This window comes from Oceanimonas sp. CAM02 (genome assembly GCF_032842915.1).
GTDB lineage: Bacteria > Pseudomonadota > Gammaproteobacteria > Enterobacterales > Aeromonadaceae > Oceanimonas > Oceanimonas smirnovii.
This window is the reverse complement of sequence record NZ_JAWJBK010000029.1, coordinates 111,180-226,522: the sequence shown is the minus strand read 5'-3', so window position 1 is coordinate 226,522 and position 115,343 is coordinate 111,180. Positions and strand designations below refer to the sequence as shown.

General features: G+C 56.3%; 102 protein-coding genes, 1 tRNA gene and 2 pseudogenes (2 of these 105 cut by a window edge). 24 read left to right on the top strand and 81 right to left on the bottom strand.

The window, feature by feature from the left end:
• The 3 genes from yciA to R0I78_RS10315 all read right to left on the bottom strand — a co-directional run.
• Positions 1-94, bottom strand: partial view of an acyl-CoA thioester hydrolase YciA gene (yciA, locus tag R0I78_RS10325; RefSeq protein ID WP_019934201.1) — the 5' end (the start) only. The gene continues 302 nt to the left of window position 1, outside the view; only the first 94 of its 396 coding nucleotides appear in the window; it begins with the start codon at positions 92-94; the stop codon falls past the left edge of the window.
• A 62-nt stretch (positions 95-156) separates the two neighbouring features.
• A complete protein-coding gene (locus tag R0I78_RS10320; protein ID WP_317075253.1) occupies positions 157-960 on the bottom strand; it encodes an NAD(P)-binding domain-containing protein in 804 nt (267 codons plus the stop codon).
• Complete coding sequence (locus R0I78_RS10315; protein WP_317075252.1) at positions 950-2,854, bottom strand: transglycosylase SLT domain-containing protein; 1,905 nt, start codon at positions 2,852-2,854, stop codon at positions 950-952. The genes R0I78_RS10320 and R0I78_RS10315 overlap by 11 nt, the downstream gene beginning before the upstream one ends.
• 167 nt (positions 2,855-3,021) lie before the next feature.
• Between R0I78_RS10315 and hpf the strand changes: the two genes are divergently transcribed.
• Both hpf and R0I78_RS10305 read left to right on the top strand, forming a co-directional pair.
• Entirely contained in the window at positions 3,022-3,354 is a 333-nt protein-coding gene (gene hpf / locus R0I78_RS10310; protein WP_317075251.1) for a ribosome hibernation-promoting factor, HPF/YfiA family, read from the top strand.
• Positions 3,355-3,477: 123 nt separating this feature from the next.
• Positions 3,478-4,638, top strand: a pseudogene (locus R0I78_RS10305) (chorismate mutase); the annotation flags it as partial.
• Positions 4,639-5,358: 720 nt separating this feature from the next.
• On the opposite strand, the gene tilS reads toward R0I78_RS10305, so the two are convergent.
• From tilS to rpsB, 19 genes are all read right to left on the bottom strand, one after another.
• Positions 5,359-6,684, bottom strand: a complete 1,326-nt coding sequence (gene tilS / locus R0I78_RS10300) for a tRNA lysidine(34) synthetase TilS (RefSeq protein WP_317075250.1) — start codon at positions 6,682-6,684, stop codon at positions 5,359-5,361.
• Positions 6,681-9,566 (bottom strand): two-component regulator propeller domain-containing protein, encoded by a 2,886-nt coding sequence (locus R0I78_RS10295; protein ID WP_317075249.1) that lies wholly within the window; start codon positions 9,564-9,566, stop codon positions 6,681-6,683. The genes tilS and R0I78_RS10295 overlap by 4 nt, the downstream gene beginning before the upstream one ends.
• 208 nt (positions 9,567-9,774) lie before the next feature.
• Entirely contained in the window at positions 9,775-10,731 is a 957-nt protein-coding gene (accA, locus tag R0I78_RS10290; protein ID WP_019934208.1) for an acetyl-CoA carboxylase carboxyl transferase subunit alpha, read from the bottom strand.
• Between the two features lie 9 nt (positions 10,732-10,740).
• The gene (gene dnaE / locus R0I78_RS10285; protein WP_317075248.1) at positions 10,741-14,214 is read right to left on the bottom strand and encodes a DNA polymerase III subunit alpha; all 3,474 of its coding nucleotides are present in this window, start codon (positions 14,212-14,214) and stop codon (positions 10,741-10,743) included.
• A complete protein-coding gene (gene rnhB, locus R0I78_RS10280; protein ID WP_019934210.1) occupies positions 14,211-14,804 on the bottom strand; it encodes a ribonuclease HII in 594 nt (197 codons plus the stop codon). Before rnhB ends, dnaE begins: the two co-directional genes overlap by 4 nt.
• Positions 14,801-15,949, bottom strand: a complete 1,149-nt coding sequence (gene lpxB / locus R0I78_RS10275; RefSeq protein WP_317075367.1) for a lipid-A-disaccharide synthase — start codon at positions 15,947-15,949, stop codon at positions 14,801-14,803. The genes rnhB and lpxB overlap by 4 nt, the downstream gene beginning before the upstream one ends.
• The gene (gene lpxA, locus R0I78_RS10270) at positions 15,942-16,733 is read right to left on the bottom strand and encodes an acyl-ACP--UDP-N-acetylglucosamine O-acyltransferase (protein ID WP_026344723.1); all 792 of its coding nucleotides are present in this window, start codon (positions 16,731-16,733) and stop codon (positions 15,942-15,944) included. Before lpxA ends, lpxB begins: the two co-directional genes overlap by 8 nt.
• A gap of 2 nt (positions 16,734-16,735) precedes the next feature.
• Positions 16,736-17,197, bottom strand: coding sequence for a 3-hydroxyacyl-ACP dehydratase FabZ (gene fabZ / locus R0I78_RS10265; RefSeq protein WP_014293049.1), 462 nt, complete (start codon positions 17,195-17,197; stop codon positions 16,736-16,738).
• 25 nt (positions 17,198-17,222) lie between these two features.
• On the bottom strand, positions 17,223-18,248 hold the full coding sequence (gene lpxD / locus R0I78_RS10260; protein ID WP_317075247.1) for a UDP-3-O-(3-hydroxymyristoyl)glucosamine N-acyltransferase: 1,026 nt from the start codon (positions 18,246-18,248) through the stop codon (positions 17,223-17,225).
• A gap of 10 nt (positions 18,249-18,258) precedes the next feature.
• The gene (locus R0I78_RS10255; RefSeq protein WP_019934214.1) at positions 18,259-18,759 is read right to left on the bottom strand and encodes an OmpH family outer membrane protein; all 501 of its coding nucleotides are present in this window, start codon (positions 18,757-18,759) and stop codon (positions 18,259-18,261) included.
• An 11-nt stretch (positions 18,760-18,770) separates the two neighbouring features.
• Positions 18,771-21,179 (bottom strand): outer membrane protein assembly factor BamA, encoded by a 2,409-nt coding sequence (gene bamA / locus R0I78_RS10250; protein WP_317075246.1) that lies wholly within the window; start codon positions 21,177-21,179, stop codon positions 18,771-18,773.
• Positions 21,180-21,208: 29 nt separating this feature from the next.
• Positions 21,209-22,558: a sigma E protease regulator RseP gene (gene rseP, locus R0I78_RS10245; protein WP_317075245.1), complete on the bottom strand. Its 1,350-nt coding sequence runs from the start codon at positions 22,556-22,558 to the stop codon at positions 21,209-21,211.
• Positions 22,555-23,748, bottom strand: coding sequence for a 1-deoxy-D-xylulose-5-phosphate reductoisomerase (gene ispC / locus R0I78_RS10240; protein WP_317075244.1), 1,194 nt, complete (start codon positions 23,746-23,748; stop codon positions 22,555-22,557). Before ispC ends, rseP begins: the two co-directional genes overlap by 4 nt.
• Positions 23,748-24,602, bottom strand: a complete 855-nt coding sequence (locus R0I78_RS10235; protein ID WP_317075243.1) for a phosphatidate cytidylyltransferase — start codon at positions 24,600-24,602, stop codon at positions 23,748-23,750. The genes ispC and R0I78_RS10235 overlap by 1 nt, the downstream gene beginning before the upstream one ends.
• Before the next feature lie 102 nt (positions 24,603-24,704).
• Positions 24,705-25,469, bottom strand: a complete 765-nt coding sequence (uppS, locus tag R0I78_RS10230; RefSeq protein ID WP_317075242.1) for a polyprenyl diphosphate synthase — start codon at positions 25,467-25,469, stop codon at positions 24,705-24,707.
• A gap of 72 nt (positions 25,470-25,541) precedes the next feature.
• The gene (gene frr, locus R0I78_RS10225) at positions 25,542-26,099 is read right to left on the bottom strand and encodes a ribosome recycling factor (RefSeq protein WP_317075241.1); all 558 of its coding nucleotides are present in this window, start codon (positions 26,097-26,099) and stop codon (positions 25,542-25,544) included.
• A gap of 129 nt (positions 26,100-26,228) precedes the next feature.
• Entirely contained in the window at positions 26,229-26,960 is a 732-nt protein-coding gene (gene pyrH / locus R0I78_RS10220; RefSeq protein WP_014293058.1) for a UMP kinase, read from the bottom strand.
• 72 nt (positions 26,961-27,032) lie between these two features.
• A complete protein-coding gene (gene tsf, locus R0I78_RS10215) occupies positions 27,033-27,911 on the bottom strand; it encodes a translation elongation factor Ts (protein ID WP_019934221.1) in 879 nt (292 codons plus the stop codon).
• A 103-nt stretch (positions 27,912-28,014) separates the two neighbouring features.
• Positions 28,015-28,740, bottom strand: a complete 726-nt coding sequence (gene rpsB, locus R0I78_RS10210) for a 30S ribosomal protein S2 (RefSeq protein WP_019934222.1) — start codon at positions 28,738-28,740, stop codon at positions 28,015-28,017.
• A 283-nt stretch (positions 28,741-29,023) separates the two neighbouring features.
• Between rpsB and map the strand changes: the two genes are divergently transcribed.
• The 7 genes and pseudogenes from map to aceK all read left to right on the top strand — a co-directional run bounded on the left by map (position 29,024) and on the right by aceK (position 36,554).
• Positions 29,024-29,809: a type I methionyl aminopeptidase gene (gene map / locus R0I78_RS10205; RefSeq protein WP_317075240.1), complete on the top strand. Its 786-nt coding sequence runs from the start codon at positions 29,024-29,026 to the stop codon at positions 29,807-29,809.
• Positions 29,810-30,150: 341 nt separating this feature from the next.
• Positions 30,151-30,744: pseudogene (locus tag R0I78_RS10200) on the top strand (pseudouridine synthase); the annotation flags it as partial.
• 8 nt (positions 30,745-30,752) lie between these two features.
• Complete coding sequence (locus R0I78_RS10195; RefSeq protein ID WP_317075239.1) at positions 30,753-31,199, top strand: NUDIX hydrolase; 447 nt, start codon at positions 30,753-30,755, stop codon at positions 31,197-31,199.
• Positions 31,200-31,337: 138 nt separating this feature from the next.
• A complete protein-coding gene (gene mnmA / locus R0I78_RS10190) occupies positions 31,338-32,444 on the top strand; it encodes a tRNA 2-thiouridine(34) synthase MnmA (protein WP_317075238.1) in 1,107 nt (368 codons plus the stop codon).
• Positions 32,441-33,064, top strand: a complete 624-nt coding sequence (gene hflD, locus R0I78_RS10185) for a high frequency lysogenization protein HflD (RefSeq protein WP_317075237.1) — start codon at positions 32,441-32,443, stop codon at positions 33,062-33,064. The genes mnmA and hflD overlap by 4 nt, the downstream gene beginning before the upstream one ends.
• A gap of 36 nt (positions 33,065-33,100) precedes the next feature.
• Complete coding sequence (gene purB, locus R0I78_RS10180) at positions 33,101-34,471, top strand: adenylosuccinate lyase (RefSeq protein WP_317075236.1); 1,371 nt, start codon at positions 33,101-33,103, stop codon at positions 34,469-34,471.
• Positions 34,472-34,838: 367 nt separating this feature from the next.
• Positions 34,839-36,554, top strand: coding sequence for a bifunctional isocitrate dehydrogenase kinase/phosphatase (aceK, locus tag R0I78_RS10175; RefSeq protein ID WP_317075235.1), 1,716 nt, complete (start codon positions 34,839-34,841; stop codon positions 36,552-36,554).
• A 28-nt stretch (positions 36,555-36,582) separates the two neighbouring features.
• Here aceK and R0I78_RS10170 read toward each other — a convergent pair whose 3' ends face one another.
• Entirely contained in the window at positions 36,583-37,074 is a 492-nt protein-coding gene (locus R0I78_RS10170; RefSeq protein WP_317075234.1) for a putative 4-hydroxy-4-methyl-2-oxoglutarate aldolase, read from the bottom strand.
• 404 nt (positions 37,075-37,478) lie between these two features.
• On the opposite strand from R0I78_RS10170, the gene arcA reads away from it, so the two are divergent.
• Positions 37,479-38,195 carry a two-component system response regulator ArcA gene (gene arcA, locus R0I78_RS10165; RefSeq protein WP_019934231.1) on the top strand — a complete coding sequence of 239 codons (717 nt, stop codon included), beginning with the start codon at positions 37,479-37,481 and terminating at the stop codon, positions 38,193-38,195.
• 125 nt (positions 38,196-38,320) lie between these two features.
• On the opposite strand, the gene fbaA is transcribed toward arcA, so the two are convergent.
• The 10 genes from fbaA to R0I78_RS10115 form a co-directional block, all read right to left on the bottom strand.
• Positions 38,321-39,400, bottom strand: coding sequence for a class II fructose-bisphosphate aldolase (gene fbaA, locus R0I78_RS10160; protein ID WP_019934232.1), 1,080 nt, complete (start codon positions 39,398-39,400; stop codon positions 38,321-38,323).
• 60 nt (positions 39,401-39,460) lie between these two features.
• Complete coding sequence (locus R0I78_RS10155) at positions 39,461-40,624, bottom strand: phosphoglycerate kinase (protein ID WP_317075233.1); 1,164 nt, start codon at positions 40,622-40,624, stop codon at positions 39,461-39,463.
• A 40-nt stretch (positions 40,625-40,664) separates the two neighbouring features.
• Positions 40,665-41,678: an erythrose-4-phosphate dehydrogenase gene (epd, locus tag R0I78_RS10150; RefSeq protein WP_019934234.1), complete on the bottom strand. Its 1,014-nt coding sequence runs from the start codon at positions 41,676-41,678 to the stop codon at positions 40,665-40,667.
• A 148-nt stretch (positions 41,679-41,826) separates the two neighbouring features.
• Positions 41,827-42,075, bottom strand: coding sequence for a hypothetical protein (locus R0I78_RS10145; protein WP_156816457.1), 249 nt, complete (start codon positions 42,073-42,075; stop codon positions 41,827-41,829).
• 20 nt (positions 42,076-42,095) lie between these two features.
• Complete coding sequence (locus R0I78_RS10140) at positions 42,096-43,457, bottom strand: MFS transporter (RefSeq protein ID WP_317075232.1); 1,362 nt, start codon at positions 43,455-43,457, stop codon at positions 42,096-42,098.
• A 314-nt stretch (positions 43,458-43,771) separates the two neighbouring features.
• The gene (locus R0I78_RS10135) at positions 43,772-45,949 is read right to left on the bottom strand and encodes a malate synthase G (protein WP_317075231.1); all 2,178 of its coding nucleotides are present in this window, start codon (positions 45,947-45,949) and stop codon (positions 43,772-43,774) included.
• Between the two features lie 314 nt (positions 45,950-46,263).
• A complete protein-coding gene (gene phoU / locus R0I78_RS10130; RefSeq protein ID WP_317075230.1) occupies positions 46,264-46,968 on the bottom strand; it encodes a phosphate signaling complex protein PhoU in 705 nt (234 codons plus the stop codon).
• A 10-nt stretch (positions 46,969-46,978) separates the two neighbouring features.
• Positions 46,979-47,791 carry a phosphate ABC transporter ATP-binding protein PstB gene (gene pstB, locus R0I78_RS10125; RefSeq protein ID WP_019934239.1) on the bottom strand — a complete coding sequence of 271 codons (813 nt, stop codon included), beginning with the start codon at positions 47,789-47,791 and terminating at the stop codon, positions 46,979-46,981.
• A 33-nt stretch (positions 47,792-47,824) separates the two neighbouring features.
• Positions 47,825-49,474, bottom strand: coding sequence for a phosphate ABC transporter permease PstA (pstA, locus tag R0I78_RS10120; RefSeq protein WP_026344728.1), 1,650 nt, complete (start codon positions 49,472-49,474; stop codon positions 47,825-47,827).
• A gap of 11 nt (positions 49,475-49,485) precedes the next feature.
• On the bottom strand, positions 49,486-51,705 hold the full coding sequence (locus tag R0I78_RS10115) for an ABC transporter permease subunit (protein WP_317075229.1): 2,220 nt from the start codon (positions 51,703-51,705) through the stop codon (positions 49,486-49,488).
• Between the two features lie 155 nt (positions 51,706-51,860).
• On the opposite strand from R0I78_RS10115, the gene R0I78_RS10110 reads away from it, so the two are divergent.
• Positions 51,861-52,361, top strand: coding sequence for a glycine cleavage system protein R (locus R0I78_RS10110; protein WP_019934242.1), 501 nt, complete (start codon positions 51,861-51,863; stop codon positions 52,359-52,361).
• Positions 52,362-52,364: 3 nt separating this feature from the next.
• Here R0I78_RS10110 and tadA read toward each other — a convergent pair whose 3' ends face one another.
• Positions 52,365-52,850 carry a tRNA adenosine(34) deaminase TadA gene (gene tadA / locus R0I78_RS10105; protein WP_019934243.1) on the bottom strand — a complete coding sequence of 162 codons (486 nt, stop codon included), beginning with the start codon at positions 52,848-52,850 and terminating at the stop codon, positions 52,365-52,367.
• A gap of 167 nt (positions 52,851-53,017) precedes the next feature.
• Between tadA and R0I78_RS10100 the strand changes: the two genes are divergently transcribed.
• Positions 53,018-53,094, top strand: a tRNA-Pro gene (locus R0I78_RS10100).
• A 48-nt stretch (positions 53,095-53,142) separates the two neighbouring features.
• Here R0I78_RS10100 and R0I78_RS10095 read toward each other — a convergent pair.
• The 5 genes from R0I78_RS10095 to R0I78_RS10075 all read right to left on the bottom strand — a co-directional run bounded on the left by R0I78_RS10095 (position 53,143) and on the right by R0I78_RS10075 (position 57,410).
• Positions 53,143-53,604, bottom strand: a complete 462-nt coding sequence (locus tag R0I78_RS10095) for a GNAT family N-acetyltransferase (RefSeq protein ID WP_019934244.1) — start codon at positions 53,602-53,604, stop codon at positions 53,143-53,145.
• A gap of 204 nt (positions 53,605-53,808) precedes the next feature.
• Positions 53,809-54,777 carry a PstS family phosphate ABC transporter substrate-binding protein gene (locus R0I78_RS10090; protein WP_019934245.1) on the bottom strand — a complete coding sequence of 323 codons (969 nt, stop codon included), beginning with the start codon at positions 54,775-54,777 and terminating at the stop codon, positions 53,809-53,811.
• Positions 54,778-54,863: 86 nt separating this feature from the next.
• Positions 54,864-56,189 (bottom strand): phosphate regulon sensor histidine kinase PhoR, encoded by a 1,326-nt coding sequence (gene phoR / locus R0I78_RS10085; RefSeq protein ID WP_317075228.1) that lies wholly within the window; start codon positions 56,187-56,189, stop codon positions 54,864-54,866.
• 6 nt (positions 56,190-56,195) lie between these two features.
• On the bottom strand, positions 56,196-56,885 hold the full coding sequence (gene phoB, locus R0I78_RS10080) for a phosphate regulon transcriptional regulator PhoB (protein ID WP_019934247.1): 690 nt from the start codon (positions 56,883-56,885) through the stop codon (positions 56,196-56,198).
• Between the two features lie 93 nt (positions 56,886-56,978).
• Positions 56,979-57,410: an N-acetyltransferase gene (locus R0I78_RS10075; RefSeq protein ID WP_317075227.1), complete on the bottom strand. Its 432-nt coding sequence runs from the start codon at positions 57,408-57,410 to the stop codon at positions 56,979-56,981.
• 174 nt (positions 57,411-57,584) lie between these two features.
• Between R0I78_RS10075 and rdgC the strand changes: the two genes are divergently transcribed.
• Positions 57,585-58,493 (top strand): recombination-associated protein RdgC, encoded by a 909-nt coding sequence (gene rdgC, locus R0I78_RS10070; RefSeq protein WP_317075226.1) that lies wholly within the window; start codon positions 57,585-57,587, stop codon positions 58,491-58,493.
• 151 nt (positions 58,494-58,644) lie between these two features.
• Here the strand turns inward: rdgC and suhB are convergent, their stop codons facing one another.
• From suhB to R0I78_RS10015, 11 genes are all read right to left on the bottom strand, one after another.
• Positions 58,645-59,448, bottom strand: coding sequence for an inositol-1-monophosphatase (gene suhB / locus R0I78_RS10065; protein WP_026344730.1), 804 nt, complete (start codon positions 59,446-59,448; stop codon positions 58,645-58,647).
• A gap of 170 nt (positions 59,449-59,618) precedes the next feature.
• Entirely contained in the window at positions 59,619-59,870 is a 252-nt protein-coding gene (locus R0I78_RS10060; RefSeq protein ID WP_019934251.1) for a YfhL family 4Fe-4S dicluster ferredoxin, read from the bottom strand.
• Positions 59,854-61,248 (bottom strand): tRNA 5-hydroxyuridine modification protein YegQ, encoded by a 1,395-nt coding sequence (gene yegQ, locus R0I78_RS10055; protein ID WP_019934252.1) that lies wholly within the window; start codon positions 61,246-61,248, stop codon positions 59,854-59,856. The genes R0I78_RS10060 and yegQ overlap by 17 nt, the downstream gene beginning before the upstream one ends.
• Before the next feature lie 95 nt (positions 61,249-61,343).
• Positions 61,344-61,730, bottom strand: coding sequence for a NirD/YgiW/YdeI family stress tolerance protein (locus tag R0I78_RS10050; RefSeq protein WP_317075225.1), 387 nt, complete (start codon positions 61,728-61,730; stop codon positions 61,344-61,346).
• Between the two features lie 231 nt (positions 61,731-61,961).
• Positions 61,962-63,740 (bottom strand): DEAD/DEAH box helicase, encoded by a 1,779-nt coding sequence (locus R0I78_RS10045; RefSeq protein ID WP_019934254.1) that lies wholly within the window; start codon positions 63,738-63,740, stop codon positions 61,962-61,964.
• A gap of 126 nt (positions 63,741-63,866) precedes the next feature.
• A complete protein-coding gene (locus R0I78_RS10040; RefSeq protein ID WP_019934255.1) occupies positions 63,867-64,292 on the bottom strand; it encodes a hotdog fold thioesterase in 426 nt (141 codons plus the stop codon).
• A gap of 60 nt (positions 64,293-64,352) precedes the next feature.
• The gene (locus R0I78_RS10035; protein WP_019934256.1) at positions 64,353-64,595 is read right to left on the bottom strand and encodes a GlsB/YeaQ/YmgE family stress response membrane protein; all 243 of its coding nucleotides are present in this window, start codon (positions 64,593-64,595) and stop codon (positions 64,353-64,355) included.
• An 18-nt stretch (positions 64,596-64,613) separates the two neighbouring features.
• Entirely contained in the window at positions 64,614-67,670 is a 3,057-nt protein-coding gene (locus R0I78_RS10030) for an FAD-binding and (Fe-S)-binding domain-containing protein (RefSeq protein ID WP_317075224.1), read from the bottom strand.
• Between the two features lie 118 nt (positions 67,671-67,788).
• The gene (rluF, locus tag R0I78_RS10025) at positions 67,789-68,736 is read right to left on the bottom strand and encodes a 23S rRNA pseudouridine(2604) synthase RluF (protein WP_317075223.1); all 948 of its coding nucleotides are present in this window, start codon (positions 68,734-68,736) and stop codon (positions 67,789-67,791) included.
• A 302-nt stretch (positions 68,737-69,038) separates the two neighbouring features.
• Positions 69,039-69,500, bottom strand: a complete 462-nt coding sequence (locus tag R0I78_RS10020) for an isoprenylcysteine carboxylmethyltransferase family protein (protein WP_317075222.1) — start codon at positions 69,498-69,500, stop codon at positions 69,039-69,041.
• Entirely contained in the window at positions 69,497-71,236 is a 1,740-nt protein-coding gene (locus R0I78_RS10015; RefSeq protein ID WP_317075221.1) for a SulP family inorganic anion transporter, read from the bottom strand. The genes R0I78_RS10020 and R0I78_RS10015 overlap by 4 nt, the downstream gene beginning before the upstream one ends.
• A 267-nt stretch (positions 71,237-71,503) precedes the next feature.
• Here R0I78_RS10015 and R0I78_RS10010 point away from each other — a divergent pair, with 267 nt between their 5' ends.
• Positions 71,504-72,505, top strand: coding sequence for a response regulator (locus tag R0I78_RS10010; protein ID WP_317075220.1), 1,002 nt, complete (start codon positions 71,504-71,506; stop codon positions 72,503-72,505).
• A 4-nt stretch (positions 72,506-72,509) separates the two neighbouring features.
• Complete coding sequence (locus R0I78_RS10005; RefSeq protein WP_317075219.1) at positions 72,510-73,469, top strand: diguanylate cyclase; 960 nt, start codon at positions 72,510-72,512, stop codon at positions 73,467-73,469.
• Positions 73,470-73,476: 7 nt separating this feature from the next.
• Here the strand turns inward: R0I78_RS10005 and R0I78_RS10000 are convergent, their stop codons facing one another.
• Together R0I78_RS10000 and fabV are read right to left on the bottom strand one after the other, a co-directional pair.
• Positions 73,477-73,971: an anti-virulence regulator CigR family protein gene (locus R0I78_RS10000; RefSeq protein WP_317075218.1), complete on the bottom strand. Its 495-nt coding sequence runs from the start codon at positions 73,969-73,971 to the stop codon at positions 73,477-73,479.
• 144 nt (positions 73,972-74,115) lie between these two features.
• Positions 74,116-75,315 (bottom strand): enoyl-ACP reductase FabV, encoded by a 1,200-nt coding sequence (gene fabV / locus R0I78_RS09995; protein ID WP_317075217.1) that lies wholly within the window; start codon positions 75,313-75,315, stop codon positions 74,116-74,118.
• Positions 75,316-75,606: 291 nt separating this feature from the next.
• On the opposite strand from fabV, the gene R0I78_RS09990 reads away from it, so the two are divergent.
• From R0I78_RS09990 to R0I78_RS09975, 4 genes are all read left to right on the top strand, one after another.
• The gene (locus R0I78_RS09990; RefSeq protein ID WP_317075216.1) at positions 75,607-77,349 is read left to right on the top strand and encodes a DEAD/DEAH box helicase; all 1,743 of its coding nucleotides are present in this window, start codon (positions 75,607-75,609) and stop codon (positions 77,347-77,349) included.
• Between the two features lie 8 nt (positions 77,350-77,357).
• The gene (dacB, locus tag R0I78_RS09985) at positions 77,358-78,785 is read left to right on the top strand and encodes a D-alanyl-D-alanine carboxypeptidase/D-alanyl-D-alanine-endopeptidase (protein WP_317075215.1); all 1,428 of its coding nucleotides are present in this window, start codon (positions 77,358-77,360) and stop codon (positions 78,783-78,785) included.
• A 73-nt stretch (positions 78,786-78,858) separates the two neighbouring features.
• Complete coding sequence (locus tag R0I78_RS09980) at positions 78,859-79,122, top strand: GrxA family glutaredoxin (RefSeq protein WP_317075214.1); 264 nt, start codon at positions 78,859-78,861, stop codon at positions 79,120-79,122.
• Positions 79,123-79,376: 254 nt separating this feature from the next.
• The gene (locus tag R0I78_RS09975) at positions 79,377-80,591 is read left to right on the top strand and encodes a pyridoxal phosphate-dependent aminotransferase (RefSeq protein ID WP_317075213.1); all 1,215 of its coding nucleotides are present in this window, start codon (positions 79,377-79,379) and stop codon (positions 80,589-80,591) included.
• 68 nt (positions 80,592-80,659) lie between these two features.
• On the opposite strand, the gene cls is transcribed toward R0I78_RS09975, so the two are convergent.
• On the bottom strand, positions 80,660-82,096 hold the full coding sequence (gene cls / locus R0I78_RS09970) for a cardiolipin synthase (RefSeq protein ID WP_317075366.1): 1,437 nt from the start codon (positions 82,094-82,096) through the stop codon (positions 80,660-80,662).
• A 91-nt stretch (positions 82,097-82,187) separates the two neighbouring features.
• Here cls and R0I78_RS09965 point away from each other — a divergent pair, with 91 nt between their 5' ends.
• Positions 82,188-82,736, top strand: a complete 549-nt coding sequence (locus tag R0I78_RS09965; RefSeq protein ID WP_019934270.1) for a DUF1439 domain-containing protein — start codon at positions 82,188-82,190, stop codon at positions 82,734-82,736.
• Here the strand turns inward: R0I78_RS09965 and R0I78_RS09960 are convergent.
• Together R0I78_RS09960 and purL are read right to left on the bottom strand one after the other, a co-directional pair.
• Complete coding sequence (locus R0I78_RS09960; RefSeq protein WP_317075212.1) at positions 82,714-84,444, bottom strand: putative bifunctional diguanylate cyclase/phosphodiesterase; 1,731 nt, start codon at positions 84,442-84,444, stop codon at positions 82,714-82,716. The genes R0I78_RS09965 and R0I78_RS09960 overlap by 23 nt on opposite strands.
• 157 nt (positions 84,445-84,601) lie before the next feature.
• Positions 84,602-88,489 (bottom strand): phosphoribosylformylglycinamidine synthase, encoded by a 3,888-nt coding sequence (gene purL, locus R0I78_RS09955; protein ID WP_317075211.1) that lies wholly within the window; start codon positions 88,487-88,489, stop codon positions 84,602-84,604.
• Positions 88,490-88,690: 201 nt separating this feature from the next.
• On the opposite strand from purL, the gene mltF reads away from it, so the two are divergent.
• A complete protein-coding gene (mltF, locus tag R0I78_RS09950) occupies positions 88,691-90,097 on the top strand; it encodes a membrane-bound lytic murein transglycosylase MltF (protein ID WP_317075210.1) in 1,407 nt (468 codons plus the stop codon).
• Between the two features lie 89 nt (positions 90,098-90,186).
• A complete protein-coding gene (locus R0I78_RS09945) occupies positions 90,187-90,327 on the top strand; it encodes a hypothetical protein (protein WP_019934274.1) in 141 nt (46 codons plus the stop codon).
• A gap of 5 nt (positions 90,328-90,332) precedes the next feature.
• Here R0I78_RS09945 and R0I78_RS09940 read toward each other — a convergent pair whose 3' ends face one another.
• The 26 genes from R0I78_RS09940 to queA all read right to left on the bottom strand — a co-directional run bounded on the left by R0I78_RS09940 (position 90,333) and on the right by queA (position 114,627).
• Positions 90,333-90,773: a universal stress protein gene (locus R0I78_RS09940; protein ID WP_317075209.1), complete on the bottom strand. Its 441-nt coding sequence runs from the start codon at positions 90,771-90,773 to the stop codon at positions 90,333-90,335.
• A 122-nt stretch (positions 90,774-90,895) separates the two neighbouring features.
• Complete coding sequence (gene der / locus R0I78_RS09935) at positions 90,896-92,398, bottom strand: ribosome biogenesis GTPase Der (RefSeq protein WP_026344732.1); 1,503 nt, start codon at positions 92,396-92,398, stop codon at positions 90,896-90,898.
• Between the two features lie 76 nt (positions 92,399-92,474).
• Positions 92,475-93,647 carry an outer membrane protein assembly factor BamB gene (bamB, locus tag R0I78_RS09930; RefSeq protein WP_019934277.1) on the bottom strand — a complete coding sequence of 391 codons (1,173 nt, stop codon included), beginning with the start codon at positions 93,645-93,647 and terminating at the stop codon, positions 92,475-92,477.
• Positions 93,648-93,649: 2 nt separating this feature from the next.
• A complete protein-coding gene (locus R0I78_RS09925) occupies positions 93,650-94,285 on the bottom strand; it encodes a YfgM family protein (protein ID WP_019934278.1) in 636 nt (211 codons plus the stop codon).
• Position 94,286: 1 nt separating this feature from the next.
• Positions 94,287-95,564, bottom strand: a complete 1,278-nt coding sequence (hisS, locus tag R0I78_RS09920; RefSeq protein ID WP_317075208.1) for a histidine--tRNA ligase — start codon at positions 95,562-95,564, stop codon at positions 94,287-94,289.
• 42 nt (positions 95,565-95,606) lie between these two features.
• Positions 95,607-96,725, bottom strand: a complete 1,119-nt coding sequence (ispG, locus tag R0I78_RS09915) for a flavodoxin-dependent (E)-4-hydroxy-3-methylbut-2-enyl-diphosphate synthase (RefSeq protein ID WP_317075207.1) — start codon at positions 96,723-96,725, stop codon at positions 95,607-95,609.
• A gap of 20 nt (positions 96,726-96,745) precedes the next feature.
• The gene (locus R0I78_RS09910; protein ID WP_317075206.1) at positions 96,746-97,672 is read right to left on the bottom strand and encodes a RodZ domain-containing protein; all 927 of its coding nucleotides are present in this window, start codon (positions 97,670-97,672) and stop codon (positions 96,746-96,748) included.
• A complete protein-coding gene (pilW, locus tag R0I78_RS09905; protein WP_019934282.1) occupies positions 97,665-98,447 on the bottom strand; it encodes a type IV pilus biogenesis/stability protein PilW in 783 nt (260 codons plus the stop codon). Before pilW ends, R0I78_RS09910 begins: the two co-directional genes overlap by 8 nt.
• A 24-nt stretch (positions 98,448-98,471) precedes the next feature.
• Positions 98,472-99,590 (bottom strand): bifunctional tRNA (adenosine(37)-C2)-methyltransferase TrmG/ribosomal RNA large subunit methyltransferase RlmN, encoded by a 1,119-nt coding sequence (locus R0I78_RS09900; protein ID WP_019934283.1) that lies wholly within the window; start codon positions 99,588-99,590, stop codon positions 98,472-98,474.
• A gap of 177 nt (positions 99,591-99,767) precedes the next feature.
• A complete protein-coding gene (gene ndk / locus R0I78_RS09895; RefSeq protein ID WP_317075205.1) occupies positions 99,768-100,199 on the bottom strand; it encodes a nucleoside-diphosphate kinase in 432 nt (143 codons plus the stop codon).
• 97 nt (positions 100,200-100,296) lie between these two features.
• The gene (gene pepB, locus R0I78_RS09890; protein ID WP_317075204.1) at positions 100,297-101,601 is read right to left on the bottom strand and encodes an aminopeptidase PepB; all 1,305 of its coding nucleotides are present in this window, start codon (positions 101,599-101,601) and stop codon (positions 100,297-100,299) included.
• Between the two features lie 156 nt (positions 101,602-101,757).
• Positions 101,758-101,958 (bottom strand): Fe-S cluster assembly protein IscX, encoded by a 201-nt coding sequence (gene iscX / locus R0I78_RS09885; RefSeq protein ID WP_019934286.1) that lies wholly within the window; start codon positions 101,956-101,958, stop codon positions 101,758-101,760.
• A gap of 26 nt (positions 101,959-101,984) precedes the next feature.
• Positions 101,985-102,323, bottom strand: coding sequence for an ISC system 2Fe-2S type ferredoxin (fdx, locus tag R0I78_RS09880; RefSeq protein WP_019934287.1), 339 nt, complete (start codon positions 102,321-102,323; stop codon positions 101,985-101,987).
• Positions 102,324-102,325: 2 nt separating this feature from the next.
• Positions 102,326-104,170: a Fe-S protein assembly chaperone HscA gene (gene hscA / locus R0I78_RS09875; RefSeq protein WP_019934288.1), complete on the bottom strand. Its 1,845-nt coding sequence runs from the start codon at positions 104,168-104,170 to the stop codon at positions 102,326-102,328.
• Between the two features lie 5 nt (positions 104,171-104,175).
• Positions 104,176-104,694, bottom strand: a complete 519-nt coding sequence (gene hscB, locus R0I78_RS09870) for a co-chaperone HscB (protein ID WP_317075203.1) — start codon at positions 104,692-104,694, stop codon at positions 104,176-104,178.
• Positions 104,695-104,704: 10 nt separating this feature from the next.
• Positions 104,705-105,028 (bottom strand): iron-sulfur cluster assembly protein IscA, encoded by a 324-nt coding sequence (gene iscA, locus R0I78_RS09865; RefSeq protein WP_019934290.1) that lies wholly within the window; start codon positions 105,026-105,028, stop codon positions 104,705-104,707.
• 10 nt (positions 105,029-105,038) lie between these two features.
• Complete coding sequence (gene iscU / locus R0I78_RS09860; protein WP_019934291.1) at positions 105,039-105,425, bottom strand: Fe-S cluster assembly scaffold IscU; 387 nt, start codon at positions 105,423-105,425, stop codon at positions 105,039-105,041.
• A 31-nt stretch (positions 105,426-105,456) separates the two neighbouring features.
• Entirely contained in the window at positions 105,457-106,671 is a 1,215-nt protein-coding gene (locus R0I78_RS09855) for an IscS subfamily cysteine desulfurase (RefSeq protein WP_019934292.1), read from the bottom strand.
• Between the two features lie 52 nt (positions 106,672-106,723).
• On the bottom strand, positions 106,724-107,221 hold the full coding sequence (iscR, locus tag R0I78_RS09850) for a Fe-S cluster assembly transcriptional regulator IscR (RefSeq protein ID WP_026344735.1): 498 nt from the start codon (positions 107,219-107,221) through the stop codon (positions 106,724-106,726).
• A gap of 83 nt (positions 107,222-107,304) precedes the next feature.
• On the bottom strand, positions 107,305-108,033 hold the full coding sequence (trmJ, locus tag R0I78_RS09845) for a tRNA (cytosine(32)/uridine(32)-2'-O)-methyltransferase TrmJ (RefSeq protein WP_019934294.1): 729 nt from the start codon (positions 108,031-108,033) through the stop codon (positions 107,305-107,307).
• A gap of 82 nt (positions 108,034-108,115) precedes the next feature.
• Positions 108,116-108,991, bottom strand: coding sequence for a lipoprotein NlpI (gene nlpI, locus R0I78_RS09840; protein WP_317075202.1), 876 nt, complete (start codon positions 108,989-108,991; stop codon positions 108,116-108,118).
• 144 nt (positions 108,992-109,135) lie between these two features.
• The gene (gene secF, locus R0I78_RS09835; protein ID WP_019934297.1) at positions 109,136-110,080 is read right to left on the bottom strand and encodes a protein translocase subunit SecF; all 945 of its coding nucleotides are present in this window, start codon (positions 110,078-110,080) and stop codon (positions 109,136-109,138) included.
• Positions 110,081-110,092: 12 nt separating this feature from the next.
• Positions 110,093-111,946, bottom strand: a complete 1,854-nt coding sequence (secD, locus tag R0I78_RS09830; protein WP_026344736.1) for a protein translocase subunit SecD — start codon at positions 111,944-111,946, stop codon at positions 110,093-110,095.
• Between the two features lie 24 nt (positions 111,947-111,970).
• Entirely contained in the window at positions 111,971-112,300 is a 330-nt protein-coding gene (gene yajC, locus R0I78_RS09825; RefSeq protein WP_019934299.1) for a preprotein translocase subunit YajC, read from the bottom strand.
• 33 nt (positions 112,301-112,333) lie between these two features.
• Positions 112,334-113,485: a tRNA guanosine(34) transglycosylase Tgt gene (tgt, locus tag R0I78_RS09820; RefSeq protein ID WP_317075201.1), complete on the bottom strand. Its 1,152-nt coding sequence runs from the start codon at positions 113,483-113,485 to the stop codon at positions 112,334-112,336.
• Between the two features lie 80 nt (positions 113,486-113,565).
• Positions 113,566-114,627, bottom strand: coding sequence for a tRNA preQ1(34) S-adenosylmethionine ribosyltransferase-isomerase QueA (queA, locus tag R0I78_RS09815; protein WP_317075200.1), 1,062 nt, complete (start codon positions 114,625-114,627; stop codon positions 113,566-113,568).
• 182 nt (positions 114,628-114,809) lie between these two features.
• On the opposite strand from queA, the gene R0I78_RS09810 reads away from it, so the two are divergent.
• Both R0I78_RS09810 and R0I78_RS09805 read left to right on the top strand, forming a co-directional pair.
• Positions 114,810-115,325, top strand: a complete 516-nt coding sequence (locus tag R0I78_RS09810) for a CBS domain-containing protein (RefSeq protein WP_317075199.1) — start codon at positions 114,810-114,812, stop codon at positions 115,323-115,325.
• Positions 115,322-115,343: the start of an ACP phosphodiesterase gene (locus R0I78_RS09805; protein WP_317075198.1), read on the top strand. It continues 566 nt past the right edge of the window; only the first 22 of its 588 coding nucleotides appear in the window; its start codon is at positions 115,322-115,324; its stop codon lies beyond the right edge, outside the window. The genes R0I78_RS09810 and R0I78_RS09805 overlap by 4 nt, the downstream gene beginning before the upstream one ends.

Genomic DNA, 115,343 nt, shown 5'->3' with positions numbered 1-115,343 from the left:
AGCCGCCAAAGATATCGCCGTTGGCATTGGTGTCGGCGGGCATAGCCATGGTGCGCAACAACAAATCGCCTCTGGGGTTGATGGATTCGCTCATTCAGTATTCTCTTATGTCCGGTTGAAAACGGGGATCATAATCCTTGCCGCACGGCCTCGCAATCAGCGCCGCGCCTGCAGCCATTCAAACCAGTCGGTCACGCTGTAATCCATGCCCAGCAAGCCGCAGATGGCACTGCCATCTATGGTCTTGCCGGCACCGCCGCCGCTGAATATGGGCGGTGGCAGCTGCTGCAAACGAGCCGCTTCGCGGTAAAAGTCCCTTCGGCTGGGATGATGCGGCGCACTCAGGTTCAGCACGGCCGGCCAGTCATTACGCGCCAGCAGGGCCGGAATAAACCGTAACAAGTCTTCCTGCGCCACCAGGTTGACCGGCTCGTCGCCGCCGTCAAACTCCCTGCCCGCCAAAAAGCGCCCGGGCTCGCGGTTGCCGCCCACCAGGCCGGACAGCCGCAAAATAAGCACCTGCCTGGCCCCACAGGCCTGCACCGCTTGCTCGGCGGCCAGCATGCGCTCTCCTCTGGGGCCGTCGGGGCTGGCGTCATGTTCAGTTTTTATGCCGGTGCCGCCATATACAGAGGTGGCACTGGTAAAGATCACGCGCTGAGTGCCGGCAGCCACGGCGGCCTGAGCCAGCTGGCCCAGCCGGCTGGCATAGTTATCCAGTTTGCCAGGCGGTACACACAGCAACAAAGTGTGCGCCCTGAGCGCGTCGGGCCACTGCGCCGGCAGCGGCGCGTTAAACTCCATGGTAATGGTATGCAGACCTTGCTGCTGCAGCCGCTCTGCCTTGGACTCATCTCGGCTGGTGCCACTCACCTGCCAGCCCTGTTGCTGCAATGTGAGCCCAAGAGGCTCTCCCAGCCAGCCCAGCCCGAGTATGGCAATGCTGCGTTCAGTAAACATGGTTCAGCTCGCTTGCTTTAAGAAAGTGGTGCTGCTGGCCCAGCATTTCCTGATACACCACGGAATAGGCCAGCACGTTCTGTACGTATCCGCGGGTTTCACGATAGGGAATGTTTTCTACCCATACATCCAGCGGCCGGCTGCCACTGCCCGAGAGCCAGCGGTCGATGCGGCCGGGGCCGGCGTTGTAGGCGGCAATGGCGGCAATGCGGTTGCCGTTGTAACGGGCCAGCAGTTCACTGAAATAGCTGGAGCCCAGCTGCACATTAATGCCGGGCACATACACATCGCTGCTGCGCCGGTAGTCACTGATATTGTGCTTGCGGGCAGTTTCTTTGGCGGTGGCCGGCATTAACTGCATCAGACCGCCGGCGCCTACCGGTGAGCGGGCTTCTTCATAGAAGGCGCTTTCCTGCCGGGCAATGGCAAACAGAATGGGCTCGTCCAGCTTCAGCCGGGCCGCCTGCTTGCGAAAAATATCGCGGTAAACAACGGGAAAGCGCAAATCGAGCTGATCCCAGGCCTTGGCGCGAATACTGGCCAGAATGGACTTGTCATGCCAGCCCCGTTCCAGTGCCAGTGAACCCAGCGCCAGTTTTTCCTGCTCATCAACCTTGCTCAGCAGGTGATACCACTCGCTGCGGGCCGCCGATTTATTGCCCAGCGCCAGCCATTCTTCCACCCGCAGCAGGGCCGGCCAGTTTTTAACGGCGGTGCGCCACTCGGGTGCCGGCGGCGGTGCCTTGCGGTTAAGCGCATAGGGCCGCTGGCTGTGCTGGGCCGCCAGAAAGCCGTAGTATTCCCGCTCGGCAGCAGCCTTGGCAAAGGCGGTGGCGGCCTGCTCAGGCTTGCCGGTTTGTTCCAGCGCCCGGCCCCGCCAGTATTGCCAGCGGCTGCTGTTTTGCTCCTCGGCAGGAAGACGGTCTATCCAGCCAATCAGGTGCTCCCAGTCCTGCTCCCAGATAGCCAGCCGGGCACGCAGCTCAAACAGCGCATCGCTGCCCACCTCGGGCAGACGCGTATCCAGCCAGCGACGATATTCATGAGTGCGGTTATACATCAGGCGGCGGGCCAGGCTGCGCTCTATTTCGGCCTGCTGAGCACTGCTTAAACCGGGCTTGCGCTTGAAGCCGGAATACAGCTCCATGGTAAGCGCCGGATCCTTGTCCGCCAGACGGGCCAGCGCCACGGCAATGGCATCACTGTGGCGCTTGCTGCTGCCAAAGCGATCACGTTCAGCCAACACAGCAGGATTGTTATCCAGCGCCATTAACAGCTCGCCGTCGGGACCGGCGTTTTTACTCAACAGACCGGTGAGGTATTTAATCAGCCCGCTCTGGCCGTTTTCATAGGCCAGCAGCATACGCTGCCAGATTTGCTCGTCGGTCTGGCCGCCTTTGGCCTTCCAGATATCAAATAAAGGATCACAGGCATTGGGGCGGGAGCGGCCGTAATTCCAGAGTTGTTCCGCGCCTTTGAGTGCCTCGGCCTGCTCCCCGGTGGCCCACTTGGCCCGATAGTGAGCACATTGCAGCTCTGTGCTGTTGGGCAGCTCGGGATACAGCGCCAGGAAATCACGCCAGCGCTGCTCCCGGGCCAGACGGAACAGATATTGCCGCTCCAGCCGGTCGGCCAGCTGCGAATCGGGGTAGCGGTTTATAAAACCGGTGACATCCTGGCTGCTGAGCGAGCTGAGCCTGTCCGCCAGATAGCGGTAATCCAGATAAGGCACCAGCGGATACTCATTCAACCCGGCTCTGAGTTGCCGGTAGTGTTCTGTATTATTCTGCTTTAAGGCCTGCTCTGCCTGACGATACTGCTCCCTGAGCGGCGATGCCTGAGCCGTGACTCCCAGAGTAAGTAATAAAATGCCGATTCCTGCCCGTTTGAACACGCTGCTTGCTCCCGCGACGATATAGTAGTGCTATCGTAAGAAATGGCAGCCTGACTGCCAATGCTCCAATGGTAATTTATTCGTTAATTGATCCAGCTCACGACAACATATTACCGAAGGAGTAATCTGAAACCGTAAGCAGACGACAACAACCAAGGGGGTCTTTTATGTCCATTGCCATTTCCAGCCAAGTTATTGACATCACTCCCGCCATCCGTGAACGGATTGAGAGTCGTTTTGAAAAGCTGAACCGGCGTCAGATTGCATTGATCACACCGCATGTGATGATTCAGAAAGAAGGACTGAATTATCTGGTAGAAGCCAGTGCCGGCGTGCCGGGCGAAACCCTGTTTGCTCAGGCAGAAGATGAAAACCTGTATGCGGCTATCAATGATCTTGGTCACAAACTGGAACGTCAGCTAACCAAATACGCAGAGAAGCCGCTGGCACAGCGTGCCAACGCCGGCCAGCCGGCAGCAGAAGAAGAAAGCGAGGAATAACCGGGTTTTCCAGAAATCACTTGCCTCTGGCACCACTTTTCAGTATGTATATATCAACAGGCCTCCCTCCCACCGGGAGGCCTTTTTTATGTGTGCATGCCGGTGAGGAAGGAAGCCCTATTCATGAAGTTGGACGACATTAGAAGCAAGATCACTAACCTGGACCGAGAGCTGCTGAACCTGCTGGCTCAACGCAAGGCCCTTAGCCTGGACGTGGCCCGCGCCAAGCTGGAAAATCCCCGCCCCATTCGCGATCAGGAGCGGGAGCAGGCGCTGCTGGTGAGGCTGGTGGAACAGGGTCGTCAGCTAGGGCTGGATGCTCACTTTGTTACCCGCATTTTTCACACCGTTATTGAAGATTCGGTACTGTCACAACAGGCACTGCTGCAGGACCTGCTCAACCCGCAGGACGAAGTGCCCGCTATCAGCGTGGCCTTTCTGGGGCTTAAGGGCTCCTATTCCAATATGGCGGCGCGCAAATATCTGTCGCGCTTTCAGGCCCCTCTGATAGAGCATAACTGCGAGACCTTTCAGCAGATATTTGAAACCGTGGAGTCAGGCCGGGCGCAATATGGTATTTTGCCGATAGAAAATACCAGCTCCGGTGCCATTAACGATGTGTTCGATTTAATGCAGCACACCAGTCTGTCGATTGTGGGTGAGCTGACCCAGCCTATAGAGCATTGTCTGCTGGTGGCCACCGACACCAGTGTGGAGCAAATCACCACGCTTTATACTCACTCTCAGCCTTACCAGCAGTGCTCCCAGTATTTAAGCCGGCTGGGCGAGCTGGAGGTGAAGTTCTGCGCGGCATCATCCAACGCCATGGAGCAGGTAGCCAGACTGAAGCGTGCGGACGTGGCGGCCCTGGGCAGTGCCGACGGCGGCGAGCTGCATGGTCTGACACCACTGGTGGAAGGCCTGGCCAACCAGAAGCAGAACATGACCCGCTTTATTGTGGTGGCACGCAAACCCATTGAAGTCGCAGAGCAAATTCCGGCCAAAACCAGCTTTATCATGTCGACCGGCCAGCAAAGCGGTGCCCTGGTAGAAGCCCTGCTGGTGCTGCGCAACCACGGCATTACCATGACCCGGCTGGAGTCGCGCCCCATTATCGGCAATCCCTGGGAAGAGATGTTTTATGTGGATGTGGCTGCCAATGTAAATAGTGCCGATATGCAGGCTGCCATGAAAGAGCTGGGCCGCATCACTCGTTTTATCAAGGTGCTGGGCTGTTACCCCAGTGCCGAGGTGGCTCCCACTCGTATTCCTGCCCGCCTGCTGAACAAGAGCAAAAGCGCCGGCCAGAGCGACGAGCCGGTACGTTATAGCCGTCATTACAAGGCAAACAACACTCAGGTACAGATTGGTCCTTTTATGCTGGGCGACGACGAGCCGCTGCTGATTGCCGAGCTGGCCGGCTGGCCAGGTACCGAGCGGCTGGATGAGCTGGCCCGCAGCATCAAGGAGCAGGGCGGCCAGGTGCTGGCGGTGGATTGCTTCAGTGATGTGAGTGCCGAGCAGGGTTTGAAGCGCCTGCAGCAGTTGCATGCCAGTGCCGACCGCTTTGATCTGGCAGCCATGACCAGGGTGACCAGTGCCGAACAGGTGCACAGAGCCGCCGAACAGGTGGATCTGCTGCTGCTGGATACCAGTGCCGCCGGCAATGAAGCATTGTTAAATGCCGCGGGCCGCTGTACCCGGCCCTTGCTACTGGAGCTGAGTGAAGAGCCCGGGCACAGTTTACGGTTGGCTCAGCATATTCTGCAGCAAGGCAACCAGCAGCTTGCTCTGCTGGATACGCAGGCCTTACCGCTGGCCCGCCTGCTGGAACTGAGCGGCCAGACCCACCTGCCGCTGGTCAGCCGCTTAAACGGAGACGCCGCCACTCTGCCTCGCCTGGCAGAAGCGTTAAGCGCCACCGGTGTCAGTGGTTTTGCGCTGCCGGTAACCGGCAATGACCGGGCCCTGGAGCAGCTGGCCCAGAGTTTGTACCGGTAACCCCTATTCCCCACTCCCTGTACCCTCGGGTTCAGCGCTGTATTCAATTTTCCAGCCGGGCTGGTGGGGGTTGGCGGCATATTCCTCGCAGATAAATAACCCGAGAGCGGCGACCAGCCGCTCACCGTGCATCAACAAGGGGATCCGCCCTCGCTGCCAGGGCGGTATGCCATATTCCTGCCAGAGTTTTTTCAGCGGCCGCGAGCCGTGCCGCCCTGCCGGCTGCCCCCGCAGGCCAGTGATCCCAAAGGCAATATGCAGCTGCTCCGGTGCCATTGTGATATCGGCACCTGCTGTTACCGGCTGCAACTGCAGCCGGCCCACGGCCAGCTCATTCCAGCATCCGGGCTTGATGGTATTCAGAGCCACTGGTTCGCTTTCCCGTGCTGTTACATACAAATGGCCCTGATAGCGGCGCAGCTTGACGCCTTTAATCTCAAGCACAGGGGTTGCATCTTCAGCGGCCAGTGCCAGTTCATTCCAGGCCACCGCCAGCTGGCTGTGACTTAAATGCAGCCCTCGCTCACTCAGCCAATGGCGCAGCGCATTATTACGTCTGGCCAGAGTAAAAGACCGCAAATCAGTCACACTCAAGCCACCGGCACTATTAACCAGCCCGATCAAATCCTGCCGGGCCAGATCCTGTGCCAGCTCCAGCTGCTCAGCACAGAGCGCTGCACTGCGGCTGACGGTGCGTGCAAAGGCCGGCCATTGCGTCAGCAGCCGCGGCAATATTTCATTGCGCAGAAAGTTGCGATCAAAGCGGTTATCGGCATTGGACGGGTCCTCCACCCAGTTCAACCCCTGCTCGGCAGCAAACCGCTCAAGCTCGGCACGGGAAAGATGCAGCAAAGGCCGTAACTGCACGCCCCTGCCCAACGGTTTATGCTCCGGCATGGCAGCCAGACCGGCAATACCTGCCCCCCGCTTCAGGGCCAGCAGCAGGGTCTCGGCCTGATCATCCAGATGATGGCCGGTCAGCAGTGCCGCTCCTGCCGGCAGCTCAGCGGCAAGAGCGGCATAACGGGCATGGCGGGCAGCGGCCTCAAGGCTTACCCGCGGACCGGTTGCCACGGTGACGGTTAACACCCGGCATTCCACCCCCAGACTGGCCGCCACTTGCCGACAGTGCGCCGGCCAGGCATCGGCGGCGGCCTGCAGACCATGATGAACATGCAGGGCGGTCAGCTCACGGCCCTGCTCTCTGGCAAAGCGCGCCGCCAGCGCCAGCAGCACCGTAGAGTCCAGCCCGCCACTGAAGCCGACATAAAGTGGCCCGTTCGGGTACAGATCCTTGAGGCATTGGTAAACATGATGATATTCGTTCATGAAGCAGCTTCTACCCGGTTACGACCGTTATTTTTGGCTCGATAAAGCGCCTGATCGGCTTTGGCCAACAGCCGGTCAGCACTTTCAGTGGCAAACGCCTCAGCCACTCCCAGCGAAATAGTCAGACTTAAGCCCTCGGCAATGGCACTACAGTCAAAATCTGCCACCCGCTGCCGAATACGCTCACAGACCGCCATGGCATCATGCAGCCGGGTATCGGGAAACAACAGAGTAAACTCCTCGCCCCCCCAGCGTGCCACATAGTCCTGCTCACGCACCTGTGTACTCAGGATTCGGGCCAGCGTTTTAATGGCTTCATCACCCACACTGTGGGACCACTGGTCATTAACCCGCTTAAAGTGATCAATATCAACAACCGCCAGGCAAAACCCTTGGTTTTTATCACTAAAACGCTGCCAGGCCTGAGCCAGCCAGTCATCAAAGGCCCGCCGGTTAGCAAGGCCGGTCAGCTGATCTTCCCGCGCCTGACGTTCAAAGTTCTGGGTTTGCTGTTGCAGCGCTTCGGTTTTTTCATGCACCAGCCGCCGCAGGGTAGCGGCATTATGTTTAAGCATTCGCAGGCGCAGCTGAAATATTCCCCACAGCAGTATCAGTCCGGCCACCGCCAACATTGCCCAGAATAGCGGACGCTGCCAGAAAAAAGGCGCAATATTGAAGCTCAGACTGGCCTGTCGGTCACTCCAGCGACTGTAAGGATAAGCGGCTGCCACCTGCAGACGATAGTTACCCGGAGCCAGATTAGTGTATTCCGCCAGACTCTGATCTCCCCGCTCTACCCACTCCTTGTCAAAGCCTTCCAGCCGGGTGCGATAGCGGATCCGCTCAGGCATCACATACCCCAGACCGGCAAACCCGATTTGTATACGCTCACTACCGGCAGGCAGTTTCAACGGTGTATCTGGCACCACAGGTTGGCCATTCACGGTGACCTGTTCCAGCACCACCGGCAGATTATTTTGCACAAGCTCAGCCAGACGCTCAGGCTGTACCCGCGCCACTCCCATGGCGGTGGCTACCCATATACTGCCATCAGCAGCCAGCGTTGCTGAAGGGCCTGAGCCGCCATTGGCCTGGCTGCTGGCCATACCGTCACCTTCACCAAAGAGTTCAAACGCAATGACAGCCAGCTCACCATCTGCAGCCTGATGGGCCTGCTGCAAATCCAGCCGCAGTATACCGCGGTTGGTCGTCACCCAGATCCCGCCATGATAATCCGCTACCGGCTGAAACATTTTTTCAATGGGCAGACCATGGGGCCGGCCTACCATCGACAGGCTGCTGTCAGTGTAACGGTAACGCAGCAAGCCACGATCCGTCGCAATCCACACCGCATCACTGCCCAGCTGCTGATAAAAACCAAAGGCATATTCGGCATTTTCCTGGCTGTGCAGATCCAGAGTACGAATCCGGGATGGATTCCCTTGCTCAATAATGGCTGCCCCTACCCCGGTTCCTACCCAGATATCATTGTTTTCCGCCTGATGCAGTGCCATCACAAATTCGCCAGGCAGGCCGTCCTGCTTGCCGTAGGTTAATACCCGGCCCTGATGCACCCGGCTCAGTCCTTCCGCGGTGCCCACCCACAGACTGCCGTCCCGTGCGGGTAATATGGCGCGAACCTCATTGGCACTAAGGCCCTGATCCCGGTCGATAATAACCGGCTGCTGTCCGGGTTTGAGTCCGACCAGACCATGGGTATAGGTACCCAACCAGAGAATATCCCCCTGACGGGCCAGACTAAGAATGGACGGCGTCTTGCCATCCGGCAGTAAGACCGGAACGGCTCGGGTGCCGTCAGCATCAATCACGCTCAGGCCATTGCTGGTGCCTGCCCATACCTGGCCGTTATCGTCGGCCAACACAGAACGCACATAGTTACCTGCCAGCCCCTGCTCCTGAGTAAAGCTGGTAAAAGGGGCATCACGAAGGCGCAGCAAACCACCATTGGTGCCCACCCAGATATTACCTTCGGTATCCTGCAACAACGACAGCACACGGTTATCGGGCAGTCCCTGCTCCATGCCAAGCCGCTCCAGCCCCAAACTGCCCAGCCGCGCCAGCCCGCGATCTGTGGTGCCAATCCAGAGCGCCCCGTCCCTGTCCTGCAACAAGCTGCTGATGGCCTCTTCGGCAAGCTGCGGGTGCATCAATTCAAAGTGCTGATCTTTGCTGCCATAGAGCCCTTGAGCCGAGCCTACCAGTAACTGTTCTTCCCGGGTTTGCAGCAGCGCCAGCACAGGAGCGGCGGGAATATGCCGGTTTACACTGATGATATTATTGGGACCAATAACCGCCAGGCCACGGGACGTACCCGCCCAGATCCGCCCGTCACTTGTCTGCAGCAGCCGGTATACCGCCAGCCCGGGCAGGCCCTGTTGCACAGAGAAGTGATGCTGTTCACCTTGAGCGTCGCGCATATAGATGCCGTCCCCTTCGGTGGCAAACCACAGCCGGCCGCGATTATCACGTAACACATGGTTTACCATGGCTGGCAGGTGCTGCTGAGGAAACCAACGAGGATGCTGATAGCGGCTGAAACCGCCTCGGGCACCGACTACCAGCAGGCCGTCATCGTCCAGCGTAAGGCCACGAATACCCGAGTCAGGCAGACCGGTTTGCTCACCACGCACAAAAGTATGAAATCCCCGCCCGTTGTAGCGGGATATTCCTTCCCAGGTGGCAAACCAGAGGTAGCCTTCGGGCGTTTGCGCCATGCTGTTGATGCTGTTGTGAGGCAGACCGTTACGGGTATTCCAGCTGTCCTGGTAAAAGTTCTTCAGTGGCGACTGGGCAGCCGCGGGGGGCAGTGCGATGAGCAGCCAGCAAAAGCCGGCAAGCAGCTGCAGGTGACGGAGGTTCATGTAAACATTCCCTGTTAATTGGTTCCGTTCTTAGCCGGAATATAACAGTTTTGGCCGGAGTTTACTGTGGGTGCGCCTCTTTGAGGAGCTGGGAGCTGGGAGCTGGGAGCTGGGAGCTGAAAGCCGGAAGTAACAGCTAGGTTGGGACAAGTCCCAACCTTGACTTTTCTTATCGCTTAAAGCTGACAGCTCCCGGCAAAGCCGGGGTTTAGCAGTAACCGTATTTCATCAGGCGCTGATAGCGCTGTTCAAGCAGGGTGTCGGTATCAAGCTGATCAAGGTCGGCCAGATCGGCGACAAGGCGCGCTTTCAGACGCTCGGCGGTCAGTAATGGATTACTGTGGGCACCGCCCATGGGCTCTTCCACTACGTTGTCGATAAGACCCAGCTCATGAATACGACCGGCGGTAATGCCCATGGCCTCGGCAGCCACCGAAGCCTTGTCAGCACTCTTCCACAGAATAGAAGCACAGCCTTCCGGTGAGATCACCGAATAGGTGGAATATTGCAGCATGTTCACACGGTCACCCACGCCAATGGCCAGGGCACCGCCGGATCCGCCTTCGCCCACTACGGTACAGATGATGGGAGTTTTGAGGCCCGACATCACTTTCAGGTTGCGGGCAATGGCTTCACTCTGGCCGCGCTCTTCAGCGCCCACACCCGGGTAGGCACCGGGGGTGTCGATAAAGGTAAGAATGGGCATTTTAAAGCGCTCGGCCATTTCCATCAGACGCAGGGCCTTGCGGTAGCCTTCCGGACGGGGCATGCCAAAGTTACGCTTTATCTTTTCTTTGGTTTCACGCCCCTTCTGGTGGCCGATCACCATGACCGGACGGCCTTCAAAGCGGGCCACACCACCCACAATGGCCTTGTCGTCGGCATAGGCCCGATCGCCGGCCAGCTCGTCGAACTCACCAAACATCATCTCCAGGTAGTCCTGAGTATAAGGACGACGAGGGTGGCGGGCCAGCTGGGAAATCTGCCAGGGACCCAGATTGCTGAACACCTTTTTAGTCAGCTCATCACGTTTCACTTCCAAACGACCGATCTCTTCATCCAGATCGATATCGAGGCCGTCGCCTTCGCCTACGTGACGAAGTTCTTCAATCTGGGCCTGAAGTTCGGCAATAGGTTGTTCAAAATCCAGAAAATGGTGGCTCATGGCTGCCCTCTAGTCAAAAATCAGTTCGACCCTGTCCGCACCCAGCAGGCCCTTTAGCGAATCGAGCATATCGTCAGTGGGGGTTACCCGCCATTCTGTGCCCAGAGTCAGCTCGGCTCGTGCGCCGGGTCGGTGGTAGGTCACACGCACAGGACATACGCCCGCCCTAACCGGCGTGAGTATATCCAGCAATTGAGTAAAAAAGCCCTGTTCTATGCGGCTTTTATCTATATACAGTGCAAGGCCCCGAGCAAACCGCTCCCGGGCATCGCTGATATCAAGCACCTCTCTGGCCGACATTTTAAGGCCTCCGGAGAAGTCGTCAAAGCTGACCTGTCCACTGATAACCAGAATTTTATCTTTTTCCAGCAAAGACTCATAGCGTTCCAGCGCATCAGAAAACAGAGTCACATCCAAACGGCCCGATTTATCATCCAGGGTCAGAATGCCCATGCGGTTGCCCCGCTTGGTGGTCATCACCCTGGCGGCAATCACCAGCCCGGCCACGGTGCTGAGTCTGTCACGCCCGCCGGGCTGTACCTCATTAAGCCGGCCACTGGTGTAATGGCGCAGCTCTCTGGCATATTGGTTAATGGGGTGGCCGGTAAGATACAAGCCAAGAGTGTCCCGCTCTCCTTCCAGCCAGATTTTGTCGGGCCAGTGGGGCACATCGGCAAAAGCGTGCTCCACCTTGTCTTCTTCTACCAGCACGCCAAACATGTCGCCCTGGCCCAGCGCCTCTGCTTTGGCATGCTGATCCGCCGCCTTCATGGCTTCCTCAAGGGTAGCCATCATGGACGCCCGGTGCGGACCCAGCTTATCCATGGCACCCGACAGGATCAGCTTTTCCATCACTCGCTTGTTGAGCTTTTTAAGATCTACCCGGTTGCAGAAGTCGAATAAATCACGGAAGGGACCGCCACGTTCACGCGCAGCAAGAATGGACTCAATAGGTGACTCGCCCACGCCCTTGATGGCCCCGATACCATACACTATGTGACCGTCTTCATTCACGGTAAAGCGATAGCGGCCGGTATTGACATCGGGCGGACTCAGCGTCAGCCCCATGCGCTGGCACTCATCCACCAGCGTCACTACCTTGTCGGTGTTGTCCATATCGGCAGTCATCACCGCCGCCATAAACTCCGCCGGAAAGTGGGTTTTAAGCCACAGAGTCTGATAAGACACCAGCGCATAAGCGGCAGAATGTGACTTGTTGAAGCCATATCCGGCGAATTTTTCCACCAGATCGAAGATCTTCATTGCCAGCTCGCCGTCGATGCCGTTGGCCACAGCCCCCGCTTCAAAGCCGGCCCGCTGCTTGGCCATCTCCTCAGGCTTCTTTTTACCCATGGCCCGGCGCAGCAGGTCAGCGCCGCCCAGCGAATAGCCCGCCAATACCTGGGCAATCTGCATCACCTGCTCCTGATACAGGATAATGCCGTAGGTAGGCTCAAGAATCGGCTTGAGAGAGTCGTGCTGCCACTGTTCATCGGGGTAAGACACCGCCTCGCGGCCGTGCTTGCGGTCGATAAAGTTATCTACCATGCCCGACTGCAAAGGCCCCGGGCGAAACAGCGCTACCAGAGCGATCATGTCTTCAAAACAGTCCGGCTGCAGGCGCTTGATCAGGTCCTTCATGCCACGGGATTCCAGCTGGAATACCGCCGTGGTTTCATGGCGCTTGAGCAGCTGGAAAGAAGCCTTGTCGTCAATGGGAATGGCGGCAATGTCGACAGGCGGCTTGCCTTCCTGCTCCAGCCTGGGGTTGATCATGCCCAGCGCCCAGTCAATGATGGTGAGGGTGCGCAGGCCAAGAAAGTCAAACTTCACCAGGCCGGCAGACTCTACATCGTTTTTATCAAACTGGGTCACCGGATGATGACCTTCGGCATCGCAATAGAGCGGGGCAAAATCGGTGATTTTGGTGGGAGCAATGACCACGCCGCCGGCATGTTTGCCGGCGTTACGGGTCACCCCTTCCAGAATGCGGGCCATATCAATCAAGGCACGCACTTCTTCATCCTGATCGTAAAGCTCAGGCAGCTTGGGTTCAGCCTCAAAGGCCTTGGCCAGGGTCATGCCCGGATCGGGCGGGATCAGCTTGGAAATACGATCCACAAAGCCATAAGGGTGGCCCAGCACCCGGCCCACATCGCGCACCACCGCCTTGGCAGCCATGGTGCCAAAGGTAATGATCTGGGATACCGCATCCCGGCCATAGAGCTCGGCCACATGATCGATCACCTCGTCCCGTCTGTCCATGCAGAAGTCGATGTCAAAGTCGGGCATGGACACCCGCTCGGGATTAAGAAAACGTTCAAACAGCAGATCGAATTCAAGCGGATCAAGATCGGTGATCTTCAGGGCGTAGGCCACCAGGGAGCCGGCACCCGAGCCCCGGCCCGGTCCCACAGGAATACCGTTATCCTTGGACCATTGAATGAACTCCATCACGATCAGAAAATAGCCGGGAAAGCCCATCTGGTTGATCACATCGAGCTCAATCTGCAGCCGCTCGTCGTATTCACCGCGCTTTTCGGCTCGCACTGCCGGGTCCGGAAACAGAAACGCCAGCCGCTCTTCCAGCCCTTCTTGCGAGCATTTGACCAGAAAGTCTTCAATGCTCATGTCGCCGGTAGGAAAGTCGGGCAAAAAATACTCGCCCAGGCGCACGGTCACGTTGCAGCGCTTGGCAATCTCCACGCTGTTTTCCAGCGCCTCGGGAATGTCGGCAAACAGCTCGGCCATTTCCTCAGCACTTTTAAGATATTGCTCGGGGCTGTAGCGCCTGGGACGGCGCTTGTCGTCAAGGGTGTAGCCGTCGTGAATGGCAACACGAATTTCGTGGGCGTCAAAGTCGTCTTTATCAAGAAACACCACTTCATTGGTGGCCACCACCGGCAGCTGCTGCTCAGCCGCCAGCGCCACCGCCATATGCAGATAGCTTTCTTCATCGGGCCGGCCGGTGCGCAGCAGCTCCACATAATAACGGTCGGGAAAATGCTGCTGATAAAAAGCGAGGCACTGCTCCGCCAGGGCCTGGTTGCCTTTCAGCAGATAAGTGCCCACATCCCCTTCCCGGCCCCCGGACAGCACAATAAGGCCGTCGCTGAGCTCGGCAAGCCAGGCTTTGTCGATCACCGGCCTGTGCTGAATATGACCACGCAGATAAGCTCTGGAAATAAGCTGGGTAATATTCTGATAGCCGGTATTATCCATGGCTAAAAGAGTAAGACGAAACAGCTGCTCGCCCATCTCTTCGCTTTGCAGCCAGAAGTCTGCACCCACCAGCGGTTTAAGGCCTTTTTTATGCGCATCACCATAAAAGCGCACCAGACCACAGAGGTTCATCTCATCAGTCAGCGCCAGCGCCGGATAACCCAGCTCCTGCACTCTGGCGGTGATGGGACCAATTTTGGCCAGCCCGTCCACCATGGAAAAGTCGGAGTGAATGCGAAGGTGAATAAAGCCCGGCGTCATATCCGCTCCAGCGCTCTGGCAACAGGTTTAAAGCTTTTACGATGCTCGGGCAAAGCGCCATGCTCGGCCAGCGCTGCCAGATGTTCCTTGGTGGGGTACCCTTTGTGGCGGGCAAAACCGTATTGCGGATACATGGCATCCAGCGCCAGCATTTCATTATCCCGCGCTACCTTGGCCAGAATGGAAGCGGCGCTGATCTCCGCTACCCGGCTGTCGCCCTTGACCACTGCCTGTGCCGGCATGGGCAGCTCGGGGCAGCGGTTGCCGTCGATAAATACAAAACCGGGTTGCACGGCAAGCGCCGCCACCGCCCGTGTCATGGCCAGCAGGGTAGCCTGCAATATGTTCAGCTGATCAATTTCGGCGGCGGAGCAGCGGCCGATGGCCCAGGCCAGGGCGTGTTCACGTATCAGTGGTGCCAGCTTTTCACGCCTTTTCTCGCTGATGGCCTTGGAGTCGGCAAGCCCCGGAATGGGATGGTTCGGGTCAAGAATAACGGCGGCGGTGACCACGTCACCCACCAGCGGGCCCCGGCCCACTTCGTCAACACCGGCCACCAGCACGCCGCTGGGGTAAATAATGTCGGTCATGATGTTCTTTTTGCCAGCTCCAGCACTGCCAGGGCGGCCTGTTCATCGGCATTGCAACGAATGCGTTTATGCAATTGCGTAAAGTGAGCAATCAGCTCACTGGTGTCGTTATCAAGCAGCTTGCCCACCTCGTCCACTATGTGGCCCGGCGTGCATTCGTGCTGAATAAGCTCGGTCACCAGGGTCTGGTTTGCCAGCAGGTTGGGCAGAGACACATGCTCGGTTTTTACCAGCCGTTGAGCCAGCCAGTAGCTGAAGTCTTTCAGTTTATAGCCCACTACCATGGGCTTTTTGGCCAGCATGGCCTCAAGCGTGGCGGTACCCGATGCCAGCAAAATCACATCGGCGGCGGTCATCACTTCCCGGCCCTGACCTTCTATCAAGATCACCTCAAGATCAGGAGCCACGGTTTTTTTGATGGCCGAAAATTCCTGCCGGCGCTTCTCACTGGTTAATGGCACCACAAATTCCAGTTCGGGGTGGCGCACCTTGAGTTGCTTGCAGGCTTCCAGATACACGGGCGCAAGCAGAGTCACTTCGGCATGACGACTGCCGGGCAGCAGCGCCAGATAGCGGCCATCAGCGTTCAGTCCCAGTCGTTCACGGGCACCCCGTGTGTCGGGCACCAGTGGCATTTTGTCGGCCAGGGTATGGCCAATAAAACGGCAGGGCGCGTCAAAGCGGTCGTAAAAGGCTTTTTCAAAAGGAAGAAAGGCCAGCACCATGTCGGTGGCAGCTTTAATTTTATGGATGCGGTTTTGCCGCCAGGCCCAGACCGATGGGCTGACATAATGCACGGTGGCAATGCCAGCCTGCTTGAGCTTGAGTTCAACGCCGATGTTGAAATCGGGGGCATCGATACCGATAAACACATCAGGCGGATTATCGATAAAGTGCTGAATAATGCGCCTGCGAATGTGCAGAATGCGCGGCAGCCGGCCCAGCACTTCCACTATGCCCATGACCGCCAGCTCGTCCATCTCAAACAGAGCCCGACAACCTTCGTCCTGCATCTGCGGGCCGGCAATGCCTTCAAAAATGGCATCGGGATGACGGCGGCGCAGCTCGCGAATAAGCCCCGCCCCCAGCGTGTCGCCGGAAACTTCTCCGGCCACAATACCAATACGAAGCGGCACCTCAGGCACGAATAATACCGCGCTCATTGGCCTTGAGGAAATCGACCATGATGCTTACCTCAGGCTGTGTTTCACACAGACTTTCCAGTACCGGAATGACCTCTTCCACGGTTTTACCGCTGCGAAACAGTTCCCGGTAAGCCTGTTTAATGGCAGAGATGCCTTCCTTGCTGAAGCCGCGACGACGCAGCCCTTCGGAATTGATGCCAAAGGGCTTGGCATAGTGTCCGGCCGCCATCACATAGGGCGGCACGTCTTTATTCAGGGCGGCACAGCCGGCAATAAAGGCGTGACTGCCAACCCGGCCAAACTGGTGAATGGCGGCATGACCACCAAAAATAACATGATCGCCAATGTGCACATGTCCTGCCAGAGTGGCATTGTTGGCAAAAATGCAGTCGCTGCCAATGCGGCAGTCGTGGGCCACGTGCACGTTCACCATAAACAGGTTACGGCTGCCGACAGTGGTCAGGCTTTCGTCCTGGGACGTCCCCCGGTGAAAGGTACAGGACTCACGAATCACGTTGTCGTCGCCAATTTCCAGCACGGTGCGTTCGCCGGCATATTTCTTGTCCTGGCAGTCTTCACCGATGGAGGCAAACTGAAAAATACGGTTGCGCTTGCCAATGCGGGTAGGCCCCTTAATCACCACATGAGAGGCAATCTGGCAATGATCACCGATTTCAACTTCCGGACCTATCAGGGTCCAGGGGCCTATCTCCACACCCTTGCCAATCACGGCATCCGGGTGAACGATGGCGGTTTCATGGATCACTGTACCTTGTTCACTCACACTTAACCCTCGCGTTTGGCGCACATCAGTTCGGCGGTGCAAACCACTTCACCGTCAACACTGGCAACACCGGTAAATTTGGCAATGCCTCTGCGCTCTTTCAGATACACCACATCCAGCACCAGCTGATCTCCCGGCACCACAGGACGCTTGAAACGGGCATTGTCGATGGAAGCAAAATAGTACAGCTCGTTGGGCTTGGGCTTACCGACCATTTTAAATGCCAGAATACCGGTGGCCTGAGCCATGGCTTCCAGGATCAGCACACCGGGAAATACCGGCTTGTTGGGAAAGTGGCCGGTGAACATGGGCTCGTTGAACGATACATTCTTGATGCCGCGCAGGGTTTTACGCTCCGGGCTTATTTCGTAGTGAGCTACCTTGTCGACCATCAGAAAAGGATAGCGATGCGGCAACAGTTCCAGAATTTCCTGGATGTCCAACTGATTCAGTTCGTTACTCAAAATTTAACCCTACCAAAAAGTGTGCTTAATCGTTGTTGTTCAGTTTTTTTTCAAGCTGGCTCAGCCGCTTGTGCATATCGTCTATGCGCATCACGCGCGCCGCCGTTTTGCGCCACTCCTTGTTCGGTTGCAGCGGAATGCCGGAGGAATAAATGCCGGGCTCAGTAATGGGGCGCATCACCATGGCCATTCCGGTAATGGTGACCCCATCACAGATTTCCATATGGCCATTAAACACAGAAGCACCGCCAATAATACAATATTTACCGACCTTGAGACTACCGGCCATCACAGTGCCACCGGCCATGGCGGTGCCGTAGCCGATGTCTACGTTGTGTGCTATCTGACACTGATTGTCGATAATCACATTGTCGGCAATGCGGGTATCATCCAGCGCTCCTCTGTCGATGGTAGTGCAGGCACCAATTTCTACCCGGTTACCGATCACCACGCCACCAAGCTGAGGAATTTTTATCCACTCACCCTTGTTATTGGCATAGCCGAAGCCATCTGAGCCGATAACGGCACCGGACTGCACCAGACAGTCAGTCCCCATGGTCACGCCATGGTAGACAGTCACATTAGCCCATAGCCGGGTGCGCGTGCCCAGGCGCGTATTCTTGCCGACGAAGCAACCCGGACCAATGATAACGCCTTCTTCAAGCACTACACCGGACTCAATGACCGCGTTAGCCCCAATGGCCACACCGTCACCAAGGGCAGCATCGGCGGCCACCACGGCACTGGGGTGAATATCCAGCGCCGGAGCCGGTGTGGTATCCAGCGCCTGAGCGGCCAGGGCAAAGCCAAGATACGGATCACTCATCACCAGACAAGCTACCGGGCAAGCCTGACTGTCGGCTTCACGCAGTATCACTGCAGAGGCTCTGGTGTCTTTCAGCAGATGCTGATATTTACCATCCGTCAGAAAGGCCACATCGCCGGGGCCTGCTTTATCCAGGGTGGTCACCTTATGAATAAGTTGCGCCGGTTCGCCACGCAGCTCAGCGCCCAGCTCCTGGGCCAGTTGTTGCAGTGTAATGCTCATCATCTTGCTCTTGTTACTTACTGACGCGGCTGATCACCTGTTGAGTGATATCGAGAGAAGGATTGACATAAATCACCGCTCCTCGTTCAATCACCAGATCCAGCCCTTGCGCCTTGGTGATATCATCTATCGCGCCCTTGATGCGCGACAGCATTTTCTGCCGTTCTTCCTGCTCACGTTTGGCTCTGTCCTGCTCCAGTGAGCGGGCTTTCTGGACAAAGGTAGCCTGCATGTCGTTCAGCTTTTTCTGGGCTTCTGCTTTCTGGCTGTCGTTCATGAAGGCCATGTCTTTTTGCTGTTTTTCCACAAAGCTGCGGCCTTGCTGTTCCAGCTGCTGAACTTCTTTTACCCGCGAAGCAAATTCGTTTTGCAGCTGATTACGTACTACGTCACGCTGAGGCATTTTCTGAAATACTTCGGCTGTATCCACCACCGCTATCTTGCTCTGGGCCTGAGCAAAAGTCGCCGTCATGACCAGCGCCAGGGCGCCGGCCAGTTGAATCAATCTGTTCATGTAACACTCCTTTAAAACGTACGTCCGATATTGAAGTTAAAGACTTCGGTTCTGTCCCCTTCCACCTCGGTTACCGGTGTGGCCAGAGAGAACACCAGCGGGCCGAGCGGCGACAGCCACTGCATGCTGACACCGGCCGCAGCGCGATATTCGCCCGGGTCGCCAAAGTCATAACAGCCCTGATCGCAATTGGTGAAATCCGATGCGTCGTAGTTGGTATCCCAGACGGTGCCCACATCCATAAACAGGCTGGTACGCAAAGAGCGCTGCAGATCTTCACCGGCAAAGGGCGTGGGCACAATCAGCTCGAGCGACGCAGCCAGCAGAGCGTTACCGCCAATGGCACTGCCGTCAGTGGTCTGCTTGCCATTCGCATCTTCAAAAACCGCCCGCGGGCCGACCGAGTTGCTCTTGAAGCCCCGCAATGTGCTGAAACCACCGGCATAGTAGTTTTCAAAGAAGGGCAGCCTTGCGGTATCGCCGTAGCCGTCAGCAAAGGCGGCGCGGAACTTGCCGTGCAATACCCAGTTGTGTTTACGGTCCAGCGGAAAATAATGGCCGTCATCAAAGCTCAGTTTGTAATACTGCAGATCCGAGCCGGGCACTGTTACCTTGATGCTGGCACTCTGACGGCTGCCGGCGGTAGGGAAGATGCCCCGGTTCAGGGTATTGCGGGTCCAGCCGGCGGTGATATCAAAGTCATCAAAGCTGATTTTATCCTTGGGATCCGCACCGTTATCAAGCCAGAAGTCATTCAGCTGAATAGACGGCTCTGTCGGCTGGCTCAGAGTATTGTGCTCATAGCCAGCACTGAAGTTCAGGCTGTTGTTTTCATTGACCGGAAAGCCGGTCAGCCCACGCACGCCATAGGTGGTACTTTCATAGTCAATGGAGCCCAGATCATCATCGGGCTCAAATGAGCGATAATAAAGACGTCCGCCAAGACTGACGCCGTCTACCGTGAAGTAAGGGTCGGTATAATCCAGTGACACATTCTTGGAGTAATCGTTCATCTGGGAGTTGATGCCCACCCGGTTACCTGTTCCAAGGAAGTTATCCTGCTGCAGACCGGCCTGAATGCTGAAGCCGGAGTCAGTACCAAAACCTACCCCAAAGTTGATGGAGCCGGCAGGCTGCTCTTTTACCTTAACGCCAAGATCCACCAGATCATCCTGGCCCGGAATACGCTGCGTCTCCACTTCTACCTGCTCAAAATAGCCCAGGCGGTTCAGTCGGGTACGGGATTGCTCGACGTTTTCGCTGGACAGCCAGGTGCCTTCCATCTGACGCATTTCCCGGCGCAAGACTTCATCTTTGGTGATTTCGTTGCCGCTGAAATTGATACGGCGTACATACACACGGTTACCCGGCTCTATGTTAACGATCAGCTCAACCTTGTTGGTGGCCTCATCAATTTGCGGAAAGGTATTGATCCGTGGATAGGCATAGCCAAAACGGCCGAGAAAACGGGACAGCAGCTCTTCCATGTGGGCCACATCACCGGCGGAATAGAGGTCACCATTTTCAATGGGGATCAGCTCGTTCATTTCCCGTTCACGGTCAATCAGATTACCGCGCAGGCTGACTCCGGATACCGTATATTGTTCGCCCTCAGTGACGTTCAGGGTAATGTAAACCCCTTCCTTGTCCGGTGACATTGATACCTGAGTAGAGGTGATTTCCGCCTTGAGGTAACCCCGGTCACGATAGAAAGAGCGCAGGGTTTCAATGTCGCCGGCCAGTTTTTGTTTCTGGTAGCGCTTGTCACCCAGAATATTCCACCAGGGCACACTGTCGGACAACTCCAGCTGAGCCAGCAGCTGCTCTTCGGTAAAGGCCCGGTTACCGACGATATTAATCTGTTTGATTTCAGCAGCATTGCCTTCAATAAACTCAAACTTGAGCTCAACCCGGTTACGGGGCAGCGGCGTCAGTACGGCTTTAACATCTGCAGAGTATTTACCCACACCGTAATAAAAGTCTTCCAGGCCTTTTTCAAGCTCGCTCAGGGTGGTGCGGTCCAGGGGCTCACCCACACGCACGCCGGCACTTTCCAGGCTTTCACGCAGCTGCTCTTCCTTTATTTCTTTGTTGCCGCTGAAGCTGATGCCGGCAATGGTGGGCCGTTCGGTCACCTGTACCACCAGCGTATCGCCGTCACGCAGCAGCTGTACCTGCTCAAAGTTACCGGAGGCGTAAAGACTGCGAATGGCCTCGGCCAGACGCCCCTGATCCACTTCCTCACCAACCCGTACCGGCAGGCTGAGCAGAGCGGCACCCAGGGTGACCCGCTGCAAACCGTTTACCTGAATATCTTCCACTACAAAGGGGGCCACATTGCTCTGTGCCTGTGCCAGCATGCTGGCACCCAGCAGGCAGGAAGCGGCGAGGGTGTGTTTTACTGCCCTTGTTTTTGCCATAGCCTGACGTTGTCCTTGTGTCTTGCCGCTCACAGGCGACCAATATCGTTAAACAGTGCCAGCCCCATCAGTAACACCAACAGAGCCGCTCCAATTCTGAAACCCAGTTCCTGTATTTTCTCCGGTACCGGTCGTCCGGTTACCGCTTCCACCATATAAAACAGCAGGTGGCCGCCGTCGAGTACCGGTAACGGCAGCAAATTGATAATGCCGAGGTTAACACTGACCAGCGCCATAAAGCTCAGAAAGTACACCAGACCAAAACCGGCACTGGCACCGGCACCTTTGGCGATGGAGATGGGCCCGCTCAGGTTATCCACCGAGACAATGCCGGTCAGCAGCTTGCCAATCATGTTAAACGTCAGCACCGTCAGCTCCCAGGTCCGCTCCATGCCATGCCATGCCGCTTCCAGCGGTCCGTAGGTCAGCTCAAAGCGATAGCGTTCGTCTACAGGCAGCACAGCAGGTGCCAGCCCGACATAGCCCACGGCCTGGCGGTTGGTCTCACGCAGCGCCGGGGTCAGTGTCAGGTCGAGCCTCTGACCATCACGCAGTACCACAAGTTCCATCGGTTGTTCAGGAGAAGACTGCACCAGTGCCACAAAGTGATTCCAGTCGCGCAGTATTTCACCATTTGCCTGTGTTATCTGGTCACCGGACTGTAACCCTGCCTGTTCACCGGCTCCATCCGCCATGACCTGTTCAAGCGTAAGGGTGGCAACAGGGCCTTCGGGCATCAGCCCCAGCGCAGTAATGGGCGACTCACTGTCAGGATCAAACTGCCAGCGGGCAAGCGGCACCGCCAGTTGCTGCTGACGTCCGCTGTCGTTTTGTACCGTGATGACGGTTTGCTCAGCACCAATGCTGCCGATAAGGGAGAAATTGACGTCTTCCCAGGTCAGAATGTCGTTGCCGTTAATGGCGGTAATTTGCATGCCCGGCTGAACACCGGCCACCGCCGCCGGAGATTCAGGAACCACATCACGTACTACCGGCTTGACCGAGGGCACACCAATCAGAAACATCAGCCAGAAGGCAAACACAGCAAACAGAAAGTTGGCCATGGGACCGGCTACCACAATCGCCATTCGTGCCCATACCGACTTATTGTTGAACGCCTGATCAGCCAGCTCAGGCGGCACCTCATCCACGCGGCCGTCAAGCATTTTGACATAGCCCCCCAGGGGGATCATGGCCACCACATATTCAGTGCCATCGCGGCCGGTTCTGCGCCAGATGGGCTTGCCAAAACCGATGGAAAACCGCTCTACTTTTACGCCATTGCGCCGGGCCACCCAGAAGTGACCATATTCATGCACCGCTACCAGTATGCCTAGGGCAACGATAAAGGCACCCAGATTCCATAATATTCCGGTCATGTGTGTGTCCTGATAAGTTGTACAGCCAGCCGGCGCGCTTCTTCATCCAGCGCCAGTATATCTTCCAGTATTACCGCTCTGGTGGTACCCAGCTGCTCTGTGACTTTGCGGTTAATATCAGCGATGGTCATAAAGCCAATGTCTTGATTCAAAAACGCGGCTACCGCCACTTCGTTGGCGGCATTCAGTGCCGTCGTGGCTCCCTGCCCTTGTGCACAGGCGTCCATCGCCAGCTCAAGGCAGGGGTAACGGGCCATATCCGGTGCCATAAAACTGAGCTCACCCAGCCGGGTAAAATCCAGCGGTGCCACACCCGACTCCATTCGCTCGGGCCAGGCCAGCGCATGGGCAATAGGTGTCATCATATCCGGCTGTCCAAGCTGGGCCAAGACGGAACCGTCCGAGTACTGCACCATGGAATGAATGACCGACTGCGGATGAACCAGTACTTCAATCTGCTCTGGTGCCGCGTTAAAGAGCCAGCGGGCCTCTATATATTCCAGGCCCTTGTTCATCATGGTGGCGGAATCAACGGAAATTTTAGGCCCCATGGACCAGTTGGGGTGGTTTATTGCCTGTGCCGGCGTAACAGCGGTGAGCTCACTGACCGGAGTATAACGAAACGGACCGCCGGAGCCGGTCAGGAGTAGTTTGCTGATGCCGGCGTGATTCAGGCACCCCCGGCCGGGATTACGCTGCAGCGCCTCGGGCAGACACTGAAAAATGGCATTATGCTCACTGTCTATCGGCAGCAGCTCGGCATGACTTTGGTGCACGGCGTCAATAAACAGCTCGCCGCTCATGACCAGGGCTTCTTTATTGGCCAGCAGTACCCGCTTGCCCGCCTGCACTGCCGCCAGTGTCGGCAACAAACCGGCCGCTCCCACTATGGCCGCCATTACCACCGTTACCTCGGCATCATCCGCTACCCGGCACAGCGCTTCAGTGCCTTCCAGGACGGTTGTGGTACTGCCGCTTTGTGCCAGCATCTGGCGCAACTGTGCAGCCGCAGCCGGTACGGCCATCACCGCATAACGGGGTGAAAATTCCAGGCAGTCGGCCAGCATTTGTGGTATCTGCTGACAAGCCGTCAGCGCAAAAACAGAAAATTGCTCGGGATGGCGGCGCACCACAGCCAGGGTGCTCTGGCCGATGGAGCCTGTGGCCCCCAGTATGGTCAGCTGTTGCATCAGCCCTGCCCTGCCAGTTGATAGACCACCACAAACACCGGCAGTGCTGCCGTCAGGCTGTCGATGCGGTCCATAATGCCGCCATGGCCGGGCAGAATGCTGCCGGAGTCTTTTATGCCGGCTTCCCGTTTGAACATGCTTTCAACCAGATCCCCCAGCACGGACGCCAGCACCGCCACTGCAGATGCCAGCAACACAGCCGTGCGCTGCGCACTGCTCAGGTCAATGGCATAAGTAACCGCCAGCGCCAGCAAACAGGCCGCAAGAACACCACCAAGCATGCCTTCAATGGTCTTACCCGGGCTGACCCGCGGGCACAGCTTGTGTTTGCCAAAGGCTTTGCCGGCAAAGTAGGCACCAGTGTCGGCAGCCCATACCAGCGCCATCACAAACAGCAGCAGCCAGGCACCGTAGTGGGCGTCCTGCTCATACTGATAACTGCGCAGCACCAGCAGCGACCAGAAAAACGGCACCAGACTGAGCAGGGCAAACAGCGCTTTAAGCCAGGGCCGGTTTTGCCAGAGACCACGGCTTTGGGGGTAACGCAACACCAGAGGCAGGGCCACCAGCCACCAGAGTGCACCGGCCGTCAGCACCATGCCAATCCAGGGATGCAGGCCATTGGCCCAGATATGCTCAATGGGCACTGCAGCCATCAGTGCCACCAGTACCAAAGCCAGAAATACTATGACGACATTAGACTTTCCGGCATCAATAAAACGCCCCCACTCTCTTCCTGCCAGCAGATAAACCACAGTGGCAAAAAGAGCAAAAAACGGCAGGGGCAGTAAAAAAACTGCCCCCAGCACCACAGGGATCAGGCACAGGGCCGTAATAATACGAAGCTTTAGCAAGAGGTATCCTCGTTCTTATTTGTTATCCGCTCAGTGTTAGTTCTGTCGGCCTCTTTTATTGTGGCTGCCGGTCAGGCTGATCCGCTGAGGCCGGACCTGCGCTCAGGCCTTTTGTGCCAGCAACTCCCTGATCTGAGCACCGGTACAGCCAAAACGCCGCTCCCGACTAACAAAAGCAGCAATGGCCTCGCTGAAGGAATCTTCCCCAAAGTCCGGCCACAACACAGGAGTGAAGTAAAACTCGGCATAGGCCAGCTGCCACAGCAAAAAGTTGCTGATACGCTGCTCACCACCGGTACGGATCAACAGATCGACAGGAGCAAGCTCTGCCATCTGTATATGCTTATCCAGCTGCTCCTCGGTAATGTCTTCCGCCTTCAGCTCGCCACCCGCTACCTGCTCTGCAAGCAGGCGGGCCGCCTGAGTAATATCCCAGCGGCCACCATAATTGGCAGCAATATTAAGAGTAAGACCGGTATTGTTGGCGGTAAGACGCTCTGCATCGTCAATTTTGCGCTGCAGGTGAGGAGCAAAGGCGCTGCGATCGCCGATAATGCGCAGCCGAATATTATTGTGATGCAGCTTGCGTACTTCCGAGCCCAGCACGGCAATAAACAGGCTCATTAAAGCGCTGACTTCCTCTTCCGGCCGGCGCCAGTTTTCACTGGAAAAGGCGAACAGGGTCAGGGCATCAAGGCCAAGTTTATAGCCGAAAGTGACCGCTGCCCGCACCGACTTGACGCCGGCCTTATGACCGGACACTCTGAACTTGCCTCTTTGCTCGGCCCAGCGGCCGTTGCCGTCCATAATAATGGCCACATGGCGAGGTAAACGCGCGTCATTATTCGGTGCTGCCGTAGCTGGCATAATCACTCCTGCACAAAAACAAACGCCGCGCAGGCAGCTACGCGGCGTCGGCTACTATACCTGATGTAACTATCAGATTTCCATTAACTCTTTCTCTTTGGCAGCCAGTGCATCGTCTACCTGCTTGATAAAAGTATCGGTGATTTTCTGAACATCATCCTGACCACGACGCTCGTCGTCTTCAGAGATTTCCTTGTCTTTCAGCAACGCTTTAAGGCTGTTATTGGCATCGCGACGAATATTGCGAATAGCCACACGGCCCTGTTCGGCTTCATTGCGCACTACCTTGATCAGATCCTTGCGGCGCTCTTCGGTCAGCGGCGGCAGCGGAATGCGGATCATGGCACCGGCGCTGGACGGGTTCAGGCCCAGATCAGACATCATGATGGCCTTCTCAACAGCCTGAATCATGGAGCGGTCAAACACGGTCACTGCCAGAGTGCGGGAATCTTCGGTAGTGATGTTGGCCAGCTGATTCAACGGCGTGGAAGCACCGTAGTAATCCACATAAATGGTGTCGAGCAGGCTGGGGTGAGCACGACCGGTGCGCACCTTGTTCATCTGGGATTTCAGCGCTTCGACGCTTTTTTCCATGCGGGTCTTGGCGTCGGTTTTAATGTCGTTTATCACGGTCGTTATCCTTTTTTGTGAGTGAGGGGTGAGGGGTCAGGCGTGAAGCGAAAGACGCAAACCCACCAGCAATGGCTGTCGGGTTCGTGTTTTATTCCTCACTCTTCTCCCCTTACTCCTTACAAAATATCAAAGCTTGTTACTGATCAGAGTGCCTTCGGTTTCACCCATAACAGCACGACGCAGCGCGCCCGGCTTATTCATGTTAAATACACGAATAGGCAGGTTATGGTCCCGTGCCAGCGTAAAGGCAGCCAGGTCCATGACCTTAAGCTCACGGTCGAGCACATCATCATAACCCAGATGATGGTACAGCTCGGCATCGGGATTTTTGACCGGATCCTCACTGAACACACCGTCTACCTTGGTGGCCTTGAGCACCACATCGGCTTCAATTTCAATACCGCGCAGGCAAGCGGCAGAGTCGGTGGTAAAGAAGGGGTTGCCGGTGCCGGCAGAGAAGATCACTACCCGGCCCTTGCGCAGCAGACTGATGGCATCGGCCCAGTTGTAGCTGTCGCACACGCCTTCAAGGGTAATGGCAGACATCAGACGGGCATTCACATAAGCACGGTGCAAAGCATCGCGCATGGCCAGACCATTCATCACGGTGGCCAACATACCCATGTGGTCGCCCACCACGCGGTTCATGCCCGCTTTGGCCAGGCCCGCACCACGGAACAGGTTACCGCCGCCAATCACCAGGCCGACCTGAACACCCAGCTCAACCAGTTCCTTGATTTCCTGAGCCATACGCTCCAGTACGGCAGGATCAATGCCAAAGCCTTCTTCACCCTGCAGGGCTTCGCCGCTGAGCTTGAGAAGAATGCGTCTGTATGCGGGTTTCGGATTGGTACTCATGCTTTCTATTCCTGGTCATAGAAAGACCGCGACGGAATGTCGCGGTCTGAATAGCATTAAAAAAGCAGGGAATTAACCCTTGGAAGCGGCGATCTGAGCCTGAACTTCGGCAGCGAAGTCTTCTTCTTTACGCTCGATGCCTTCACCCACTTCAAAGCGGATAAAGCCCTGAGCGTCGGCACCTTTCTGCTTGAGCAGGTCGCCAACAGAAACAGACGGATCCTTAACAAAAGGCTGGCCGGTCAGAGAGATCTCACCGGTGAATTTCTTCATGCGGCCTTCAACCATTTTCTCGGCAATTTCTTTCGGCTTGCCGGAGTTAACAGCGATTTCAACCTGAATTTCGCGCTCTTTGGCAACCACTTCTTCAGAAACGTCTTCGGGCTTGACGAACTGCGGGCTGGAAGCAGCCACGTGCATGGCCACGTCTTTGGCCAGCTCTTCGTCGCCACCCTGCAGGTTGGCGATAACGCCGATGCGGGTGCCGTGCAGATAAGTCACTACATTGTCGCCTTCTACCAGAGCAACACGGCGCAGGCTCATGTTCTCACCGATCTTGGCGATCAGGTTGGTCAGGGCGGTTTCAACGGTTTCGCCGTTGGCCAGAGTGGCGGCTTTCAGAGTGTCTACGTCGCCAATCTTGTTGGCCAGGGCCAGCTCAACAATCTGATCACCCAGAGCCAGGAAGCTGGCATCTTTGGCAACAAAGTCGGTTTCGCTGTTCATTTCTACCAGTACGGCTACATTGCCGGCCTGACGGGCCAGAATGATACCTTCGGCAGCAATGCGGCCGGCTTTTTTGGCGGCTTTGGCCTGGCCGGATTTACGCATGTCTTCAATGGCCTGCTCGATATCACCATTGGCTTCGATCAGGGCTTTTTTACAATCCATCATGCCGGCGCCAGTGCGCTCGCGGAGTTCTTTTACCAGGGCGGCGGTAATGTTTGCCATTCGTAATGTCCTCGGTCTTGTTAAGAAAACAGGGGCACATGGCCCCTGTTAACCTATCACTTGCGTATGGTTAATAAAGGCGTGAGCAAATGCTCAGTCTTTATTATTCTTCTACGACGTAGTTGTCTTCGGCTTGTACGGCCAGATCTTGCGCGCGGGCAGCGTTAACGGCGTCGGCAGCAGCGTTCAGATACAGCTGAACGGCGCGGATGGCGTCATCGTTACCGGGAATGATGTAGTCAACGCTGTCCGGGTTGGAGTTGGTGTCTACAACAGAAACCACAGGGATGCCCAGGTTATTGGCTTCCTTGATAGCGATGTGCTCGTGATCGGCGTCGATAACGAACAGTACGTCGGGCAGACCGCCCATGTCCTTGATACCACCCAGGGACTTCTCAAGCTTTTCCATTTCACGAGTACGCATCAGCGCCTCTTTCTTGGTCAGCTTTTCAAAAGTACCGTCCTGAGCCTGCGCTTCCAGGTCTTTCAGGCGGTTGATGGACTGACGCACGGTTTTCCAGTTGGTCAGCATACCGCCCAGCCAGCGATGGTTCACATAGAACTGATCGCAGTTGGTAGCGGCTTCTTTAACGGCTTCAGAAGCTGCGCGCTTGGTACCAACAAACAGGATTTTACCTTTCTTGGAGGCCACGTTACCCAGGTAGTTCAGCGCATCGTTGAACAGGGGAACGGTTTTTTCCAGGTTGATGATGTGAACCCGGTTGCTGGCGCCGAAAATGTAAGGCTTCATCTTGGGGTTCCAGAAACGGGTCTGGTGACCGAAGTGAACGCCGGCTTTCAGCATGTCGCGCATTGATACTTGTGCCATGATTTCCTCAAATATGTATTGGGTTAGGCCTCCACACATCCCATGACTCCGACCCGAAGGCACCCTGGAGCATGTGCCGATGTGTGTGTGTGTTAAAAAAGTGAATGTGGTTGCAATGCTGATTTTGATCAAACCTGCATCACGGCGCGCTTTATACCACAATTGCATGCTCCGCACCAGCATGAGCGCTGATTTCGGTGCTGGAAGTTAGCCGCCGGCAAGGGTACACTTTTGGCCCTTTCACGGGTACGCCCGCCTAACGCCGCCAGTAACAGAGACGAATATGAGCATAGTCATAAAAACCCCGGAAGAAATAGAAAAAATGCGCGTGGCCGGCCGCCTGGCCGCGGAAGTGCTGGAAATGATCGAGCCTTACATCAAGCCCGGCGTCACCACCGACGAACTCAATCAAATCTGTCACGATTATATTGTGAATGAGCAACAGGCCATTCCGGCACCACTGAACTATCATGGCTTTCCCAAATCCATCTGCACCTCGGTAAATCATGTGATCTGCCACGGTATTCCCTCAGACAAAAAGCTGAAAGACGGTGATATTCTGAATATCGACATTACTGTGATCAAAGACGGCTATCACGGTGATACCTCCAAAATGTTTACCGTGGGCAAGCCCAGCATCATGGCCGAGCGTCTGTGCCGGGTCACTCAGGAGTGCATGGAGATCGGCATTAAAATGGTGAAGGACGGGGTACACCTGGGTGACATCGGTGCCGCCATTCAGAAGCATGCCGAGGCCCATAACTATTCGGTAGTGCGGGAATACTGCGGCCACGGCATTGGTGCCGAGTTTCATGAAGAGCCTCAGGTGCTGCACTATGGCAAGGCCGGTACCGGTGAAGTGCTGAGGGCGGGCATGTGCCTGACCATTGAGCCCATGATTAACGTGGGCAAACGCCACAGCAAGATGCTGGCCGACGGCTGGACAGTGGTGACCAAGGACCGCAGCCTGTCGGCCCAGTATGAGCACACCATTCTGGTGACCGACACCGGATGTGAAGTGCTGACCCTGCGCAAAGACGATAACCTGGAGCGGATCATAACCGCTTAACCGCGATGCGAAGCAGCAGCGCGGTTGCGCTCCGCCGACACGCTTCGGTGGATGCCACTCACCAGTAAAGCCTGCTGCGAACATTCACTGGATGTTCGGTCAGGCTTTACTGATTCGTCACGGCGAGTAAGCTCGCCCCATGGACGCTCGGCAAATGCATCTGCCCGCCAAGGATGGCGGAAATGCCGAAAATGCAGGAGCAACTTTTCGGCCATGACATTTGACGGTCGGCTACGGCAATCCCCGCTGCTGCTTCGTGAAATATTGGTGTCGCTTGTTGGAATAACAGCCAACATTTTCCAACTCCCTGCTCCCCATTCCCTATTCCCTGAATCACTCCCATGAAACCCAAGTCTATACGCCTCCCTGCCCGCCGCCCCCGCAAGCCGGCACCGAAACAGCCGTCGGGCCCGCCGGTGACTTTATTGCTGAACAAGCCCTACATGGTGCTGTGCCAGTTTACCGACGGCAACGGTCGCGAGACCCTGGCCGATTACGTGGACGTACCCGGTGTGTATGCCGCCGGCCGGCTGGATCGCGACAGCGAGGGCCTGCTGGTGCTGACCAACGACGGCGCGCTCAATGCCCGCCTGACCCAGCCCGGACGCAAGACCGCCAAAACCTATTGGGTACAGGTGGAAGGTGACCCCAGCGAAGCCGATCTCGATAAACTGCGCCAGGGCGTTACGCTGAAGGACGGCCCCACCCTGCCGGCACAAGTCAGGCGCATGGACGAGCCGGCGGTCTGGCCGCGCAACCCGCCCATTCGCGAGCGCCAGCACATTCCCACCACCTGGCTGGAAATCAAGATCACCGAGGGACGCAACCGCCAGGTGCGGCGCATGACCGCCCATATCGGTTTTCCTACCCTGCGGCTGATACGCTACGCCGTGGGCAACTGGACCCTGGACAGCCTGCAACCCGGGCAATGGAGAAAAGTTTGATGAGTCATGCGGTAACCCTGGCGGTAATAGTGCGCGCCGGTGAACGGTTTTTAATGGTGGAAGAGTGGCAGCAGGGCCAAGTGATGTTCAACCAGCCCGCCGGCCACCTCGAAGCCGGCGAAAACCTGCTCGATGGCGCCAAACGTGAACTACGGGAAGAAACCGGCCTGGAGTTGCCCCTTGAAGAGGCGGTGGGCGTATACCAGTACACGGCACCGGACAACGGCAAGCACTTTGTGCGTTTTACCTTCTGCACCGAAGTGGCCGAGCCACTGCCAACAAACCCGCAGGACCCCGACGGCGACATTATTCGCTGCCACTGGCTGACGCTGGCTGAAATTGAAGCCCTCGGCAAACAACTGCGCAGCCCGCTGATCCTCGCCTCTCTGCGGGATTACCTGGCGGGCGAGCGGTTTCCAATCTCGGCGCTTAAAGGCTGGGACTAGGGACTGGGGATTAGGGAGTCGACTCCCTATCCACCATTCCCCAGTCCCTATTCCCTGCTCCCTCAAAGAAAGCTCCCTCCCCCTCACGGCATTTGTCTGGTAAAATAGCGCCCGTTTTGCAATCGGGTAATGGGCGTTATGAGCGATAACAGTCAGGTTAAAGTGATTGTCGGCATGTCCGGCGGTGTGGATTCTTCCGTTTCAGCCTATCTGCTGCAACAGCAGGGCTATCAGGTGGAAGGCCTGTTCATGAAAAACTGGGAAGAAGACGACACCGACGAATACTGCTCTGCGGCAGAAGATCTGCGCGATGCTCAGGCGGTGTGTGACAAGCTCGGCATTGAACTGCACACCATCAACTTTGCCGCCGAATACTGGGACAATGTGTTCGAGCACTTTCTGGCGGAATACAAGGCCGGCCGCACGCCTAACCCGGATATCCTTTGCAATAAAGAAATCAAGTTCAAGGCGTTTCTGGAATTTGCCGCCGAGGATCTGGGGGCCGATTACATTGCCACCGGTCACTATGTGCGCCGCAGCTTTGACGATGAGCCCAGACTGCTGCGCGGCATTGACGGCAACAAGGATCAGAGTTACTTCCTTTACACTCTGAGTTCTCAGCAGGTAGCCAAAAGCCTGTTTCCGGTGGGCGAGCTGGAAAAGCCCGAGGTGCGCCGCATTGCCGAGCAGCTGGAGCTGGTTACCGCCAAGAAAAAAGACTCCACCGGCATCTGCTTTATCGGCGAGCGCAAGTTTACCGACTTTCTGGCCCGCTACCTGCCCGCTCAGCCGGGCAATATTGAAACCGTAAACGGCGAGGTGATTGGCCAGCATCAGGGCCTGATGTATCACACCCTTGGCCAGCGCAAGGGCCTTGGCATCGGCGGTCTGAAAAACGCCGGTGATGAGCCCTGGTACGTAGTGGACAAGGAAGTGGAGCGCAATGTGCTGGTGGTGGCTCAGGGAGATCATCCACGGCTCTATTCCGACGGACTGATTGCCCGTCAGCTGCACTGGGTGGATCGTCAGCCCCTTACCGCCCCCCTGCGCTGCACGGTAAAAACCCGTTACCGCCAGACCGACATTCCCTGCACCATTACGCCGGTAGACGCCGACACCATTCGCGTGACCTTTGATGAGCCTCAGGCCGCGGTCACCCCGGGTCAGTCGGCGGTGTTCTACAGCGGCGAGGTGTGCCTGGGGGGCGGCATTATTGAAACCCGATTCAACAAGGATCAAGCGTGAGTCATAGTCTGGAAAATCAAACCCTGGCCTTTGCCGGCATCTGTCAGGCCGCCCGTCTGGTGCAACAGGTGGCCCGTGAGGGCAGAATTGACGATAAGGATGTGCTGGCCACCACCCTGAACAGCATTATGGTGACCGACGCCGAGCAGTCGGCCGATATTTATGGCGGCCATGAAAACCTGCGCCTTGGTTATCAGACCCTGATTGAACAGCTGAACGGCGACAGCAACAAAAAAGATGCCGAGCTCACCCGCTATCTGGTGGGTGTGGTAGCACTGGAGCGCAAACTGGCCAAGCGGCGGGATCTGATGTCGATGCTGGGTGAGCGCATCAGCCAGGTCAAGCGCCAGCTGCATCACTTTGAGTTGCTCGACGAGCAGGTGCTGGCCAACCTGGCCGGCATTTACAGTGATATTGTCAGCCCCATAGGCCCCCGTATTCAGGTGGCGGGCAACCCAAGCCACCTGCAACAGCCCATGGTACAGCACCAAATTCGTGCCCTGCTGCTGGCGGGCATTCGCAGTGCCGTGCTGTGGCGGCAACTGGGCGGCAAGCGCCGGCATATTCTGTTTTCCCGCAAGCGGCTGGTGGCTCAGGCCCAGGCGGCATTGCGTTATTAATCTTTATTACCCCCCAACCTTCAGGAGTTTCAGTTGATGGAATTGTCAGCATTAACGGCCATTTCCCCGGTCGATGGCCGTTACGGCAGCAAAACCGAGGCGCTGCGCGCTATTTTTTCCGAGTTTGGTCTGTTGCGTTTTCGCGTGGAAGTGGAAGTGCGCTGGCTGCAGGCGCTGGCCGCCGAGCCGGCCATTGCCGAAGTGCCCGCCTTCTCTGATGAAGCCAACGCCCTGCTCGACGCCATAGTAGCCAACTTCAATGAAGCTGACGGTCAGCGCATCAAGGACATTGAGCGCACCACCAACCACGACGTAAAAGCCGTGGAATACTTCCTGAAGGAAAAAGTAGAAACCCTGCCCGAGCTGGCTGCAGTGAGCGAGTTTATTCACTTTGCCTGCACCAGTGAAGACATCAACAACAACGCCCATGCCCTGATGCTGAGAGCCGGCCGCGATGATGTGGTGGTGCCTTATTGCCAGCAGCTGGTGGATGAAGTGAAGCGCCTCGCCGCTCAGTATCGTGACCTGCCCATGCTGAGCCGTACTCATGGTCAGCCCGCCTCGCCCACTACCCTGGGCAAGGAAATGGCCAACGTGGCCTACCGCCTGGAGCGTCAGCTCAAGCAGATCAAGGGCATTGAACTGCTGGCCAAGATCAACGGTGCCGTGGGCAACTATAACGCGCATATCTCCGCCTATCCGGAAGTGGACTGGCACGCCTTTTCCGAGCAATACGTCACCGGTCTGGGCCTGACCTGGAACCCCTACACCACCCAGATTGAACCCCACGACTACATTGCCGAGCTGTTTGATGCGGTGGCCCGTTTCAACACCATACTGCTCGACTTTGACCGGGACGTATGGGGTTATATCTCTGTGGGTTACTTCAAGCAGAAAACCGTGGCCGGCGAAATCGGCTCCAGCACCATGCCGCACAAGGTGAACCCCATCGATTTTGAAAACTCCGAGGGCAACCTGGGGCTGGCCAATGCCATCTTCAACCACCTGGCCGCCAAGCTGCCGGTGTCCCGCTGGCAGCGCGACCTGACCGACAGCACGGTACTGCGCAACCTGGGTGTGGCCGTGGGCTACTCGCTGATCGCTTATCAAGCCACTCTGAAGGGCATCAGCAAGCTGGAAGCCAACCCGGACGCGCTGGCCGCCGATCTGGATCAGAACTGGGAAGTACTGGCCGAGCCGGTACAAACCGTGATGCGCCGCTACGGTATTGAAAAGCCCTACGAGAAGCTGAAAGAGCTGACCCGGGGCAAGCGGGTAGATGGTGCCGGCATGCGCGCCTTTATCGACACGCTGGAACTGCCCGAGTCGGTGAAAGACGAGCTCAAGCAACTGACCCCCGCCAACTACATCGGCCGCGCGGTTAAACTGACTGACGAGCTGAAGTAATACCAATTAAATTAAGCAAGTGCTCTGGTTCGACCCTGTTGTAGCTGCCACTTTAGTCGGCAGGGCCTGTGCAACAGGCCTGGAAGACACAGTAGTCTGCAGGATTGCGCCTGCTGAAGCGGCACCTACCGCTCAGATACAGAATGAGTAAATGTTTAATCCGATTGGTATAACACGCAAAGGCCCGGTTAAAACCGGGCCTACAACATACAAGGGTGCCCCCCCTGCTTCGCCCCACTTCACAGATTTGCTCTCCCAACTCCCCCGCCCGTGCGGCAACCCACAAAAACCGCACTTCCCCTTCGCTTTTTTTCATTTCATTTCATTACCATGCCCGTCAGTCAGCCACGACGGGAGCCAAAGCCTGATGAACAGCCGCACGGGAGAAATGGCGCATATTGTTATGCGCGGATTTGACGCCTTTCACCGCTATTTTCTGGTGATCACTCAAGGTGCCAGAAGCCGTTTTGAAACCCAGGACTGGAGCGGTGTGCAGCTGGCGTCACGACGACGCATCTGGTTGTATGATGAATACGTCAATAACACAGTACGTGCCGTGCTCGACTATAACCGGGGACCACTGCGCCATCAGGAACTGAAAGCGCTCAAGCAGGCCTTTAACGATTTGCTGATCACTCACCCCAATGCCGATATGGCCGAATCTTTTTACAATTCGGTATACCGGCGTTCTACCCGCCATCGCAGCATTCGTGCCGAAAACCTTTATATTCACCCTTTTGCACCTCACCCCGGCGAGCAGGATCTCTCATCATGCACCTGGCGTTACAGCATAGCCCCGGGTCAGCTCACGCACACTCTGGGGTCTTTGCTGACACGGCTGAAGCTGGATATTCCTTTTGTTCAACTCGAACAGGGCCTGGCCCAGGCTGAACAAAGGCTGGCCGAACAAGGGCTGGCAGAAACCCCTCTTGAGCTGACAGTGATTAACTCCCTGTTCTATCGCAACAAAGGGGCTTATCTGATTGGCCGGCTGGAACGCCCCGAAGGCCCTTCACCTTTTATTATTCCGCTGATACATGGCCATGGCGGTCTGATACTGGATGCGCTGCTGCTCAGCCACGATGATGCATCCATTCTGTTTGGCTTTGCCCGGGCTTATTTTATGGTGTGGTGCCCGCAGCCCTCATTGCTGGTGCAATTTCTGCGCCCTCTGCTGCCCAACAAGTCGGACTATGAAATCTACAATGCCATCGGCTGGCAGAAACATGGCAAAACCATTTTTTACCGGGACTTTTTGCAGCACCTGCAACATTCACGGGACCAATTTATGCTGGCCAAAGGCATTAAGGGCATGGTGATGTGCGTGTTTACCCTGCCCTCCTATGATGTGGTGTTCAAGGTCATTAAAGACCACTTTACTCCGCCCAAAACCGTAGATCGTGATACTGTCAAGGCAAAATACCGGCTGGTAAAACAGCATGACAGAGTGGGCCGAATGGCTGACACCATGGAGTTTACCAACTTTGAATTGCCCCTTAACCGCATCAGCCCCGAGCTGCTTGATGAGCTGCAAAGGGAGGTCCCTTCGTTATTAACCATTAAAGATGACCGGTTAATCATTCATCATCTGTATACCGAGCGGCGCATGACGCCTCTTAACCTCTATCTGGATCAGGCAGAAGGAGAGCAACTGAGTGATGCGCTTGAAGAATACGCCAATGCACTCAAGCAGCTGGCGGCGGCCAATATCTTTCCCGGTGACATGCTGTTCAAGAACTTTGGTGTTACCCGTCATGGCCGGGTAATTTTCTATGACTATGATGAAATCGCCTATATGACAGAATGTCATTTTCGCGACATTCCCAGAACCGACCATCTTCAGGATCAGCTCAGTCCTGAGCCCTGGTACTCGGTAGGACCCAGTGATGTATTCCCGGAGGAGTTTAAAACCTTTCTGCTCTATAACCCCCGTATTCGTGCTGCCTTTAACGAACAGCATATGGAGTTATTCAGCGCACAGTACTGGCGACAGTTGCAACGCAACATTGAGCAGGGACGAGTAGCAGATATATTTCCTTACCGCCGGCGGCAGCGGTTTAAATATAAGGATGGTGAGGAGTGAGGTGATCTCCTCACTCCTCACACAAACATCAAAGCTGTGGATGGCTCAGGGGTTCGCGGGAAATCAGAACACCGTTAAGATCGGAGTAAACGTAGTCACCCGGCTGAATGGTGACACCTGCAAAAGTGACCGGCACGTCTACCACGCCTTCGCCGCGCTTCTCGGAGCGGACAGGGCAGGCCGCCAGCGCCTTGATCCCCAGAGAAAGTCCCCCAAGCGTGCCGGCATCGCGAATGGCACCATGAATAACAATGCCTTCCCAGCCATTTTCCAGCGCTTTTTCAGCCAGCATATCGCCCATCAACGCGCAACGCAGCAGGCCGCCACCGTCCACGACCAATACCTTACCGGTACCGGGCTGAGCAACCAGCTCCCTGACCCGGGAGTTGTCTTCATAGCAACGTACCGTGACCGCCTGCCCCCAGAACAGCGGACTGGCACCAAAATCGCGGAAGATGGGATCCAACACTTTTACTTTATCTGCATGTTCATCACACAGATCCGGCAACAAATCGAGCATGTGTCCTCCGTTATCAATACAGGCTCAGACCTGAGCCCCGGGCTGCAGAGTGTAACAGTTCGCTAAAAAAACAGCAGTTTTGTTAAATTGATGCTTGACCTGGATCAAACCAGGCCATAAAACAATTTAACAATATCCGCCGCAAACTGTTGTTATGCCCCTGTTAACTGTTAAAATAACATCAAACTATTAAAAGGACCTCTGTTCTTCCCGTTTTCTAATCTGTTGGGTATGACGCAGCAACTGCATGGGATGCATATAAAAAATAATAACTGCACTGTGGTCCAGGCGGGCCGTTTTCGCTTGATATCGTAAGTTTGTTACACAAAAAACGGACAACTCAGCCTTCGCTGCTATCACAGTGCCGATGACAGTATTTTTACATTCAGAGAACAGGTAAGCTCATGCAGACTCCACACATTCTTATCGTTGAAGACGAACTGGTCACCCGCAATACCCTTAAAGGCATTTTTGAGGCAGAAGGCTACGCTGTACTGGAAGCCACCGATGGCGAAGAGATGTACAAAGCCCTGTCCAGCCATAAGGTGAACCTGGTCATTATGGACATCAACCTGCCCGGCAAGAACGGTCTGCTGCTGGCCCGTGAGCTTCGCGAGCAACACAATCTGGCGCTGATGTTCCTCACTGGTCGTGATAACGAAGTCGACAAGATCCTGGGCCTTGAAATCGGCGCCGACGACTACATTACCAAGCCCTTTAACCCTCGCGAGCTGACCATTCGTGCCCGTAATCTGCTGGGTCGTACCATGCAGGCTCCCGATGCTCAGGAAGATGACAAGCAGGTAGAAGCCTATCGCTTCAACGGCTGGACTCTGGACATCAACAGCCGTGCATTACTCAGCCCCAACGGTGAAGTGTTCAAGCTGCCGCGCAGTGAATTTCGTGCCATGGTGCATTTCTGTGAGCATCCGGGCCAGATCCAGAGCCGTGCCGAGCTGCTGAAGAAAATGACCGGCCGTGAGCTCAAGCCTCACGATCGCACCGTGGACGTCACCATTCGCCGCATTCGCAAGCATTTTGAGTCGGTGCCCGACACTCCTGAAATCATCGCCACTATTCACGGCGAAGGCTACCGCTTCTGCGGCGAGCTGGAAGGGTAAACGCCCGTCATGCCGGGTCTTGATCCGGCATTCTGAATTCCGGCTCAGGGCCGGAATATGAAAAGCCAGCCCACACACCGAAAAAAATACCGGCCAGATGGCCGGTATTTTTTGCAGATAAAGCCTTACAGCACGTTAACGGCATTCAGCTCACGGAACGCCTGCTCAAGGCGGGCGATCATGCTGAGCTGACCTTCACGCAGCCAGACACGGGGGTCGTAATACTTTTTGTTGGGCTTGTCGTCGCCGTCCGGATTGCCTATCTGCCCCTGCAAATAGGCTTCCTTTTCCTTGTAGTAATTCATCACGCCGGCCCAGGTGGCCCACTGAGTATCGGTGTCGATGTTCATCTTGATCACACCGTACTCGATGGATTCCTTAATCTCTTCCGCAGAAGAGCCGGAGCCGCCATGGAACACGAAGTTCAGAGACTTGGGTGCCAGGCCAAACTTTTCCGAGACGAACTTCTGGGAGTTATCCAGAATTTTCGGGGTCAGCTTGACGTTACCGGGCTTGTACACACCGTGCACGTTGCCAAAAGACGCGGCAATGGTGAACTTGTCACTGATGGCACTCAGCTTCTCATAGGCATAAGCCACGTCTTCCGGCTGGGTGTACAGCAAAGAGCTGTCCATGCCGGTATTATCAACGCCGTCTTCTTCACCACCGGTGCAGCCCAGCTCAATTTCCAGGGTCATGCCAATCTTGCTCATACGCGCCAGATACTGAGCACAGATCTCGATATTTTCTTCCAGGCTCTCTTCAGAGAGATCAATCATATGAGAGCTGAACAGCGGCTTGCCGGTTTCGGCAAAGTGTTTTTCGCCGGCGTCAAGCAGGCCGTCAATCCAGGGCAGCAGTTTTTTGGCGGCGTGGTCAGTGTGCAGTATCACCGGCACACCATAGGCTTCAGCGACCGCATGCACATGACGGGCACCGGAAATGGCACCCAGAATGGCAGCCTGATGGCCTTCCATCTTAAGCCCCTTACCGGCGAAGTAGGCGGCACCGCCATTGGAGAACTGCACAATCACCGGTGATTGAACCTTGGCTGCAGCTTCAATGACAGCGTTAACCGAGTCGGTACCCACAACGTTAACCGCCGGCAGGGCAAATTTACCGGCCTTGGCGATTTCAAAAATCTTCTGCATGTCATCGCCGCTGACTACACCCGGCTTGACCACATCGGAAATCTTCTGAGACATTATCTTGCTCCTGTAAGCTTGCTTACGGCCGGAGTAACCAGCCGCAGTAGTAAATAAGAGTTAGCTCTGAGCACGTTGCTCCAGAACAGCCACCGCCGGCAGAGTCTTGCCTTCTACAAACTCAAGAAAAGCACCGCCACCGGTGGAAATGTAAGATACCTTGTCCTTGATCCCAAACTTGTCGATGGCCGCCAGAGTATCGCCGCCACCGGCAATGGAAAAGGCATCGCTCTCGGCAATGGCGTTGGCCACGACTTCGGTGCCGTGAGCAAACTGATCAAACTCAAACACACCCACCGGGCCGTTCCACAGAATGGTTTTGGCTTCTTTCAGGATCCTGGCCAGGGCGTCGGCAGAGTCGGGGCCAAGATCAAAAATCATATCGTCGGCTTCCACTTCGTTAACCGGCTTGACAGCAGCATCGGCCTGCTCGGAAAACTCGGTGCCCACCACAACATCAGTGGCCAGAGGAATGGCACATTCGGCTGCCAGCTTTCTGGCGGTATCGAGCAAGTCGGGCTCATAGAGTGATTTACCCACATCATGGCCGGCCGCCGCAATAAAGGTATTGGCAATACCGCCTCCCACTACCAGCTGATCGGCCACCTTGGACAATGACTCCAGTACGGTCAGTTTGGTAGATACCTTGGAGCCGCCTACTATGGCCACCATGGGCCGGGCGGGCTTATCCATGGCCTTGGCCAGGGCCTCCAGCTCGGCAGACAGCAGCGGACCGGCACAGGCCACGGGGGCGTATTTGGCAACACCATGAGTAGAAGCCTGGGCACGATGTGCTGTTCCAAACGCATCCATCACAAAGACATCACAGAGCGCAGCATACTGGCGCGCCAGGGTCTCATCGTCTTTTTTCTCGCCTTTGTTAAAGCGCACATTTTCCAGTACCACCAGCTCGCCCTCAGCAATATCGAGGCCATTCAGGTAATCACTGGCCAGCCGCACCGGCACAGACAGTTTGCCAGCCAGGTAGTCCACCACCGGTTGCAGAGAGAACTCGTCGGCAAACTCACCTTCAGTGGGGCGTCCCAGATGCGACGTCACCATCACCTTGGCGCCCTTGGCCAGGGCTGCTTCAATCGTGGGCAGAGAAGCGAGAATACGGGCATCTGAGCCGACTTTGCCGTTTTTTACCGGCACGTTCAGGTCAGCACGGATCAGTACCCGCTTGCCGGACAGGCTGAGTTCATTCATTTTGATGACAGACATATTACGTCCTCTAAATTGGCAGTACGGTTGTGTTATGGATTTATTTTCCCGCGGCCAGCCAGGCCAGACTGGTGTCCAGCATGCGGTTGGCAAAGCCCCATTCGTTATCACACCACATCAGCATTTTAATCAGGTTGGCATCACTGACCCGCGTCTGGGTGCCGTCAATAATGGAAGAATGGGGATCGTGATTAAAGTCTACCGACACCAGCGGCGCTTCGGTGTAATCAAGAATACCTCGCAGTGGTCCGGCGGCGGCGTCTTTCAGTACCCGGTTCACCTCTGCTACTGACGCATGCTTTTCCACAATAATACTCAGATCCATGGCGGTCACGTTAATGGTAGGAACACGCACGGAGATAGCCTCAAACTTGCCGGCAAAATGTGGCAAAATGCGCTCAACCCCTTTAGCCAGCTTGGTATCTACCGGAATAATGGACTGACTCGCTGCACGGGTCCGGCGCAGATCGCTGTGATAAGCGTCAATCACCTGCTGATCGTTCATGGCGGAATGAATGGTGGTGATATTGCCACACTTGATGGTAAATACTCGATGCAGGGTCTCGATCACCGGTACCACGCAGTTGGTAGTGCATGACGCGTTGGAAACAATGGTTTCATCACCGGTCAGCTGCTGATGGTTAACCCCATACACTATGGTGGCATCCACATCGCTGTCGGCCGGGTGGGAAAACAACACCCGCCCCGCTCCCGCGGCCATGTGCAGGCCGGCATCAGCACGGCTTGACAGCACACCGGTGCAATCGAGCACCAGATCTACGCCAAGCTCGCTCCAGGGCAACTTGTTTGCTTCTGGCTCGTGACACAAGCGAATAAGATCGTCACCAATACGCAGATGGTGACCATCCAGCGTTACTTCCTGACCAAAACGACCATGGCTGGAGTCATAACGGGTAAGATGCGCCATGGCTTCAGGTTCAGCCAGCTCGTTAATGGCCACAATTTTCATGTGTTGATCAAGTCCACGCTCATAAAAAGCGCGCAACACACTGCGGCCGATACGGCCGTAACCATTAATGGCGAGTCGAATCATGGCTGTTTGCTTCCTGCTTGGCTCAAGGCTCAGTATTTAAAACAATGCCAAGTCTAACGAGGATTGAAAGCAAGGGGAATGGTGAAGGCAGTGATACAGGCCCGAAAAAGGAAAAACCCCGGCCAGTGGCTGGCCGGGGGAACAAAATTCACACAACTTCCAGATCAGGCTCAGGCTCGGTAACAATCGGAATAACCTCTGCCTGTCCGGCTTGTTGCTGCAACCAGTGCAGCACTCTGGCAGGGTAACAGTCATCCGCCGACCAAATACAGGCGGGCGGGGTCGAGACAGCCTTCATAAGCGGCACACTATCCATGGACTTGTCCTCGCTGATTGAAACCAGACTCAGAATACCGCCGGTCAGTGACGGTTTAATGACACTACCCCATTTCTGCATGAAAGGCCAACCCGTGCGCATCAGGCCGGTATCTGCTCCGCTTTTTCGGCCTCAGGTACAGTCAGCTCTAGCTCCATCTGACCGGCACTGGCCTCGGCAATGGCTTCCTCTTCCAGATCCGGAAACACCTCCTCCATGGGCAAGTCCACAAATTCTTCGTTCCGGGGATCCAGCTCGGTGATCACCCCGGCAGTGTCTACCGGCGTAGCAATATAAGCCGCTTGCTCTTCCACCGGTAATTCAGGAGTACGCCGCTGCCACCACCAGGTGTAAGTACCCAGCAACAGCGCCACACCGGCACAACCGATATAAAGCCCCTGAGGGCCGAGCCAGCTCATCATGGCGGAGCTGAACAGCGGCCCCAGGGAGCTGCCAAGCCCATAACTCAGCAGCAGGGTGGTGCTGGCAGCCACAATATGCTCAGCTTCCATACGGTCATTGGTAATGGCCACCGCCACCGGGTAGATGGAAGCCACCATCCCCATATAGAGAGCTGAGAAACCAATCAGAATGCCCAGATGATAACCACCGGCAATAATCACGCCGGCCGCACTCAGGGCTATCACCAGATTGATGGCCAGCATGATGCGGCCGCGATCCAGCCGGTCACACAAGCGCCCCAAAGGCCAGGCAAACAGAATAAAAGTAAAAATGGACGCAGCCATAAAATAAGACAACTGATCCACCGGCAGCCCAACCTGAATGGCATAAACCGGTGCCATGGCATAAAAACTGCTGATCAGCACACCACTGCACAGGGCCGCCAGCAGGCCTACCGGCGCACTGCGCACTATGGCCTTCAAACTGATACGCTCACTGTGCTCTACCGTAGGTGCTTCCATGCGCGTCAGTGACAGTGGCACCAGAGCGGCGGTCAGCAAAATAGCCCCGAGCGTAAAAGGCACAAAGGCGGCGGGATCGATAAAGCCAATCAGCAGCTGACCGGCGGTGGCCGCCATGTAAGCACAAATTTGGTAAGCGAAAAACAGGGTAGCCCGGTTATCACTGGTAGCCACGGCACTGAACCAGCTTTCAATCACCACAAAACTGCCGGCCACGGCAATGCCGCTCAGCGCACGCAGCAGCGCCCAGATAATAATGCTGTCGGTAAGCGGAAAAATCAGAGTAGAGCTGGCCAACACAGCACTGAACACCGCAAAGGCACGAATATGCCCTACCCGCTTGATCATTCTGGGGCCATACAGTGAACCCAGCACAAAGCCCACCGAATAGCACACCATAATGCTGCCGATAAACGTCGGCTCCACCTGCCTGAGCCCCAGGTTAACGCCCAGCAGGGTCATCACAAAGGTATTCCCCCCCATCAGCAGAAATACACTGAAAATAAGCGACGACAGCGAGATAACCAGACGTCTTATCATGATGGCAACACTCTGAATAAAAAATGAATATTGCTCAGATTGGCAGCAAGCCGCGGAGCTGAACAAGCCTCATTCATTCAAAACCCGCGACAGATCACTGTTCTTGTCTCTTCACCGGAATGAATGCTGAAAGGAGGGCAAAAGGAGCAGGTTCACGACCAGGATGGTATTGGCCGGACGCTACAGGGAGGTACTCGAAACGTGTCGGGAAGCCGGCCGTTTGGCCGACTTTTTCTGCACATACAGGCGACACCGCCTACAAACAAAAACCCCCGGCCTGAGGCCGGGGGTTTTTCGTTAAGCAAAAGCCGGGCTTAACCCTGAGCTTTCAGCTTGCGACGGTAGGCGTGCAGCAGCGGTTCAGTGTAACCACTGGGCTGAGTGGTACCCTCGAACACCAGAGCACAGGCTGCCTGGAAGGCAATGCCGTCAAAGCCGGGAGCCATATTGCGATACAAAGGATCACCGGCGTTCTGCTCGTCTACGATGGCGGCCATGCGCTTCATGGACTCCATGACCTGCTCTTCAGTCAGAATGCCGTGGCGCAGCCAGTTGGCAATGTGCTGAGCAGAAATACGCAGGGTAGCGCGGTCTTCCATCAGGCCCACGTTGTTGATGTCGGGCACCTTGGAGCAGCCCACACCCTGGTCGATCCAGCGAACCACGTAACCCAGAATACCCTGAGCGTTGTTGTCCAGCTCATTCTGGATCTCGTCTGCAGTCAGGGCGTCTTTATCGGCCTGAGTCAGCAGCGGAATGGTCAGCAGATCGTCCAGGCTGGCCGCTTCGCGAGACTTCAGCTCATCCTGACGGGACTTCACGTTCACCTGATGGTAGTGAGTGGCGTGCAATACGGCAGCAGTCGGAGACGGTACCCAGGCAGTGTTGGCACCAGACAGCGGGTGAGCAATTTTCTGCTCCAGCATATCGGCCATATTGTCGGGGATGGCCCACATGCCTTTACCAATCTGAGCCTTGCCCTGCAAGCCAGCCGCCAGACCCACATCGACGTTGTTGTTCTCGTAAGACTGGATCCAGGCCTGCTGCTTCATGTTGCCTTTACGGACAACCGGGCCGGCTTCCATGCTGGTGTGGATTTCATCGCCGGTACGATCCAGGAAGCCGGTGTTGATAAATACAACACGGTCACGGGCTTCATAAATAGCAGACTTCAGGTTGGCGCTGGTACGGCGCTCTTCATCCATGATACCGACTTTCAGCGTGTTCTCCGCCAGACCCAGTACTTTTTCGATGCGGCCGAACAGTTCAACAGCAAAGGCCACTTCTTCAGGACCATGCATCTTGGGCTTAACTATATATACACTGCCGGTACGGGAGTTACGGAACTGGCCGTTGCCCTTGAGGTCGTGAATGGCGATCAGACAGGTTACCAGACCGTCGATGATGCCTTCCGGAACTTCGTTACCGTCTTTGTCCAGAACGGCTTCGTTGGTCATCAGGTGACCCACGTTGCGGACAAACAGCAGGCTGCGGCCGTGCAGAGTAAAGGCTTCACCCTGCGGATTCAGATATTCGCGATCCGGATTCAGGGCACGAATGATTTCTTTATCGCCCTTCTGAATTTTCTGGGTCAGGGTGCCTTTCATCAGGCCCAGCCAGTTGCGGTATACGCCGACTTTGTCTTCGGCATCCACCGCCGCTACGGAATCTTCGCAGTCCATGATGGTGGACAGGGCCGCTTCAACGATCAGATCCTTGATGCCGGCCTTGTCGAGTTTGGCAACCGGGTTGGCAGCATCGAACTGCAGCTCAATGTGCAGACCGTTGTTACGCAGCAGTACCGAAGCAGGTGCAGCAGTGTCACCCTTATAACCGGCGAACTTGTCGGCATCAGCCAGAGTAGTGGTATCACCGTTTTCCAGCGTGATCTGCAGCTGACCATTAACAACGGCATAAGCAGTGGCATCGGCATGGCTGCCGGCAGCCAGGGGAGCGGCCTGATCCAGCAGATTACGACCCCAGGCGATTACCTTCTCGGCACGACGCGGGTTCAGTGACTTGGTTTTTTCAGCGCCATCCGTCTCGGCAATGGCATCGCTGCCATACAGAGCATCATACAGGCTGCCCCAACGGGCGTTGGCGGCGTTCAGGCAATAACGGGCATTATTGACCGGAACCACCAGCTGCGGGCCGGCAAGTGTCGCCAGTTCAGCATCTACGTTGGTGGTGGTAATTTTGTAGTCTTCCACCTCCGGCACCAGATAGCCGATGTCGGTCAGGAATTGTTTGTAGGCCGCGGCATCGTGGGGCTTGCCAGCATTGGCATGATGCCATTCGTCAATCTGCTTCTGCAGTGCATCGCGCTTTTCCAGCAGAGCGCGGTTTTTAGGGGCCAGATCGTTAACAATCTGTTCCATGCCACTCCAGAACGCGGCGGGCTCAACGCCGGTACCGGGAATGATTTCATTAACTACCAGATCATGTAGAACGGTAGCGACTTGCAAAGTGCCGAGGTGAGTACGTTCCGTCATAGTTGCTTCTTCTATTCTAGTTGTCAGTAGTGTTCGACCGATCACTAACCCTAATCGCATGGGAGCGATAGTTTACCTGCGAAGGAGGAAAGAGGCAAAGTCGAATTGTTTTATATAGTCACAGGATCTTCACAATTTGTGAATAAAAGATTATTACCAAAAATTTATTACTTATAATTCAAACATATGGTCAAAGCGCTGGAATTTTAACCTTTGATTCAGGATCCATCAAGGATCGGGGATCAGTTTGGCGCTTTGGTCGCGTCTGCATACAAAAAAACGCGCCGAGGCGCGTTGTTGTAAACCCGTTCTGCTCAGTCCAGCATGCTGTGAATATCTTCATCACTGATGTGGCGCACATCTTTTCCCTTCACGAAATAAATGATGTATTCGCAGATGTGCTGGACTCTGTCTCCTACCCGTTCCAGAGAGCGGGCGCACCAGAGCACATTGAGCACATGAGGAATGGAACGTGGATCTTCCATCATAAAGGTCATCAGCTCGCGAATAATCGACTCGTATTCTCTGTCTACCTTTTCATCTTCCTTGTGCACTTCGATGGCCGCCTCCACATCCATGCGGGCGAAGGCATCAAGCGACTCGTGCAGCATGCGCACGGTACGCCGGCCCATGTTCTCCATGGACACCAGCGGCGGCTGCTTTTTATTGGCATTGTCGAGCAGCATCATGCCGATGCGTTTGGCCACATCACCGATACGCTCCAGATCGGTAATGGTCTTGATAATGGCCAGCACCAGACGAAGATCCGAGGCTGCCGGCTGGCGCTTGGCAATAATGCGGGTGCACTCTTCATCAATCTGCACTTCCAGCGCATTAACCTTGTGATCGTTGGCCACAATCTGCCGGGCTGTGGTCATGTTCTGCTCATGAATGGCAGTAATTGCATCGGTCAGCTGCTGCTCTACCAGCCCGCCCATCACCAGCACCTGATTGAGCACCCCTTCCAGCTCGGTATTAAACTGGCCTGAAATATGTTTATTAAGATTCAGCTTATCCATTGCGGGCTCCTTAGCCATATCGACCGGTAATATAGTCTTCGGTCTTTTTCTTGCTGGGGGTGGTAAACAGGGTGTTGGTATCGGCGTACTCAATCAGTTCCCCCATATACATAAAGGCGGTCTGATCCGACACCCGCGCCGCCTGCTGCATGTTGTGCGTCACAATCACCACAGTGTATTGAGATTTTAGGGTGTTGATCAGCTCTTCAATCACCAGGGTTGAAATAGGGTCCAGCGCCGAGGTGGGCTCATCGAGCAACAGTACTTCCGGCTCGATAGCAATGGCCCGGGCAATCACCAGACGCTGCTGCTGACCGCCGGACAGGCCAAAGGCATTGTCGTGCAGCCGGTCCTTTACTTCATCCCACAGGGCTGCCCCGCGCAGTGAACGCTCCACCGCCTCATCCAGCCGGCGGCGATCATTAATGCCCTGCAGCCGCAGGCCGTAAACCACGTTTTCATAAATGGATTTAGGAAAGGGATTGGGACGCTGAAACACCATGCCAACTTGCCGGCGCAACGCCGCCACATCCACTTCCTTGCCGTAGATATTCTGGTTATGCAGCAGAATTTCACCTTCTATGCGGCAGGTTTCCACCAGATCGTTCATGCGGTTAATACAACGCAGCAGGGTAGACTTGCCACAGCCGGACGGACCGATAAACGCAGTGACCTGCCCTTTGCTGATATTCATGTTGACATCAAACAAGGCCTGCTTGGCACCGTAGAACAGATTAAGCCCGCGCACTTCCAGTGCCGTCTGTTGCAGTGACGGAGCCTCGGTAACAATATCCTGATCCAAAGTGGTCGCCAGGTTAATCATGGTTTGTACCTCTTTCAATGTTGGCAGGCTGAATTACTGATCCAGCGAGCGGAATTTTTCACGCAGATGATTACGAATACCGATGGCGGTCAGGTTAAGCCCCACAATCACGGTGACCAGCAGGAATGAAGTGGCATATACCAGGGGGCGGGCCGCCTCAACATTGGGGCTCTGAAAACCCACATCATAAATATGAAAGCCCAGATGCATGAATTTGCGATCCAGATGCAGATAAGGAAAGTTGCCGTCCACCGGCAGATTGGGTGCCAGCTTAACCACTCCCACCAGCATCAATGGGGCCACTTCCCCCGCCGCCCGTGCAATGGCCAGAATAAGGCCGGTCATGATGGCCGGGCTGGCCATGGGAATAATGATGCGCCAGAGGGTTTCTGCCTTGGTCGCCCCCAGCGCCAGCGAGCCCTGCCGTACCGAGGTGGGTATGCGTGACAACCCCTCTTCGGTAGAGACAATCACCACCGGCAGGGTCAGAATGGCCAGAGTCAGCGCCGACCAGAGCACACCGGGCGAGCCAAAGGTAGGGCTGGGCAGGGCTTCGGGATAAAACAGCTTATCGAGAGAGCCACCCAGCATATACACGAAAAAACCAAGACCAAACACACCGTAAACAATGGATGGCACCCCGGCCAGATTGATCACCGCAATGCGAATAACCCGGGTCAGGCTGTTCTTGCCGGCATACTCATGCAGATAAATAGCGGCCACCACTCCCAGCGGAGTAACAATAATGGCCATCAGGATCACCATGAACACAGTGCCGAAAATGGCCGGAAACACACCACCTTCCGTATTGGCTTCCCGCGGGTCACTGCTCACAAACTTGCCGATGGCAGTAAACCAGTGTCCGGACTGTGCCAGCAGGCTCATGTTGTTAGGCCAGGCCACATCCAGTACTTCGCCAAGCGAAATGGTCACCTCCTGACCACGCATGTCTCGTACTATCACGCTGTCGCGACGGGCCTGTTCACGCAGGGCAAACAGCTCTTTTTCCAGTACACGATAGTCAGCACGCAAGGTTTCTTCCTGAGCACGGATATCGGCCAGCGCATCGTCAGTCAGCTCTCCGTCCAGTTCCAGACCACGCTGTTTCAGCCGCAGCCGCTCAAGCTGATGGTTGATGCTGCCAATATCCCCTTTTTGCAGCGTTTCCATACGTTCGTTCAGCTCATCTACACGAGCAATACGGGATATCAGCTGCTCATGCGTATCACCTGCAACGCTGCTGCCGTTTTCCAGCACCCGTTCAACATAACCATAAAAATTGCCGTTATGAGAACGTTCAATGACCGCCAGGTCTGCCGGTTCGCTACGGGAAATAATGTCAGTTTCCAGGATCCAGCGAAAATCGAGAGGCACGAACTCCCGGTTGCCGGTTTTTACCAGATAACGGGTCAGGCTTTCTTTGGTCACCCCTTCAAGTGCCAGTCCGGCACCACGCAGCTGGGCCACCGGCACCTGTTCACGATCATGAATTTCACCGATCACGGTATAGCGCTCTCCTTCCGGCGTACTCAGCTGCCATTCATAGATGGTATGCGGCCAGAAGTAAGTAAGACCACGCCAGCCAATCATCAATAACAGGCCAAGCACTGCTACCAGGCTGAGGCTGACTGCACCGCCGGTCATCCAGATCCAGGGCGTCCCTGATTTGAACCATTTATTCATCGTATCGCCCCTTACATTGAGCTGTACTTGTCACGCAGCCGCTGACGCACGAACTCCGCAATCGTATTGAACAGGAAGGTAAACACAAACAACACAAAGGCCGCCAGGAACAACACCCGGTAGTGAGAGCTGTTTACTTCCGCTTCCGGCATTTCCACCGCTATATTGGCCGCCAGGGTACGCATGCCGTTAAAAATACTTAAGTCCATCACCGGCGTATTGCCGGTGGCCATCAGTACTATCATGGTTTCCCCTACGGCCCGGCCCAGCCCCATCATGACCGCCGAGAAAATTCCCGGGCTGGCGGTCAGCATGACCACCCGGGTCAGGGTCTGCCATGACGTTGCGCCCAATGCCAGAGAGCCGTTGGTGAGATGCCGGGGCACCGAAAACACGGCGTCTTCAGCAATAGAGAAAATGGTAGGAATAACGGCAAAGCCCATGGCAATGCCCACCACCAGAGAGTTGCGCTGATCAAAGCCCACGCCCAGCTCATTGGTCAGAAAACTGCGGGCATCACCGCCAAACAACAGGTTTTCTACTGCCGGACTGAAAGCAAAACAGGCCCAGCCCACCAGCACCACCACCGGCAGCAACACCAGACTGTGCCAGCCTTCGGGCACGGCATTGCGCAGCCGCTTCGGTAAAAAGCGCCAGCCAAAGGCAGTCAGCAGCATGGCCGCTGGCATCAGCACCAGCACCAGCACCACACCGGGCAGATGCGTTTCAATTAAGGGTGCCAGCCAGAGACCAGCCAGAAAACCGAGAATGACGGTGGGCAGGGCTTCCATGATTTCTACCGTCGGCTTGACCACCTTGCGCAACCCGGGCGACATGAAATAAGCGGTATAAACCGCACCGGCAATGGCGATGGGCACCGCAAACAGCAGCGCATAAAAGGCCGCTTTCAGGGTCCCGAAGGAAATAGGCACCAGACTCAGTTTGGCTTCAAAATCACTGCTGCCGGAGGTGGACTGCCATACATACTGGGGTTCGGGATAGCCTTCATACCAGACTTTGGTCCACAGCGCTTTCCAGGTCACTTCCGGATGCTCATTCTCCACCTCAAAGAAAGCCAGACGATTATTTTGCTCCAGCAACAGCAGATTATTACGCGGAGACAGGGCAAGGGACGAGACGTTTGCACCAGCCAGGGTGTCCGAGAAGAGATGACTGTCACCCGTGGTATGGAAAATATCGATATCACCCCGGGTACTGACAGTCACAAAGCCCTTACGGTTAATTTCATTGGCTATCTGCGCTACCGGTCCTGCGGCTTCAAACTCACGAATGAAGGTAAACTCGCGTTTACCGTCTTTGGCCACTTCAAACCACTGAGACACAACGCCGTTATCATTGCCAACCAGCAAGGAATTGCCGCCGGCCAGCAATATCATGGTGCTGATATTCCCCCCCGGTGCATTCATGGAAATGACAGAACGCAGCCGTACCTGATTGATGTTACGCACATCATATACCGACACTTCATTGCCACTGCGTACAAACATAAAACGCAGATTTGGCGTGACCAGCATCTGATCTACCCGGGCCGGCAAACCGGGAATCGCGACCTGAGTCGGCGTCAGCTCAAGTTCACCGGTGAGAAAGTTTTCCTTGCCGGCAAAGCGGGTCAGCACCATATCACCGCCGGCCACTACGGCTGCAGTCAGCAGATCCTCACCATTGGTCGCAAAGCTCAGCCGCTCAAGCGCCCTGCCCTGTTCGTCTACCTGCAGCGGCACTGCACCAAAAGGCTGAGTGATGCCGGGGGTAATGGTGCGCACATTATCGGGATAGCTGACATCAAATTTGGGTGCCAGCACCCGTATGGTACCGTTATCAAAACCATAGGCCACCATGGGCTTGCCATCGTTGGCCGCGGCCGTGGTGATGTTTCCGGGCACCGACTCGCTGGCCAGCAGCGCCCCGTTTTGCCGCAGGGAATAAAAGTGAATATCGCCGAGGGCCGAAAAAGTAAAGGCCTGCTCGTTCTGCTCCTCCACTCCCAGCAGCAACGGTGCTTTATCTCCGGCAAGGGCAAACTCCCCCGCCGGCGTCACCTTGGCTCCGTTAAAAATCGGTTTTACCACATACAACAAATAGAAAAAGATAAGCAGCAGGGCCACCAGTACAATAATGCCGCCGGCGGTCACGCCCATACGGGCTGCTCTGTCCTTGAGCCAGCGCTTGCGGCTGCCGGTCAGGGCCATGGTTTGAGTCTGGGTTGACATGCAGTCACTCCGTTTGCTTTGCAACTGCACGCATTCTATGGCGATGAAATGACAATTTTGTTACAGAGCACAAAAGCGGGCCGCCAGCCTGTAAAAAAAACCGGTGGCGTGTATCTTGAACAATGAAATGGTTTCATTCATCAAGGAGAGAAGGTATGAAAACCCTGGTCGCCACCCTGATAGGTCCCGATAAAACCGGGCTGGTAAGGCAGCTGGCTGCACTGGTGCGCCGGCACCACGGCAGCTGGCAGAGCAGCGCCATGAGCGAACTGGCCGGCTATTTTGCCGGTATTGTGGAAATACAGGTGCCCGCCGAGCACAGCGAGGCACTGGAACAGGCGCTGCTGTCACTGCCGGACTTTCAGGTCCAGCTGGTGGAAGGGAAAGGGCCTGCCCCCCATGGCCAGCGGTTAAAACTGACCGTCACTGCCAATGACAGGGTCGGTATCATCGACGAGGTCACCGACATCATTAACAGCCTGAATATCAGTGTCAAAACCCTGAAAACAGACAGCCATCCCGCTGCCATTACCGGCATTGCCCTGTTTGAAGCACAAAGTACCCTGACGCTGCCTCACGGTCAGACCCTGGAAGATCTGCAAACCCGGCTGGAAGCCCTGAGTGATGATCTGGTAGTAGATATTGAGCTGATATAACCGTCAGCCGGTCTGCTGGCGGGCGGCTTTTTTTTCGGCCCGCCGGCGCTTGAAAAAAGCACTCAGCTGGGCGGAACACGGCTCAGCCAGTACCCCCGACTGCCAGTCAATGCGATGATTCAGCCCGGGCGTGGCCAGCAGTTGCAGCACTGAATCCACCGCGCCGGTTTTGGCGTCACTGGCACCGTAGACCAGACGCTGAATACGGCTGTGCACCATGGCCCCGGCACACATGATGCAAGGCTCCAGAGTCACATAGAGTGTGCATTCCAGCAGGCGATAATTACCTAAATGTGCGCCAGCCTGACGCAGCGCCATAATCTCGGCATGAGCGGTGGCATCGTGATGGCCGATGGAGCGGTTCCAGCCCTCACCCACACAGTGCCCGTTGTGCACCACCAGGGCCCCTACCGGCACTTCTCCTTCCTGCTCGGCCCGCATTGCCAGCGCCATGGCCCGGCGCATCCAGTATTCATCTTGCTCGTTCATTACCGCCTCCTGAAGGCGGCTATTATGGCAAAAGCCGGCCCGGCTGCAAGCAAAGCAAAAAACAGCCGTAAAAACCGCCAGCACGGACAATAAAGCGACAAACGAACACAAAAGCCTGAAACAGGGCTTGCAGCAAAGCAGGCAGATCTTTATAGTTGCACTCGATTCGGCGTGTAGCGCAGCCTGGTAGCGCACTGTCATGGGGTGTCAGGGGTCGGAGGTTCAAATCCTCTCACGCCGACCAAATCATCCTGAAAAAGCCCACTGCAATGCAGTGGGCTTTTTTGTTGTGTTATGCCTTGTACTCCATCAACAGCACCTGCACCGGCTGGCCATGACGCTCAAGCCGGCGCTGCTCTACTTCAATAAAACCCATGGCCTCAAAAAAAGGCCGGGCATTAATGCTGGCATCACAATACAGACGGCTCAGCCCTCTTGATGCGGCTTCGGCCTTGAGTCGCTGCATCAGGGCACGACCTATGCCTTCCCCCTGCCTGTCATGATGCACATAAAACAAGTCAATACGGCCGTCATCGTCCAGCTCGGCAAAACCAAGCAGCCGCTTTCCTTCCATTGCCACCAAAGGCCGGGTGCGTATAAAACGGCTGACCCAGCGCGGCTCGTCATAATCCTCAGGTGCCCAGACCGCCCGCTCACTTTCACTGTAATCGGCCTGACTGATCCGGTGCACGGTATCGTGGAACAACTGCCAGATACTGCCCGTTTCACCACTGTGGATCGTCCTGATTTCCATAATTGCTCCTGCGTAGATACTGCTTACATGCTTCCTTCTCTATATAGCCACAGTTACTGCCAAGAAAAAAGTGGTCTGGCAGCCAGTTTCTGACGCTTAAGCCGATTTCTTATACTATTGGACTAACAAAGCCCTGTTAATGAACATAAAAAAGCCCCGGACCAGCCGGGGCGCAAACAACAACCATAACGAAACAGTAAAACCTTACAGACCCAGCTTCTTGAGATCCGCTTCTACTACGGCAGCGGGCACAGGCACATAGCCGTCTTTATCAACAATCTGCTGGCCCTGTTTAGACAGCATCAGCTTGACGAACTCGGCTTCCATCGGTCCCAGAGGCTTGTTCGGGTGCTTGTTCACATAAACATACAGAAAGCGTGACAGCGGATAGTCGCCGCTGATGGCGTTATCGGCATTGGCTTCCACATAATCAGCAGAGCCGGCCGGTGCCAGAGGAACGGCACGTACACTGGACGTGCTGTAACCCAGACCGGAATAACCGATGGCATTCAGGGAAGAAGACACTGACTGTACCACGGACGCAGAGCCGGGCTGCTCATTTACGTTGTTCTTGAAATCACCTTTACACAGCGCCTCGTCCTTGAAATAACCGTAGGTGCCGGACACAGAGTTGCGGCCATAAAGCTGAATATCACGGTTGCTCCAGTCACCATCCAGACCGGCCTGACCCCACTGGGTAATTTGCTCGGCCATGCCGCAGGCCAGGGTGCTGGAGAAAATGGCATCCACCTGATCCAGGCTCAGGCCGTCAATCGGATTGTCTTTGTGGACGAACACGGCCAGCGCATCAATGGCCACACGAATGGGCGTGGGCTTGTAACCATGACGCTTTTCAAAGGCTTCAATTTCATTGCTCTTCATGGCGCGGCTCATGGGGCCGAACTGGGAGGTACCCTCGGTGAGGGCCGGCGGCGCGGTAGAAGAGCCGGCTGCCTGAATTTGCACGTTGACGTTAGGATACTGGCGCTTAAATTCTTCCGCCCACAGGGTCATCATATTGGCCAGGGTGTCGGAGCCGACAGAAGACACGTTACCGGATACACCACTGACTTTCTCATAATCCTTCAGCGATTCATCTACGGCAGCAGCAGCTGAGGCAGCGGCCATGGTGAATGTTAAACCCAGTACAGTTGCCAGTTTGTTCAGTTTCATCCTTAATCTCCAGTAAGTTCGGTCTTTCAAGACGCGGCCAGTATGGTTGCCGGCAATGACAATGCTATGAAACCCTGATGACGGTTTTATGACAGGGTGTCAGTTACTCTCTGGCTGCTGTCGGTAACCAGCAGCCGGGCAGGCAAGACAAAGCTGAAACAACTGCCTTTACCGGCGCGGCTGCTGATTTCAAGATGGCTGTCATGGTGGCTGAGTGCATGTTTCACGATGGCAAGCCCGAGCCCGGAGCCGCCGGTCTGACGACTGCGGGCCTTGTCAACCCGGTAGAAACGCTCGGTCAGGCGGGCAATGTGCTCCGGGGCTATGCCCTCGCCGTTGTCGGTCACGGCAAAACGGCCGGCCTCTCCTGCCCGCTTCCATTCCACCACAATATGGCTGCCTGCCGGTGTGTGACGCACGGCGTTATACACCAGATTGGAGACGGCGCTGCGCAACTGCTCCGGCTCACCTCGCACCTTGAGACCGGGTTCGACATCAAAGCTGAAGGTATGTTGTCTCTCGCCGCTCAGAGCCACGGCTTCCTGCTCCAGCATATGCAGCATGGCCGGCATATCCACTACCTTGCTGAAGTCGGGCTGAGTGGCAGCTTCATAGCGGGTCAGGGTCATCAGCTGATTGACCAGGGCGTCCATGCGCTGGGTCTGCTCCAGTAACACCCCTTGTGTTTTCTGCCAGCGCTGCGCAGAAGGCAGCTCTTCCAGCATTTCCAGGTAGCCTTTTAATACCGTCAGCGGCGTGCGCAACTCATGGGACACGTTGGCTACAAAGGACTTGCGCACCTGCTCCAGACTGCGCAACCGGGTCACGTCCCGCACCACCAGCAGCGCCTGATCATCGGTATAAGGCATGATGCGGCATTCCAGCAGCCGCTCTTCACTGAGGGGAGAAGGCATTTCCAGCGGCTCACGAAAGTCTGCCCGCTTCAGGTAAGCAATAAATACCGGCATGCGAATCAGGTTGCCGATATGCTGGCCGGCATCGTCGGGCCAGCGAAATCCCAGCAGCTGCTGAGCCAGCTTGTTACACCAGATAATACTGCCATCGCGGCGAATCACCACGGCAGCATCGGGCAGGGCCTCGGCACCTTCCCGAAACCGGCGCACCAGTCGTGCCAGCTCACGCCGCCGGGCTCGCTGGCGCTGCTGTAACCGGTAAATACCGTTAAAGATTCCTTCCCAGCTGCCCTTTCCTTCCGGTGGGGTCAGGCTACGATCCTGCCACAGCCATATCGATAAGCGACGCTGGGAACGGTAGTGCAAAAACAGCTGTATGATGGTGCTAGCCAGCAGACCGGCCGCCAGGTTGCCCGCCAGCAAGCCGGCAAAGCCCAGCACGGAATAAAACAGCGCCCAGCGCCACCAGCGGCTTTGGCCGGATGTTTGTTGCTGCATAAAGCCTCAGAGGCGAACGGAAAAACGGTAGCCGGCACCCCGTACCGTCTGAATCAGCTGGTCATGGCCACCGGCAGAAATGGCCTTGCGCAGCCGGCGAATATGCACATCCACGGTACGGTCTTCCACAAATACATTGGTGCCCCAGACGTTATTGAGCAGTTGTTCGCGGCTGTAAACCCGCTCCGGATGCGTCATAAAGAAGTGCAACAGTTTGAATTCGGTCGGCCCCATCTCAAGTTGCTGGCTGTCAGTACTGACGCGATGGCTCAGCGGATCCAGCCGCAGTCCCTGCACTTCAATCACATCTTCCACCGAGGTCGGTGCCACCCGGCGCAATACTGCCTTCAGGCGGGAAGTGAGTTCTTTGGGTGAAAACGGCTTGGTAATGTAATCATCGGCACCCACATCCAGGCCCTTGATTTTGTCTTCTTCTTCAGCCCGGGCGGTCAGCATGATCACCGGGATCTGACGGGTCAGCTCGTCTTGCTTCAGATGTTTGATAAGCTGAATACCACTGCCACCGGGCAGCATCCAGTCGAGCAGAATAAGCTCAGGATAAGGCTCTTTAATCAGCTCCAGAGCCTGGTTGTAGTCTTCGGCTTCCTGCGTTGCAAATCCTTTTTCTTCCAGCACGAAACACAACATTTCACGAATGGGTGCTTCATCCTCAACCACCAGTATTTTCCGTGTCATTTTCCCTTGCCTCTTGAGATGGGTCTTTTGGATGGAACCCATTATTGGAAGCAAGTATGACATTTTTATGAAACCATGACGCAAAGGTTTCATTTATAAGGCGGTATTAAAGCCCATGCACAGCTGTGGCTGGCCTGTGCCCGGATCCGTGCTTTCATCAGTAACGGTAAAACCGTGCTGACGATAGAAGTTCACTGCGATATCGTTTTCACAATATACGTTTAAGATCAGCTGCTTGCGCCGGCGTTTGGCGGTGGCCATCAGGGCCCGGCCAATGCCTTTTTGCTGGCAGTCCGGACGAACAAACAGCGCCGCCAGATAATTATCTGCCAGCGCAATAAACCCCTGTATATACCCTTCCCGCTCGCACACCCACACTTCTGCCGAGGGCAGATAGCGGGCCCGCATCTGTTCCTGCTGCTGCCACCAGTAGGCGGCAGGCACAAAATCGTGAGCCTGCAAGGATGCCAGCAACCAGACATCCAGGATGGCATCGGTATCTTCCGGCCTGGCCTGTCGTATCATTCCCTTTCCTCCGCCCCCGCTGATAACGTCATTGTATGGAGTCGCAGCCGGCCGGCGCGCGAATTTGTTCACCTCTGTGAGCAGGGTCCGCATTTATCATTCGGTAATGAACCACTGATCACAAAGTCGGATTACAGTACAATGCCTGTTTTTCGGCTCATGACCGAGGACGCCATGTGGTTTAAGAATCTGCAAGTTTACCGTTTTACCCGCCCCTTTGAACTCAGCCTCGAGGAGCTGGAAACCCAGCTGGAGAGCATGACTTTCAGCCCTTGCGGCAGCCAGGAACAAGCCAAGTTTGGCTGGATTTCCCCGCTGGGCAAGCAGGGCCAGGCCCTGACCCACAGCGCCGGCAATCAGATTTTGCTCTGTGCCAAAAAAGAAGAAAAAATGCTGCCGGGCTCTGTGGTCAATGATGAAGTCGCTGAAAAAGTGGAGTCTCTGGAAGCGGAACAGGGCCGGGCCCTGAAGAAAAAAGAAAAAGATGCCATCAAGGAAGAAGTGATTGTCAGCCTGCTGCCCCGCGCCTTCAGCCGCTTTCAGCAAACCTGGGCCTGGATTAACCCTGATGACGGCTTTATTGCCGTAGATGCCAGCTCCGCCAAGCGTGCCGAAGATCTGCTGGCGCTGCTGCGCAAGTGTATCGGCAGCCTGCCGGTGGTGCCTCTGGCCATGACCACGCCTCCGGAGCTGACCCTGACCGACTGGCTTAAAGAAGGTGCCGCTCCCGCCGGCTTTGCGCTGGAAGATGAAGCCGAACTGCGCTCGGCACTGGAGCACGGTGGTATTATTCGCGCCAAGCAGCAGGATTTGCTGAGCGATGAAATGAAAGCCCACCTCGACGCCGACAAACTGGTGACCAAGCTGGCGCTGAACTGGAGCGAGACCATCAGCTTTATTATCGGCGATGACATGAGCATCAAGCGGCTCAAGTTTTCCGAAGAGCTGCGCGAGCAGAACGATGACGTAACCAGCGAAGATGCCGCTGCCCGCTTTGACGCCGACTTTGCCCTGGTCACCGGCGAACTGTCCCGTTTTATTCCCGAGCTGATTGACGCCATGGGGGGGGAAGAAAGCCGTTAATCGGACTCAGCTACAGCCCGCCGCCAGACACCTCTTTTTGCCCCCCAAACGTGGGCCTGCAACATACAGATTCCGCGCTCAGTCCCTGAGCTCCAGCCATAAAAAAGCCCCGCTCGCTGGCGGGGCCTTGAATATCTGCTGCAAACCGGACTTAGTTGGCCAGGGATTCGGGCAGATGCTCGCGAATGGTGGACAGCATGCTTTTCAGTACCTTGGGATTGGCACAGACCACGTTGCCGCTGCGGTCAAAGTTGTGGCCACCTACAAAGTCGGTCACGATGGCACCGGCTTCCCGGGCGATCAGACTGCCGGCGGCGGTGTCCCAGGGCTTGAGGCCCAGCTCCCAGTAACCGTCTACCCGGCCGGCGGCCACATAAACCAGATCCAGGCTGGCGGCACCGGCACGGCGAATGTCGGCACACTGCAGGAACATGCCCTTGAACATGGCCAGATAGGCATCAGTCTGGTGCTTTTGTTTGAACGGAAAACCGGTGGCCAGCACGGTATTGGTCAGATCTTTGGCCTTGCCGGTGCGAATGCGGTAGCCGTTAAGCTGAGCGCCGGATCCGCGGCTGGCGGTAAAGAGTTCATCACGAATGGGATCGTAAACAACCGCCTGCTCGGTGCGGCCTTTTACGCGCAGGGCGATGGAAACGGCAAAATGAGGAATGCCTTTCATGAAGTTGGTCGTGCCATCAAGGGGGTCGATAATCCACTGATAATCCGGGTTGCTGCCCGTCAGCTCACCGCACTCTTCACCAATAATGGTGTGCTCGGGGTAAGACTTGCGAATGGTGTTTATTACGGCACTTTCCGCGTCAAGATCGACATTGGTAACGAAATCATTCTGGCCCTTTTGACGAGTTTCCAGATTGTCCGGATTGGCAAAACCCTTGACGATAACCTGACCGGCGTTACGCGCAGCGCGTACCGCAATATTCAGCATCGGATGCATATGAGAAGACCCACTTGATGTTAAAGAACAAAATTCGAGCGCGAATTATACCAGCGTGCCCATGGCAGGCAAGGATTAATATGAATGGCTGTTAAACCGTCTGCGAGCAGTAACAAGGGCACAGGCAGCACCTTGGCCTGGTCTGTGCCGGGAGTATAAAGACGCGACCACTATGCCTGATGATGCAGCACCACAAATTTGTCCCAGAGCTGCTCTTCGGTTTCCTGATGTTCCGGATCGTTAATAATGCAGTCGATGGGACAAACACTGATGCAGGTGGGCTTGTCGTAATGGCCCACACACTCGGTGCACAGGTCCGGGTCTATCTCGTAGATCTCCGGACCGTAATAAATGGCACCGTTCGGGCACTCCGGCTCGCACATGTCGCAGTTGATGCAGTTGTCCTTAATTAACAGCGCCATCAGCCTGCTTCACATGAGGGTTGCGGGTGTCCTGCTGTTCACCCAGGTTGCGCATCAGAATGCCGTAGGTCACATCAATGTCGGCGTCGATGGGAATATACATGACATGGCCGTTACCCGGGGCCACGTCCACCTGCTCGCCCTTGCGGTTTTTCATTTGCTCCAGGGTAAAGGTGATGTTGCCCTTCGGCGTCATCAGCTCCAGGCTGTTGCCCACCAGGAACTTGTTTTTCACTTCCACTTCTACCCAGTCGCCGTCGCGCTTGGTGATCTCGCCCACAAACTGCTGGCTGGTGGACACAGAGTAGCCGTAGTCGTAGTTCTGGTAGTCGCCGTGAGCATGACGCTTCAAAAAGCCTTCGGTATAGCCGCGATGCGCCAGGTTTTCCAGGGTGCTCATCAGAGTGGTATCAAAGGGCTTGCCGGCCACCGCATCGTCAATAGCCTTGCGGTACACCTGAGCGGTGCGGGCCACGTAATAGAAGGACTTGGTACGGCCTTCAATTTTCAGTGAATGCACACCCATACTGGTCAGGCGCTCCACATACTGCACCGCGCGCAGATCCTTGGAGTTCATGATGTAGGTGCCGTGCTCGTCTTCATAGGCGGCCATATACTCGCCCGGACGGTTGCCTTCTTCCAGCAGCACCGGCTCGTCATGGGGCTTGCCGGCACCCAGAGTGGGGCTGATGTCGCTTTCTACCGGCTGCACCAGAATCGGCTCCTGCTTGTGCACTATCTGGCCGGCGTCGTCTTCCTTGGCCTCATGCACTTTGTATTCCCAGCGGCAGGCGTTGGTGCAGGTACCCTGGTTGGGATCGCGCTTGTTGATATAGCCCGACAGCAGGCAGCGTCCGGAATAGGCCATACACAAAGCGCCGTGCACAAACACTTCCAGCTCTATGGTGGGACAGTGGCTGCGAATTTCTTCAATCTCTTCCAGCGACAGCTCCCGGGACAAAATCACCCGCTCAATGCCGTAATCCTGCCAGAACTTGACCGAGGCCCAGTTAACGGCGTTGGCCTGCACCGACAGGTGAATGGGCATGTCGGGAAAATGCTCACGCACCAGCATGATAAGACCCGGATCGGACATGATCAGCGCATCGGGGCCCATGTCGACCACGGGTTTCATGTCGCGCAGAAAGGTTTTCAGCTTGGCGTTGTGAGGCTGAATATTGACCACCACATAGAACTTTTTGCCCAGCGCATGGGCTTCGTTAATGCCTATCTGCAGGTTTTCGTGGTTGAATTCGTTGTTGCGCACCCGCAGGGAGTAGCGGGGCTGGCCCGCATATACGGCATCGGCACCATAGGCAAAGGCATAGCGCATGTTCTTGAGCGAGCCGGCGGGAGAAAGTAATTCGGGTACAAACATAAGGTTCTCGTCTGATGTCAGGTCAGCAGGCCGCCACCTGATGGCAGCCGGGGCCGGTATCTTACTCTTATGTTCCCCTGATTTCGAGCATACCGTTACCGATAAGCCGGGCGTACCCGCTCCACCTCCAGCTCATTGCGACCGTCGTCCCTGTCGACTTCGGCCCAGATCAGAATTCTGCCCCGGCGGTGGCGGCGCAGTTTACGCCAGTCGTCGTCATCCATTTCTATTTTGATGGTGCCGGTGCCGTCACTGAACAGAAACTCGTCGTCATCGAGCCGGCGTACGATATGCCCGGACAGAATTATGCGGCTGTCATCCCGCAGATGTTTGGCTTCGGCCACGCTGGTGATGGGCAGCCGCTCACGGTAATTATCACGATATTCACGATCCTGGTCGTAATGCCAGTTGTCATGAGCCTGAGCCGGGGCCAGGGTCAGCCACAGCAGTCCTGCCAGACTGAAAAGAGAAACCTTGCGCATAATAGAACTCCTGCCACTGTGATGAAACGCCAATATAGGGAGTGGTTGCGAAGGAAATGGTCGCAGGCGGCAGTCACAGCCAAAGACATGCTGAAAAGAGAAACCTGTGGGACAGTTCTGGTCATATGGTGCGTCAATGAGGCATCAGTCCATTCGGTTAACACCGGGCATGCAACAAAAAAAGCCCGCCGGTATTTGCCGGCGGGCTTTTTTATTCAGCGTGAAACGGGATTAGCCGTTCAGACGCTTTTCGTTGCGACGGGGGCGGAACTTGCCGCGCTCACCACCACGCTCATCCTTGCCACGGAACTGGCGACGGGGCAGCGGGCCACCTTCGTACTTGGCCAGGTTCAGCGGACGCTGACAAACCCGTACTTTCTGCAGTACCTGCTGCAACTCGGACGGAATGCCTTCCGGCAGATCCACGGTAGAGAAGTCGTCATGGATCTGGATCTGGCCGATAAAACGGGATTCCAGATCGGCCTCGTTGGCAATGGCACCCACCAGATGGCCCGGCTTGACGCCATGTACCCGACCCACGTCAACGCGGAAGGTTTCCATGGTCACACCAGACACCTCGTCCTTGCCACCACGGCGCGGACGCTCGCCACGCTCGGGGCGGTCACCACGGCCACGGGGCTCACGGGCTTCACGCACATCCGGGCGACGGGCCGACATCGGCTTGTCTTCCACAAACAGCGGACGGTCACCCTGCAGCAGACGGGCCAGACCGGCGGCCAGGGCGGCAGTGTCCATGCCATCGGCCTGCAGCTCAGTGACCATTTCCACGAAAGGTGCCAGGGCTTTTTCGTCAGCCTCTACGCTGGTACGAATACGGGCCTTGAAGCGCTCGGCACGAATCTTGTTGATATCGTCAGCGCTGGGCATACTCATTTCTTCAATGGGCTGGCGAGTATGACGTTCCAGATTGTACAGGCTGCGCTTTTCACGGCCGGTCACAAACAGGATGGCGTCACCTTCGCGGCCGGCACGACCGGTACGGCCAATGCGGTGCACGTAAGACTCGTTATCATGGGGCATGTCGTAGTTGATAACATGACTGATGCGCTCCACGTCCAGACCACGGGCTACCACATCGGTGGCAACCAGCACGTTCAAACGGCCGTTTTTCAGACGATCTACCACTTTTTCCCGCAGTTTCTGCGGAATATCACCGTGCAGAGCTTCACAGGCATGGCCTTCACGGGTCATCATTTCAGCCACATCTTCCGCATCTTTGCGGGTGCGCACAAACACCAGACAGGCGTCCATGTTTTCAGTTTCTACCAGACGGCACAGGGCTTCCTGCTTGGGCATGCCACGCACAAACCAGTAACGCTGGCGAATGCTGGCGTTGGTGCGGGTTTTGTTGGCAATGCGCACTTCCTGCGGATTCTTCAGGTATTTCTGAGCAACACGCTGAATGGCCGGCGGCATGGTGGCAGAGAACAGCGCGATCTGACGGGTGTCCGGAGTGTGCTCCAGAATCCATTCCACGTCGTCGATAAAGCCCATACGCAGCATTTCGTCGGCTTCATCCAGCACCAGCGCCTGCAGGTTGTCCAGCTTGAGGGTGCCACGGCGCATGTGGTCCATGACCCGGCCGGGAGTACCCACTACGATATCAACACCGCGCTTGAGAGCACGGATCTGGCTGTCGTAGGCCTGACCACCGTAGATGGACATGATACGAATGTCTTTCTGATATTTGGCGTAGTTTTCAAAGGACTCAGCCACCTGAATGGCCAGCTCCCGAGTCGGGGCCAGTACCAGCACCTGCGGATAGGCGTTACCGCCGGTAATGCGGCTCAGCATCGGCAGAGCAAAAGCAGCCGTTTTGCCGGTACCGGTCTGGGCCAGACCCAGTACGTCGCGCCCGGTCAGCAGCGTCGGAATGGCGGCGGCCTGAATAGCAGAAGGCTGCTCATAACCGGCGTCGGTCAGAGCTTGAAGAACGGCAGGCGCCAGCCCGAGGTCAGCAAAAGCGGGTACTACAGAGGTATTTGTCATTTATTAACAGTTCCGAAAAAATAAAATGTCGGCGGACTGATACAGTAAAAGGCCGGGGAAAAGCCAATACTCACTCAAAGCGAGGGCTTTTCTTTACACGAAATGTGTCACATAAGATACACAAGGCTAATCTGGCCGTTTTTGTCTCAACACCGCCATGGTTAACCGGCTGGTACATACCAGGCGGTTACGCTCGTCATGGATGTCGATCTGCCAGACTTGTGTCGTCGCGCCCAAATGGAGGGGACGTGCGGTTCCTGTTACCAGGCCGCTTCGTTTGGCGCGGACGTGATTTGCGTTAACTCCCTGACCAACGCAATAAAAACCCGCTTCAACGCACATATTGGCAGCTACTGAACCCAGGGTTTCGGCAAACGCGACACTCGCGCCGCCATGTAACATGCCAAGAGGCTGATGAGTACGGCTGTCTACCGGCATGGTGCCGCGTAGAAAATCGTGACCCACTTCACAAAAGGTCATGCCCAGCTGGGCTGCGAGCGTATTCTCCGACAGTTGGTTCAAACTGTCCAGTGTAAATTCACGTTTCCACATATTTAACTGCAGGGATTAGGGAATGGGATCGCTAACCCCTGATCCCGAGTCCCTATTCCCTCATCTTTTTTTGATTTTGCCGACGATAAAGATAAGCAGCACGGCACCGGCCACCGAGGTGACCAGAGAGCCGATAATGCCGGTGCTTTTAAGGCCGATCAGCCCAAACACCACGCCGCCCAGAAAGCCGCCCACCAGTCCAATAACAATATTGCCCAGCAGGCCAAAGCCACCGCCTCTGGTCAGATTGCCGGCAATCCAGCCCGCCAGACCACCGATAATCAGTCCTAAAATAAGACCCATATGTTTCTCCTTGTTGGTTTACGCCAACAAGCTTAGCAAGGCCTGCACCGGATGGCGAAGCCCCTCGCCCTCAATACGTTTGACCTGACTGCGGCAGGAGAAGCCAGTGGCCAGGCAACGTTCCCGTGGCAGCTGGCTCAGAGGCTCGGCCCAGCTCATGGCAAACAGGGTCCGCGAGCCCTCGGCGTGTTCCCGCTCGTGGCCATAGGTGCCGGCCATGCCGCAGCAGCCCACGGGCACGGCTTCCAGTGTTGCACCCAAATGGGCAAAAATACGGCTCCAGTCCTGATGGGTGGTGGGCTTGGCGGTTTTTTCGGTGCAGTGAGCAAACAGATGCCAGGACTCGCCGGTGCTTTCCCGGGCCGGAATCCTGTCCAGCATACCCAGTAGCCACTCCTGAGGCAGTAATACCTCAAAGTCACCCCGGGCCGGCCCCAGTACTTTGGCGTATTCATCCCGGTAGCAAAGTACCAGAGACGGATCCACGCCCACCATGGGAATATTGAGCCGGGCCAGCCGGTTCAGAAACTGGGCGCTGTCGGCAGCCATACCGGCAAAACGGCGCAAAAAACCCTTTACATGAGCCGGCTTGCCGTTGGGCCTGAACGGCAGCACCACCGGATTAAAGCCCAGTGCCGTGGCCAGGCGCACCAGATCGTGCACCACGCCGGCGTCGTAGAAGGAAGTAAAGGGATCCTGTACCACCAGCAGGGTGTTGGCCCGCTCTTCATCCCCCAGCGCTTGCAACTGTTCCAGGTCAAACTGCGCCGCCGGACTGTTGCCAAGGCGCTTTTTCAGGCTGGGCTGGCTCAGGGCCGGCATATCTACCATGCCAAGCAGTGAGGAGGTACCGCTCTGCACCCACTTGTGGTTCATAATGGGGTTGAACAAGCCCGGTGCTTTGGCCATCCAGGGGGTATAGGTTTCTACCCAGGACACCAGATAATCCCGGGGCGGACGCTGATAGCGCTGATGATACAGCTGCAAAAAGCGCGCGCGGAAGGTGGGCACGTCCACCTTGATCGGACACTGGCTGGAGCAGGCCTTGCACGCCAGGCAGCCATCCATGGCCTCTTTCACCTCATGGGAGAAATCGTACTCGCCACGGCGCTTGTCGAGGGTGTGCTTGATGCGCAGCACCATGTTCTTGACGCTGGTGCTGCGGCTTTGCACCGCGGCCTCGCCGGTCATGGGGTCAAAGCCCTGAGCCGACAGCTGACGCAGCCACTCCCGCACCAGACCGGCCCGCCCCTTGGGCGAGTGACGACGGTCGGCGGAGAGCTTCATCGACGGGCACATGGGCGAGCGCACATCAAAATCAAAGCACAGGCCGTTGCCGTTACAGTCCATGGCCTGGGTAAAGCCGTCGCGCACATGCACCGGAATTTGCCGGTCAAAATAACCACGCTTGGTGGCATCCACCGATACCAGCTGCTCCAGGCTGTTCAGCGGCGTGCAGATTTTGCCCGGATTCAGCCGGTTAAAGGGATCAAAAGCCGACTTGATGCGGCGCAGCTCGGTAAACAGCACCTCGCCAAAGAAGGTAGGGCTGTATTCGGAGCGAAAACCCTTACCATGCTCACCCCACATCAGGCCGCCATATTTGGCGGTGAGCGCATTCACCTTGTCAGAAATACGCCGCAGCATGACTTCCTGCTCGGGATCGGTCATGTCGAGAGCAGGGCGAACATGCAGCACACCGGCATCCACATGGCCGAACATGCCGTATTGCAGGCCATGATTATCCAGCAGCTCGCGGAACTCCATAATATAGTCCGCCAGGTGCTTAGGGGGCACAGCGGTATCTTCCACAAAAGCTACCGGCTTTTTGCGGCCCTGAGTATTGCCCAGCAGGCCCACCGCCTTTTTGCGCATGCCGTAAATGCGGTTGATGGACGAAAGATCATCGCACACCTGATAACCAATAACGCCCGCTTCGCCCCGTTCAATCAGGCCGTCGAGCCGCTGGCACAGCGCCTCCACTTTTTCCCGCTGGGCGGTCTCGTCCTCGTCGGCGTATTCCACCATATTGAGGCCGTCCATCACTCGGCCGGGCACGTCCTGAATGAGATCGCTCACCGAATGCCAGATAATGTCTTCCCGGGCCAGATTCAGTACCTTTGAGTCGACAGTTTCCACCGACAGCGCCTTGGCCTCCACCATCAGGGGGGCATTGCGCAGAGCCGACTCAAAACTGTCGTACTTGACGTTGACCAGGGTACGGCAGTTGGGAATGGGCGTCAGATCCAGCCAGGCTTCGGTAATAAAGGCGAGCGACCCTTCCGAGCCGCACAGAATGCGGGTCAGATCCAGGGTATGGGTACGCTTATCGTAAACGTGTTTCAGATCGTAACCAGTGAGAAAACGGTTCAGTTTGGGAAAGCGCTGCTCAATTTCTCCGGCATGGCCGGTCACGCTGTGATATACGCAACGGTACAGCTCCCCTTCCCGGCTGTCTTCTTCCAGCTTCTGGTCGAGCGCCTCGCCGGAGACAGGGCCGGTTTCAATCAGGGTGCCGTCCACCAGTACGGCAGTCACGCCCAGCACATGATCCGAGGTTTTGCCGTACACCAGCGAGCCCTGACCGGAGGCATCGGTATTGATCATGCCGCCGATTGTAGCCCGGTTACTGGTGGACAAGTCCGGCGAGAAGAACAGGTTGTGGGGTTTGACCAGCTGGTTGAGCCTGTCTTTTACCATGCCGGTCTGAATGCGCACCCGGCGGCCAGCAGCGTCCATGGTGACCAGTTGGGTCATGTGCCGGGACAGGTCCACCACTATATTGTCGTTGAGAGACTGGCCGTTGGTGCCGGTGCCACCGCCCCGGGGAGAGAAACGAATTTCCTTGTAGGCGTCCCTGGACGCCAGGGTCAGCATCACCACCAGATCCTGGGAGGAGCGCGGAAATACCACCGCCTGGGGCAGGCACTGATAGACGCTGTTGTCGGTGGCCACTGCCAGCCGGCTGGCGTAACTGCGCTCTATATCGCCACGAAAGCCGCTGTCAGCCAGCGCGTCAAGAAATGAATAATAGGTGGGGGTTGTCTGCTGTTGCAGCGCTAACCTTGGGATCATGACCTGCGTCCCCTTTGTCCTTGTCGGTATTGCCCAGAATGGCGGTCATTATACACCGCCACGGCATTTGAGCGAGAGCCACAAGGACGTCCGGACATCTTCAGATAAAGAGATAGCCTCAGTCTTTTTTACGGCGGCCCGATGCAGGCCCCTTCCAGCGTTGAATGCGGGAACTGCCCGGCTTGTTGTGCTGGCCATCTCGTTCTTTGCGCGGGTTTCCCCGAGACTGCCCCTGAGGCTGTGGTTTACGGCGTTCATTGTTAACCGGGCGGCGAGCCTGGGCAGGTGCCGCACGTGGCCCCTGGCGAGCGGCTTTGGGCTGTTCCAGAACCGAGGCTTCTTCGGTTTTGCTGGAGCCGGCAATCATGTTGTTAATCAGCGCCAGCTCTTCTTCAGTAACATAGCGCCACTCCCCCGGCTTAAGGTTGCCGAGGTGAATATTCATGATGCGTACCCGCTTCAGGCTGGTTACCCGGTAATCAAGATATTCCGCCATGCGCCGGATTTGCCGGTTCAGCCCCTGAGTCAGAATAATATTAATGGTTCTGGGGCCGATTTTGCGCACCTTGCAGGGTTTGGTGACGGTATCGAGAATGGGCACCCCTGCCGACATTTTTGCTACAAAGTCATCGGTGATCGGTTTGTCCATGGATACGATATATTCTTTTTCATGGGCATTGCCGGCGCGCAGTATCTTGTTGACGATATCACCGTCGTTGGTCAGCAAAATCAGCCCGCAGGACGGCTTGTCGAGCCGGCCGATGGGAAAAATGCGGGCGTGATAGTTCACCGCATCCACGATATTTTCGGGCACGGCGCTGTCGGTGGTGCAGGTAATGCCAATGGGCTTGTTATAGACCAGATAAACCGCTTTGGGCTTGGCCCGCAGCGGCTTGCCACGAACGGTGATCTCGTCGGCGTCACTGACCCGCACACCCATGCCGGCCACTTCGCCGTTTACTTTCACCAGGCCCTGTTCAATCAGCCGGTCGGCTTCCCGCCGGGAGCAGATGCCGGTTTCACTGATAAATTTATTCAGGCGGGTATCGAGAGGGGTATCGGTCATGGCAGCTCCTTACCGGTAATTAAAAACAGCCGGGCAAAGGCTGAAAAGAGCAGGCCTGGCTAAACCGCGCCAGTGTAAGGCGCAGACACCCACCCCGCAAGGGCTGGCGCTCGCTGAAAGAGTCTGCCATGCGAAGCAACAGCGCGGTTGCGCTCAGCCGACACGCTTCGTTAAAGGCCACTCACTAAAAATACCTGCTGCAAACATACTCAATGTTCGGTCAGGCTTTTTATTTCGTCACGGCGTGCCGGAGAAGTAGTGTGCTTTGTCCGACAAGGGTGCACGGGCTTACAGGCAAGGAGTTAAAGCCAGCGCCGTACCCGATTGCAATAGTCGGTGTAGGCTTTGCCAAAGCGCAGCGTCAGGGCGCGCTCTTCGGCGGCGATTTGCACTCGGTTCATATAGACCACAAACAGTACCGGCCCCAGCAGCGCCGGCCAGCTTTGCAGCCAAAGCGCCCAGGCCAGCAGCCAGAGGGCATCGCCCAGATAAATGGGGTTGCGCGAACGGGCAAACACGCCGTTAGTGACCAGCCGGCTGGCCCGCTCCGGCGTAAAGGGCAGCAGCGTAGTATGAGCCTGTTGCAGCGACCGGGCCGCCAGCACCATCAAGCCAATACCCGCAAGTAAGGGCCCCCAGGCCAGCCAGCGTGGCCAGAAAACGGTCAGCCCGGGCAGCCAGCCGGCCATCAGCCACATCAGGCCCGCCACCAATGCCGCCACGGCGGGCGGCGGCAGCCACAACAACAAGCGGGCCTTGCTCATGCCTCGCTCCTAACCGCTTCGGTTACTTGCGGGGTCACTACCGGCATGGGGGTGTGATAACAGCGGGTCATGCGCAAAGCCTCATACAAGTCGGGATAAACCAGCACACCTTCTTCGCCAACCCTGATTCCTGCCTGCTGAAGCCAATGGGTCATCTGAGTGCGCCGGCCTGCCATTACCATATGAATACCCCGGCGTTTCAGCTCCTTATGCAGCTCCCCTACCACACTCATCACGCTGATATCCTGATGAGTAAAACAGGAAACCGCATCAATGATCAGACAATTGGGCTGTGCTTTCTCCAGTCCGATTAATGCCAGCACCCGGCGCTTGAAATAAGAGGCGTTAAAGTAAGTCAGGGGAGAATTGAACCGGTAAATAAGCACACCGGCAATGGCCTTCACTTCTTCATTACGGCCAAGAGTGTGCACCACCCCCTCTTCGTTCATGCCCATCAGCTGATCCGTGGGCCGCATCACATTGCGCAGAAACTGAAACAGCCCCAGCAACACCGCCAGCGTAATACCGGGAATAACCCCCATAAAGAGTACGCTGATAAAAGTAATCCAGGCCAGCCAGAAAGCGGGCTTGTCAGACTTGTGCAACTGCCACTGGCCACGCAGATTAATCAGAGACCAGGACGCCATCACCAGCACTATTCCCAGTGCAGCGGTAGGAATATATTGCAATGGTTCGGTCAGAAAAAAAGTCACGCCAGCAATTACACCGGCAGCCACAATGGAAACCAGCTGACTTTTGCCGCCGTTGGCATCGTTCACGGCAGTGCGGGAGTCGGCCCCGCTGATGGCAAATCCCTGAGAAACAGCCGAGGCCAGATTGGCCACTCCCAGCGCACGAAACTCTCTGTCGGCATCGATATCATAGCCGTTGCGGGCGGCAAAGCTGCGGGCAGTGAGCATCATGGATACAAAGCTCACCATAGCCAGGTTCAGTGCCGGCAGCACCAGATCCCGCATCAGACCGGGAGGAAACTCAGGCAGCTGAAAATCGGGAATGCCCTCTGACAAACTTCCTACCACGGCAATATTCAGTCGCTCCGGACCCAAGTACCAAAGCACACCAGCAGCGACAACCAGCGCCAGTAAACTGCTGGGCCAGAGCGGACGGTAGTGCCGGCATAACAGCATAATAATCAGTGTCAGGGCACTGACTCCCAAGGTGGGCCAGTGCACCAGGGCCAGATAATCCGGCGTGGCAGCGAGACGCTCTATTAACTGGGATTCATCAAAGGTAAAGCCAAAAATCCGCGACAGCTGACCCACCATAATGGTGATGGCCACCCCGTTAAGCAGACCCAGTAAAATAGGCCGTGATAAAAAGTCGGCCAGCACTCCCAGCCGAAAATAACTGGCCGCCAGGCACCAGAGACCGGTCATGGCCGTCATCGTCATGACCAGCTGCCAGTGTCGGGTGGCATCGCCGGCAGCCAGCGGCGTCACTACAGCGGCAATTACAGCGCAGGTGGCCGCATCCGGTCCCACTATCAACTGACGGGAAGTACCAAAAAACGCGTAAGCGATCATGGGCAAAATACAGGAGTAAAGCCCCACCACAGCACTCACACCGGCAAGCTCGGCATAGGCAATGGCAACCGGCAGGGCTACCGCCGCCACCGACAGGCCGGCACGAACATCATCAGCCAGCCAGTCACGCCGGTAATCCAGCAGTGTGACCAGGCCGGGCATCCAGCGCGACAACGAAAAAAAATCCTGCATGTTTAAACACATTCCCGTGCAACGAGCCACTGCTCCTCGTTTTCAATATGAGTCAGACGGCACTAATTCACAATATATTAGCTTGATTATCAACTGGTTAGATATTAACCATTCATTTGGGCGCACTGATGGTGTGCGGTTGCCAGGCGTCAGCCTCAGGAATATACCGCCCTTTATACAGACTGCCTACTGCCTGCGCTTTTTTACGTAAAGTTTATGTGGTTAAATCGTTAATACTCACACCAACGCTGCCGGGGTCGCACTGCCATGACCATTCAAATATTGATTTGCGATGACTCGGCGGTTGCCCGTAAGCAAATGGCCAGATCCCTGCCCGAAGACTGGCAAGTCAGCCTGCATTTTGCCGGTCATGGCCTTGAAGCGCTGGCCATGCTGCGCCAGCAGACGTTTGACCTGCTGTTTCTCGATCTCAATATGCCGAAGCTGGACGGTTTTGGTGTGCTGGAAGCGCTGCGCCGGGAGCAGCTGGAAGTATTCACTCTGGTGGTATCGGCAGATATTCAGCCCAGAGCACGGGAGCGGGTGATGGCGCTGGGAGCCATGGCGTTTATTGCCAAACCCGTCAACAACATGGAGCTGAGCGGCCTGCTGCATCAATATGGGCTATATCAACCCGGTAATACCCGTTTTGCTGCGCCGGCCCGGCTCCCGGAACACGGGTTACAACTGACCGATTATCTGCAGGAAGTGGCCAATATTGCCATGGGCAGAGCATCGGATCTGCTGGCCCGGCTCTTGAATGTATTTGTACCCCAGCCCATTCCCAGAGTGGCCCATATTGCCCGCGGTGAACTGAGTATGGCCATCAGCGCCGCTGATGAGCACAGTGGTTTTTCTGCTGTGTGTCAGGGCTTTGTCGGTGCCGGCATTTCAGGCGAGGCGTTACTGCTGTTTTCCGACAAAGGCATGGATGCCATGATGCAGTTACTGCACTACGACGCCGCCGATGCGATATCTCCGGATGTGGAAGTGTTAATGGATATGTCCAGCATACTGTTTGGTGCCTTTCTCAAGGGCCTTGGCGATCAGCTGGATGTACGTCTGGGCCTGGGCCAGCCTACCGTGCTGGGCAGACATCAGCCCATCAGTACACTGCTTGAACATCACCGCCATCGCCAGGAACAACTGCTGTGTATTGAAATTCCTTATGTGCTGGAGCAACAGCACATTCACTGCAACCTGCTGGTGCTGCTGACAGAAACCTCACTCAGCCGGCTGCAGCAAAAGCTTGCCTATCTGACGGAGTAGATTTATGCCCCTGACCGGAAACAGCCCGCGGGAGTTTCACTGGCTTATCGATATGCTGGAGTCGGTTGATATTGGCCTGGTGGTACTGGATAAGGACTTCAGTATTGCGCTGTGGAACGACTTTATGGAAAACCACAGCGGCCTGAACGCGGCCGAAGTCCGTGGCAAGAATATCTTCAGCCAGTTTCCAGCCCTGCCGGAGCAATGGCTGAGACGCAAGGTAGATACGGTGGTCACGCTCAATACCCGTACCTTTACCAGCTGGGAGCAACGCCCCTGGCTGTTTCCCTTTCGCAGCACCCGGCCTATTACCGGCACTCATGACTATATGTTCCAGAACCTGACCATACACCCGCTGGCTGAGCCTGACGGCAGCATTCAGCGCGTATGTCTTATGGTGTATGACGTGACCGACGTCGCCACCAGCAAGCTGGCACTGGAGCAAGCCAATGAACAGCTCTCTCTGCTGAGTATCACGGATCCGCTGACCGGCTTGCAGAACCGGGGCAGCTGGGAAAATCTGCTCCAGGCAGAATTTTCCCGCTTTCAGCGCTATCACCAGGCCGGTACCCTGGTCATGCTGGATATCGATCACTTCAAGGTCATTAACGATCGTTATGGTCACCCCGCTGGTGACGATGTGATTCGTCACCTGGCCAGTCTGATTAAGTCCCTGCTGCGGGATGCTGACACGGCAGGCCGCTATGGCGGTGAGGAGTTTGCCCTTATTTTGCCGCAAACCGATGCAGAAGGTGCGGGTGTGATTGCCGAACGGCTGCGTCTGGCCGTCAGCAGCGAGCCGGTAATGACTCATGGTGAAATCATCCATTACACCATCAGCCTGGGTCTGGCAGCTCTGACCCCGGACCTGAGCAGTGCTGCAGACTGGTTGCAGCATGCAGACAAAGCACTGTATCAGGCCAAAAACTCGGGCCGTAACCGGGTGTGTGTCTGCCAGGCATAAGCATCACTTATCTGAGGATATCATCCAGAATATAACGGACGTTTTCCGTGGCAAGATCCACCAGCACCGCCTTGTTATCAACCCGCCGCCACTCATAACCTTCATAGTAAGGCAGACGCTCACGCAGGCGGGGATCAAAGCGTTTGGCAATGCCCGGTGGCAGTGGCTTGCCCCGGCGCAGATTTTTGGCTATGCCCGGCGGCAGACTGTGTCTGTCATCATAATCCAGCCAGTCTCTGTGCTCGCTGAACAGCCGGCGCAGCAGCCGTTCATCAATATCGGGATCACGGCGGTAACGGCGATCATTCTCGTGGCGGTCATCGCGTCTGTGCTCACGGTATTCACCACGCCGGTCATCCTTGCGCCGATCATCGTGCTGCCATTTGTGCTCTTTCTCACGACCTGGCGCATGATCAGGTCCCTTGCCTTCCGGCGGCTGGGCCTGCACCGGCATTGTCAGCCCAGCCAGCAGCGCCGAAATGATAATGGTTTTTCTGTTCATGATGCCTCCGCTCTCCTTACTGTATTCAGTAACTCTAGTGTGAGTCAGGCCCGCTGACTATTTACGCCGGCCGGTCACGGGACACATATTGGCGCAGTTATAAAAAAGCCCCTTGCGGGGCTTTATCAGAATAGCTCAATCAGCTCAGGCCAGTTCAATCACATCAAAGTCGACTTGGGTATCCACATCGGCGTCGTAATCCACGCCCTGCAGGCCAAAGCCGAACAGGCGCAGGAATTCGTCCTTGTAGCCCTGATAGTCGGTAAGCTGGTAGATATTGTCATCCTGCACCTGCTGCCAGATCTCACGGCAGGCGTTCTGTACTTCATCACGCAACTCCCAGTCGTCCAGGCGCAGGCGATTTTGTTCATCCACCGATGCCGGCTGGGCGCTGTAGAGGCGATCATAAAACAGGCGCTGAATCTGCTCGATGCAGCCTTCGTGAATGCCCTGCTCCTTCATCACCTTAAAGGCCATGGAGATGTACAGCGGCATCACCGGAATGGCGGCAGAAGCCTGAGTAACGACGGACTTCAACACCGCCACATGCGCGTTGCCGCCGCGCGCTTTCAGCTTGCTGTCGATGGCGTGAGCGGCGCGATCCAGATCTTCCTTGGCCTTGCCAAGAGTGCCGTGCCAGTAGATGGGCCAGGTGAGATCGGTGCCAATGTAGGAATAGGCCACGGACTTGGCCCCCTCGGCCAGCACGCCTGCCTCTTCCAGGGCGTTCATCCACAGCTCCCAGTCCTGGCCGCCCATCACTTGAATGGTGTCGGCAATTTCCTGCTCATTGGCAGGCTCTACCACGGCTTCTACCAGTACATCTTTGTTGGTGTCCAGGGCAGTAGACTTATAGGGCTCGCCAATGGGCTTGAGCGCGGAACGCACCACTTCACCGCTGTCGGGCAGTTTGCGCACCGGAGACGCCAGGGAATAGACCACCAGATCGATCTCGCCCAGATCCTGCTTGATAAGCTCAATCACTGTTTCGCGACATTCGTTGGAGAAGGCGTCGCCGTTGATGCTCTTGGCGTACAAACCTGCTTCCTTGGCGGCCTTGTCAAAAGCGGCGGCATTATACCAGCCGGCGGTGCCGGTTTTTTTCTCGGTGCCCGGTTTTTCAAAGAAGACACCTATGGTGGCGGCATCGCTGCCAAAGGCGGCATTAATGCGGGACGCCAGACCGTAACCGGTGGATGCGCCGATCACCAGCACCTTTTTCGGCCCCTGCGCCAGTTTGCCCTTGCTTTTGACGTAGGCGATCTGCTCACGTACATTCGCCTCACAGCCAACCGGATGGGTGGTAGTGCAGATAAAGCCACGAACCTTGGGTTTGATGATCATAAACTTGATAGCCTCGGTTATTACAAACAATAGGCGCTAAAGATACCCTATTCCGAAGCAAATGTGAGGCCCAAATTGCCTGCCGCCAGCCTCACGATGCAGCAGCAGGGTTACCTGCGCCGACACGCTTCAAGCCCATCCATGGAACGCTCGGCAAATGCCATCCATGGCATTTGACGGTCGGCTCCGGCAATCCCTGCTGCTGCATCGCCTGACTTCGAGGCCGCCTGTTGGTGCTTCGCATGGCGGAGGTAACAGACGACGTGCAGATTTCGAGCTTTAGTGAGAACAATGTTTACATTACGTCCCTATCAGCAGGAGGCGGTTGACCGCACTCTTGCCTATTTTCGCCGTCACAGCGAGCCCGGCGTGCTGGTGCTGCCCACCGGGGCCGGAAAGAGCCTGGTGATTGCCGAGCTGGCGCGACTGGCCAAAGGCCGGGTGCTGGTGCTGGCCCATGTGCGTGAGCTGGTGGAGCAAAACCATGCCAAATACCAGGCTTACGGCGTGGACGCCGATATTTTTTCCGCCGGCCTGAAGCGCAGGGAAAGCCGCCGTCAGGTGGTGTTTGGCTCGGTACAGTCGGTGGCCCGTAATCTGGATGTCTTCAGCGGTTTTAGCCTGGTGATTATCGATGAATGCCACCGGGTCTCCGATGATGACAACAGTCAGTATGCGCAGGTGATTAATCATTTGCGCCGGAGCAATCCGGCGCTCAAGGTACTGGGACTGACCGCCACTCCCTACCGGCTGGGGCTGGGCTGGATTTACCGCACGCATCATAATGGCATGGTGCGCAGCCGGGGCCCGCGTTTTTTTGAGCATTGCCTGTTTGAGCTGCCGCTGCGGCTGATGATCAAGCAGGGCTACCTGTGTCCGCCGGATCTGGTGGATGCCCCCGTGGTGCATTACGATTTTTCCCGTTTGTATGAACAGGGGCTCTTTACCGAGCAGGCGCTGGAGCGGGAGCTGGCCCGTCAGCCCAGGGTCACCCCTCATGTGGTGGAGCAGATAAAAGACTACGCCGAAGAACGCCGGGGCGTGATGATCTTTGCCGCCACAGTGCGCCATGCCACCGAGGTGGCCGGCCTCTTGCCTGAGAAACAAACTGCGCTGGTAACCGGCGAGACTCCCGGGCCGGAGCGGGATGCCATTATCCATCGCTTCAAGGCGCGTGAGCTGAAATATCTGGTGAACGTGGCTGTGCTCACCACCGGCTTTGATGCTCCCCATGTGGATCTGATTGCCATTTTGCGTCCCACCCAGTCGGTGGCCCTGTATCAGCAGATCATCGGCCGGGGCCTGCGCCTCAGCCCGGGTAAAACCGATTGTCTGGTACTGGATTATGCCGGCAACAATATGGACATTTTTGCGCCGGAAGTGGGCGAGCCCAGACCCGACCCGGACACCACTCAGGTACAGGTGCTCTGCCCCGCCTGCGGCTTTGCCAATATTTTCTGGGGCAAGACCGACAGCGAGGGCCGCGTGCTGGAGCATTTTGGCCGTCGTTGTCAGGGCTTGTTCGAAACCGATGACGGCGAGCAGGAAGAATGCGGCTATCGCTTTCGTTTTAAAAGCTGCCCTCAGTGTCTGGCGGAAAACGACATTGCCGCCCGTCAGTGCCATGACTGTGGCGAAGTGCTGGTGGATCCGGACAAAAAACTGAAAGACGCGCTGGCGCTGAAGGATGCCCTGGTGCTGCGCTGCGCCGGTCTGACCCTTGAAAGCGCCGCCGGCAAACATGGTCCTGCGCTCAAGGTGACCTATCACGACGAGGACGGCACCGAGCTGCAGAAATGGTATGCTTTTGACAAAAAAGGCCCCAAGGGCCGTTTTTACAAGGAATTTGTGCGTCCACACTGGCCGGCACCGGGCACTGAGCCCGAGTTTGCCAGTCTGGAGCAGGTGCTGGCTGCCGCCGGCCGTTTTCGTCATCCGGACTTTGTGATTGCCCGGGCCTTTAAACGGGGCTGGCAAATTCGGGAAACCATTTTTGATTATCGGGGTCGGTTTCGTACCGCCCATGCCTTATAAGAGAGCTTATGAAACGGTTAACAAGTGCCCTGCTGTTGTTGTTCAGTGCCGGTGCCGCGGCCATAGAGCCGCCGGCCCATGGCCAGAGCGCCTGGATGCTGGCCGACGCCAATACCGGCAACATAGAAATGCGCCATCAGGATGAATTACTGATGAAACCGGCCTCAACCCAAAAGCTGGTCACCGTGCTGGCTGGTGCGCTGACACTGGGGCCGGACTGGCAATATGAAACGCGCCTGCAATACCGGGGCGATCTCGACCAGGGACGGCTCACCGGTGATTTGCTCATCGACTTTGCCGGCGATCCCAGCCTTACCCGTGAGCAGCTGGCTGAGCTGCTCAGACGCAGCGGCATTCGCCATATCAGCGGCAAGGTACTACTCAACCAGTATCACTTTACCGGCTATGACAGAGGAAATGGCTGGTCCTGGAACGATCTCGGCGTTTGCTACACGGCACCCGCTGCCGCGCTGATTCTGGATCGCAACTGTGTGCAGGGTGCCCTCTATGCCCGCACCGGCAGTCCGGCCCGGGCCACAGTGCCGGCTCATCAGCCCGTCAGTGTCAGTGCCGAAGTGGCCGTGCTCAACCGCACCGAGCGGGAGCAGAGTTTCTGCGAGCTGGAGCTGGACATGGGGCCGGACAATCAATATCACCTCACCGGCTGTATCGGTCCGCGCAAGGAGCCCTGGCCCCTGCGTTTTGCCATTCAGGATGTGTCTCACTGGGGCACACAGCTGACCGGCTGGGCACTGAAACAGGCCGGCATCGGCCATTCGGGCACCATTGAAGACAGCAGACTCAACACCAGCCAGTGGCCGGTGCTGGCCAGTCATAAGTCACCGCCTTTTGCGGAGCTTGCCGAGCGTATTCTGGTTTATTCCGACAACCTCTATGCCGACAGCCTGCTGCGTACCCTGGGGGCCATGCACTTCAGTCAGCCCGGCAGTTTTCGCAACGGTACTCAGGCGGTGCGGGACATTCTCAAGGCTCAGGCCAATATTGATCTGGGCCCAAGCTGGCTGGCCGACGGCTCGGGCCTTTCCGCCCACAACCTGCTGCGCGCCCGCGATCTGATGGCGGTGCTGCTCACCATCAGTCAGGACCCGCGCGCCCAGTGGCTGCTTGCCCGCCTGCCGGTCAGTGGTGAGAGCGGCACCCTGCGCTATCGCAAAAGCGTGCAGGGGCCGGCACTGAAGGGCAAGGTGATTGCCAAGACCGGCACCATCGCTCATGTGCAGAACCTGGCGGGCTTTATCGACACGCCCAACGGCGAGCGCAAGGCCTTTGTGCTGCTGCAAAACGGCCTGTCCATCAGCCCGGAGCAATCCAATGCCATGGCCGCCGGCCAGCTGGAATGGCCGGCCCGGCGCTTTGAGCGCAACTGGCTGACCGGCATTACCGAGCGGGCTTCCATCGCCAGCACCAATCAATAAACCAAGAACTAACAATTTTGGCGGCAGTTGGACTTGCTCTATACTGCCGCCAGTTAACTAAAAGGAGAGATACATGTTTGCAGTGATTTTTGGTCGTCCCGGTTGCCCTTTCTGTGTGCGCGCTAAAGAGCTGGCAGAAAAGCTCACCGCCGAGCGGGATGATTTTAACTTCCGTTATGTGGATATTCATGCGGAAGGCATTTCCAAGGAAGATCTGGAAAAAACCGTGGGCAAACCGGTAGAGACAGTGCCGCAAATTTTTCTGGATCAAGCCCATATTGGCGGCTTTACCGAGTTTGAAGCCCATGCCAAAGAGCATCTTGGCCTGTACAGCTAAGCATTACCGAGGCGGCCCGAGTGCCGCCTTTTTGGTGTGTTTCACGCCTTATTCATCTGAAAACTCCCTTTATCAGCATTTTTTTCGTTCAAAGCCCGCTTTAACCTCTTTTCATTCCGCAGCCAAAGCTCCATTATGGGCCATTGATTTTGATACTGCCGCATCCGCTCTGACACAAAATACCGGCTTGTACCGGTTTTTTCTGTTGCGGGCCATCATCAGGCAGCTCCATGATTCCGAGGCCGTCACCACTTATGTATTCTGTAGAAAAATCCCACAAACTGGATAACGTCTGTTACGACATTCGCGGGCCAGTACATAAAGAAGCCCGCCGCCTTGAAGATGAAGGCCACCGGATTCTTAAGCTGAACATCGGCAACCCGGCTCCCTTTGGCTTTGAAGCACCGGAAGAACTGCTGAAAGACGTGATCATGAACCTGCCCACCAGCCAGGGCTATTGTGACTCCAAGGGGTTGTTTTCCGCCCGAAAGGCGGTGATGCAGTATTATCAGCAAAAAGGACTGCGCACCACCGACATCGACGATATCTATATCGGTAACGGCGTGTCCGAGCTGATTGTGATGGCCATGCAGGCGCTGCTGAATAACGGCGATGAAATTCTGGTGCCCGCCCCCGACTATCCGCTGTGGACCGCTGCCGTGACCCTGTCCGGCGGTAAAGCGGTGCACTATATGTGTGATGAGCAGGCCGACTGGTATCCGGATCTGGATGATATCAAGTCCAAAATCAGCCCACGCACTAAGGGCATAGTGCTGATCAACCCCAACAATCCCACCGGTGCCGTGTATGGCAGCGAGTTTTTGCTGGAAGTGATTGAAATTGCCCGCCAGAACAAGCTGATTATCTTTGCCGACGAAATTTACGACAAAATTCTCTACGATGATGTGGCCCACCATTCGGTGTGTACCCTGTGCGATGACGTGCTGGTAGCCACCTTTAACGGTCTCTCCAAAAGCTACCGCGCCGCCGGTTTTCGCCAGGGCTGGATGATGCTGAGCGGCCCCAAGCATCAGGCCCGGGATTATATCGAAGGGCTGGAAATGCTCTCCTCCATGCGGCTGTGCGCCAACGTGCCCATGCAGCACTGCATTCAGGCGGCATTGGGCGGCTATCAGAGTATCAACGAGCTGGTGCTGCCCGGCGGCCGGCTGCGCCGCCAGCGCGACCGGGCCTGGGAACTGCTGAATGAAATTCCCGGCATCAGCTGCGTCAAACCCAAGGGCGCTATCTATATGTTCCCCAAAATGGATCCCAAGGTGTATAAGATCAAAGACGATCAAAAGATGGTCTACGATCTGCTGCTGCAGGAAAAAATGCTGATTGTACAGGGCACCGGTTTTAACTGGCCCAAACCGGATCATTTCCGGCTGGTGACCCTGCCCAGAGTCGACGACATAACCGATGCCGTCGAGCGTATTGCCCGCTTTCTCAAGCATTACCAACAATAACCCCAGTGATTAGGGATTGGGGAGCAGGGAATCGTTTTCTCCCTATTCCCTGCTCCTATTCCCCGCATTTAAAGCAGCGGGCTGAGCAGGTAAAACAGGTTTTCCAGCAGGCGTTTGCGCAGCGGGCGTTTGCGCCATTCCATCCAGGACAATGGGCGGGCTTTGGACAGGTAACCGTCCGCCAGCTGCAGCAGCTCTCCCATCGCCTTGCCGTCGTCTATCAGCAAGGTCATTTCAAAATTAAGCCAGAAACTGCGCTTGTCCAGGTTGACCGTGCCCACCAGACCAAACTGATGATCCACCAGCACGCACTTGGTGTGCAGCAGGCCGGCAGAATAAAGATGAATTTCCACCCCCGCCCGCAGCAGCTCATCAAAAAAAGCGTTGCAGGCATGATTAACCATGCGCGAGTCGTTTTTCTCGGGCAGCACCAGCTGCACTTCCACCCCCCGGTCAGCGGCGGAGCACAGCGCAGCCACCAGCGGATCGTCAGGCACAAAGTAAGGGGTGATCAGCACCAGCCGGCGGCGCGCCTGATACACAGCACAGAGCAGGCTCTGAGAAATGGCATCCCCCCCCATAAAGGGGCCGGAAGGCAACAGCTGCAGCTTGAGCTGATTATCCAGACAGCTGATCGGGTGATACTCCAGCTGCTCCAGCAAGCGCTCGCCGGTTTCCATTTCCCAGTCCCACACAAACAGCGACCAGATAATGGGCACAATGGGGCCGCGAATACGCAGCATGATATCCACCCACTGGCCCACACCGGCGTTTTGCTTGAAGCAGGCAGGATCAACCAGATTCATGGAGCCGGTGTAGGCTACATCGTCGTCGATCACCACCAGCTTGCGGTGCATGCGCAGATCCTGTCGCTCAAACAACACGCGAAAGGCACCTACCGGTAATACTTCCACCACCTTGATGCCCGCTTCTTTCATGCGCCTGGGCCAGTGGCTGCGAAAAAAGTCGGCGCTGCCCACCGAGTCCAGCAACAGCCGGCAATCCACCCCCCGGCGGGCAGCGGCCATCAGTGCATGGGCCACATCATCCGCCATGCCACCCGCATGCCAGATATAAAACTCCATGTAACAGGAGCTGCGCGCTCGCTCTATATCTTTTACAATCGCATGCAGAATAGTGTCGGGCTGCTGCAGCAGCGTCATGCCGTTGCCGCTGAGCATGGGCATATTGAACCGGGCCCTGACCAGCTCATAAATAGGCCTGACCTGATCGTTCACTTCAAACTGCTGGCCGGGAAAACGGGTGACCAGCACATTGATCCAGTCGGCGTGAGGCCGGTACATGGCCCGGGCACGCTCGGCCCGCTTCCGGCCCAGCCGTACCTCACCAAACAGAATATAGGTAGCGGCACCGGCTACCGGAATAGCATAGATCAGTGCCAGCCAGGCCAGGGAAACCCCCACCGGCCGGCGCTTCATGATCACCCTGAAAGTTACCCCCAGTACCAGACTGGTATGGGCAGCGAACAGCAACCAGCCCACCATGGTAGAGATGTAATCGTTCAAAAACGCCTTGCTCCTTATTAACCAGACGGGGCAGACTGTAGCAAATGACTATTCACATCGTGAGTACAGCATGATGAAAAGTATACTTTTTTTCCTGATATTTAGCGTATCTGCAGCATTATCTGCACAAACCCTGACACTGACAGAGCAACAGATCAACCAGCACCTGACTACACAGCTGGGCCGGGACTTTCCCATCAACCTTGGCAGCTGGCTGAAAGCCGGTGTGCGCCTGGCCGATATACAGGTGGCGCTGGGCCGGCAGGAGGCCGACAAGGCAAGGGTGTCAGGCCGCGCAGTGGTGATACTGGAGCAGGGCGGCGTGCGCAGGGACTGGGACATCAGTGGTGATTTCAGTGCCCGCCCCCGCTTTAACAGCGAAGAGGGAGCACTTTATCTGGATGAGTTTGAGCTGCTCGGCTACCGGCTCAATAATCAGGATGCCAGCGGTCAGGCCAATTTCATTATGCCATTGCTGCTGCAAAGCCTGGCCGAATATCTGGCTCAGAATCCGGTTTACCGGCTGGATGAGCAGGATCCGCTGCAGCGACAATTAAAAGAAAGTGTACTGGGGCTGAGTATCAGCCCCGGGCAACTCACTCTGCAAGGGCTGGAATAAAACTCGGCACTTGTGCTGGTGGCAGAGGGCTGGCCACCAGCGCCCCCTGCACCTGCTGACAGCCATATTGCCGCAACAGAGCAAGCTGTGCCTGCGTTTCCACACCACAGGCAACCGTTGTCAGCCCAAGGGTACGCGCCAGCGCCAGTAACGACTGGATCACCGCCCGGTCAAATTCGTCCATGCTGTCGCTCAGCAGGCCCCGGTCAAGCTTGATGCCGTCTATGGGCAGACTTTTCAGTGTATCGAACCGAAACCGGCCATGACCCACGTTATCCAGATAAATGGTGGTGCCAGCATCGCGAAAGGCGGTTAATACCCGCATCAGAGACTCACTGCGGCGCATAATAAAATCACTGCGCAGCTCCAGCTCAAAGTCTGCCGGACTGACTCCCTGCTCACGCAACCTATCCAGCAGCCGCAGAATACGCAGTTGCTCAAGCTCCGGCTCCAGCCCGCTCATGTTCAGGCTGATACGGCCGGACCATCCCTGCTGCCGCCACTCTACCAGCTGAGCAGCCGCTTCGGTACACACCCATTCAGCAAGCCGGCCCAGCAGCCCTGCATCCCGGGCCGCCGGTAAAAAAACATTGGGCATGACCACACCCAGCACGGGATGATGCCAGCGCAACAGTGCTTCCACCGCCGGCAATGTCTGATGCTGCAGAGTGATACGAGGCTGATATTCCAAGTATAGCTGCTGTTGCTCAAGGGCTTCCCGCACCTCCTGTGCCAGCCGGGTGCGTTGTTTAAGACGGGAAAAACTGTGGCTGTCAAAAAGCGATATATGAGAGCGGCTGCGGCTTTTAGCCTCATACATGGCAGTATCGGCATACCGCAGCAGAGTTTCAATCTCAAGGCCATGAAGAGGGTACAGACTGATGCCCACACTGGCCCCTACACTCAACTCATGATGATCCACCCGTACCGGAGCTTCCAGCGCTTCCACCAGCCTGCCGGCCCGTTCAAACAACTGACTTTCTTCATCTATATCGCGCCACACCAGTACAAATTCATCACCACCGATGCGCGCAACAATTTCATTGTCACCCGTCATCTTTTGCAAACGGCCGGCCAGCGCTTTAAGCACCCGATCACCCACGCCGTGGCCAAAACCATCATTAATGGGCTTGAACCTGTCCAGATCGATAAACAGCAGGGCCAGCTGCTCGTCGGTAGCCAGTGCCATACTGATGCGGTTAAACCAGCTGATTAAAAATTCACGGTTGGCGGTGCCGGTCAGGCTGTCGTGATGAGCCAGAAAGCTGAGCCGCTCTTCCGACTGACGCAGCCGGCTGATGTTATCCACTATGCCGATAATATGGCTGATAAGACCGGCTTCATCACGGATCAGCCGCAGCATCAACCAGTGCGTAGCCACCTCGCCATGGCGGTTGATTTGCTCAACCTCCCCTTCCCATTGCTCCTGATATTGCAGTCGTTTCCAGATGCGACGGTAGTAGCGGCCATTATGCAGGCCCTTACTGACGTGGGTCAGATGGCGACCAAGCAAGGTCGACGCATCCAGCTCACAATGCTGACAAAAGGCCGGGTTCACTTCCAGTACCCGCCCTCTGGCATCCATAATCACAATGCCCTCACGGGTGTATTGCATAATTCTGCGTGTCAGGAGCAGGCTGTCACAAGATATATCCGGCACGCCGCCGGTATTTGCTTCCACCTTTTGTAACCAGTGTTGTTGTTCCATATCGCATCTTTCATTAGTAAGAGCACTGCGTGCGTGACCTGATATGGCAGGATTCAGGCGAGAATTTTTATTATAAGCTGCTCCATCATATAGGCTCATTTGATAAATAAAAAGCCCGCAATTGCGGGCCTTTTATTTTGAGATGCAAATGGCAAATTCAGCCGAGATGCTTGCGGGCATTGCGGAACATCCGCATCCAGCCACTGTCTTCGCCCCAGTTATCCGGATGCCAGGAATTGGCCACGGTGCGGAATACCCGCTCCGGGTGCGGCATCATAATGGTCACCCGGCCGTCTTCGCTGGTCAGGCCGGTAATGCCGTTGGCAGAGCCGTTGGGGTTAAACGGATAACGTTCAGTGGCCTGGCCGTGATTGTCCACAAAGCGCAGCACTACCGTGCCGCTGGCTTCCAGGGTGGCAATGTCGGCACGCTTGGGCTGCACCCGGCCTTCACCGTGAGACACGGCAATAGGCAGGCGGGAGCCGGCCATGCCGGACAGGAACAGGCTGGGAGATTCCTGCACCTCCACCAGGCTGAAACGGGCTTCAAAGCGCTCTGAAGTGTTACGCACAAAGTCCGGCCAATGGGCCGCACCGGGGATCAGATCCCGCAGCTGGGACAACATCTGGCAACCGTTGCACACGCCGAGAGCAAAGCTGTCGTTGCGCTGAAAGAAGGCCTCGAACTGAGCCCGCAGCGCCTCATTAAAGAGAACACTCTTGGCCCAGCCACCACCGGCACCCAGCACGTCGCCGTAAGAGAAGCCACCACAGGCCACCAGGCCGGCAAACTCGTCTAGGCGCAGACGGCCACTTTGCAGATCGCTCATATGCACGTCCACGGCGCTGAAGCCGGCCCGGTCAAAAGCGGCAGCCATTTCCATGTGGGAGTTAACGCCCTGCTCGCGCAAAATGGCCATTTTCGGATGCACACCCCTGGCAATGTAAGGCGCAGCGATATCTTCCTTGGGATCAAAGATCAAGGACGCAGACAGACCGGGATTGCTTTCCAGCTTGGCCTCGAACTCGGCCTTGGCACACTCGGGATTGTCGCGCAGCGCCTGCATGCGATAGCTGGTCTCGGACCAGAGCCGGCGCAGCTCAGTGCGGCTTTCAGCATACACTTCTTCGCCGTTGGCCAGCACACGCAGGGTATCGTCGTTATTGAGACCGCCAATCACATGGGTGCAGGCAGCCAGACCGTGGCCGGCCAGGCAGGTCAGCACGGCTTCCTTGTCATCACGGCGCACCTGCAGCACGGCACCCAGCTCTTCGCTGAACAGGGCGGCAAGATGATCAGCGCCCAGCAGATCCAGCTCCACATTCAGACCGGTATTACCGGCAAAGGCCATTTCCGCCAGCGTCACAAACAGACCACCGTCGCCCCGGTCGTGGTAGGCCAGCAGTTTTTTATCGGCCACCAGTGTCTGCATGGCATTAAAGAAGCCCTTGAGCTGTTCGGCGTCGTCCAGATCGGCCGGCTGATTACCCAGCTGACGATACACCTGGGCCAGTGCCGACGCACCGAGGCGGTTCTTGCCGTTACCCAGATCCACCAGAATAAGATCGGTGTCACCCATATCGGTGCGCAGCCAGGGAGTGACGGTGCTGCGCACATCGGTGACCCGGCCAAAGGCGGAGATCACCAGCGACAGCGGTGCGGTGACGCTGCGGTCTTCGCCATCCTGCTGCCAGCGGGTCTTCATCGACATGGAGTCCTTGCCTACCGGTATAGTCAGCCCCAGCACCGGGCACAGCTCTTCACCCACGGCCTTGACTGCCTCGTACAGACCGGCGTCTTCACCAGGGTGACCGGCGGCAGACATCCAGTTGGCTGACAGCTTGATGCGGTTGAGCTCGCCAATTTCGGTGGCGGCAATGTTGGTGATGGCCTCGGCCACCGCCAGCCGGGCAGAAGCGGCAAAATCAAGCAGCGCCACCGGGGCGCGCTCGCCCATGGACATGGCTTCACCGGCATAAGTATCGTAGGCGGCGGCGGTCACCGCACAGTCGGCTACCGGCACCTGCCAGGGGCCTACCATCTGATCCCGGGCCACCAGACCGGTGACGGTGCGGTCACCGATGGTGATCAAAAAGCCTTTATCAGCCACAGCAGGCAGTGTCATAACACGCTCGGCGGCGTCCTTCAGGTTGATGCCGTGCAGATCCAATGCCGGGCTCTGATGCTGTGCACTTTCCACGTCGCGGTGCATTTTGGGCGGCTTGCCCAGCAGCACCTCCAGCGGCATATCGATGGGCTGGTTATCGAAATGCTCATCATGCAGGCTGAGGTGACGCTCGGCAGTGGCTTCACCGATCACCGCATAGGGAGCCCGCTCACGGCGGCAGAAGGCTTCAAACTCAGGCAGACGGTCATCGGCCACCGCCAGTACATAGCGCTCCTGAGACTCGTTACACCAGATCTGCAGCGGGCTCATGCCCGGCTCGTCGTTGGGAATATCACGCAGGTAGAAACGGCCACCACGATCACCGTCGTTGACCAGTTCCGGCATGGCGTTGGACAGGCCACCGGCACCGACATCATGAATAAACACAATCGGGTTGTCATCACCCATGGCCCAACAACGGTCAATCACTTCCTGGCAGCGACGCTCCATCTCGGGGTTATCCCGCTGCACCGAAGCAAAGTCCAGATCTTCACAGGACTGGCCCGAGGTCATGGAAGAAGCGGCACCGCCGCCCAAACCAATGTTCATGGCCGGACCGCCCAGCACCACCAGTTTGGCACCGACCGGAATCTCGCCTTTTTCCACATGTTCGCCGCGAATGTTGCCCAGACCGCCGGCGATCATGATGGGCTTGTGATAACCGCGCACTTCCTCGCCGTTAAAGCTGGCAACCTGCTCTTCATAGGTACGGAAATAACCCAGCAGGGCCGGACGGCCGAATTCGTTATTGAAGGCAGCACCACCCAAGGGGCCGTCGATCATGATATCGAGGGCGCTGACAATGCGCTCGGGCTTACCGAAGTCCTGCTCCCAGGGGCGTGCATAACCGGGAATCTTCAGGTTGGACACGCTGAATCCCACCAGACCGGCTTTGGGCTTAGAACCCCGGCCGGTGGCACCTTCATCACGAATTTCACCGCCGGAGCCGGTGGCAGCACCGGAATAGGGCGCGATAGCGGTAGGGTGGTTATGGGTTTCCACCTTCATCAGAATATGAATATCTTCCTGATGATAACGGTACTCGCCAGACTCTGGGCTGGGGAAAAACCGGCCCGCCGGCGAGCCGGCCATCACGGCGGCGTTGTCCTTGTAGGCAGAAAGCACATATTCAGGGTTCTGCTCAAAGGTATTTTTGATCATTTTAAACAGCGACTTGGGCTGCTCGACGCCGTCTATGGTCCAGTCGGCATTGAAAATTTTATGACGACAATGCTCCGAGTTGGCCTGAGCAAACATATAGAGTTCAATGTCGTTGGGGTTACGGCCCAGCTTGCTGAAGCCGTCAAACAGATAATCAATTTCATCATCCGCCAGCGCCAGCCCCATGCGCAGGTTGGCCTCGGCCAGGGCGTCGCGGCCACCACCGAGAATATCCACCGAGGTCAGCGGGGCCGGTTGAGACTCGGCAAACAGACACTCGGCCCCGGCAAGACTGGCAAAGGTGGCTTCGGTCATGCGGTCGTGCAGCAACTGGCTGACGGCATCAAGTTCGGCGGCAGACGGCTCACGCTCAAAAGAAAGATAATAGATGATGCCACGTTCAATACGTTTGACCTGCGTCAGGCCACAGTTGCGGGCAATGTCGGTGGCCTTGGACGACCAGGGAGAAAGGGTGCCGGGGCGTGGGGTCACCAGCACCAGGTGGCTGCCGGCAGCGGGGGTAATGCCATCGGCGGGGCTGTCGAGCAGCTGAACCAGAGTTTGCCGGCCCGTCTCGTCGAGTTCGGCGGTCAGAGCGACAAAGTGCACATACTCGGTTTCAATGGCGGATAACGGCAGGGACTGTGCCTCGGCACGACGAATAATCGCCTGGGTTCTGAAACCGGATAAGGCCGGTAAGCCTCTCAGTATTTCCATAGTGGCTAATTCTCAAAGCGTGAGTGTATGGGGGGTTCTCAAACTGGCGGTATTATAGGTTTACGCCCCTGCCCTGTCGACGCCGATTTACCCCTGTCTGATGTGACAGACTGCCGTAAATATCGGCAATAACCTGACTAAAGCGTCGGCTTTTGCTATAAAGTGGCGTGATTTTTTCTCTTGGAGTTGTCAGTGCTGACCATGCGTATGCTTGCTAGACAATGGCTGTTGCTGGGGTTGCTTATTTTGGCCGGCTGTGATGACAGCGATAACAATGCCAACCAGCACAGCCACATTCAGTCCAGAGGAGAGCTGAGGGTAGGCACCCTTTATCATCCGCTTTACTACTTTTTGCGTAATGAGCAGGAAGAAGGCCTGGATTATGAGCTGGCCCGCGGCTTTGCTGATTATCTGGGAGTACAGCTGACCATGGTGCCGGTATACAGCCTGGAGGAGCTGTTTGCTCTGCTGGATAACGGCCGGGTCGATATGCTGGCTGCCGGTCTGGTGGGTAGCAGCACCCGCCGGGAACACTACCGTTTTGGGCCCGCTCTCTATGAAGTGGCACAGACTCTGGTCTATCGCAAGGGCGAAGCCCGGCCGCAGGATCTGCAGCAGTTACAGGGTACTGTCAGGGTGATGGCCGGCTCCAGTCAGGCGGAATGGTTGCAGCGCCTTGAACAACAACAGCCGGCGCTCAGCTGGGAGTCCCGTAAAGACACGGATGCAGAAGATTTATTGCGGCAGGTGGCCGAGGGCCGGGCCGACTACACCCTGGTGGAAGATACTCTGCTGGCACGCACCCAGCGTTATTACCCGGGCATAGATGCCGCTTTTACTTTACCCGGCTCTCAGCCGGTATCCTGGGTGATGGATAGCCGTGACGATGACAGTCTGCTGGCCGCCATGCTGGATTACTTTGCTATCGAACGCGACAGTGGCACCCAGGCCCGGCTGAATGAAAAATACTTTGGTCATATTCAGGACTTTGATTACGTCGATACCCGTATTTTTTTGCGCCGGGCTGAAGATCTGCTGCCTCAATATCGTCCGCTGTTTGAGCGACATGCCGGCTCCCTGGACTGGCGACTGATTGCTGCAGTCAGCTATCAGGAGTCGCACTGGCAGCCCGATGCCCAGTCCTATACCGGTGTGCGCGGTATGATGATGCTGACCGAAGATACCGCCCGGCAAGTGGGTGTGGATAACCGGCTTGATCCCGAGCAAAGTATTCGTGGCGGGGCCAGTTATCTGGCTTCATTGATAGAGAGGTTGCCGGAAAGCATTCCTCACAGCGAGCGCGTCTGGTTTGCGCTGGCGGCCTATAACATAGGCCTGGGGCACCTGCTTGATGCCCGCCGGATTACCCGGCTGCGCGGTCAGGATCCCAATGCATGGGCAGAGGTCAAAGCCAATCTGCCTCTGCTGCATCAGCCCAAATGGCATCGTAAAACCCGCTACGGCTATGCCAGAGGGCGGGAAGCGCAAAAATTTGTCAACAATATCCGTCAGTACTATCAAAGCCTGCAGTGGCTTTATAAGCCCACCACTGACACTCAGCTTACCAGCACTCAGCATGAGAGCCAGCCGACAAAATCGGCACTTTAACGGTATTGTCACTTTACGCCGTTATGATCAGCTGATAATAAAACAAAAAGGCCGCTGATGCGGCGGCCCCGATAATAAGGAGCATGAGAATGCTGAGAAGAAAACGTAATCTGCTGAAACATCACAAGCCCGCAGCCGGCTCCCGCCGCCGGCTGATGATGCAGGATGTGCGCCGCAAGATATTGCGCCGCAGCACCACTTATTTTCTGACCCAGGCCAGTTTTGACTGACCCATTCAGCGAACAGTGATCACGCCGCACTTGGCGCTGTTGGCCACCTTGTGAGACACGCTGCCCATCACCAGACCAGCCAGATCACCCAGGCCTCTGGTGCCCAGCACCACCACATCCACACCGAGTTTTTCGGTCTGTTTTAAAATGGTCCGGGCAGGTTCCCCTTTATCGACATGGGTATAAATATTGCTCACACCCAATTTTTGCGCTTCGGCCTCCGCTCCTGCCAGAATACGATTGCCCAGCGCTTCCATTTCTTTAAGCTCATCACTGATGGCCACCGCTCCAATTCCCCAGATTAAGGTCGCTTCATGGGGCAGCACTTCGGGCACATGCAGTATGTGCAGCTCCGCATTGTCTACCCTGGCAAGATGACAGGCCAGCTCCAGCGCCTTGCGGCCATGTTTGGAACCATCTACCGCAACCAGTAACGATTTGTACATATATCCTCCATGGAATCAAAATATGGCAATGCATATCAAGACTAGGCAGGAGTAGCGCTGTGCGCAAAAAGGATGGGGGTCATTTGAGAAAAAACGCCGGCAGAGCCGGCGTTTTGAACAGATTACTTTTTCTTCAGGTGCTTCATCAGACGCTTGCGCTTACGTAACTGGCTGGCGGTCAGCTTGTTCTTGATACCGGCATAAGGATTATCCCCTTCCTGAAACTCGACGCGAATGGGCGTGCCCACCACCTGCAGCGAGCGGCGGAAGTAGTTGATCAGATAGCGCTTATAAGAATCAGGCAGGTCTTTCACCTGATTACCGTGCACGATAATACGCGGCGGATTATAACCACCGGCATGGGCATATTTGAGTTTCACCCGGCGGCCCCGTACCAGCGGCGGCTGATGATCGTCCTGAGCCATCTGCATAATGCGGGTCAGCATGGAGGTATTTACCCGTTTAGTGGCTGAAGCGTAAGCTTCTTTTACCGACTCAAACAGATTACCCACACCACTGCCGTGCAGTGCTGAGATAAAATGCAGGCGGGCAAAATCGATAAAGCCCAGCCGGCGATCCAGCTCGCGCTTGATTTCATCACGCACGTCTGTGCTCAGACCGTCCCACTTGTTCACCGCCAGCACAATACTGCGGCCGGCATTGAGCACAAAGCCCAGCAGACTGAGATCCTGATCGGAAATGCCTTCCCGGGCGTCCAGCACCAGCAGCACCACGTTGGCGTCTTCAATGGCCTTGAGCGTCTTGATCACCGAAAATTTTTCTACCGCCTCATGTACCCTGCCACGGCGGCGCACACCGGCGGTGTCGATCAGAATGTAATCCTGCTCGTCCCGCTGCATGGGAATATACACGGAGTCACGAGTGGTGCCGGGCATGTCATATACCACCACCCGCTCTTCACCCAGAATGCGGTTGGTCAGGGTAGACTTGCCTACATTGGGCCGGCCTACAATGGCCAGCTTGATGGGCGCATCTTCAAAGGGAATGGCCTCTTCTTCCTCTACTTCATCCAACACTGCCATGGCGTCTTCCAGCATGGCATCGTCAAATTCCAGTCCGTCTTCATCAATGTCCCCGGCCTCGTCAGCCGGTGCAGAGCCGGCGGCAAGCTGCTCCAGCTGCGGTGCCAGGGCTGTTTCCAGCAAAGTCAGCACACCCCGGCCGTGAGCCGCGGCAATCTGATAAATCTCTCCCAAACCCAGCTGATAGAATTCACCGGTGGCCGAGTCGGCATCAATACCGTCTGTTTTGTTCGCCACCAGCAGGGTTTTCTTCTGGCAACGGCGCAGATGAGCAGCAATGGCCTCATCGGCCGAGGTCAGTCCGGCACGGGCGTCTACCATAAACAGCACCACATCGGCTTCGTCAATGGCAGCCAGCGACTGAGTCGCCATTTCCAGCTCGATACCCTGCTCGCTGCCGTCGATACCCCCAGTATCTACCAGAATATATTCAAGCTCATTAAAGCGGGCCTGACCGTATTTGCGATCCCGGGTCAGGCCGGGAAAGTCTGCCACCAGGGCATCACGGGTGCGGGTCAGGCGGTTAAACAGAGTGGACTTGCCCACATTGGGACGGCCCACCAGAGCCACAACTGGCATCATAAAAAACATCTCCAAAAAACAATAACGGCTCCTGATTGTTGGGATCAGGAGCCGAGGGCAACACCGCGGAACTCAATCAGGGGCGGGCTATCGCCACCAGTTCACCATCACGGCTTTGCACATAAAGCGTATCTCCGGCAACCACAGGGGCCACATACAGGCCGGCGCTGTCTATGCGTTCCAGCGAGAGCAACTCGCCGCTGTTACGATCCAGCCAGTAAAGATAGCCGTCACCATCGCCAGCCACCAGATAATCACCAAACACCACGGGTGCGGTCAGGCGGCGGTTTTCCAGCTCGGTGTTGGACCAAACTTCGCTGCCACTGCGGGCATCCACCGCAAACAGGTGACTGCGGCTGTCGGTAATAAACAGCAGACGGCCGTCTGTACTCAGATCTTCCGACCCCTGATACTGGCGTTTCCATAATTGCTGGCCGGAAACCAGCTGGTGCGCAGTCAGCTGGCCATTATAAGCCATGGTGAACAAAATATCGCCCAGGATCACCGGCTTTGAGGCCACATCCACCATCCGCTCCAGCTCGGTGGCACCGCGGGGGCTGGCAATACGGGTGTCACGCACCGGCTGACCATTGGCCAGCAGGGCAATGCCCAGACGCCCGTCGGCGCGGCCATAGAGCACGGCGCCACCGGTGGTAATGGGCGTGGCCATGCTGCGCAGGGTCAGACTGGGCTGCTCGTTGCGCAACAGCCACTGCTGCTCACCACTGGCAGAATCCAGCGCCACCAGGTTACCGGCACTGGTATGCACCACCACCTTGCCTTCGTCCACTGCCGGCGCCGCCAGCACTTCACCGGGCACGCTTTGCGTCCACAGCACGGCACCATCGTCCTGAGACAAGGCATAAACAACGCCATTCTCGGAGCCGAAATAGAGGTTGCCATAGGCGGCGGTCAGGCCCCCGGCAAGACGCGGGCTGCGCTGATTCCGGTTAATATCCAGCTCATCCAGTTCGGCTTCCCACAGCTCCTCGCCACTGGCGGCATCAAAGGCCTTGATAACACCATTTCGGGCAGCGGCGAATAAACGCTCTCCGTCTATAACAGGGCTCAACTGAGAGTAATATTCCCCTACGCCTTTGCCTACAGAATCAGACCAGCGAGTGTTAATCTCAAAGCGGTTATCAATCTCTGGCAACGGACTGGCCGGCGCAACCGGCGTCTGGCTTGAACAAGCAGCAAGCCCCAGGGCCAGTGTTAACGGCAACAAACGATGCAGTGGTGTACTCATCCTTATTCTCCTTGTGGCGCTGCAGCAAGATTATCGAGTTTCAGCGTCAGCGCCGGATTTTCTCCCACACCACCTGCGCTGCGGGCCTGCTCATAAGCACTGCGGGCCTGCTCCGGCTGATTTTGAGCAAGGTAAAGGTCACCCTGCACTTCCGCTTTCTGTGCAGCAAAGGCCGCACCATTCACGGCATCAAGCCGGCCTTGCGCGGCACTGAACTCTTCCGTGGCAATTAGCACTCGGGCCAGGCGCAGCGCTATGGTGTTGCTCAGCACCTCATCGGTAGTTCCTGCCAAAGCTTGCTCCAGCTGAGTTTTAGCCAGCTCGAGATCATTGGCTTTTACCGCTTCTGCTGCCAGCAGCATGGCCGCCAGCTCACCGTAGTTGTTGCCCTGATTTTCGGCCACAAAAGTGGCAGCGCTGTCAAAGGCAGCACTGCCCCGGGTTGCCAGACTGCGGCTTACCTGTTCAAAGGCTTCGGCACCGGCAGAGCGGGTTTCTACCTGATGACTCTGGTAATAACGCCAGCCGAATAAACCGGCCAGACCAATGGCAGAGCCCAGAATAATGGCCTTGCCGTATTCATGCCACCAGCGTTTGATGGCTTCAATCTGTTGTTCTTCCGTGCTGTAAACGTCCAACTCAAATCCCCTTTTGTTCGAGCAGTGTAACCAGCTCACTCTGGTTCAGCGTTTGTTGTTCACCCTGACCACGCAGATATTTAACGGTCACCTGAGCGTTGGCAACTTCATCTTCTCCGAGGATAAGCGCCACGGCGGCGCCACTCTTGTCAGCCCGCTTGAGCTGCTTTTTGAAGTTACCGCCACCGCAATGGCTCATCACTCTGAGGGCCGGCAGGGCATCACGCAGCTGCTCAGCCAGGGCAAAACCTGCCGCTCTGGTGCTGTCACCCATCATGGCCACATAGATATCGGCCTGAGCCGGCTGCGCTGCCACCTGATTCAGGGTTTCCAGCAGCAATACCAGCCGCTCCATGCCCATGGCAAAGCCTACCGCCGGGGTGGCCTGGCCGCCCAGCTGCTCCACCAGGCCATCGTAACGGCCGCCGCCACATACGGTACCCTGCGCACCCAGGCTTTCGGTCACCCACTCAAACACGGTGAGATTATAATAATCGAGACCACGCACCAGCCGGGGGTTTATCTCGAACTGAATACCGGCTGCGCTCAGCAGCGCCTGCAGCCCCTTGAAGTGGGCTTGAGTGTCTTCACCGAAGTAATCGGACAGTACCGGCGCATCGGCCAGCAGGGCCTGTACATCAGGGTTTTTACTGTCGAGCACCCGCAGCGGATTGGTATGCATCCGCCGGCGACAGTCTTCATCCAGGCGGTCTTCATGCTGCTGCAGAAAGTCCACCAGCGCCTGACGGTATTGCGCCCGCTCTTCCGGCTGGCCCAGGCTGTTCAGCTGCAGGGTCAGGTGCTCGGTCACGCCCAGCGCTTTCCAGAGCCGGGCGGTGAGCATAATCAGCTCGGCGTCGATGTCCGGGCCATTCAGGCCGAATACTTCTACTCCGAACTGGTGAAACTGGCGGTAGCGGCCTTTTTGCGGACGCTCATAGCGAAACATGGGACCCATATACCACATGCGCCGCTCCTGATTGTAGAGCAGGCCATGCTCTATGCCGGCGCGCACACAACCGGCGGTGCCTTCCGGACGCAGGGTCAGACTGTCGCCGCTGCGATCCTCAAAGGTGTACATTTCCTTTTCCACCACATCGGTCACTTCACCGATGGCGCGCTGAAACAGGCCGGTTACCTCCATGATGGGCAGGCGGATCTCGCTGTAACCATAGGCGCTCATGGTGTTGCGCAGCACGCTTTCTGCCTGTTGCCAGGCCGGCGTCTGTTCCGGCAGGCAGTCGTTCATTCCTCGAATTGCTTGGATTTGTTTGGCCACAAAAAAGTTCTCTGGGTTAAATCATTAAAATAAGAAGCGGATTCAGTCTTTGCCCTGCACCGGAATGCGGGCGGCGGGATCCATCATGGCTACCTTGGCACGGATGCGGCTTTCAAGAGCATCCACCAGATCAGCATTATCCAGCCGTCCTACCCGCTCGCCGCCATCATAAAGGGCACTTTTGCGCTGGGCACCGGCCAGCCCGAGATCGGAAATCAGCGCCTCACCGGGGCCGTTAACCACACAGCCGATAATGGACACATCCATGGGAGTGGTGATGTCTTCCAGCCGGCTTTCCAGCGCATTGACGGTGCCAATCACATCAAACTCCTGGCGGGAGCAGGACGGGCAGGCAATAAAATTGATACCCCGGGCACGAATACGCAGGGACTTGAGAATATCAAAACCTACCTTCACTTCTTCTACCGGATCGGCTGCCAGGGAAATGCGCAGGGTATCGCCGATGCCCTCCGCCAGCAGCATGCCCAGGCCAATGGCCGACTTGACTGCGCCGCTGCGAAAACCGCCGGCTTCGGTAATCCCCAGGTGCAACGGTTGCTCAATATGACGCGCCAGCTCCCGGTAAGCACCTACCGCCAGAAATACGTCGGAGGCTTTAACACTTACCTTAAACTGGTCAAAGTTGAGTTTATCGAGAATATCCACATGGCGCAGGGCCGACTCCACCAGCGCTTGCGGGGTAGGCTCACCGTATTTTTCCTGCAGATCCTTTTCCAGCGAGCCGCCGTTCACACCAATGCGAATGGGAATACCTTTATCCCGGGCACAATCCACTACGGCACGAACACGGTCTTCCCGACCGATATTACCCGGGTTGATACGCAGGCAATCGGCCCCGTATTCGGCGACCTGCAGGGCAATACGGTAGTCAAAGTGAATGTCTGCCACCAGAGGGATGGAAGTACCGGCACGAATGACTTTAAAAGCTTCTGCCGCCTCCATGGTAGGCACAGACACCCGCACTATGTCGGCACCGGCCTTTTCCACTGCCCGAATCTGCGCCAGAGTGGCTGCTACATCGGTGGTAGACGTATTGGTCATGGTCTGCACACTGATGGGAGCATCGCCCCCTACCAGCACAGAGCCGACACGAATTTGCTTGGACTTGCGGCGAATAATGGGTGATTCGTGTTGGGACATGGTTACTCTTGCTCGTTATATCAGGATTTCGGTACAGTCAGGCGGGCGACCCGTCCGGCACGGAAGGAAGTCAGATCCACCATCTGATCCAAATATTCGACAGTGGCAGCCTGGGGCGCACCCAGCACCAGGCTGAACGGCGGCTTGCCTGTTAACTCAAGACGGTCACTGGATGTTTTTACACCTTCAGACAGCACCCGGCCCTCGGCATCGGTCACTTTTATCCAACAATCGGCGGTAAAGCCCAGCACCAGTCGCTCGGGATCCGGCGCTGGCTCTGCCGGCATGGCGGCGGCCGCAGTGTCAGCAGGCGTATCAGGTGCAATGACTTCGCTGCCGGCCGGCTGAGACAGGCCGGACAGTGTCTCAGGGGCGACTGCCGGTTCGCTCGCCGGCTCCGGTTCAGCTTCCGGCACAGGCTCAGCCTCAGTAACAGGCTCGGGCTGCGTCGTTGCCGGTGCTTGTGTGGCAGAGTCCGACGCCGGCTCGATAACGGGCGACTCGGTATAGCCATTACTGCTATTTTGCCACCACCAGAACACCAGCGAGGCCACCAGCCCCAGAACCACCAGCCAGCTGGTGAGTTTGAGCCACTTGTCACTGGCCTGTTGCCGGGTCTTTTTGGAAAAGCTTTGCATGGGAGCCGGACCGGCACTACGCAACTGCTCGGTGCCTGACATGGTATCAAAGGACGACAGTGCCAGTTGCTCGCTCACTCCCACCAGCTTGGCATAGGCTTTGACGTAACCACGCAAAAAAGTCAGGGCAACGCCAGCCGTATAATGATCGTCATCTATCGACTCAATCACGGCCAGGCGCAGATTAAGCCGGTGCGCCACATCCTGCTGACTCCAGCCTCTGCGTTCACGTGCGTCACGCAACAGTTTACCCGGGCCAGTATCAGTGTTGTTCTGTTCGTCTCCCGCAAGAGACTGGGGTTCATTCATTGTCATGTGTCAGGAATCGCTCGGCTTGTTCTGAATCCGGAAATAAACGTACCAGCTCAGCTCCCGCTGTCTCATACTCTTGGCTCAGCCCCAATGCTCGGGCACTGAGCACACTCAGCCACAAACTTTTTGCTGAAGGAGCATATTGCTGCCGGTAGCGGTCAAGGTACACCCGGGCCATGTTCGGGTCCTGCTGCGCAAGCTCAAGCTCAGCCAGCCCCAGTAACGACTGAGATCTGTCAGGAGCATACTCCAAAGCACGCCGATAGTATTCCCGGGCCACCTTTACACGGCCGCTTTTAGCAGCACACACAGCAGCATTCTCGAGGGTATCGGCAACTTTGACATAGCCTGCTACAGCCATTGCCCTGCTGAACATGACATCAGCCTGGTCAAATCGTTCCCTGTCACACAAAAAAGCACCGTAGTTATTCAGTCCGTCACCATGCTCGGCATCCAGCACCAGCACACGCTGATAATGCTGCTCTGCCTTGTCGTATTCAGTTACTCGCTGATAAAAGTACGCAAGTGACAGATGAATATCAGGGTTAGTCTCGTCTTGCGTCAGGGCTCGCTCGAGGTTGAATTTGGCCTGGCTGATATTTCCCTCACGCAAATAAGCCAGACCAAGGTTCATGCGAGCTTGTGCTGCCTGAGGCAGTTCAGGCCTGACATTGGCAGCCGGCCGCCCCTGGGTCAGGTTTACGGTTTCGCTTACACAAGCCGTCAGCACCCCCGCCATCAGCAGCGCCGGCACCAAAAAGGCCTTTCGCATTACTTTTCCGCCAGTATTTTTGAGTTAAACCATTGTGACGGATATATTTTGTTCCTGCATCCGTTTTTTCATGGTGCGCTTGGTTCTGTCAATCACATCGCCCACCAGCTGCCCACAGGCGGCATCAATATCATCGCCCCGGGTTTTGCGAATGGTGACAGTGTTGCCATATTGCATCAACACCTTGTTAAAGCGGTCAATGCGGCTGTTGCTGGGCTTGCCGTAGGGGTTTCCCGGGAACGGATTGAACGGGATCAGATTGATCTTGCAGGGCAGATCCTTGAGCAGCTCGGCCAGCTCGTGAGCATGCTGCATATCGTCATTGACATGATCCAACAGCACATACTCTATGGTCACCTTGCCGTGGTTGGCATTGGACACCGCCAGATAACGACGAATGCTGGCGATCAGCTCGGCAATATTGTACTTGTCGTTGATCGGCATAATCTCGGAGCGCAGCTTGTCGTTGGGCGCATGCAAAGACACCGCCAGGGCCACGTCTATCATGTCGGCCATTTTGTCGAGTGCGGGCACCACACCGGAGGTAGACAAGGTTACCCGGCGCTTGGACAGACCAAAGCCATAGTCTTCCAGCATCAGCCGCATGGCAGGTACTACGTTATTCAGGTTAAGCAGCGGCTCGCCCATACCCATCATCACCACATTGGTGATGGGTTTGCGGCCGGAGTCACGCACAAAACCAACCCGAGTGGCAGCACGCCAGACCTGACCGATAATTTCAGATACTTTCAGATTACGGTTAAAGCCCTGCTGAGCGGTAGAGCAGAATTTACAATCCAGGGCACAGCCCACCTGGGAAGACACGCACAAAGTGGCACGGTCACCATCGGGAATATAGACGGTTTCCACTTCCTGTCCGCCCACCATCATGGCCCACTTGATGGTGCCATCGGCAGACTTTTTCTCAACGCTTATCTCTGGCGCACGAATTTCGGCGCGCTCCTTCAGCTTGCCTCTCAACACCTTATTGATGTTGGTCATCTGATCAAAATCGTCGCAACCGAAATGATAAATCCACTTCATCACCTGGTCGGCACGAAAAGGTTTCTCTCCCATCTCCTGAAAGAGTGCTCGCATGCCGTCACGATCCAGATCCAGCAGATTAATTTTGGTTTCACTCATCGGTTGCCTCACGCGTTTTACCAGAGCCTACAGGGCGCAAAATTGTACAGAGTTTAGCACCGGGTTGCCAGTGGCAAGCAAAACCAGTGCCGTATGCGGCCGGGCTTTTCAGAGCAGTAAAATAACAGGTACAAAAAAAGGCGCCGAAGCGCCTTTTTATTGCCGTTCAGCTCGTGATTAACGAGTGCGCGGGCAGATTTCTTCGTCGCTGAAGAAGTAAGCGATTTCGCGAGCAGCAGACTCGGGAGCATCGGAGCCGTGTACAGCGTTTTCGTCGATGCTGTCAGCGTAGTCGGCACGCAGGGTACCGGCCGGGGCGTCGGCGGGGTTGGTGGCACCCATGATTTCGCGGTTACGCAGAATGGCGTTTTCACCTTCCAGTACCTGAACCATTACCGGACCGGAGGTCATGAAGTCAACCAGAGCCTTGAAGAAGGGGCGCTCGCTGTGCTCGGCGTAGAAGCCTTCAGCCTGCTCACGGCTCAGGTGAACCATTTTGGAAGCAACAATCTTGAGGCCAGCAGACTCAAAACGGCCGTAGATAGCGCCGATCAGGTTTTTGGCAACAGCGTCGGGCTTGACGATGGAGAAGGTACGTTCGATAGCCATAGGAGTATCCTTTAAATCAACAGGTTCTGTTTTCGATAGTAAAAACGCGCGGATTATACGAAAACCGGCGGCGAGTTAACACCGCCGGCGATGAATTTTATTCGCCTTGTTTCTGGCACACCTGAGCCAGCATGGCGGCAATGGTGCGCACGCCGTGGCCTTTGCCACCGGCAGCCCAGAGGTCGTTGGGCACCTTCTGGTAAGAGCCCGACAAATCCATATGCACCCAGCTGCGGCCGTTATCGGGCACAAAGCGGGACAAAAACGCTGCGGCGGTAGAAGCACCCGCCTGCCCCTCACCCGCATGAATATTAGCCATATCAGCAAACGAGGAGGTCAGCAGGCCCTGATGAAACGGCTCCAGCGGCAGCGGCCAGGCTTTTTCGCCTTCCGCTTTGGCCGCCTGCACGGTTTGCAGCGCCAGCTCGTCGTTCATGCTGAACACGGCATTGTAGTCCCGGCCCAGGGCCATTTTGGCGGCACCGGTGAGGGTGGCTGCATCCAGAATAAAGGGCGCGCCGGTGGCCGAGGCCGCCAGCAGGCCGTCTGCCAGCACCAGCCGGCCTTCGGCATCGGTATTGAGAATTTCCACGGTCAGGCCGTTGCGGTAGGTAAGAATATCCCCCAGCTTGAAGGCATGGCCCGATACCAGGTTTTCGGCACAGCACAAAAACAGTTTCACCCTGTAATTCAGGCCCCGGGAAATAGCCAGCGCCAGCGCACCGGTAACGGTGGCGGCACCGCCCATGTCTGATTTCATGACCGACATGCCGTCAGAGGGCTTGATGCTGTAACCGCCGGAGTCAAAGGTAATGCCCTTACCCACCAGACAGGCCGCCACCGGCGCATTCGGGTTACCACCGGGATTATAATCCAGCTCCAGCAGCGTAGGCGGCCGGCTGCTGCCCCGCCCTACTTCATAAATGCCGATATGCCCCAGATCCTTAAGCTGCTCGCCGCTGTAAATGCGATAGGTCACGGCATCGGGGGCCAGCGACTGTATAAACTTGCCCGCTTCCGTAGCCAGTGACGCCGGATAAACGTCTTCCGGCGTGCCGTTAATCATTTCCCGCACCCAGTTAATGGCGGTGCGGCGGGCATTAAACTCTATTTCATCATCGGCGCTAAGCTCGGCCAGCTCCAGCTGCTGGCCGCCCTTGGCGTTGTAAAAGCCCTGAGCAAAAGCCCAGCTGGTTTCCAGAGTCCAGCCCTCACCACAAAGTGCCAGCTGCTTGATGCCCATGCCGTCCAGCTTGCGGCCGGCCTGCTGCACCCGGCGGGCAACCTCATTTTCACCGGTGTGAATATGCACTTCGTCATTATGAAAACTGAGCAGTGCCTTGTCGCCCCAGCAGGCGGGGGCCGCGTCTGTGGTCAGCATGACCTTCATGGTTGCAGACATCATGACTCCTTGTTCTTTGATAAATAATGTTTGGTCGAAAAACAGAAAAAGCCACAGTATCACTGTGGCTCGAAAGAAAGCTATAAGCGGTGAGCTGAAAGCTGGAAGTCTAAAATTATTCTGGCTGGCTTCCGGCTTCAAGCTTCTGGCTTTCAGTCAGTCGACTTCGTCCATCCAGGCGAGGATAATGGCTTCCAGAATGCGCTCGTTGGAGTGCTCCGGCTCATCGTCAAACTCGTCCAGCGCACAAATCCACTGGTGCAGATCGGTAAAGCGCACCGTTTTGGGATCCACCTCGGGATATTCTTCCAGCAGGGCCAGTGCTATGTCCTGGCTGTCGGTCCATTTCAGGCTCATATCAACTCCTTGGTGAATCGCTACGCTTAATGGCCTTCCGACACCATATTGATGGTATAGCGCGGAATTTCCACCACCAGATCTTCATCATCCACAACTGCCTGACACCCCAGGCGCGACTCCGGCTCCAGCCCCCAGGCCTTGTCCAGCATGTCGTCTTCCAGCTCGGTGCTTTCTTCCAGTGAGTCAAAGCCCTCGCGCACTATCACATGACAAGTGGTACAGGCGCAGGACTTCTCACAGGCGTGCTCAATGTCGATGCCATTGCGCAGTGCCACATCCAGTACGGTTTCACCGGTCTTGGCCTCCAGCGCGGCCCCTTCAGGGCACAGCTCGGCATGAGGCAAAAATACAATTTTCGGCATGGTTACACCTTGTCCACTCGTTGGCCGGCCAGCGCCTTGCGAATGGAGGCATCCATTCGGCGGGCGGCAAAGTCGGCCGTTTGTTTGTCGGTCTGTTCAATGGCCTGCTTGATGGTCTCCGGATCTTCACCCTGAGCTGCCTGCTGCAGAGACTCCAGCGCGGCGATAATCCCGGCCTGCTCCTGCTCGCTGAGCAGCGCATCGCCATCGGCCTGCAGGGCGCTGATGATGTTTTCCACCACCCGGGCCGCTTCCACTTTCTGCTCCGCCAGCATACGGGCGGCAATGTCTTCCTGAGCATGTTCAAAAGAGGCCTTGAGCATGCTGGATATATCTTCTTCCTTCAGGCCGTAAGAGGGTTTGACCTCAATGCTGGCCTGCACGCCGGAAGATTTTTCCATGGCGCTGACCGACAGCAGACCGTCGGCATCCACCTGAAAGGTAACGCGAATATGGGCGGCACCGGCGGCCATGGGCGGAATACCGGTGAGCTCAAAGCGGGCCAGGGAGCGGCAGTCGGCCACCAGCTCACGCTCGCCCTGTACCACATGAATGGCCATGGCGGTCTGGCCGTCCTTGAAGGTGGTGAATTCCTGGGCCTTGGCCACGGGAATGGTGGTGTTGCGGTGAATCACCTTCTCCACCAGGCCACCCATGGTTTCCAGCCCCAGCGAGAGCGGAATCACGTCCAGCAGCAGCATGTCGCTGTCGGGCTTGTTGCCAATCAGAATATCCGCCTGAATGCTGGCACCAATCGCCACCACCTTGTCGGGATCGATGCTGGTGAGCGGTTCACGGGCAAAGAAGTCCCCTACCCGCTCCCGCACCAGCGGAACCCGGGTAGAGCCACCGACCATCACCACATTCTGCACCTCGTCCTGACTGACGCCGGCGTCTTTCAGCGCCCGGCGACAGGCCATCAGTGTCTTGTTCACCCAGGGCTGAATAAGACTGTTGAACTGCTCACGGGTCAGCTCCCCCTGCCAGTCCTGCCAGCTGACGGTAATCGTCTCACTGTCGGTGAGTGCCACCTTGGCGGCGTTGGCCACATCCAGCAGATTGCGCTGCTGTGCCGGTGTCAGTCCGGCAATACCCGCCTGCTGCTGAATCCAGTCGGCCAGCGCATGATCGAAGTCATCGCCGCCCAAAGCAGAGTCACCGCCGGTGGCCAGTACTTCAAACACGCCCTTGTGCAGACGCAGAATGGAGATATCAAAGGTACCGCCACCCAGATCAAATACCGCTATGACGCCTTCCTGTCCGGAATCAAGGCCGTAGGCAATGGCGGCGGCGGTAGGTTCGTTCAGCAGGCGCAGCACATTCAGGCCGGCCAGCTGAGCGGCGTCCTTGGTGCCCTGACGCTGAGCATCATCAAAATAGGCCGGCACTGTAATCACAGCACCATTCACCGGATTGCCCAGCACCTGCTCGGCCCGCTCACCAAGGGCCTTGAGAATATCGGCAGACACCTGCACCGGGTTCATCGGTCCCTGAGGGGTATTAAGCTCGATGATGCCGGCACCGGTATCGCAAAAGTCGTAGGGCAGCTTGTGCACCGGCACGTCTGCCAGGGCCTTGCCCAGCAGCCGCTTCACCGAAATAATGGTGTTTTGCGGATCCAGCTCGGCTTCCTGTTTGGCGCTGTAACCAATGCGTTTTTCGTCTGCGGTGTAATGCACCACAGAGGGCAATAACTCCCGGCCTTGATCATCAGCCAGGGTTTCTGCCAGACCACTGCGCACCACGGCCACCAGTGAATTGGTGGTACCCAGATCGATGCCAATGGCCCATTTATGCTCGTGAGGAGCCGCGCTCTGGCCCGGCTCGGATATTTGTAATAATGCCATGAGATTCAGAATTCCTGCTGCGCGTCTTCTACCCGCTCAAGCTCAGCATGCAGCTTGGCCATAAATTTAAGTTTGCGCACCGTGTCGGCGGCCTGCTCCCAGTCTGCGGCGCTCAGCTGTTGCTCAAGCTCACGGAAGTATTCATCGGAAGCCTGCTTCAGCTCCCGCTCAAAGGCCATGATGGCAGCAAATACATCGGTGGCGGCAGGAATCTCTTCCAGCTGCTCGCGCCATTCCATTTGCTGCATCAGAAACATGGGATCTTTCAGGGTTTGCTGCTCGCCGCGAATATCCATGCCCTGCAGCGATAACAGATATTCGGCTCTGCTCAGAGGGTTTTTGAGGGTAGAAAAGGCGTCGTTGATGCGGGCGGCCTGTTGCACCGCCTGCAGGCGCTCCCGCTCGGGGCGGGAGGCGAATTTATCGGGATGGAACTGAGTCTGTAACTGACGATAGGCCTGTGCCAGTACCTCACCGTCAATCCGGAACTGGGCCGGCAGGCCAAACAGCTCAAAATAATTCATGCTGCCTTCCTTAAACGTTAAAACTCTCGCCGCAGCCGCATTCCCCGGTCATGTTCGGGTTGTTGAAGCGAAAGCCTTCGTTCAGGCCTTCTTTAACAAAGTCCAGCTCGGTGCCATCCAGGTAAACCAGGCTCTTGCTGTCGACGATCACCTTGACCTCGCCATGCTCGAACACCTGATCGCCTTCGGACAGCTCATCCACAAACTCCAGCACATAAGCCAGGCCGGAGCAGCCGGAGGTTTTCACCCCCAGGCGCAAGCCAAGGCCCTTGCCTCGGTTGGTAAGAAAGGTCTGCACCCGCCGGGCGGCCGCGTCGGTAATGGTGATCGCCATAATATCTCCGTTACGCCAGGTTCTTTTTCTTTTTGTAGTCGTCGATGGCCGCCTTTATGGCGTCCTCTGCCAGAATAGAGCAGTGGATCTTCACCGGCGGCAGTGCCAGTTCTTCGGCAATATCGGTATTTTTGATGCTGGCTGCTTCATCCAGACTCTTGCCCTTTACCCATTCGGTAATGAGTGAGCTGGAGGCAATGGCAGAGCCACAACCATAGGTCTTGAATTTGGCATCTTCAATAATGCCGTCATCGGTGATTTTCAGCTGCAGCTTCATTACATCGCCGCAGGCAGGCGCACCTACCATGCCAGTAGCAATGCTCGGGTCGTTTTTGTCAAAACCGCCCACGTTACGGGGGTTTTCATAGTGATCAATTACTTTTTCGCTGTAAGCCATGATTCTGCTCCTCTCGCAATCCGTTTACACCTTAATGGTGTGCCCACTCAACTTTATTCAGGTCCACGCCGTCCTTGAACATTTCCCACAACGGAGACATGTCGCGCAGGCGGCCAATGGACTCATTTACCAGACGAATGGCGTAATCAATTTCTTCTTCCGTGGTAAAACGACCAATGCTGAAACGAATGGAGCTGTGCGCCAGTTCATCAGTCAGGCCAAGTGCACGCAGCACATAAGACGGCTCCAGGCTGGCAGAGGTACAGGCCGAGCCGGAAGATACCGCCAGATCTTTCAGCGCCATCATCAGTGACTCGCCTTCCACATAGGCAAAGCTGATGTTGAGAATGCCGGGAACAGACTGTTCCAGATCGCCGTTTACATGTACTTCTTCAATGTCTTTCAGGCCATTGTACAGACGCTGACGCAACGCCAGAATACGCTCGCTTTCAGCCTGCATTTCTTCTTTGGCAATACGAAAGGCCTCACCCATGCCCACAATCTGGTGAGTGGGAAGCGTGCCGGAGCGCATGCCCCGCTCATGACCGCCGCCGTGCATCTGAGCTTCCAGACGTACCCGCGGCTTGCGGCATACATACAGAGCACCAATGCCCTTGGGGCCGTAAATTTTGTGTGCCGACATGGACAGCAGATCAATGTTCATGCTCTGTACGTCCAGCGGAACCTTGCCCACACTCTGGGCCGCATCCACATGGAACATGATTTTGCGGCTGCGGCACAGCTCACCAATGGCTTTCACGTCCTGAATGACACCGGTTTCGTTATTTACGTGCATCAGGCTTACCAGCACGGTGTCATCACGCAGAGCACCTTCAATCTGCTCCAGAGTAAACAGTCCATTGGACTGCGGCTCAAGGTAAGTCACTTCATATCCTTCCCGCTCCAGCTGACGGCAAGGGTCCAGCACGGCTTTGTGCTCGGTTTTTGAGGTGATAATGTGCTTGCCCTTTTTGCCATAGAAGTGGGCAATGCCCTTGATGGCCAGGTTGTCGGACTCGGTGGCACCGGAGGTGAACACAATTTCACGGGGATCAGCGTTGATCAGATCGGCAATCTGATTACGGGCAATGTCTACCGCCTCTTCCGCCTGCCAGCCAAAGCGGTGGGAGCGGGATGCCGGGTTACCAAAGAAGCCGTCCGGTGTCAGGTATTGCATCATTTTTTCAGCAACGCGCGGATCTGCCGGGCAGGTGGCCGCATAATCCAGATAAATGGGCAGTTTCATCATATTCTCCGTTCCAGCGCTGCCCTTTGAAGGCAGTCTTGTCATCGACATTTTAAAGTTGAACTTTCAGGCTCACTTGCTGACCGTCTTTCTCATTCAGGCTCAGCATGCTCAGATGTTTGTCTTGCTCTCCGGATATACGCCGGACCTCATTCTGGCTGACCAGCTCCGCCAGGGAGATGGCATCCAGAAAGTTGCTGATGCGCTCACTCAGGGCACACCACAATGAATGCGTAAGACACTGATTACCACCGTGGCAGTCACCCTTGCCCTGACACTTGGTCGCATCGACCGACTCATCCACAGCGGCAATCACGGCCCCGACAGAGATATCAGCGGGCTCAAGCCCCAGCAAATAACCGCCTCCCGGACCACGGACACTGCTCACCAGCCCTTGTTTGCGCAGGCGGGAAAACAACTGTTCCAGGTAAGACAGAGATATCCCCTGTCGCTCGGAAATATCGGCCAGAGATACCGGTCCGTTATTGGCATGCAGCGCCACATCCAGCATGGCGGTGACAGCATAACGCCCTTTCGATGTCAGTCTCATGAAGTTAAACCGTTTTCGAACATGGCCTCAGATTGTCATACCTGAGTGTTTTAGTCAAGTATATAGCCGAGTGAAATACTGGGTTATTCTGCTTTTCTGTGAGTGCCAAAACGCTGTACGGAAGTCAGTATACCGCGCAAAATATTCAGTTCATGATCCTCTGGCCGGGCCCGGTTAAACAACCGGCGCAGCTTGGTCATCACCTGTCCCGGATGGGGCTTAATAATAAAGCCGGTCTCCAGCAGAGTCTGCTCCAGATGAGCATAAAAGCGCTCCAGGTCATCGGCCAGCGGATAATCGGTGGCTTCCGGCTCGTGATGGCTGCCCGCCAGCCAGGCCATACGCACTTCATAACTGAGTGTCTGCACGGCCATGGCCAGATTAAGGGAGCTGTAGTCCGGATTGGCAGGAATGGAAACGTGATAATGACATTGCTGCAGCTCCTCGTTGGTCAGGCCGGTACGCTCCCGGCCAAACACCAGCGCTACTTTGTGATTGGGCGCTTCAGTCATGGCTTTTTCCCCCGCCTGACGAGCATCCAGCATGGGCCAGGACCAGGTACGGGAACGGGCACTGGTGCCAATCACCAGACCGCAGTCGGCCACTGCCTCGGCAAGCGTGGGCACAATGCGGGCATTGGCCAGAATATCGCTGGCACCGGCTGCAAGTGCCACCGACTGACCATCGGGAGGAGAAACCGGATCCACCAGGCAGAGATCGCTCAGCCCCATGGTTTTCATGGCCCGGGCGGCGGAGCCGATGTTGCCGGTATGAGACGTGTTTACCAGCACGATGCGTACTTGCTCAAGCATATTGACTTTGTTTCCGTTGCGCTTAAGGCGCAGGATTTTAACACAGTCGTACCGGTGGATCAGGTTTTAATCGTGAGCCGGCTCAGCGTTTCAGTCTTGCCTGCTGACCAATCAAGTCCAGTTCCAGCAACGCATAACGATGTTCGACAAAATCATAAATGTTAGTCGCCAGGGCCAGCTTGAGATATACCTCGGCCTGCTCGGGCTGAGCATTGTGCTGAGCCAGCTTGGCCAGATAGAAATAGGCTTCGCACAGCATTTCCGCCAGCTCCTGATTATCCTGGCTTTGCTCGGAAATACGGCTTAACAGCACCTCGGGAGCCAGCCGGCCCAGATAGACATCCACTATGTCCCAGGCCCATTCATCAGTGCCATATTGATCACGGTGAGCAGCCAGTGTCGTCAACGCATCTTCGGCATCAATCTGGTAACGGGCCAGATGCCACCACAGCAAACGATAAGGATCGGCGGGCTCGGCATCCAGAAACACCCGTAAATCCCGCGCGGCAAGCTCGGGCCGGCCACCATAATACAAGGCAATACCCCGGTTCAGGTTGGCATAGACATAATCCGGTGCCAGCTCCAGTGCCGAGTCGAACGACTCGTAAGCTTCGTCAAATTCCTGATTCTGAGTCAGATAGACGCCGTTAAGATTATAGGCATCAGCAAAATCAGGCTGTTCCCGTAATGCCCGGTTAAAGTCAAGGCGGGCCATAGCACGCAGACCAACCCGGTCAAACACCACGCCACGCTGAAAAAACAGCTCGGCTCGCTGCTCCGGGGTTAATCCCGGGGCATTAAGCATCTGTCCCAGACGGGCAATGCCCAGTTCGCTTTGGTAGGAAACCTGCATCGGCACCGGCAATACCAGAGTGGGTGTGACCACACCGGGTGTACTGCAACCATTTAGCATCAGGCCAAACAGGGCCAGAGCAGCAGGCAAAAATCTGTATTTCAAGTAGGCTCCGAACTTGTCTTTTTCTATTTCCCCATGTTATGCAGCCACAGCGCGTTTGTCATGCTGCAAATGCAATCAATCGGCATAAAGCGCCGAAAAATAAAAAAGGAGCCCGCAGGCTCCTTGTTTTTCATTAAATCCGGCTTAGGTCAGGGGCTCCTGATCTGCTCCTTCCTTTTCTACCACGGGCGGCAGCATATGCTCCCGGGTTACTCCCAGCAGCATGGCCCAGGCACTGGCAATATAAATAGAAGAGTAGGTACCAAAACCAATACCCAACAGCAGTGCTGTGGCAAAACCGTGGATCAGGGCACCGCCCTTGAGGAACAGCGCCACTACCACCACCAGGGTGGTGGCCGAGGTGATCAAGGTCCGGCTCAGGGTATCGGTGATGGCTTCGTCAAATACCCGCTCCGTGGTAGTGTCACGGACCCGGCGAAAGTTTTCCCTTACCCGGTCAAATACCACTATGGTGTCGTTGAGGGAGTAACCTACCACCGTCAGCAATGCCGCAACTATGGTGAGATCCACCTCAATCTGCATCCAGGAGAATACGCCCAGTGTAATGATCACATCGTGCGCCAGTGACAACACGGCACCGGACGCCAGACGCCACTCAAAGCGAATTCCGACATAAATCAGGATACACAGCAGCGCCACCAGAATGGCCAGACCACCCTGCTCTGCCAGCTCTTTACCGATAGACGGCCCTACAAACTCCAGCCGTTTCATTTGCGCATCCGTCGACAGCTGCTGCATGGCAGCCATGACTTCCTCACCCTGCTGTTGCACATTGGCACCGTCTTGAGGTGGCATACGGATCAGCAGGTCACGGCTGGTGCCAAAGTGTTGCACTGTAGCCCCGCCAAGACCGGCTCCATCCAGCTGATTGCGCACTTCATCCAGCTCCACTGCCTGCTCAAAGGCCACTTCCACAACGGTGCCGCCGGTAAAGTCCAGCCCCCAGTTCAGGCCCTTGGTGGCCAGGCTGAAAAAGCACAGGGCCATCAGGATCAGTGAGAGTACTGTCGCGCCCTTTGAAAAGCGCATGAAAGGCAATGGCTCTCTGGTCTTGAGGATTTCAAACATCGCTCAAACTCCTCATATCGACAGCTTTTTGAGACGCTTGCCGCCCCAAATCAGGTTAACAACGGCCCGGGTACCGACAATGGCGGTAAACATGGAAGCCAGAATACCGATCATCAGGGTCACGGCAAAGCCCTTGATGGGGCCGGTGCCCACAGCAAACAAAATGATCGCCGTAAGGAAAGTAGTGATGTTGGCATCGGCAATGGTACCAAAGGCTTTTTCATAGCCTATGTGAATAGCCTGCTGCACACTGCGCCCGTCCCTCAGCTCCTCACGGATACGCTCGAAGATCAGCACGTTGGCATCCACCGACATACCTATAGTCAACACTATGCCGGCAATGCCCGGCAGTGTCATGGTGGCACCGGGTACCATGGACATGACGCCGATAATGATCACCAGGTTGGCCAGCAGTGCCACGTTGGCCACCAGACCAAACTTGCGGTAGTAAATAGCCATAAACAGCACCACTGCCAGCAAGCCGTAGATCATGGCCAACAGGCCGTTTTCCACGTTCTGCTTGCCCAGACTCGGGCCTATGGTGCGCTCTTCCACAATCTGAATGGGCGCAATCAGGGCACCGGCACGCAGCAGCAGCGCCAGGTTCTGAGCTTCCGCCATGGAGTCGATGCCGGTAATGCGGAAGCTGCGGCCCAGCCGGGACTGAATGGTGGCCACGTTGATCACTTCCTGCTCTTTGCGCAGGGTCGGCTTGCCTTCTGCGGTCAGCTCGTCACCGGGTTTGTATTCGGTGAATACCGTGGCCATGGCCTTGCCCACATTGTCTTTGGTGAAGTCGGCCATGCGGCTGCCACCGGGGGCATCCAGACTGATGTTTACCTGCGGACGACTGAACTCATCCATGCCGGAATTGGCATCCACAATATGCTCACCGGTGAGGATAACGCGCTTTTGCAGTACCACAGCGCGGCCATTGCGATCACTGAACAGTTCGGAACCGGGCGGCACTCTGCCCGCCGCCGCCGCAGCGGCGTCGGCACGCTCATCCACCAGCCTGAACTCCAGGGTAGCGGTAGCACCAAGAATTTCCTTGGCGCGGGCGGTGTCCTGAATGCCGGGCAGCTGCACCACAATACGTTCAGCACCCTGGCGCTGTACCAGCGGCTCGGCCACGCCCAGCTCATTCACCCGGTTACGGATAATGGTGATGTTCTGCTGCAGGGCGTACTCCTTTACTTCCTTAAGCCGCTGCTCACTCATCACCGCAAACAGGCCCACATTGTCACCGTTATCCCGCGTGGTAAACACCAGCTCCGGATATTGCTGGCGCAGATGGCTGATGGCCTTGTCGCGGGTGTCCGCATCACGGAACAGTACCAGGGTGCCGCCGTCCCGGTTCAGCACGCCGGAATAGCGCAGCCGCTCCTGACGCAGCTCGGTACGAAAATCCTGTACCGTCTGCTCCTGCACCCGGCTCAGGGCTTCGTCCATGTCCACTTCCATCAGAAAGTGCACACCACCACGCAGGTCCAGACCCAGTTTCAGCGGGCCGGCCCCAATGGCTTCCAGCCAGGCGGGTGTGGACGGGGCAAGGTTAAGAGCAGTGATATAATCATCACTCAGCGCCTCGGACACTATGTCTTTGCCTCTGAGCTGATCATCGGTATTGGTAAAACGAATAAGTAGCTGATCATTTTCCAGGGCGGCACTTTTCACATCAATGCCGGCCTGAGTCAGACTTTGCTGCGCCTGGACCAGTGTCTCGGAAGAAACCTGAGTGCCACGGCTGCCGGACACCTGAAGCGCCGGATCTTCACCAAACAGGTTGGGTGCTGCATAAAGAAAACTGATGGTGATCACCAGGATCACCATCAAGTATTTCCACAGCGGATATCGATTCAACACGCTGTGCTCCTCGACAGGAAAGAATTAGAGGGACTGAATAGAGCCCTTGGGCAGGACGGCAGTAATGAAGTCCTTCTTGATGGTCACCTGACTTTGCTCGCTCAGGCTCAATACCACGTAGTCGTTGTCGTCGGAGATCTTGGCAATTTTGCCTACCAGACCACCGTTGGTCAGCACTTCGTCTCCCTTGCTCAGAGAAGACATCAGGTTCTTGTGCTCTTTAACCCGCTTGGACTGAGGACGAAAAATCATAAAATAGAAAATCAGGCCAAATACAACCAGCATGATGATCATTTCCATACCGCCACCGGCGGCACCGCCACCTTGGGCGTAAGCACTGGAGATAAAATCCATTCTTGCAGTTTCCTCGTTAATGGTTAAAAACGGTTACTGTTCTTCGCGATGTTCGGCGTTGTTCTGATCCAGAGGCGGCACGGGCTTGCCCTGCCGACAATAGAACTCTGCCACAAAGTCGTCTAATTTACCCTGCTCAATGGCACTCCGTAAACCTTCCATTACCCGTTGATAGTAACGCAGGTTGTGAATGGTGTTTAAACGCGCGCCCAGAATTTCATTGCACTTGTCCAGATGATACAGATAAGCACGGGAGTAATTCTTGCAGGTGTAGCAGTCGCAGTCTGCATCCAGCGGGCCTGTATCTGTCTTGTGTTTGGCGTTACGAATCTTGACCACGCCGTCGGTGGTGAACAGGTGGCCATTGCGGGCGTTGCGGGTAGGCATCACACAATCAAACATGTCCACGCCCCGGCGCACCCCTTCCACCAGATCTTCCGGCTTGCCCACGCCCATCAGGTAGCGGGGCTTGTCTTCAGGAATTTTCGGGCAGGTATGCTCCAGCACCTTGTGCATTTCGTGCTTGGGCTCCCCTACCGCCAGGCCACCCACGGCATAGCCGTCAAAGCCGATTTCAAGCAAGCCGTCCAGAGACTGATCCCGCAGATCTTCGTAAACACTGCCCTGAATAATGCCGAACAGGGCGTTCTTGTTGCCCTGCTTGTCGAAGTGATCCCGGGACCGCTTGGCCCAGCGCAGTGACATTTCCATCGACTTTTTGGCTTCTTCCCAGGTGGCCGGATACGGAGTGCATTCGTCCATGATCATGACAATGTCGGAGCCCAAATCATACTGGATCTCCATGGACACTTCCGGCGACAGGAAGATCTTGTCGCCGTTGACCGGGTTCCGGAAATGTACGCCTTCTTCGGTGATCTTGCGAATATCACCCAGGCTGAACACCTGAAAACCGCCGGAGTCGGTGAGGATCGGTCCCTGCCAGTTCATAAAATCGTGCAAATCGCCGTGCAGTTTCATCACTTCCTGCCCGGGGCGAATCCACAGGTGAAAGGTGTTGCCCAGCAGAATATGGGCACCGGTGGCGGCCACTTCTTCCGGAGTCATGCCCTTGACGGTACCGTAAGTGCCCACCGGCATAAAGGCGGGGGTTTCCACTACGCCCCGGTCAAAAATCAGCCGGCCGCGGCGGGCACGTCCGTCTGTGGTATCCAGTTCAAATTTCATTGTTACCTCACTGGCCGGAGAAACAGTCCGACCTTTGTTTTTGTCGGAATAGGGAGCAGGGACTGGGGAATGGCAACTCCCTAATCCCTATTCCCCATTCCCTGTTGCCGAGTAATAAACATGGCGTCGCCGTAGCTGAAGAAACGGTAACGCTCGGCCACCGCCTGACGGTAGGCTTCCATGATATGGTCCCGGCCGGCAAAGGCACTGACCAGCATGATCAGGGTCGATTCCGGCAGGTGAAAATTGGTGACCATGGCATCCACCAGCTGAAAGCGATAGCCGGGGTAAATAAAGATATCGGTGTCGCCATAAAAAGGTGCCAGCGGCTCGCCTTTGGCCAGACTGGCCTGAGCGGCGCTTTCCAGCGAGCGCACCGAGGTGGTGCCCACGGCTATCACACGGCCGCCTTGAGCACGGGTTGCGTCAATCTGTGCCACCACCTCGGCAGGCACTTCGATGTATTCCGCATGCATTTTATGATCGAGCACATTGTCGACCCGCACCGGCTGAAAGGTGCCGGCCCCCACATGCAGGGTAATAAAGGCAAGCTCGGCCCCTTTGGCGCGAATGGCATTGAGCAACGGCTCGTCAAAATGCAGACCGGCGGTGGGTGCCGCCACGGCACCGGGCTTTTCATTATAAACGGTCTGATAGCGCTCCTTGTCGGCGTCGGTATCGGGCCGGTCAATATAGGGCGGCAGCGGCATATGGCCCACCGCTTCAAGGATCTCCAGCACGGTACGCTGATCGTGAAACTCAATTTCAAACAGGGCGTCGTGGCGGGCCACCATGGTGGCCTTTACATCGGGCTCCAGAATCAGCCCGGTGCCGGGTTTGGGTGCCTTGGACGAACGCACATGGGCCAGCACCCGCTTGTCGTCCAGCATGCGCTCCACCAGCACTTCCAGCTTGCCGCCACTGGCCTTGCGGCCAAACAGCCGGGCCGGAATCACTCTGGTATTGTTGAATACCAGCAAGTCACCAGGATGGATCAAGTCCAGAATGTCGCCAAAACGGCCGTGGGTCAGGTTCCCGCTGTTACCATCCAGCTGCAGCAAGCGGCTGCCGGTACGCTCGGCCATGGGATGGCGGGCAATCAGTTCATCGGGAAGCTCAAAGGAAAAATCGTGGACTTGCATAACTACCTCTGTGTCGGACGAGCGCTAGTCTAGTGAGCGCACCTGACAGGATCAAGGCAATTCGACGTTGAAATAACCGCCGGACAGCCTTGCCATCGGACAATCTTTGCCTTTGACGTGATCCCGGTCAGGTTACTCGCCCATCTTGTTGAGCTATCTTGGTATAAAAGAGGAGAGCAACTATGCCCGCTATTGTTTCCGAGATTATGTCATCCCGCGTTCTGGGGTTGTCTCCTTCTGCCAGTCTGGCCGAAGCCCGCACCCTGATGCAACGCCATCATATTCGTCATTTGCCGATAATCGAAAACGACAAGCTGATAGGCCTGATCAGCCAGCGGGATATTCTGGCGGCTCAGGAGTCCAGCCTGGAGCAGGGCCTTAACGGTGAGTTTCTGCAACAACATCAGCTGTCGGAAATCATGATCACCGGCGTCACCACCGTCAGCCCCCATGCCGGCGTGCGCGAAGCGGCACTTTACCTGCAAAAGCACAAATACGGCTGTCTGCCGGTGGTAGACAAAGGCAAGCTGGTGGGCATAGTGACCGACAGTGACTTTATCGGTGTGGCTATTCACCTGCTGGAGGTACTTGATAACCAGCTGAACGAGCAGGACGATGAGCTGGATCTGAGCGAGCTGGACGACTGGCAAACAGAAGCCGACAGCACCGGTTACCGGGATGACTCCCCCAACGGATGAATTACCTGGCGCATCTGC

Bases quoted from the DNA above. Each gene is read 5' to 3' on its own strand.
- R0I78_RS10320 (WP_317075253.1), bottom strand. From the start codon at position 960: ATGTTTACTGAACGCAGCATTGCCATACTCGGGCTGGGCTGGCTGGGA.
- hpf (WP_317075251.1), top strand. From the start codon at position 3,022: ATGTCCATTGCCATTTCCAGCCAAGTTATTGACATCACTCCCGCCATC.
- tilS (WP_317075250.1), bottom strand. From the start codon at position 6,684: ATGAACGAATATCATCATGTTTACCAATGCCTCAAGGATCTGTACCCG.
- R0I78_RS10295 (WP_317075249.1), bottom strand. From the start codon at position 9,566: ATGAACCTCCGTCACCTGCAGCTGCTTGCCGGCTTTTGCTGGCTGCTC.
- accA (WP_019934208.1), bottom strand. From the start codon at position 10,731: ATGAGCCACCATTTTCTGGATTTTGAACAACCTATTGCCGAACTTCAG.
- dnaE (WP_317075248.1), bottom strand. From the start codon at position 14,214: ATGACGCCGGGCTTTATTCACCTTCGCATTCACTCCGACTTTTCCATG.
- rnhB (WP_019934210.1), bottom strand. From the start codon at position 14,804: ATGACCGACATTATTTACCCCAGCGGCGTGCTGGTGGCCGGTGTTGAC.
- lpxD (WP_317075247.1), bottom strand. From the start codon at position 18,248: ATGATGAGCATTACACTGCAACAACTGGCCCAGGAGCTGGGCGCTGAG.
- R0I78_RS10255 (WP_019934214.1), bottom strand. From the start codon at position 18,759: ATGAACAGATTGATTCAACTGGCCGGCGCCCTGGCGCTGGTCATGACG.
- bamA (WP_317075246.1), bottom strand. From the start codon at position 21,179: ATGGCAAAAACAAGGGCAGTAAAACACACCCTCGCCGCTTCCTGCCTG.
- rseP (WP_317075245.1), bottom strand. From the start codon at position 22,558: ATGACCGGAATATTATGGAATCTGGGTGCCTTTATCGTTGCCCTAGGC.
- ispC (WP_317075244.1), bottom strand. From the start codon at position 23,748: ATGCAACAGCTGACCATACTGGGGGCCACAGGCTCCATCGGCCAGAGC.
- uppS (WP_317075242.1), bottom strand. From the start codon at position 25,469: ATGCCAGCTACGGCAGCACCGAATAATGACGCGCGTTTACCTCGCCAT.
- pyrH (WP_014293058.1), bottom strand. From the start codon at position 26,960: ATGAGTACCAATCCGAAACCCGCATACAGACGCATTCTTCTCAAGCTC.
- tsf (WP_019934221.1), bottom strand. From the start codon at position 27,911: ATGGCAAACATTACCGCCGCCCTGGTAAAAGAACTCCGCGAGCGCACT.
- rpsB (WP_019934222.1), bottom strand. From the start codon at position 28,740: ATGGCACAAGTATCAATGCGCGACATGCTGAAAGCCGGCGTTCACTTC.
- map (WP_317075240.1), top strand. From the start codon at position 29,024: ATGAGCATAGTCATAAAAACCCCGGAAGAAATAGAAAAAATGCGCGTG.
- R0I78_RS10195 (WP_317075239.1), top strand. From the start codon at position 30,753: ATGAGTCATGCGGTAACCCTGGCGGTAATAGTGCGCGCCGGTGAACGG.
- mnmA (WP_317075238.1), top strand. From the start codon at position 31,338: ATGAGCGATAACAGTCAGGTTAAAGTGATTGTCGGCATGTCCGGCGGT.
- purB (WP_317075236.1), top strand. From the start codon at position 33,101: ATGGAATTGTCAGCATTAACGGCCATTTCCCCGGTCGATGGCCGTTAC.
- aceK (WP_317075235.1), top strand. From the start codon at position 34,839: ATGAACAGCCGCACGGGAGAAATGGCGCATATTGTTATGCGCGGATTT.
- R0I78_RS10170 (WP_317075234.1), bottom strand. From the start codon at position 37,074: ATGCTCGATTTGTTGCCGGATCTGTGTGATGAACATGCAGATAAAGTA.
- arcA (WP_019934231.1), top strand. From the start codon at position 37,479: ATGCAGACTCCACACATTCTTATCGTTGAAGACGAACTGGTCACCCGC.
- fbaA (WP_019934232.1), bottom strand. From the start codon at position 39,400: ATGTCTCAGAAGATTTCCGATGTGGTCAAGCCGGGTGTAGTCAGCGGC.
- R0I78_RS10155 (WP_317075233.1), bottom strand. From the start codon at position 40,624: ATGTCTGTCATCAAAATGAATGAACTCAGCCTGTCCGGCAAGCGGGTA.
- epd (WP_019934234.1), bottom strand. From the start codon at position 41,678: ATGATTCGACTCGCCATTAATGGTTACGGCCGTATCGGCCGCAGTGTG.
- R0I78_RS10145 (WP_156816457.1), bottom strand. From the start codon at position 42,075: ATGCAGAAATGGGGTAGTGTCATTAAACCGTCACTGACCGGCGGTATT.
- R0I78_RS10140 (WP_317075232.1), bottom strand. From the start codon at position 43,457: ATGATAAGACGTCTGGTTATCTCGCTGTCGTCGCTTATTTTCAGTGTA.
- R0I78_RS10135 (WP_317075231.1), bottom strand. From the start codon at position 45,949: ATGACGGAACGTACTCACCTCGGCACTTTGCAAGTCGCTACCGTTCTA.
- phoU (WP_317075230.1), bottom strand. From the start codon at position 46,968: ATGGATAAGCTGAATCTTAATAAACATATTTCAGGCCAGTTTAATACC.
- pstB (WP_019934239.1), bottom strand. From the start codon at position 47,791: ATGATTAACCTGGCGACCACTTTGGATCAGGATATTGTTACCGAGGCT.
- pstA (WP_026344728.1), bottom strand. From the start codon at position 49,474: ATGAATAAATGGTTCAAATCAGGGACGCCCTGGATCTGGATGACCGGC.
- R0I78_RS10115 (WP_317075229.1), bottom strand. From the start codon at position 51,705: ATGTCAACCCAGACTCAAACCATGGCCCTGACCGGCAGCCGCAAGCGC.
- R0I78_RS10110 (WP_019934242.1), top strand. From the start codon at position 51,861: ATGAAAACCCTGGTCGCCACCCTGATAGGTCCCGATAAAACCGGGCTG.
- tadA (WP_019934243.1), bottom strand. From the start codon at position 52,850: ATGAACGAGCAAGATGAATACTGGATGCGCCGGGCCATGGCGCTGGCA.
- R0I78_RS10095 (WP_019934244.1), bottom strand. From the start codon at position 53,604: ATGGAAATCAGGACGATCCACAGTGGTGAAACGGGCAGTATCTGGCAG.
- R0I78_RS10090 (WP_019934245.1), bottom strand. From the start codon at position 54,777: ATGAAACTGAACAAACTGGCAACTGTACTGGGTTTAACATTCACCATG.
- phoR (WP_317075228.1), bottom strand. From the start codon at position 56,189: ATGCAGCAACAAACATCCGGCCAAAGCCGCTGGTGGCGCTGGGCGCTG.
- phoB (WP_019934247.1), bottom strand. From the start codon at position 56,885: ATGACACGGAAAATACTGGTGGTTGAGGATGAAGCACCCATTCGTGAA.
- R0I78_RS10075 (WP_317075227.1), bottom strand. From the start codon at position 57,410: ATGATACGACAGGCCAGGCCGGAAGATACCGATGCCATCCTGGATGTC.
- rdgC (WP_317075226.1), top strand. From the start codon at position 57,585: ATGTGGTTTAAGAATCTGCAAGTTTACCGTTTTACCCGCCCCTTTGAA.
- suhB (WP_026344730.1), bottom strand. From the start codon at position 59,448: ATGCATCCGATGCTGAATATTGCGGTACGCGCTGCGCGTAACGCCGGT.
- R0I78_RS10060 (WP_019934251.1), bottom strand. From the start codon at position 59,870: ATGGCGCTGTTAATTAAGGACAACTGCATCAACTGCGACATGTGCGAG.
- yegQ (WP_019934252.1), bottom strand. From the start codon at position 61,248: ATGTTTGTACCCGAATTACTTTCTCCCGCCGGCTCGCTCAAGAACATG.
- R0I78_RS10050 (WP_317075225.1), bottom strand. From the start codon at position 61,730: ATGCGCAAGGTTTCTCTTTTCAGTCTGGCAGGACTGCTGTGGCTGACC.
- R0I78_RS10045 (WP_019934254.1), bottom strand. From the start codon at position 63,740: ATGACAAATACCTCTGTAGTACCCGCTTTTGCTGACCTCGGGCTGGCG.
- R0I78_RS10040 (WP_019934255.1), bottom strand. From the start codon at position 64,292: ATGTGGAAACGTGAATTTACACTGGACAGTTTGAACCAACTGTCGGAG.
- R0I78_RS10035 (WP_019934256.1), bottom strand. From the start codon at position 64,595: ATGGGTCTTATTTTAGGACTGATTATCGGTGGTCTGGCGGGCTGGATT.
- R0I78_RS10030 (WP_317075224.1), bottom strand. From the start codon at position 67,670: ATGATCCCAAGGTTAGCGCTGCAACAGCAGACAACCCCCACCTATTAT.
- rluF (WP_317075223.1), bottom strand. From the start codon at position 68,736: ATGACCGATACCCCTCTCGATACCCGCCTGAATAAATTTATCAGTGAA.
- R0I78_RS10020 (WP_317075222.1), bottom strand. From the start codon at position 69,500: ATGAGCAAGGCCCGCTTGTTGTTGTGGCTGCCGCCGCCCGCCGTGGCG.
- R0I78_RS10015 (WP_317075221.1), bottom strand. From the start codon at position 71,236: ATGCAGGATTTTTTTTCGTTGTCGCGCTGGATGCCCGGCCTGGTCACA.
- R0I78_RS10010 (WP_317075220.1), top strand. From the start codon at position 71,504: ATGACCATTCAAATATTGATTTGCGATGACTCGGCGGTTGCCCGTAAG.
- R0I78_RS10005 (WP_317075219.1), top strand. From the start codon at position 72,510: ATGCCCCTGACCGGAAACAGCCCGCGGGAGTTTCACTGGCTTATCGAT.
- R0I78_RS10000 (WP_317075218.1), bottom strand. From the start codon at position 73,971: ATGAACAGAAAAACCATTATCATTTCGGCGCTGCTGGCTGGGCTGACA.
- fabV (WP_317075217.1), bottom strand. From the start codon at position 75,315: ATGATCATCAAACCCAAGGTTCGTGGCTTTATCTGCACTACCACCCAT.
- R0I78_RS09990 (WP_317075216.1), top strand. From the start codon at position 75,607: ATGTTTACATTACGTCCCTATCAGCAGGAGGCGGTTGACCGCACTCTT.
- dacB (WP_317075215.1), top strand. From the start codon at position 77,358: ATGAAACGGTTAACAAGTGCCCTGCTGTTGTTGTTCAGTGCCGGTGCC.
- R0I78_RS09980 (WP_317075214.1), top strand. From the start codon at position 78,859: ATGTTTGCAGTGATTTTTGGTCGTCCCGGTTGCCCTTTCTGTGTGCGC.
- R0I78_RS09975 (WP_317075213.1), top strand. From the start codon at position 79,377: ATGTATTCTGTAGAAAAATCCCACAAACTGGATAACGTCTGTTACGAC.
- cls (WP_317075366.1), bottom strand. From the start codon at position 82,096: ATGGTGGGCTGGTTGCTGTTCGCTGCCCATACCAGTCTGGTACTGGGG.
- R0I78_RS09965 (WP_019934270.1), top strand. From the start codon at position 82,188: ATGATGAAAAGTATACTTTTTTTCCTGATATTTAGCGTATCTGCAGCA.
- R0I78_RS09960 (WP_317075212.1), bottom strand. From the start codon at position 84,444: ATGGAACAACAACACTGGTTACAAAAGGTGGAAGCAAATACCGGCGGC.
- purL (WP_317075211.1), bottom strand. From the start codon at position 88,489: ATGGAAATACTGAGAGGCTTACCGGCCTTATCCGGTTTCAGAACCCAG.
- mltF (WP_317075210.1), top strand. From the start codon at position 88,691: ATGCGTATGCTTGCTAGACAATGGCTGTTGCTGGGGTTGCTTATTTTG.
- R0I78_RS09945 (WP_019934274.1), top strand. From the start codon at position 90,187: ATGCTGAGAAGAAAACGTAATCTGCTGAAACATCACAAGCCCGCAGCC.
- R0I78_RS09940 (WP_317075209.1), bottom strand. From the start codon at position 90,773: ATGTACAAATCGTTACTGGTTGCGGTAGATGGTTCCAAACATGGCCGC.
- der (WP_026344732.1), bottom strand. From the start codon at position 92,398: ATGATGCCAGTTGTGGCTCTGGTGGGCCGTCCCAATGTGGGCAAGTCC.
- bamB (WP_019934277.1), bottom strand. From the start codon at position 93,647: ATGAGTACACCACTGCATCGTTTGTTGCCGTTAACACTGGCCCTGGGG.
- ispG (WP_317075207.1), bottom strand. From the start codon at position 96,725: ATGTCCCAACACGAATCACCCATTATTCGCCGCAAGTCCAAGCAAATT.
- R0I78_RS09910 (WP_317075206.1), bottom strand. From the start codon at position 97,672: ATGAATGAACCCCAGTCTCTTGCGGGAGACGAACAGAACAACACTGAT.
- pilW (WP_019934282.1), bottom strand. From the start codon at position 98,447: ATGCGAAAGGCCTTTTTGGTGCCGGCGCTGCTGATGGCGGGGGTGCTG.
- R0I78_RS09900 (WP_019934283.1), bottom strand. From the start codon at position 99,590: ATGAGTGAAACCAAAATTAATCTGCTGGATCTGGATCGTGACGGCATG.
- ndk (WP_317075205.1), bottom strand. From the start codon at position 100,199: ATGGCTATCGAACGTACCTTCTCCATCGTCAAGCCCGACGCTGTTGCC.
- pepB (WP_317075204.1), bottom strand. From the start codon at position 101,601: ATGTCTGCAACCATGAAGGTCATGCTGACCACAGACGCGGCCCCCGCC.
- iscX (WP_019934286.1), bottom strand. From the start codon at position 101,958: ATGAGCCTGAAATGGACCGACAGCCAGGACATAGCACTGGCCCTGCTG.
- fdx (WP_019934287.1), bottom strand. From the start codon at position 102,323: ATGCCGAAAATTGTATTTTTGCCTCATGCCGAGCTGTGCCCTGAAGGG.
- hscA (WP_019934288.1), bottom strand. From the start codon at position 104,170: ATGGCATTATTACAAATATCCGAGCCGGGCCAGAGCGCGGCTCCTCAC.
- hscB (WP_317075203.1), bottom strand. From the start codon at position 104,694: ATGAATTATTTTGAGCTGTTTGGCCTGCCGGCCCAGTTCCGGATTGAC.
- iscA (WP_019934290.1), bottom strand. From the start codon at position 105,028: ATGGCGATCACCATTACCGACGCGGCCGCCCGGCGGGTGCAGACCTTT.
- iscU (WP_019934291.1), bottom strand. From the start codon at position 105,425: ATGGCTTACAGCGAAAAAGTAATTGATCACTATGAAAACCCCCGTAAC.
- R0I78_RS09855 (WP_019934292.1), bottom strand. From the start codon at position 106,671: ATGAAACTGCCCATTTATCTGGATTATGCGGCCACCTGCCCGGCAGAT.
- iscR (WP_026344735.1), bottom strand. From the start codon at position 107,221: ATGAGACTGACATCGAAAGGGCGTTATGCTGTCACCGCCATGCTGGAT.
- trmJ (WP_019934294.1), bottom strand. From the start codon at position 108,033: ATGCTTGAGCAAGTACGCATCGTGCTGGTAAACACGTCTCATACCGGC.
- secF (WP_019934297.1), bottom strand. From the start codon at position 110,080: ATGTTTGAAATCCTCAAGACCAGAGAGCCATTGCCTTTCATGCGCTTT.
- yajC (WP_019934299.1), bottom strand. From the start codon at position 112,300: ATGGATTTTATCTCCAGTGCTTACGCCCAAGGTGGCGGTGCCGCCGGT.
- tgt (WP_317075201.1), bottom strand. From the start codon at position 113,485: ATGAAATTTGAACTGGATACCACAGACGGACGTGCCCGCCGCGGCCGG.
- queA (WP_317075200.1), bottom strand. From the start codon at position 114,627: ATGCAAGTCCACGATTTTTCCTTTGAGCTTCCCGATGAACTGATTGCC.
- R0I78_RS09810 (WP_317075199.1), top strand. From the start codon at position 114,810: ATGCCCGCTATTGTTTCCGAGATTATGTCATCCCGCGTTCTGGGGTTG.